Origin of the sequence: Streptomyces sp. NPDC085460, assembly GCF_044541975.1 — a bacterium.
Lineage (GTDB): Bacteria > Actinomycetota > Actinomycetes > Streptomycetales > Streptomycetaceae > Streptomyces.
Genome location: NZ_JBITTO010000008.1, coordinates 1 through 111,837 on the forward strand (window position 1 = coordinate 1; position 111,837 = coordinate 111,837).

The window sequence follows — 111,837 nt, forward strand, 5'->3', positions numbered from 1 at the left end:
TCCACAACGCCCTCCAGAACGCCGAGGGCAAGGGCGCCGGCCTCACCATCCGCGCCACCACCGCCCACGGCGACATCTCCGCCCACTCCCACTGAGCGCCGCCGGTGACGGCGCCCTCGCCCCCACGCCACGGCCCGGCCGGGAGTCAGCTCCCGTCCGGGCCGAAGCGCTGCCGGTACTCCGACGGGGAGAGGCCCGTCTCGCGCCGCATCAGGCCCCGCAGATGCGCCGCCGTACCGAGCCCGCTCGCCCGCGCCACCACGTCGAGGCGCGCCTCCCCCCGTTCCAGCAGCCGCCGCGCCAGCGTCACCCGCTCCCCCGTCAGCCAGGCCAGCGGCGTCGTGCCGAGCTCCGCGCGGAACCGCCGGTGCAGGGTCGCCGGGGAGACCGCCGCCCGCGCCGCCAGGTCCGCGACGGAGAGCGGCCGGTCGAGCCGTTCCTGCGCCCAGGCGAGCACCGGCGCCAGCGACTCGTCCGGGATCGCCGGCACGGGCCGCTCGATGAACTGCCGCTGTCCGCCGTCCCGGTGGGCGGCGAAGACGAGCCGCCGGCTCACCGCGCTCGCGATCTCCGCCCCGTGGTCGCGCCGCACCACGTGCAGCCCGAGGTCCAGGGCCGCCGCGCTGCCCGCCGCCGTGAGGATGTCGCCGTCGTCGACGAAGAGCACGTCCTCCTCCAGCCGTACGGCGGGGAACCGCGCCCGGAAGGCGTCCGCCCACTGCCAGTGCGCGGTGGCCCGGCGCCCGTCCAGGACCCCCGCCTCCGCGAGCGTGAAGGCGCCGCTGCAGAAACCGATCAGGCGGGCCCCGCGCGCGTGCGCGCGCCGGATCGCGTCGAGCACGGCGGGCCTGCGCGGCACGGCCACGTCGGGCCGGTTGGGCACGATGACGGTGTCGGCCCCGTCGGCGGCCTCCAGCCCCCGCACCCCGGTCAGGGTGAAGAACCCGTCCCGCATGACGGTCTCCGGCTCCGGCGAGCAGAGCCCGAAGTCGTACAGCCGCTCCCGCCCGGCGCCCAGCTCGGGCCTGCGCAGCCCGAAGACCTCGCTGGCGCAGCCGAGTTCGAAGGGGTTGGAGTTGGCGTCGACGATCACGACGACCCGGTGGGGCGGACCGGCACTCTGCGAGGATCCTTGCGGCATGTGCGATTCCTAGCACTCACGGCGGTACGCCCGCCACGGCGAGGATCACCCCATGAGCACAGCGAACCCCGCGAACACCGCGACCACCGCCGTGAACGGCACGAACACCGCGAACTCCGCGAACTCCGCGAACCCCGCGACCACCGCGACCACCGCGACCACCCCGCACGAGGAACCCCTCGCCCTCTCCTCCGCCCTCGCCTCCTTCGACGCCCTCTGGAGCCCCAGGATCGTCACCCGCGTCAACGACTACGACGTGCGCGTGGCGAAGGTCGCCGGGGAGCACCTCTGGCACGCGCACGACGACACCGACGAGTTCTTCCTCGTCCTCGACGGCGAGCTGTCGATCGCGCTCCGCGAACCGGCGGGCGAGCGCACGGTCCGCCTCCCGAAGGGCTCCGTCTTCACGGTCCCCCGGGGCGTCGAGCACAAGCCGTACGCCCCCGCCGGCGCGTCGATCCTGCTCTTCGAGCCCACCGGCACCTCCACGGTCGGCGACCGCCACGACGAGATCCCGGACCACGTGGACGCGACGACGGGCCACGCCCTGGACCGGTGACGGCACCCGCCCGGCGGCCGCCGGGCATCACGGTCGCGTTGTCAGTGGCCCCTGCCACGATGGCCACACCGGAACGACACGAGCGTGAAAGGGCGTACGCGCCATGGGGACCTGGGACATCGGACCGTTCGACAACGACACCGCCGCCGACTTCTCGTACCGGGTGGACGCCGCGCCCGGGCCGAGGAAGGCGGAGGTGCTGCTCGCGGCCTTCCGGGAGGTGACGGGGACCGGGGAGGAGTACCTGGACGCGGACCTGTCGGTGGAGGCGGTCGCGTCGGCGGCGCTGGTGGCGGCGCAGTGCCCCGGCGGCGAGCCGGTGACGACCTCGTACGCGCCGAAGGAGCCGCTGGGAGTGCTGCCGGTGGCGCTGCGGGCGGAGGCGGTGGCCGCGCTCGACCGGGTCCTGACCGAGCCGTCCGAGCTCCTGGAGCTGTGGGAGGAGTCGGACGGCGAGGAGTGGAAGACGGGCATACGGGCGCTGCGGGGCGTCCTGGCGGGGGCCTGACCCGGAGGGGCGCCGCCTAAGGTGGACCTTCGGGAGAACGGGGGTTCGATGGGTACGCCGACGACCTGGGGCCTGGTCATCGAGATGACCGTGGGCATGGGCGAACGCAAGCACATGGAGGCGTATGTGCTCGCGCACGTCACCGGGACGCGGGAGGACGCGCTCGCGGAGCTGGAGCGGCGGGCGCGGAACCACTCGCCCGCCCATCCGCGAAATCCCCGGCGCCGCAGGCTGCTTCGGCAGGGCGACGGGTTCCTTCTCGTCGTCGACGGGGCGTGGCAGTCGTACGTCAGCCGGTTCACGGTGGCGGAGCTGCTGGAGGACTCCGCCGCGCCCGCCCCGCGGGAGGAACCCCTGCCCGCGCCCGAGCCGGAACCCCCGGCCGCCGAGCCCGTCCAGCCCGTCGAGGCTCCGGTGGATCCGGTCGAGCGGTACGCGGACGGTGTGCCGGTCCGGCCCTCCTGGCTGGGCCGCGACGACCTGCGGTGAGCGCCCGAGGCCGAGCGGTAGGGCCCGCCGCACGGGCCGGGGCGACCGCGCGGCCCGCTTGGACTTCCGTGCGGGTTGTTGGATCCTCTGCCTCCGGTACGGCTCCGAGGGGCGGCCGGGCGCGATCATGGCGGCATGACGACGACCGAGCCCGCCCTCCCGCTCGCCCTGGAGTGGGTCACCGCCCCCGCCTCCTGGTCCCTCGACGGTGACGACGTCCTGACCGTCACCGCCGCGCCCCGCACCGACCTCTTCACCGACCCACTCGACGGCACCCGGCGGCAGGACGCCGCGCTCGCCCTGACCGTGCCCCCGGAGGGCGACTGGCAGTGGTCGGCCCGGGTCCGGGCCGGACTGCGGGACGCCTGGGACGCGGGCGCGCTCCTCGTCCACGCCGACGACGACCACTGGGCGAAGCTCACCTTCGAGCAGGCGCCCGACGGCACCCCCGCCGTCTTCTCCGTCGTCACCCGGGGCCGCTCGGACGACGCCGTCGCCGCGCCCGTCGCCGTGGACGCGCTGTGGCTGCGGATCAGCCGGACCGGCGAGCGGTTCGCCTTCCACTCCTCCGAGGACGGGGAGAAGTGGAGCCTGGTGCGGCAGTTCACGCTCGGCGCCCCGGTCCCCGTACGGGTCGGGCTCGGCGCCCAGTCTCCGGTCGGCGAGGGCTGCCGGGCCGCCTTCGACGCCCTCCGCCTCACCCCCACGCCCCTTGCCCACCTGTTCGACGGACGGTGAGCCCGCCGGGCGTTACGCTCCCGCCATGACGAGCATCGGAGCATGGCGCGCGAAGGCCGTCGACCACCGCCGTGAGGAGGGCACGCCCCCGTACGAGCGGGCCCTCCCGCCCGGCGAACCCCTGGCCCGGCGCGGCGAGTTCGCCGTCCACGGCGCCAGGGGCGAGATCCGGGCGACCGCCCCCGACGGCCGCCCCCTGTGGACCCACGCCGTCGCCGGCCGCCCCAACGCCGCCCACATCTCGGCCGGCCGGGTCCTCGTCACCACCGACTCCCTGGAGTACACCCCGTGGGGCTTCCTCGGCCCCGCCTACCTCCTCGACCTCACCGACGGCCGGCGGATCGCCGAGCTGCGCGGCGAGCGCGGCGCCACCCGGGGCGGCGGCCGGTTCCTGCTGGGCCTGGAGGGGTACGGCATCTTCGAGACGGTCGCGTACGACCGCGACGGCGCCGAGACGGACCGCTGGGACTCGTACGGGCACTACGTCGTCGGCAGCGGCGTCCGCGTCGTGGAGGCGGACCGGCGGATCCCCACCCGGGGCCGGGTGGTACGCCTCCTGCCCGGCGGCACCGTCTCCCCCGGCCCCGCCCTGAACGACCCCCAGCCGCCGAAACCCGTCGTCCTCCCGGACGGCACCCTCCTCGTCCTGGACGGCGGCACGATCCGCGCGGTCGGCCGGGACCTCGACGCGACCGTCCTCGCCGAGATGCCCATCCCCGCCGATGCCCGGACCCTACGGGCCCTGCGCTGGGACGGCACCCACCTCCGCGCGATCATCGCGGAACAGCACCCGGCCGAACCGACCAGGTACACGGTCGACACCTGGACCTACCGCCTCACCCCTACCGGCGCCTGATCCTCAGCACGATCGCGGCGACCGTCGCGCCGACGGCGGTGACCGCGAACAGAAGCAGCCCCGGGTTCACCCACCAGGGCACGATCTCCTCCCCCGCGCACACCAGACTCACCGGCAGCGCACTGCTGGAGTCCGGCACCGCCTTGTGCCGCGCGTTGAACCAGCACGCGTCCTCGGGAAAGAGAAAGGGCTGGTAGGAGAGCCCGTACACGTGCAGCGCGCCGCCGAGGACGTACGCGAGGGCGGCGATCCAGGCGGCCTTCCGCGCGAGCGAGCGGCGCGGGCGGGGCCGGGGCGCGGGCGGCAGCCCGGCCGCCTCCCGGCGGGCCCGGACCAGCCCGACGTACGTGATCCCCGCCCACGCCGGCAGGACGAGGGCGAGGATCACCATCCCTATGAGGGCCGCCACGGCTCAGCGCCCGATACGCCCCTCGGCGGCGGCGCTCACGAAGGCCGTGAACGCGGCGGGGCTGGCGAGGAAGGCGGGGCCTTCGGGGTTCTTGGAGTCGCGGACGGCGATGTGGGCGGTGAGGTCGGCGACTTCGATGCACTCGCCGCCGTTGTCGGCGCTGTGGGAGGACTTCCGCCAGGTGGCTGCGCCGAGCGGGGCGCACTCGATGCACTGCCCGCCGTTGTCGCCGCTGTACGAAGCCTTACGCCAGCGCGCTGCCGCCAGACTCTCGTTGATCTCCATAGTGTTCCTCCATGACGCGGGTGATCAGCGCGGACGAATCCTCCACCGAGAGAGCGGCCGCTCGCAGGTGATCGTAACGGAGCGACCCCTCCTTGAACGCGGCCGAATCCACCGTCATATGCCCCTGCACGAAGTCCTCGGTGTAGACGAGGTCAGGGTCGTCGTCGAAGCGGAGGAGCGTGAACGATCCGAGCGATCCCGCGTGGGCGCCGACCGCGAACGGAAGGATCTGGAGCTTCACCCACTCCCGCTCCTGCATCTCCAACAGGTGCGCCAGTTGCTGCCGCATGATCGCCCGTCCGCCGATCTCCTGGCGCAGCGCCGCTTCGCTCATGACCACCCAGTACAACGGCGGGTGTTCGCGGACCAGGATTCGCTGACGCTCCATGCGGCCGGCAACCAGGCCGTCGAGATCGCTCTCGAATCTCGCACTCATGAGGGCGCGGGCGTAGTCCTCCGTCTGAAGCAACCCGTCAACCAGCTGCGCCTGGAAGATACAGAGATACGTCGCCTTCGCCTCCATCTCCGCATACGGCCTGAACCACGACGGCAGTTGGCTCTTCAGCACCAGCCCCACGAGCCGCGTGAAGAACCCGCCCGTCATCAGCGCCGCGTCCAGCCGTTCCGAGAACTCCCTCGTGGGGACCTTTCTCGCGGTCTCGATCTGGCCCACCAGCGAGCCGGTGCAGAAGAGGATGTCGCCGAGCTGGGACTGGCTCAGCCCCGCGCCCTCTCTCAGCCGGCGAAGTTCGTACCCGTAGTAGTCCAGCGGCGAGGCGCTGGGATCGAGGCTGCGGATGTTGACCACGACGAGGTCACCCCCAAAGGTCACGCACAGAGGCGTTGCGTTCAGTCCGTAGCCGAGCGTAATGAAGCTGCTCCACCCTGGAGGCATGAATCAACCAACAGACTTGCATCCTGCGGCACTTGAGGCCAGCTACCGCATGGGCTTCACCGTGGGTGAGCACTCGGCCCGTCACATGCGCCACATCCTCCGCATGTTCCTCACGCGGTGGGCGCTCGACCATCTGACCGATTCCGCAACGCTCGCGCTCACCGAGCTGGTCGCGAACGTCGTGCGGCACGTGCCGGGGCGCCGCTGCACCGTGCTGTTCCTGCGGGAGCCGTACGGGCTGCGGGTGGAGGTCGCGGACGGAGTGGCCGGCGCGCTGCACGCGAAGGTGCCGGAGCCGGCGGCGGAGGGCGGGCGGGGGCTCGTGCTGGTGGAGGGGGTCACGGACCGGTGGGGCGTGGAGGAGCGGGGGGACGGGAAGACGGTGTGGTTCGAGTGCGACGGGTAGGGGGCGCGTAGGGCACGATGGGCGCCCGTACCGACGTACTACTCGCCAGTAGGAGACCGCCATGTCCGAGACCGGTTCCGAGCCCCGTGCCGAGATCCTCGCCGCCTTCGAGGCCGCGAAGGGGTTCATGCCCGTCGGGGAGGGCCTGGCCCTGTACGCGGCGGCGGAGGAGGCCGGGAAGCTGGGGCTGCCGCTGCTCGAGGTGGGCACGTACTGCGGGCGGTCGACGATCCTGCTGGCGGACGCGGCGCGGGCGGCGGGGACGGTCGCGTTGACGGTGGACCACCACCGGGGCAGCGAGGAGCAGCAGCCGGGGTGGGAGTACCACGACCCGACCGTCGTGGACCCGGAGGTGGGCGTGATGGACACGCTGCCGACCTTCCGGCGGACGCTGCGGAAGGCGGGCCTGGAGGAGCACGTGATCGCGGTGGTGGGGCGGAGCCCGCAGGTCGCGAAGGTGTGGGGCGGCGATCTCGGGCTCGTCTTCATCGACGGCGGGCACACGGACGAGCACGCGACGAACGACTACGAGGGCTGGGCCCCCCGGGTCGCCCCCGGGGGCCTGCTGGTGATCCACGACGTGTTCCCCGACCCGGCGGACGGCGGCCAGGCGCCGTACCGGATCTATCTGCGCGCGCTGGAGTCCGGCGACTTCGAGGAGGTCTCGGTGACGGAGTCGCTGCGGGTGCTGCGCCGGACCGCCTGACCCCCGGGGTCCCGTGCGCCGGGGTCACTTCCGCCAGAAGAGGTGGTGGGTCATGCCGCTGGGGCTGGGGACGACGTCGAGGTGGAAACGGTCGGTCAGGTCCTCGGGCGCGTCCCACAGCTTGAGGCCGGTGCCGAGCTTCACCGGGGAGACGGCGATGTGGAGGGTGTCGACGAGGTCGGCGTCCAGGAATTCGCGGATCGTCGTCACCCCGCCGCCGAGCCGGACGTCCTTGCCGTCCGCCGCCTCCTTGGCGCGGGCCAGGGCGGTCGCCGGGTCGGCGTCGAGGAAGTGGAAGGTGGTGTCGGAGAGCGTCAGGGACGGGCGCGGGTGGTGGGTGAGGACGAAGACGGGGGTGTGGAACGGCGGCTCCTCGCCCCACCAGCCCTTCCACTCCTCGTCGCCCCACGGGCCGCGCACGGGCCCGAACTTGTTGCGGCCCATGATCTCGGCGCCGATGTGGTGCGAGAAGTCACGGACCAGGTAGTCGTCGAGGCCCCGGGTGCCGCCGGGGTCGGTCCGGTTGGGCCAGCTGGCGGTGGCGCCCGCCCAGGCGAAGAGCCGCCCGGGGTCGACGTGCCCGAAGGGGCGCTCCAGGGTCTGGTCCTCGCCGGCGGCGATGCCGTCGGCGGAGACGGTGAAGTTCTGGACCTTCAGGAGCTGGGGCGGCCGGTGTGCGGCGGTCATGGAGTTCCTCCTCGTCGGGTCGTTCCGCAGTCATGACTGCCCGGGCGGCGCGAACTCATCGCGGGGACGCGTACCCTACGCAAAGGGGTCCGACTGTAGTACTACGAACGGAGTGGTCTCCATGGCGAGGCGGAACGACGAGCGGCGCGCCGCGCTGGTGGACGCCGCGATCGAGGTGCTGGCGCGGGAGGGGGCCCGGGGGCTGACCTTCCGGGCGGTGGACACGGAGGCCGGGGTGCCGACGGGGACCGCGTCCAACTACTTCGCCAACCGGGACGAGCTGCTCACCCAGGCCGGCGCCCGGGTGTACGAGCGGCTCCAGCCCGACGAGGAGACCATCGAGGGGACGCGGACGGCGCCGCACGACAGGGAGACGTACGTCCGGCTGATGCGGGAGCTGGTCGGACGGGTATCCGGCTTCCGCACCGGCTACCTCGCCCTGCTGGAACTGCGCCTGGAGGCCACCCGCCGGCCCGCGCTCCGCTCGATCCTCACCGCGCGGGTGCGGGCCGACGTCGAGCAGAACGTGAGCTTCCACGAGGCGTCCGGCCTCCCCGGCGACGCCACCGCTGTCAAGCTGCTCATGCTCACCCTGAACTGGCTGATCGTGGAACAGCTGACCCTCCCCGAGGTGTTCCCCGAGGAGGAGCGCGAGGCGCTGGTGGCGGCGGCGGTGGACCGGATCGTCTTCGCCGGATCCGGTCCGGACCGTCCCCTCCGGTAGAGACCCGACGGGCTGGTGGAGGCCCGACGGGCCGGTAGAGGCCCGACGGGCTAGTAGAGACCCGACGTGACGTAGAGGCAGTTGGTGTAGTCGTAGCCGGACTCGATCTTCGCCTTGCTGGTCTTGGTGTCGCCGGCCGTGGAGAAGCCGCTCCCCGCCCGCTTCTGGAGCATGTGGTACGTGCCGGCGGGCAGCTGGATCGTCACCTTCGGGTACTTCGAGGCCGCGCCGGAGCAGGGCTTGAAGCCCGGCCGCAGGGTCTCGATCCGCTCGTAGCTGCGGCAGCCCCCGCAGCCCTTCAGGGTGACCTTGCCGGTGACGGGGCCGGTGTAGAGGAGTTCGACCGAGTCCCGGGCGTCGTTGCTGATCACCATGGTCATGCGGGCGCCGCCGGGGACCGTCACCGGGGGCAGCTTCTTCCCGGCCTCCGGCTCCTGCCCGGCGATCTGCGCGGCGATCGCGATGGAACGGGCGTGGCCGACCTGCTCGCCGTCCGGGTAGTCCTTGACGTACGTGTTCATCGTCTCGGTGGCCTTGGCGAACTCCTTGTCCCCGAACTGCTCGGTGCCGCAGGCGAAGACGCCCTTGCGCACGCCCCGGTCCGCTTCCGCGACCGCCCCGCCCAGCGAGACGCCCTTCATGCCGGTGGCGACCCCCCGCAGGGAGCGCAGCTCCTCGGTGGTGTCGCACCGGCCGGCCCCGGCGGCGCCGAGCGCGCCGGCCGTGGCCCGGATGGCGTCCTTGACCGCCGTCTCGGCCTTGCCGACGTACGGTGACTGGGGGAAGGTCGAGGTCAGGTCGTTGAAGCCGGCCGTCGCCTCCGACTTCGCCGAGCCCTTGAGCGCGACGGCGCCGCACTCGTACAGGGACTGCGCCAGCGGCTCGTCCATGCGGGCCGGGCGGTCGGCGAGGAGTTCCTTGTCGACGGTGCCGGGCAGCGACCGCAGGTGCTTGAGCGGGGCGACGGCCTCGCAGTACTTCTTCTGCGCGTACGGGGCGGAGACCGTCGTGTAGTACGCGTCGAGCCGGTCCGGTACGAGCTTCGCGGCGCGCGAGCCGCCCTCGGTGCGGGTGAGGTCCTGGTACTCGCCCAGCGCCTTGCGGTAGTCGGCCTCCGCGGTCGCGAACGGCTGCCCCTCCCCGCCCTTCACCAGCGCGTCGGCGGCGGCCAGCCGGGCGAGCAGAGCCTGCTGGCGGGCCTCCTCGCGGGCGTCCGCGTGGGCCCCCGCGTACGCGACGGCGCCGCCGACGGGGGCGGCGAGCAGCACGACGGCGAGCGGCAGGGCGAGGCGGCGGACCGTGGTCCCCCAGCTGATCCGGGCCCGCAGGCCCCGGCGGGCCCCGTCGGCCGCGACGGCCAGCAGGAAGGCGCCGTACCCGACGAGCAGGGCGGTGGGCACGCCGTCGGCGTCCGCCGGGAGCGCCACCAGGAGCAGCCCCGCCGTGGCCGCCCAGCAGAGGGCGGCGCTCACCCAGTGCCGGAGCACGAGGTAGCCGAGGCCGAGGCAGGAGAGGTTCAGCAGGGCGATCAGGAGGGCCTGGAGGGGCCGCGCCTCGCCACGGGGCCCGCCGCCGGGGCCGGGGCCGCCGGGCGGTGCGGGGGGCGGGGGCGGGAGCGTCCCGGCCCCGGCCCAGCCGGGCGCCGCCGCGGGCACCTGCCCGGGCGCGGCACCCGCGCCGTACCCGCCACCGCCGTACTGGCCGCCGCCTGCGTACCCGCCACCGCCGGTGGGCGGCCCGAAGCCGCCGCCGGAGACGGGCGGCGGCCCGGCGGAGCCCGTGGGGCCGGTGGGACCCGCCGGGCCCGTGGGACCCGTAGGGCCGGTCGCGCTGGCGGGCTGCGGGGCGCCGTGGGTGCCGCCGTTCTGTGGCGCCTCCCAGGGCGCGGGCCCTGCGGCCTGCGCGGAGGCGGGCGCCGGGCCCGGGGCGGGCAGCCGGAAGGAACCCGTCTCCGAAGCGCTCGTACCCCCACCGGAACCGGCCGGCCCGAAGGCCCCGGCGGGCGCGGAGCCCGTACCTTCGGCGGGCGCGGAGCCCGTACCGCCCCCGGTACCGGCAGGCCCGAAGGCCCCGGCGGGCGCGGAGCCCGTACCGCCCCCGGAACCCGCCTGCCCGAAGGCACCACCGGGCTCGGGCTCCGGCTCCGTGCCGGCGCCGGACGCGTCGGGGCGGCGGGCCGGTCTCATCATGATCGTCCGGCCGGAGTCGTCAGGCGTCGGCGCGGGCGGCGCGTCGGCCGGGCGCTTGCCGAGGTCGGCCCCCGGCCGGGCGTCCTGCGGCGTCGGCGCCGGCGACGCGTCCGCCGGGCGTTTGGCCAGGTCCGGGCCCGGCCGGGCGTCCTGCGGTGACGGTGCCGGCGGTGCCGGCCGGGCGTCCTGCGGAGCCGCGTCGCGCGGGCCCTCCGCGTCCGGGCGCGGACGTGCGTCGTTCGGTTCTTCCCCCGCCACGGTTCCCCCTCGTGGTCCTGGCGCGGTGACCCGTCACCGCCGCTCCTTCCACCTACCCTTCACCCGACCCGCACACGCGTCCAGCGGATTGCGGGAGCGGTGACCCAGCCGGTACATCCGGTCCATGGTTCCGGCCACCGGAGGGCCTAGAGTCGCGGGGTGCCGTACGACCGAAGGAACGCCGTGACCCGCTCCGCACCCGCCGCCCTCGCGGCGCTCGTCTGCTCCGCCGCCCTCGCCGGCTGCGGCGCCGCCTCCGAGGCCGCGCAGGGCACCCAGGGCCCGGCAGCGGCGACGGCGACGGCGACGGCCACGACCTCCGCCACGGCCGGCACGCCCGCCCCGACCCGTACCCAGGACACCGGCGGCGCCGGCCGGCCGCTCGCCGGGCGGACCGTCGTCATCGACCCCGGCCACAACCCGGGGAACTTCGACCACACACGCGAGATCAACCAGAAGGTGGACATCGGCACGGCCCGCAAGGAGTGCGACACCACCGGGACCTCGACGAACGCGACCGAGGGCACGCCCGCGTACACGGAGGCGGCCTTCACCCTCGACGTCTCGCACCGGCTGCGGAAGCTCCTGGAGGCGGGCGGCGCCACGGTCGTCCTGACGCACGACGCGGACCGGCCGTACGGGCCCTGCATCGACGAGCGCGCCCGGACCGGGAACAAGGCGAAGGCCGACGCCGTCGTCTCCGTCCACGCCGACGGCTCGGCCACCGGCAACCGCGGCTTCCACGTGATCGTGCCGGCGAAGGTGCGGGAGGGGGCCGCCGACACGGGCCCGATCGTGGCCCCTTCGCGCCGGCTGGGCGAGCGGATCGTCGCCGGCTTCCGCGACGCCACCGGCACCTCGCCCGCCAACTACCTCGGCGGCGGCACCGGATTGGACGTCCGATCGGATCTCGGAGGTCTCAATCTGTCAACGGTGCCCAAGGTCTTCGTCGAATGCGGCAATATGCGTGATCCCAAGGACGCCGCGCTCCTGACGTCCGGGGCGTGGCGGCAGAAGGCGGCGCGGGGCATCGCCGACGGCATCGTGACCTACCTCAACGGGTAGAACCGGCGAGCGATAGATTCCCTCCGTACGATGGGGCCGCCCCCGTGCCCAGAACCGGCGCCTGACCGACGCGACGACGACCCGACGAAGGACTTCTTACGTGAATATCCGCTCCCTCACCCGAGGCGATGGCGTAGTGATCGGCGCTGCGGTGGTGCTTTTCATCGCCTCGTTCCTCGACATCGCCGGCTGCGACGGCCCGGACTCGATCTGCGACCAGATGCCCAACACGTGGGAGTGGTCCTACCTCGGCTGGGGCACCTTCTTCCTCGGCATCGCCGGCGCGGCGCTCGTCGTCGTCTCCCACGGCCTGCCGCAGCCCCGCAAGGTCGCCGGTCTCGACCTCGGCCAGGTCGGCGCCGCCTTCACGATCGCCGCGGCCTGGTCCCTCCTCATGTGGATCTTCGAGGCGGAGGACGCGGGCGCCGGCCTGATCCTCGGTCTGATCTCCGCCCTGGTGCTGGCCGCCGCCGCGGTCGCCGGCCCGATGGTCCCCGCCCTCAAGGCCCCGCTCGTCGGCGCCCCGCGCCCGCAGACCCCGCAGCCGTACGGCGCGCAGCCCGGCCAGCCCGGCCAGCCGGGTGTCGGCGGTGGCTACGGCTACCCGGGCGCCCAGCAGGGCCAGCAGCCCTACCCGGCCCCGCACGACGCCTCGCAGGGCGGCCAGCCCTTCGGCCAGCCGCAGCCGGCCCCGCAGCCCGAGCCGCAGGCCCCGGCGCAGGGCGGCTCGGACTTCACGCCGTTCTGGTTCGCCGTGCCGGTCGCCCGCCCGCTGTACGCGGAGGACGGCTCCGGCTCGCAGATCGCCGAACTGGCCCCCGGCACCTGGTACCTGGCCGTCGAGCAGCGCGGCCAGGCGCTGATCGCGCAGACGCAGGACGGGCGCCGCGGTGTCCTCCAGGACGCCACGGGCATCCAGCGCGGCTGACCGCCCGCCGGACCGCCGCAGCGGCCCCTCGACCGGAAGTCCTTCCGGTCGAGGGGCCGCTGTCGTACAGTCCCGGACACCCGATCTGATACATCGTCAGATCACGTCGTCGGCGTCCGCTGCGGAAGGGAGTCCGTCATGCGCCTGGGACTCGCGCTCGGCTACTGGGGCCGCGGCCCCTCCCCCGCCCATCTGGAGCTCGCGCGCGAGGCGGAGCGGCTGGGCTACGACTCGGTGTGGACGGCGGAGGCGTGGGGGTCGGACGCCTTCACCACGCTCACCTGGCTCGCCGCCCACACCAGCCGGATCGGCCTCGGCACCGCCGTGGCGCAGATGGCGGCCCGCACGCCGACCGCGACGGCGATGCAGGCGCTGACCCTGGACCACCTGTCGGGCGGCCGGATGCGGCTCGGCCTCGGACTCTCCGGGCCGCAGGTGGTGGAGGGCTGGTACGGGCGCCCCTTCCCCCGCTCCCCTCTGACCGCCACCCGCGAGTACGTGGACGTGATCCGCCAGGTGCTGCGCCGGGAGGGCCCGGTCCGGCTCGACGGACGGCACCACTCCTTCCCGTACGCCGGGGAGGACGGCACCGGCCTCGGCAAGCCCCTCAAGCCGATCACCCACCCGCTCCGCGCCGACCTGCCGATCCTCCTGGGCGCGGAGGGGCCGAAGAACATCGCGCAGACCCTGCGGATCGCCGACGGCTGGCTGCCGCTCTACTGGTCGCCCACCCGCTGGCGCGAGGTGTACGCCCTGCCGGACCGGCTCCCCGACGGCTTCCGGGTGGCGCCCATGGTCCGCGCCCAGGTCTGCGACGACCTGCCGAAGGGGCTGCTGCCGGTCAAGGCGATGCTGGGCTTCTACATCGGCGGCATGGGCCACGCGACCCGCAACTTCCACGCCGACCTGATGGCCCGCATGGGGTACGAGGCCGAGGCCCGGCACATCCAGGACCTCTTCGCCGAGGGCCGCAGGGAGGAGGCCGTCCTCGCCGTCCCCGACGCCTTCGCCGACGAGATCTCCCTCGTGGGCCCGAGGGAGCGGATCGCCGAACGCCTCCAGGAGTGGCGCACCGGACCGCTGACGGAGCTGCTGGTCACGGCACCGGACCTGGAGACGCTGCGGACGCTGGCGGAGCTGTCCTCGTAGGGGCCGGCGGACCGGCGGACCGGCGGGTCAGCGGGTCAGCGGGTCGCCGGTGAGGCCAGGTCGATGACCTCGTCGAGGATGTCGCGGGAGCGGCGCAGGTCGGCGATCAGCGTGTCGATGCGGGCCCGTTCGGCGGCCAGTTCGTCGACCAGCCGCGCCGTGGCGATCTCGCTGGGCGCGCCGTCGGCGTCGCGCATGCAGGGCAGCAGCTGGGCGATCTTGCGGCTGTTCAGGCCCGCCGCGTACAGCGCCTGCACGCGGATCACCCGGTCCACCGCCCACTCGCCGTACCGGCGCTGGCCCCCCGGGGTGCGCTCCGCACGCAGCAGCCCCTGCGTCTCGTAGTAGCGCAGCGACCGCTCGCTGACGCCGCTGCGCCGGGCCAGTTCACCGATGCGCATCCGTCGTCTCACCTCCGGCAGAAGGGACTTGAACCTGACACTGGTGTCAACTCCTACGGTACCCGCATGACGAACCGCACGGCGGCCTCCCGCCTCTTCGAGTCCACGACCCTCGGCCCCCTCACCCTCCCCAACCGGCTGGTGATGCCGCCGCTGACCCGCAACCGCGCCGCCGCCGACGGCGTCCCCCGGCCCCTCATGGTCACCCACTACGCGCAGCGGGCCACCGCCGGCCTGATCATCACCGAGGGGACCACCCCGAACGCGGTCGGCCAGACGTACCCGAACATCCCGGCCCTCCACAGCGACGCCCACGTGGCCGGCTGGCGCGCGGTCACCGACGCCGTACGGGCCGAGGGCGGGCGGATGTTCCTCCAGATCCAGCACGGCGGCCGGGTCGGCCACCCCGACAACAGCGGGCTCCGCCCGGTCGCGCCCTCGCCGGTCGCGCTGCCGGAGACGATCCACACCCCCAGCGGCCGGCAGGAGGCCGTGGTGCCCCGCGAGATGACGGCGGACGACATCCGCGAGACCGTCGCCGACTTCGCCGCCGCCGCGCGCCGGGCCGTCGACGCGGGCTTCGAGGGCGTCGAGGTGCACGCCGCCAACGGGCACCTGCTCCACCAGTTCCTGGCGAAGAACACCAACCGGCGGACGGACGAGTACGGCGGGTCCGTGGAGAACCGCGTCCGGTTCGTGGTCGAGGTCGTCCGGGCCGTCGCCGACGCGATCGGCCCCGACCGGGTCGGGGTGCGCATCTCGCCCGGGGTCACCGTCAACGGCGTCGAGGAGGGCGACACGGACGACATCTACGCGGCGCTCGTCCCCGCCCTCGCCGCCCTCGGCCCGGTCTACCTGCACGTGATCTTCGCCGATCCCGGACAACCGCTGTACCGGCGGATCCGGGCCGCCTGGCCGAACACGCTGATCGCCAACCCGGCGCTCGGATTCGGCGGGCCCCTCCCGGCCGACGGCGGGAAGGCCGCGGGCGAGCGGCTCCTCGCCGCCGGGGCGGACCTGATCTCGCTGGGCCGCGCCTTCCTCGCCAACCCCGACCTGGTCGAACGGCTCCGCACCGGCGCGCCGCTCAACCCGCTGCGGGAGACGAACTGGATGTACTCCGGCGACGAGGCCGGGTACAACGACTACCCGACCCTCGCCGAGTCCGCCGCCCTCGTGTGACCGGGGGGGGTGGCGGGAGATCAGCCGCCGCTGAGCTGGGAGGCCGAGGGGACCTTGTCGACGACCTCGGCCCCGGCGGACTTGCCGGCGTCCTTGATGTCGTTGATGACGCCCTCCAGACCGCCGACGCCGGCCGCGTCGACCTCGCCCTTGCGGAGCTTCGTACCGAGGTCCTTGAGGGACTCGATGCCGGCGGAGAGCGGGGCGACGGCCTTGGACAGGAGCGGGTCGCCCTTGGCGTTGTTCACGGCGGCCTTGAGCCGGTTGTAGGTGAACGCGCCCGCGAGGCCCGCCTTGACGAGGGCGAAGGTGCGCCCGTCGGCGCCCTTCTTGAACTTGCCGGCCTTGTACGGCTTCACGATCCACTGGTACGCGGCCCCCGCGGCGAGTCCGGCGTTCGCGACGAACCGGGTCTTCGCCAGCTTCTGCTGCTCGAAGGTGCTCGACGCCGAGGGGCTGGAGGCCGTGCTCACGCTCTGGGTGGTGTCGGCCCCGCACCCGGCCGTGGTGAGCAGCAGCGCGCAGGACAGCAGCAGCGCGACGACGCCGCGGTTCAGACTTCTGGGCACAGCGGAACCTCCCTGGGACTGGTGGCGCCAGCCTCGCCCCGGTCCCGCCGCACCGCCATCCGGGCCGCTCCGTACGGGTGGCCCGTACGGAGGGCCCGTACGGGCTCGGCCGGTGCCCGGTCAGTCCTCGCAGCAGTCCGGGGCCAGGCCCGTCGGGAGGGTCTCGCCGCCGAAGACGGCGACGGTGGCCTGTTCGCCGCCGAGGGCCGCGACCGCGAGGAGGAGGGAGCCCGCCGTCCAGGTGGTCTGCTCCTCGGGCCAGACGGCCGGCTCGTGCCCGTCGGCGCCCTCGTACACGTACCCCGTCCAGTACAGGCCGCCCGGCGCGCGCAGGTGGCCGATGTCCTGGAGGACCGTGAGGGCCCGGTCGGACTCCCCCGTCGCCCAGAGGGCGAGGGCGAGCTCGCAGCTCTCGCCGCCGGTGACCCACGGGTTGGGGACGACGCAGCGGACGCCGAGGCCGGGGACGACGAACTCGTCCCAGCGGGCGTCGATGCGGGCCTTCGCCTCGGCGCCGGTGACGGCCCCGCCGAGGACCGGGTAGTACCAGTCCATCGAGTAACGGGACTTGTCGAGGAAGCGCTCCGGGTGGCGGCGGATCGCGTGGGCGAGGGAGCCGGCCGCCAGCTCCCAGTCGGGCTGCGGCTCCTCGCGGGCCTCGGCGAGGGCGAGGGCGCAGCGCAGGGCGTGGTGGATCGAGGAGGAACCGGTGAGGAGGGCGTCCGTGACGGGGGTGCCGTCGGGCTCGCGCTTCCAGCCGATCTGGCCGCCGGCCTGCTGGAGCCGTAGGACGAACTCGACCGCCGCGTAGACGGCCGGCCACATCCGGTCGAGGAAGGCGTCGTCGCCGGTCGACAGGTAGTGGTGCCAGACGCCGACGGCTATGTACGCGGTGAAGTTGGACTCCTTGCCGCGGTCGGTGACGTCGTCGGGGTCGCCGTCCCGGTAGGCCGCGTACCAGGAGCCGTCGGGGTTCTGGTGGCGGGCGAGCCAGGCGTAGGCGCGGGCGGCGGCCTCGTGCTCGCCGGCCGTGTCCAGGGCCATGGCGGCCTCGGTGTGGTCCCAGGGGTCGAGGTGGTGGCCCCGGAACCACGGGATGGCGCCGTCCTCGCGCTGGGCGGCGAGGATGCCGGCGACGGTGGCGGCGGCCTGCTCCGCGGTGAGGACGCCGGGCAGGACCAGGTGCTCCGCGATCCGCTCGGGGGACGTCACCGGGCGTCGGCCTTCGGGAGGTGGGGCTTGGTGGCGTAGGCGACGAAGCTCTTGCCGACGACCGGGTTGAGCAGCTGCTCGGCGACCCGGGTCAGGGCGGGCTTCTTCATGATGTCCCAGACGAGGAGCTTGTGGTAGGCGCGGACCGGCAGCGCCTTGTCGTTGTCGACTCCGAACGCGCACTTCAACCACCAGTACGGGGCGTGCAGGGCGTGCGCGTGGTGGGTGCCGTACGGCTTGAGGCCGGCCTGGCGGATCTTGGCGAGGAGTTCGTCCGCCTTGTAGATGCGGATGTGGCCGCCCTCGACCTCGTGGTACGCGTCGGAGAGCGCCCAGCAGATCTTCTCGGGGCCGTAGCGGGGGACGGTGACCGCGATCCGGCCGCCCGGCTTGAGGACGCGGACCATCTCGGCGAGGACGCCCTTGTCGTCCGGGATGTGCTCCATGACCTCGGAGATGATGACGACGTCGAAGGACTCGTCGGGGAAGGGCAGGTTGAGCGCGTCGCCCTCCATCGCGGTGGCGGTGGCGCCGGCCGGGGCCTCGCCGGCCTCCTTCATGGCGGCGAACCACTTGGCGACCTCGCGGATCTCCTCGCCGTTCTGGTCGAGGGCCACGACCTGGGCGCCGCGCCGGTAGCACTCGAAGGCGTGCCGGCCCGCACCGCAGCCCAGGTCGAGCACGCGGTCGCCGGGGGCGAGCGGGAAGCGGGTGAAGTCGACGGTCAGCACGGGGTCTGCCCTTCAGGGTGGCGGGTTCGGGTGGTACGGAGGCGGTACGGGGTCGGCGGAGGTACGGGGGTCAGCGGCGGCGGGCGCCGATTCGCCGGCGCTCCAGGGCCTCGCGGTACAGCTCGGCGGTCCCCTGGGCGGCCCGCGCCCAGGTGAAACGGTCCAGCACCCTGGCCCGCCCCGCCGCGCCGAGCCGAGCCCGCAGCTCGGCGTCGCCGAGCATCCGGCCGAGCGCCGCCGCCAGGGCACCCGCGTCGCCGGTGGGCACGGCGAGGCAGGTCTCGCCGTCGGGCCCGGCGACCTCGGGGATCGCCCCGCCGGTGGTGGCGACGAGCGGGGTGCCGGTGGCCATGCCCTCGGCGGCGGGCAGGGAGAAGCCCTCGTAGAGGGAGGGGACGCAGGCGACCTCGGCGGAGCGGTACAGGTCGACGAGCTCGGCGTCGCTGATGCCCTTGACGAAGCGGACGGCGCCGTCGAGGCCGTACCGCTCGATGGCCTGGGCGACGGGTCCGTCCTCGGCGCGTTTGCCGACGACGACGAGGTGCGCCTCGGGCCGCTCGGTGCGGAGCTTGGCGAGCGCCTCGATCAGGAAGACCAGGCCCTTGAGGGGGACGTCGGCGCTGGAGGTGGTGACGATCCGGCCGGGGACCTCGGCGACCGAGGCGTCCGGGGACCACAACTCGGTGTCGGCGCCGATGTGCACGACCCGGATGCGGTCCTCGCGGACGCCGAGGTGCTCGACGATCTCGTCGCGCGAGGTGCCGGAGACGGTGAGGACGGACGGCAGCCGGCGGGCGACGCGCTTCTGCATGCGGGTGAAGCCGTACCAGCGGCGGACGGAGGCGCGGCGCTTCCAGTCGGCGGCGGCGTCGAGGTCGAGGCGCCGGTCGACGGTGATGGGGTGGTGGATCGTGGTGACCAGCGGGGCGCCGAGGGCGCGGGGGCCGCCGAGGAGGCCGTACCCGAGGGTCTGGTTGTCGTGGATCACGTCGAAGTCGCCGCGGCGGGCGGCGAGCGTGCGGCGGGCCCGCAGCGAGAAGGTCAGCGGCTCGGGGAAGCCGCCGGTCCACATGGTGGCGACCTCCAGGCCGTCGATCCAGTCCCGGTACTCCTCGCGCTTCGGCGTCCGGAAGGGGTCGGGCTGGCGGTAGAGGTCGAGGCTGGCGATCTCGCTGAGCGTGACGCCCTCGTCGAGGGTGGGGTACGGCTGCGAGCCGAAGACCTCGACGGTGTGGCCGAGGCGGGCGAGCTCGCGGGAGAGGTGGCGGACGTAGACGCCCTGGCCGCCGCAGAACGGGTTCCCCTTGTACGTCAGGAGAGCGATCCGCAGCGGACCGCCACCGGAGTCGGCGCGGCCCCGCCGGGGGCTCGCCTCTATGGCCTCAGCGGTCATGCGCGACCCCCTTCGAGCGTGCGTTTCGCGCGAGCGTAACCGCTCGCGCTAATGTAGAACAAGTTACAGACTTGATCGTTCTCGACGTCTTCCGACGCTCTCCGCGATCCGCCGGGAGGCACCGAATCTACCGGCAGGTAGCTCCCGTGTGAGCGCCGGAACAGGTGATTCGCACCACCCGGCCCCGGAGGTTCGCGCCACGGCCGTCCTCCGCCATACTGACGCTCCCCACCGCACGGAACGGGACCCCGATGACCGCAGAGAGCAGAGCGGACCACCGCCCCTCCGCCACCCCGCCCCTGACGGAGCGCCAGGAGGCCCGGCGCCGCCGCATCCTCGACGCCAGCGCGCAGCTCGCCGCCCGCGGCGGCTTCGACGCGGTGCAGATGCGGGAGGTCGCGGAGGCGGCCGGGGTCGCCCTCGGGACGCTCTACCGCTACTTCCCCTCCAAGGTCCACCTGCTCGTCGCGACCATGCAGGACCAGCTCCAGCACATGCACACCACGCTCCGTAAGCGGCCCCCGGGCGGCGCCGCCCCGGCGGAGCGGGTCGCGGAGACCCTGATGCGGGCCTTCCGCGCCCTCCAGCGCGAGCCGCAGCTCGCCGACGCGATGGTCAGGGCGCTGACCTTCGCCGACCGCAGCGTCAGCCCCGAGGTCGACACGGTCTCCCGCCTGACGACCGCGATCATCCTCGACGCGATGGGCGCGGAACAGCCGACGCCGGAACAGCTGTCGGCGGTCCGCGTCATCGAGCACACCTGGCACTCGGCCCTCATCACCTGGCTCTCGGGCCGTGCCTCGATCGCCCAGGTGAAGATCGACATCGAGACGGTGTGCCGCCTGATCGACCTGACGTCCCCGGAGCACGCCCGCGGCTGACCCGGGGACGTGACCTTCCCGGAGTCCGCCCGCGGCTGACCCGGGCTCTCATTCCTCGGGCGGGTAGACCGGCTCGCCGCCGTCCGCGAGGGTGATGAGGATGGCCTCCACCGGGCAGCCCTCCGCCGCCGCGAGGAGGCGCTCGCCGGCGTCGGTCTCGGCGGTGACGGGGTGGGACTGGCGGGCGGTGTCGAGGCGGAAGCCGTCGGGGGCGTGGTTGACGCACAGGCCGGAGCCGATGCAGACGCCCCGGTCGACCTCCAGGTGCCAGCGGTCGCCCATCAGTCGCCCACCGGCCCCTCGTACCCGGCCGGGAGGTGGACCATCTTGTGCTCCAGGTACTCGGAGAGGCCCTCGGGTCCGAACTCGCGGCCCAGGCCGGAGTCCTTGTAGCCGCCGAAGGGGCCGAGCATGTCGAGGCTGAAGGTGTTGACGTTGAAGGTGCCGGTGCGCACCCGGCGGCCGAAGTCGATGCCGTGCTCGACGTCGCCGGTCCAGACGCTGCCGCTGAGCCCGTACGGGGAGTCGTTGGCGATCCGCAGGGCCTCGGCCTCGTCCCCGTACGGCAGGAGGCAGACGACCGGGCCGAAGATCTCCTCGCGGGCGATCCGCATGGAGTTGTCGACGTCGCCGAAGAGGGTCGGCTCGACGTACCAGCCGCGGTCGAGGCCGTCCGGGCGGCCGCCGCCGGTGAGGACCTTCGCCCCCTCCGCCTGCCCGATGCCGATGTAGTCGAGCGAGCGCCGCTGCTGGCGGCGGGCGACGAGCGGGCCGACCTGGGTGGCGGGGTCGAGCGGGTCGCCGACGACGAGTGCGGAGGCGGCGGCGGCCAGCGCCTCGGCGATCTCCTCGTACCGGGAGCGCGGGGCGAGGATCCGGGTCTGGGCGACGCACGCCTGCCCGTTGTTCATCCAGGCGGCGGGGACGATGCCGGCGACGGCGGTGGCCACGTCGGCGTCGGGGAGGATCACCGCCGCGGACTTGCCGCCGAGTTCGAGGGTGACCCGGGTGAGGTTGCGGGAGGCGACCTCCATCACGCGCTTGCCCGCGGCGACCGAGCCGGTGAAGGAGACCTTGTCGACGCCGGGGTGCCCGACCAGGTACTCGCTGACCTCGCGGTCCGCCGGCAGGATCGACAGCACGCCCTCCGGCAGCCCGGCCTCCGCGGCGATCTCGCCGAGCAGGTACGAGTCGAGCGGGGACTCCGGCGACGGCTTGAGGATCGCCGTGCAGCCGGCGAGCAGCGCCGGGCCCAGCTTGGCGGCGGCGGTGAACTGGGGCACGTTCCACGGCACGACGGCGGCGACCACCCCGACCGGCTCGCGCCGCACGAGCAGCGGGCCGAGGACCCCGGCGCGCCGCTCCTCGAAGACGAAGTCCCGGGCCACGGTGACGGCCGAGTCCCACACCATCATCGCGCCGAGCGCCTGCGCGAGGACGGACCAGGAGTACGGGGAGCCGTTCTGCGCGCTGATCGAGCGGGCCAGCTCCTCGTGCCGGACGGCGATGGCGTCCTTGATCCGCGAGACGACCTCGATCCGCTCCTCCAGGCTCGTCCGCGGCCAGGGCCCCTCGTCGAAGGCCCGCCGGGCCGCCGCGACGGCCCGGTCGACGTCGGCGCGGGAGGCGTGCGGGACGCGGCCGATGACCTCCTCGGTGTGCGGGGAGATCACCTCGATGGCGTCGTCGCCGAGGGGGTCGGTCAACTCCCCGCCGATGAACAGCTGTCCGTGCTCCACGAGCTCGCTCATGCCGGTCGCCTCCCGGGGGGTTTCTGACGGTGTATCAGAACTGATATCAGTTCTAGTTACGCTTGGCCATACATCGACCGGCGCCTCGCACCGACCCACACCCCCGCAACACGACCGCCGGCCGCCACGCGCGCCCCACCCTGAACCGCCGACCATGATCGACCGGGAGACCACCAGATGACGCGCCGACCCCGTCGGTTCGCGGCGGGAGCCGCGGCCGCCACCGCCGTCGCGGCGGCTCTGACCGGCTGCATGGGAGCCGAGGAGCCCAAGCCTCGGCCCTCCCCCACGACATCGACCCAGGCCGTGAGACTCACGGCTCCCGAGATCCGGCCGGGACACCACCGCATCGCCTCGGGAGGCCCTCGGCGCGGCTCCTGGGATCTCGGTGACGTCACGCTCGCCAAGGGAATCTCCTGGGTGAACGTGAACTGTGTCGCCGCCGCCGGAAAGGGGAAGATCACGCTGGCCATCGATACGGTCGGAAAGTTCTCGATCGAGTGCCCCAGCCACGAGGTTCGCGTCAACGTCAACCAGCTCGACCTGGCCGAGGGGCGGCAAGGGCGCTTCCGGATCGAGACGACGGATCACATCCAGTGGATCGCCGATATCCAGATCCCTGATTGACGCCTCGCCTGGTGGGCGTGGCGCAGGTCACGAGCGGGGTGAAGTCGCACACCACAAAGGTATCTGACGGATAGTCAGTTCTCGTTATAGTGGGCGATGGCCGTACCCGCCCCCGCACGGAGAGACGAGGACGCTCATGACGCAGGTGACCGAGCACGGCGGTGGCGTCTGGTCGCTGCGCGTGCCCATCCCCGACAACCCGCTCGGCCACACCCTCGTCCACGTCCTCGACACCGACCGGGGCCCGGTCCTCGTCGACACCGGCTGGGACGACCCCGACTCCTGGAGCGAACTCACCGCCGGGCTCGGCGCGCTGGGGCTCGGCCCCGGAGACATCCACGGCGTCGTCATCACCCACCACCACCCCGACCACCACGGCCTCTCCGGACGCGTCCGGGAGGAGTCCGGCGCCTGGATCGCCATGCACGCCGCCGACACCGCCGTCGTCCGCCGCACCCGCGAGTCCGACCCCGGCACCTGGCTCGACTACCTCGCCCGCAAGCTCGCCGCCGCCGGCGCGCCCGAGGACCACCTCGCGCCGCTGCGCGCCGCCCGCTCCGGCGGCCGGATGCGGACCCTGCCCGGCCTCGGCGCCGCCCTGCCCGACCGGGACATCGTCCCCGGCGAACTCCTCGCCCTCGCGGGCCGCCGGCTCCGCGCCGTCTGGACCCCCGGCCACACCCCCGGCCACGTCTGCCTCCACCTGGAGGAGAAGCACCCCGGCGGACTCCCCGGCCACGGCCGGCTCTTCTCCGGCGACCACCTGCTGCCGGGGATCTCCCCGCACATCGGCCTGTACGAGGACCCCGACGACGCCACGGTCACCGACCCCCTCGGCGACTACCTCGACTCCCTGGAGCGGATCGGCCGGCTCGGTGTCGCCGAGGTCCTCCCCGCCCACCAGCACGCCTTCCCCGACGCCGCCGGCCGGGTCCGGGAGCTCCTCGACCACCACGAGGAACGGCTCTCCGGCCTCCTCGCCCTCCTCACCGTCCCCCTCACCCCCTGGCAGCTGGCCGAGCGCATGGAGTGGAACCGGCCCTGGGACCGCATCCCGTACGGCTCCCGCAACATCGCCGTCAGCGAGGCCGAGGCCCACATCCGGCGCCTGGTGAAGCTGGGCCGCGCGGAGGCCCTGACCGGGACCGAGCCGGTGGCGTACGTGGCGGTGTGACGCGGCTCCCACGCCGGGGAGGCGGACCTACGGGCCGGTAGAGTGGCCCGGTCGTCTTCATGCCCGAGCAGGGGAAAGCCGGTGCGATTCCGGCACTGACCCGCAACCGTGAGCCGTTCGCGAGAACAGGTGAGTCGGAACGCCCTGCCACGGGACGTGAGCGCCGGCACCGTCGAGGAATACGGCGCCGGACGCGGGCCCCGCGGGGGCGCCGAGGTCCGGTGCCCGCACGAGAGGCACACATGATCAGCGTCCGCCGCGCCGCCGCCGCACTCACCGCAGCGGCAGCCGTGCTCAGCACCGCCGCGACCGGCGTCGCCACCGCCGCCCCCTCGCCGAGCGCGTCCGCCGCGGCGCTCCCGCCCGGCCTGTACGGCAAGGGCGACCCGACCTACGACGGCGTCTGGCGCCAGTCCCTCGCCTTCCTCGCCCAGCGCGCCACCGGCTACCAGCCGGCCGACCAGGCCGTGGACTGGCTGCTCGGCCAGCAGTGCTCCGACGGCTCCTTCGCCTCGTACCGCGCGGACACCACCAAGCCCTGCGACGCCACGACCATGCGGGACTCCAACGCCACCGCCGTCGCCCTCCAGGCGCTCGGCGCGGTCCGCCGCGAGGCCGCCGACCCGACGAAGATCGACACCGCGGTCAAGACCGGCTACGGCTGGCTGCGCGGCGTGCAGAACAAGGACGGCGGCTGGAGCTACACCCCCGGCGGCCCCAGCGACGCCAACTCGACCTCCATCGTCGTCAGCGCCCTCGCCGCGTCCGGCGTCAAGCCCGGCTCGTACACCTCCGCCCAGGGCCGCACCCCCTACGACGCGCTGCTCGCGCTCGCGCTGCCCTGCTCCGAGGAGGACGGCGGCGCCTTCGCGTACCAGCCGGACAAGGCGGGCAAGCTGCTCGCCAACGCGGACGCGACCGCCGCCGCCACCCTCGCCGGGCTCGGCAAGGGCATCACGGCCGTGAAGGCCACCCCGCCGCAGGCCCCGACCTGCGTCGACCTCCCCGAGCCGACCGTCGAGCGGGCCGCCCTCAACGGCGCCTCCTACCTCGCGAAGGCGCTCGTGCAGACCGGGCACCTGACCACCCCGCCGCTGCCGGGCGCCACCGACACCGAGCCGAAGCCGGACTTCGGCAACACCGCCGACGCCGTCGTCGCCCTCGCCGCCGCCGGCACCGCCCGGCTCGCGGAGCCCGCCCTCCAGTGGCTGGAGCAGAACGCGGCCCCGTGGGCGAAGCAGTCCGGCCCCGCCGCGTACGCGCAGCTGATCCTCGCCGCCCGCGCGATGGAGGCCGACCCGCGCGAGTTCGGCAAGGTCGACCTGGTCGAGGCGCTGAACGCGACCGGCCCGACGCCCAAGACCCCCGACACCACCGCCACCGCCGCGGAGGACGAGGAGGACGACTCCTTCCTCGGCTTCGACGTCTGGTGGATCATCGGCATCGGCATGGTCGTCGGCGTCGGCATCGGCTTCCTCCTGAGCGGCCGCAAGAAGTGACGCGCCGCAGGAGGGCCTCGGCCGCGCTGGCCTGCGGCACGGCCGGGGTGCTGCTCGCCCTCGGCGCGGCGGCCCCCGCCCAGGCCGCCGGCTACCGGTACTGGTCGTACTGGGAGACCGACGCGGGGAAGTGGACCTACGCCACCCAGGGCCCCGCGACCGCCCGGCCCGCCGACGGCGAGGCGATCGGCTTCCGCTTCGCCCTGAGCGAGGACTCCGCCGACGCGGCGAAGCCGACCGCGGCGCCGGACTTCGGCGCGGTCTGCGCCGACGTCGACAAGGCCCCCGGGACGAAGCGGATCGCGGTCGTCGTCGACTTCGGCACCCCGCAGGACGCCCCCGCGGGCGAGACCCCGCCGAAGGACGAGCCGACGACGGGCTGCGCCCGGATCGCCGAGAGCGGCACCAGCGCCGACGCCCTCGCCGCCGTCGCCAAGCCCCTCCGCTACAACAGCTCCGCGATGCTGTGCGGCATCGCCGGCTACCCGGAGAAGGGCTGCGGCGAGGCGGTCGCCGACGGTCCCGACTCCTCCGCCTCCGCCGCCCCGAAGGCGGCCGAGGAGGACGACGGCGGCCCGTCGCTCGGCCTCCTCGTCGGCGGCGGCGCCGTCCTCGTCCTCGGCGCCGCGGCCGTGTGGAAGTCCCGCCGCCGCGCATGACCCGCCCGAGCGACACCCCGGCGGACCCGACCGCCACCACCGCCACCAGCGCCACCACCGCCGTGAGCGGAAGCCTGCGGGCACGGGCACGGCAGGCGCCGGGCACGGCCGGACCAGCCGCCGACGAGCCGACCGGTGACGGGACGACCGCCGACCGGACGACCGGTGACGGGCCCGGCGGCGGGCGCCCCGGCGGCGGGCGCCCCGGCGGCGGGCGCCTCGGCGGCGGTCGGCCCGGTGGCGGCCGGCCCGGGTGGGGGGCGCGGTTTCTGGCGCCCGTGGCGGACCGGGGCAACGCGCTGCATCCGGGCGCCTGGTGGCTGTGGGCCCTCGGGCTCGCCGTCGCCGCCTCCCGGACCACCAACCCGCTGCTGCTCGGCCTGATCATCGGCGTCGCCGGGTACGTCGTGGCGGCGCGCCGCACCGACGCGCCCTGGGCCCGGTCGTACGGGGCCTTCGTCAAGCTCGGCCTGTTCGTCGTCGCCCTGCGGATCGTCTTCTCGGTGGCCCTCGGCTCCCCCATCCCCGGCGCGCACGAACTGTTCACGCTGCCCGAGCTGCCGCTGCCCGGGTGGGCGCAGGGCATCCGGATCGGCGGCCGGGTCACCGCCGAGCAGGTGCTCTTCGCCCTGTACGACGGACTCAAGCTGGCCACCCTGCTGATCTGCGTGGGCGCCGCCAACGCGCTCGCCAACCCGGCGCGGCTGCTGAAGTCGCTGCCGGGCGCGCTGTACGAGGCGGGCGTGGCGGTCGTCGTCGCGATGACCTTCGCGCCGAACCTGGTCGCCGACGTCGTACGGCTCCGCACCGCGAGGCGGCTGCGCGGCCGGCCCACCGGCGGGGTGCGGGCCGTGCTCCGCATCGGGCTGCCGGTCCTGGAGGGAGCCCTGGAGCGGTCGGTCGCGGTGGCCGCGTCGATGGACGCGCGCGGGTACGGGCGCACCGCCCAGGTCCCGCCGGCCGTCCGCCGCACCACCAACGTCCTCACCCTCGGCGGCCTGCTCGGCGTCTGCGCCGGCTCGTACGGGCTGCTCGCCGCGCAGGGCGCCGGTTACGGGCTGCCGCTGCTCGCCGCGGGGCTCCTCGCGGCGGTGGCCGGCCTCCGCCTCGGCGGCCGGCGGAGCGTCCGCACCCGCTACCGCCCGGACCGCTTCGGCCCCCGCTCCTGCCTGGTCGCCGCCTCCGGCATCGCCGTGGCCGTCCTCATGATCCGCGCCAACGCCTACGCCCCCGAGGCCCTGCACCCCGGCGTCGTCCCCCTCGTCGCCCCGGAGCTGCCGCTCTGGCCCGCCCTGTCGGTCCTCCCCGGCCTGCTGCCCGCCGTCATCGCCCCCGTACCCCCCGCCCGCGAGGAGCCGCCCGCGTGATCCGCTTCGAGAACGTCTCGGTGACGTACGAGGACGCCGCCGGGCCCACGCTGCGGAAGGTGGACCTCACGGTGCCGGAGGGGGAGCTGGTGCTGCTGGTCGGGCCGTCGGGCGTCGGGAAGTCGACGCTGCTCGGGGCGGTCTCCGGGCTGGTCCCGCACTTCACCGGAGGGACGCTGCGGGGGCGGGTCACGGTCGACGGCCGGGACACCCGCACCCACCACCCGCGCGAGCTGGCCGACCTGGTCGGCACGGTCGGGCAGGACCCGCTCGCCCACTTCGTCACCGACACGGTCGAGGACGAGCTCGCCTACGGCATGGAGTCCCTGGGGCTCGCCCCCGCGGTGATGCGGCGGCGCGTCGAGGAGACCCTGGACCTGCTGGGCCTCGCCGAGCTGCGGGACCGGCCGATCGCGACGCTCTCCGGCGGCCAGCAGCAGCGGGTGGCGATCGGCTCCGTGCTGACCACCCACCCGAAGGTCCTCGTCCTCGACGAGCCGACCTCCGCCCTGGACCCGTCGGCGGCCGAGGACGTCCTGGCGGTGCTCCAGCGGCTCGTCCACGACCTGGGCACCACGGTCCTCATGGCCGAGCACCGGCTTGAGCGGGTCGTGCAGTACGCCGACCGCGTCCTCCTCCTGCCGGACGCCGTTCTCGGCACGCCCTCGGAGATCATGGCCGTCTCCCCCGTGTACCCGCCGGTGGTCGGCCTCGGCCGCCTCGCGGGCTGGGACCCCCTCCCCCTGACCGTCCGGGACGCCCGCCGGCGATCGGCGGACCTGCGGAACCGGCTGGCGGGCCGGGAGGCCCCGCGCACGGCCGGCCCGGCGGTCACCGGCACGGCGGAAACCCCGATCACGGCCGCGGCCACGAGCCCGGCGAGGGACACGACCGAAGGCACTGCCGCGGGTGCGGCGGCCGGAGGTCGTACCGAAGGCGCGGGGCTCGCGTCCGGTCGCGGGCGGCCCGGCGCCCTGTTCCGGCGGCGCCGCGGCCACACCCGCCCCGCGCCGGCCGCGCCCGTCGCCGACCCCGCCGCGCCCCTCGCCGACCTCGACCGCCTCGCCGTCCGGCGCGGCCGGGTCGAGGCGCTCCGGCGGGTCGACCTCCAGGTCCGGCCGGGCGAGACCGTCGCCCTCATGGGGCGCAACGGCGCCGGGAAGTCCACGCTGCTCGGCACGCTCGTCGGCATGATCGCCCCCACCTCCGGCACCGTCCGCGTCGCCGGGCTCGCCCCGCACACCACCGACCCCCGGACCCTCATCCGCCACGTCGGCCTGGTGCCGCAGGAGCCGAGGGACCTGCTGTACGCCGAGACCGTCGCCGAGGAGTGCGAGGCCGCCGACGCGGACGCGGGCGCCGAGCCGGGGACCTGCCGGGCGCTGGTGGCGGAGCTCGTACCGGGCGTGGCCGACGGCACGCACCCCAGGGACCTGTCCGAGGGGCAGCGCCTGGCGCTGGCGCTCGCGGTGGTGCTGACCGCCCGGCCGCCGCTCGTCCTGCTCGACGAGCCGACCCGCGGCCTGGACTACGCGGCGAAGGGCCGGCTGGTCGCCCGGCTGCGGGCGCTCGCCGCCGACGGACACGCGATCGTGCTGGCCACGCACGACGTGGAACTCGCGGCGGAGCTGGTCGACCGGGTGGTGATCATCGCCAGCGGCGAGCTGGTCGCGGACGGCCCGGTGGCCGAGGTCGTCGTCTCGTCCCCGGCCTTCGCCCCCCAGGTCTCGAAGATCCTGGCGCCCGAGCCGTGGCTCACGGTCGAGCAGGTGGAAGGGGCGCTGCGCGCGTGAGCACCCGTGCCCGTTCCGTACGGACCCACCCCATCAGGCTCGGCCCGCGCTCGGTCGCCGCGCTCGCCCTCGTCTCCCTCGTCGGCCTGATCGGCATCGGCTGGCCGCTCTTCGCGGACGCCGGCTCCGCCGTGACGGACCACGCCGCCGACGCGCCCTGGCTCTTCGCGCTGATCCTTCCCCTCCTCATCGCCGTCGTGGTGGCGACGATCGCGGACTGCGGGATGGACGCGAAGGCGGTGGCGATGCTGGGGGTGCTGGCCGCCGTGGGGGCGGCGCTGCGCCCGCTGGGCGCGGGCACGGCCGGTCTGGAGCCGATGTTCTTCCTGATGGTGCTGAGCGGCCGGGTCCTCGGGCCGGGCTTCGGCTTCGTCCTCGGGGCGGTCACGATGTTCGCGTCGGCGCTGCTGACGGGCGGGGTGGGGCCGTGGATGCCGACGCAGATGCTGGCCATGGGCTGGTTCGCGATGGGCGCGGGGCTGCTGCCCTCGGGGGTCCGCGGGCGGCCGGAGCGGCTGATGGTGGCCGCGTACGGCTTCGTGGCGGCGTTCGCGTACGGCACGGTCACCAATCTGTACGGGTGGGTGACGGTCGGCGGCCTGAGCACCGGGATCTCCTTCGTGCCGGGGGATCCGCCGGGCGAGAACCTGGTCCGCTTCCTGGCCTTCCTGATCGCCACGTCCCTCGGCTGGGACCTGGGCAGGGCCGTGCTCACCGTGGTCCTCACCCTCACGGTCGGCGGGCCGCTGCTGCGGGCGCTGCGGAGGGCCACGCGGCGGGCGAACTTCGAGGCCCAGGTCACATTCGAGGGGCCCGAGGAGGGGCCTCCGGGTGAGGCGCCTCATAGGACCCACGTCACGTACGACCCGAAATAGTAGAACGGGACGAGTCACACAAAACGCCCATCATGGGGTGTGACCTGCGCAAACACCCCCACGTCGGTCCCTCCCGCCGAGGGGGTGAGTCCGAACCTCCCTCGTACAGGGGGTCATTGCGCCGCCCCCGGGGATTTGTTTCTGTAGTGGACGTCGCCAGGCAGCAGGTGCTCGCACAGCGAAGCACCGCGGCAGGCCGGTTCCCCCCAGTTCCCGGGTTCCCCGGGCCCTGGTTCCGGCATGCCGAAAACGGTCGGAAACGGCCGTGACGCCCGGCGAGACCCAGTCCCCGAACGTTAGGTAGACGTTTTGTTCCGCTCGATCGCCACTCGTGCCGCCGCCCGCAAGAAGACCTTCGCCGCCACCGCCGCCGTCCTCGTCGGCGCCTCCGGTGCGGTGCTCGGCACGACGGGCACGGCCTCGGCCGCCAGCCCGCAGGAGCTCGCCCGCGACATCGTCCCCGCTTCGCAGTTCGCCTCCTTCAGCAAGATCGTCTCGCACGAGTCCGGCTGGAACTTCAAGGCGACCAACTCGTCGTCCGGCGCGTACGGCCTGGTCCAGGCCCTGCCCGCGTCGAAGATGGCCTCGGCCGGCTCCGACTGGAAGACCAACCCGGCCACCCAGATCAAGTGGGGCCTCAACTACATGAACGAGCGCTACGGCTCCCCGAACGCCGCCTGGGCGTTCTGGCAGGCCAACGGCTGGTACTAAGAGTCACCACGCCGCACCCGCGCACCCCGCAAGGCCCCGCCCTCCTCACGGAGGGGCGGGGCCTGCGGCGTTTCCGGCTTCGGCGGCCTCGGTGCCACTCCGGGGCTACTCCGGCCGTTCCGTGGACGCCGGGCTCGCGCCGTCCTTCCCCGCAGCCGCCCCCGGCGCGTGCCCGAGCACCACGACCCAGGAGCCGTCCTGCCGGGCGAGCTGGACGTACGTCGAGAAGGGCTTGCCGCCCTCCTCCTCGCCGAGGACCCGCGCGCTCGCCACGTCGTCGCCGAACTCGTGCGACACCTCGACGCTCTCGACCTTCAGCCCCTTCCCCCCGTCGGCGGCCAGGAGCTCCCGCGCGTCCGCCTCAACCCCCTCGTACCCCGGAGGCCCCAGCTTCACGAGCGCCCCGACGTCCTCGCCGTTCAGCGCCGCGACGTACGCCTCCGCCACCTGCCGCTCGGTCCGCCCGTCCCCCGGGGCGGCCTCCTGCGTGCACCCCACCAGCGCCGCACAGCCGATGACGGCGGCGCCGGCGCCGGCGACAGCGAGTAACGAGAACTTCCGCGTGGTCATCCATCCCCCTCTGATCGGTCCCCGGAAGGACGCGGAGGGAACCCCGGCCGGTTGCGGCGCGGACACAGGCACGGCTACAGGTACAGGTACAGGCACGGATACGGATACGGATGCGGGCACAGCCACAGGCGCGGGGTCCCGCGCCTCCGTCGCGGAGGCGCGGGACCCCGCGGTTTCCCGGGCACCCCTGCCAGGTCACATGGAGCCGCCTACAGCCGCTGGATGATCGTCCCGGTGGCGAGCGCGCCGCCGGCGCACATCGTGACCAGGGCGAACTCCTTGTCGGCCCGCTCCAGCTCGTGCAGCGCCGTGGCGATCAGCCGGGCGCCGGTCGCGCCGACCGGGTGGCCGAGGGCGATGGCGCCGCCGTTGACGTTGACCTTCTCCAGGCCGTCGAGCTCCTTGTCGAAGACCTGCGCCCAGCTCAGCACGACCGAGGCGAACGCCTCGTTGATCTCGACCACGTCGATGTCCCGGAGGGACATGCCGGCCTTGCCGAGGACCGCGCGGGTCGCGTCGACGGGCCCGTCGAGGTGGTAGTGCGGGTCCGCGCCGACCAGCGCCTGGGCGACGATCCGGGCCCGGGGGCGCAGCTTCAGCGCGCGGGCCATGCGCTTGGAGGCCCACATCACGGCGGCGGCGCCGTCGGAGATCTGGGAGGAGTTCCCGGCGGTGTGGACGGCGGTGGGCATGACCGGCTTCAGCCGGGCGAGGCCCTCCATGCTGGTGTCGCGGAGCCCCTCGTCGCGGTCGACGAGGCGCCACATGCCCTGGCCCGCGTGCTGCTCCTCCTCGGTGGTCGGGACCTGGACGGCGAAGGTCTCGCGCTTGAACCGCTCCTCGGACCAGGCGACGGCGGCCCGCTCCTGGGAGATGACGCCGAGGGAGTCGACCCGCTCGCGGGTCAGGCCGCGGCGGCGGGCGATCCGCTCGGCGGCCTCGAACTGGTTGGGCAGGTCCACGTTCCACTCGTCGGGGAAGGGCTTGCCCGGCCCGTGCTTGGAGCCGGAGCCGAGCGGGACGCGGGACATGGCCTCGACGCCGCAGGAGATGCCGACGTCGATGACCCCGGCCGCGATCATGTTGGCGACCATGTGGCTCGCCTGCTGCGAGGAGCCGCACTGGGCGTCGACGGTGGTGGCGGCGGTCTCGTACGGCAGCCCCATGGTGAGCCAGGCGGTGCGCGCGGGGTTCATGGACTGCTCGCCGGCGTGGGTGACGGTGCCGCCGACGATCTGTTCGACGCAGTCGGCGGGGATGCCGGTGCGGCCGAGGAGTTCGCGGTAGGTCTCGCCCAGGAGGTAGGCGGGGTGGAGGTTGGCGAGCGCGCCTCCGCGCTTGCCGATGGGGGTGCGTACGGCTTCGACGATGACGGGTTCCGCGGCCATGAGCTGGTCCTCTCCTCGACCGGGCGGGGTGTCCCGGCACCCGCCGGTCGGCGTCATGGGAGAACTAGTACGCGTTCTAGTTCTGAGTGAAGTCTTATGACTGCTACCGCCGGTACGCAAGGGTCCGGAAGCCAGGAGTTCCGCGAAGAGGGGAGGTCCGGAGGTGCGCCGGGGGCGCATTCCGCCCGCACCTCTTGCCAGTTGTAGAACTCGTTACTACCTTTCCGGCAACTTCTGATGGGCCATCAGATATTGGAGCGTGTTGCCGATGACCTGCCCCCACCTCCCCGAAGGATTCGACGCCACCGACCCCGACCTGCTGCTCAGCCGCGTCCCGCTCCCCGAGTTCGCGGAGCTGCGGCAGACCGCGCCGGTCTGGTGGTGTCCCCAGCCGCGCGGCGTCACCGGCTTCGACGACGAGGGGTACTGGGCCGTCACGCGCCACGCGGACGTCAAGTACGTCTCCACCCACCCCGAGCTGTTCTCCTCCCACGAGAACACCGCCGTCATCCGCTTCAACGAGCACATCGACCGCGACCAGATCGAGGTCCAGAAGCTGATCATGCTCAACATGGACCCGCCCGAGCACACCAGGGTCCGCCAGATCGTCCAGCGCGGCTTCACCCCGCGCGCGATCCGCAGCCTGGAGACCGTCCTGCGCTCCCGCGCCCGCGCGATCGCCGACGAAGCGAAGGCCGCCGCCGCCGAAGACCCGGACGGCACCTTCGACTTCGTCACCCGGGTCGCCGTCGAACTGCCCCTCCAGGCCATCGCCGAACTCATCGGCGTCCCCCAGGAGGACCGCTCCCGGATCTTCGACTGGTCCAACAAGATGGTGGCGTACGACGATCCCGAGTACGCCATCACCGAGGAGGTCGGCGTCGAGGCCGCCACGGAGCTCATCAGCTACGCGATGAACATGGCCGCCGCGCGCAAGGAGTGCCCGGCCAAGGACATCGTCTCCCAGCTCGTCGCCGCCGAGGGCCAAGGCAACCTCTCCTCCGACGAGTTCGGCTTCTTCGTCCTCCTGCTCGCCGTCGCCGGCAACGAAACCACCCGCAACGCCATCAGCCACGGCATGCACGCCTTCCTCACCCACCCCGACCAGTGGGAGCTCTACAAGCGCGAGCGGCCCGTCACCACCGCCGAGGAGATCGTCCGCTGGGCCACCCCCGTCGTCTCCTTCCAGCGCACCGCCACCCAGGACACCGAACTCGGCGGCCAGAAGATCAAACGCGGCGACCGCGTCGGCCTCTTCTACTCCTCTGCCAACAACGACCCCGAGGTCTTCGAGAACCCGGGAGCCTTCGACATCACCCGCGACCCCAACCCGCACCTCGGCTTCGGCGGCGGCGGCCCCCACTTCTGCCTCGGCAAGGCCCTCGCCGTGAAGGAGATCGAGCTGATCTTCGAGGCCGTCGCCGACGCCCTGCCGGACCTGACCCTCGCCGGCACACCGCGCCGGCTGCGGGCCGCCTGGCTCAACGGCGTCAAGGAACTCCGCGTCCGCACCACGACACCCGCCTGACGACCGACGTCCGGAACCACCGGACGCACGGGGGCGGCGTCCGGAACCACCGGACGTACAGGGGGCGGCGTCCGGAACCGCCGGACTTACGGGGGCGGCGTCCGGAACCACCGGACGTACGGGGGCGACTTCCGGAACCACCGGACGTACGGGGGCGACGTCCGGAACCGCCGACCGCCCCCGCACGTCCGACCGGACATGCGGGGGACCACACACAGAATCCTGACCACACTCGTCGCGCTGCTCGCGCTCCAGCTCGGCTCGCTCGTCGCGCCCGCCTGGGCCTGCGGCTGCGGCGCCATGATCACACGCCCGTCCGAGCGCATCGGCGTCGACCGGGAGGAGTCCGCCGTCCACTGGGACGGACGGAACGAGACCGTCGTCATGCGCTTCCGCGTCCACGGCAACGCCCGCCAGGCCGCCTGGATCATGCCGGTGCCGCACCGGGCGGACGTCACCCTCGGCGACCCCGGGCTCTTCGACCGGCTCGAAGAACTCACCGCCCCCGAGGAACGCGAACGCACCTACTTCTGGCCCCGCGAGGACGACTGGCCCTTCGACGCCGGCTACGGCGACGGCGCCTCCGCCGGCGCGGCACCCGGCGCCTCCGTCGGCGTCGTCGGCCGCGAACGGCTCGGCCCCTTCGACGTGGCCCGCCTCACCGCCACCGACCCCGAGGCCCTCGGCACCTGGCTGCGCACCCACGGCTTCGAGCTGCCCGACCGGCTCACCCCCGAACTCCGGCCGTACGTCGAGCGGAAGTGGGAGTACGTGGCCATCCGCCTCGCCCCCGAGGAGCGCGGCGAGCACCTGTACGGCGAACTCACGCCACTCCGCATCACCTTCGCCTCCACCGAACTCGTCTACCCCATGCGCCTCTCCCGGCTCGCCGCCACCTCCCAGACCCTCGGCCTGTCGATCCTCGCCGACCACCGCATGGAGCCCCGCGCGACGATCGGCGGCGAAACCCCCGAGGTCACCTTCTCCGGCCGCGTCGACCGCCCCGACGGCCCGGTCGCCGCGCTCACCGGCGGCGCGCCCGCCCATCTCACCGTCCTGGAGCAGCGGTTCCCCGACCCGTCCCGGATCGACGACGACCACGTCCTGCGCGCGGTCGCCGACACCCCGTACCGCCGGGTGGTCTACCGGGACCGCCTGCTGACCGTCGCCGGAATGCCGGCCTGGCTGCTGACGACGGGCCTGGGCGCGGCGGTCACGGTGACGGCCGTGCTCCTCACCGTACGGGCGAACCGCCGCCGCCGGACACCGACACCCGCGTGACACCCAGCGACCGAGCGACCCCGCCCAGTACCGTCCCTTCATGCCGAACACACCGAACACGCCGGACCCCCGGTGGACCGCCACCGACACCTACCTCACCGACCTGCTGGTCCCCGCCGACGAGGCGCTCACCGCGGCCCTCGCCGACTCCACGGCCGCCGGACTCCCCGAGATCGCCGTCGCCCCCAACCAGGGCAAGCTCCTGAACCTCCTCGCCCGCGTCCAGGGGGCCCGGCGCATCCTGGAGATCGGCACGCTCGGCGGGTACAGCACGATCTGGCTGGCCCGCGCCCTGCCCGAGGACGGCCGCCTGATCACCCTGGAGTACGACCCCCGGCACGCCGAGGTCGCCCGCGCCAACCTCGCCCGGGCGGGCCTCGCCGACCGCGTCGAGGTCCGCACCGGCCCGGCCCTCGACACCCTCCCGCTCCTCGCGAAGGAGGGCGCCGGCCCCTTCGACCTCGTCTTCGTCGACGCCGACAAGGTGAACAACCCGCACTACGTGACCTGGGCCCTGGAACTCTCCCGCCCCGGCACCCTGATCGTCGTCGACAACGTCGTCCGCGCCGGCCGCGTCGCCACCGAGGACCCGGCCGACCCCGCCATCACCGGCACCCGCGCCATGTTCGACCTCGTCGCCCACGAACCCCGCCTCGACGCCACCGCGATCCAGACGGTCGGCACCAAGGGCCACGACGGCCTCCTCCTCGCCCGCGTGACGTCCTGACCGTCACCCCCTGACCGTCCCCTCCTGACCGTCCCCACCGACACCGAGGGGAGGTACCGGTCATATCCTTCCTCCCATGAGCATCGTGAAGATCAATGTCCTGACCGTCCCCGCCGAGCAGCGGGAGGTGCTGGAGCAGCGGTTCGCGTCGCGGGCCGGGGCCGTGGAGGGGTCGGACGGGTTCGAGTGGTTCGAGCTGCTGCGGCCGCTGGAGGGCACCGACCAGTACCTGGTGTACACGCGCTGGCGGAGCGAGGAGGACTTCCAGAACTGGATGAACGGTTCGATGAAGGCCGCCCACCAGGGCACCGCCGGCGGTGAGGGCGGCGAGCGGCCGAAGCCCGCCGCGTCCGGGTCCACCCTGTGGTCGTTCGAGGTCGTGCAGCAGGCGTCGCCGAAGTAATCCGGAGGCGCGGCCGGTCGTGCGGGTCGCAGAATGGCCCGCATGACCTGGACCTTCTCCCCCGAGCGCGTCGACACCCCGGACGCCACCTCGCTGCGCCGCGACTACTTCGGCGATGTCGCCGGACGCTATTACGGCCGTGTGCTGTCCGAGGACGAGTACGACGAGGCGATGATCGACGAGGGGCTCGCGCTTCTCGCGCCGCCCGCCGGGGAGTTCCTGGTCGGGCGGTACGAGGGGAAGGCCGCCGCCTGCGGCGGGATCGTCCTCCTGGACGGCGAACGGGCCGAGCTGACCCGGGTCTTCATCCGCCCGACCTTCCGCGGCCTGGGCGGCGCCGACCTGCTGATGGACGGCCTGGAGCGGGCCGCCCGCGCGCTCGGCGCCCGCAGGACCGTCCTCAACACGCGGCTCGACCTGGTGGAGGCGCGGGCGCTGTACGCGCGGCGCGGGTACGGGGAGATCCCGGCGTACTGCTCGGGGCCGTACATGGAGATCTGGTACGGCAAAGAGCTGGGCTAGGAGTCGGGCCGGCCAGGAGTCGGGCCGGCTAGGAGCCCGTCCGGGAATCGGTCCAGACGACGACGTCGAAGGTGGCGTTCGTGTCGCTCGCCTGGCCGGCCATCTCCTTGACCGTCAGGCGGACCAGGCGGCCCTCGCCGGTGCGCCCGCAGATGTGCAGGCCGGTCTTGATCCGGATCTCGTTCGAGGTGGCCTGGGTGTCGACGACACCCGCGCAGTCGGCGTACGACGGCGCCTTCGCGGAGCCCTTCCACACGAGGGCCTTGGCGCCGTTGTCGGGGCGCAGCATGTGGTCGCCGAAGGGGTAGACGGCGAAGTCGTTGTCGCTGTTGATCTCGGACTCGACCGGCGGCGTCGCGTCGAGGTCCTTGTCGTCCACGTAGGTGATGACCAGCGTGCCCTGCCAGGCGACCGTGTCGGGCGGCGGCCCGGACGGCGTGGTGGTGGCCGGCGGTGCCGTGGACGGGGGCGGGGTGGGCGTCTGGGGCGTTTCCTGGGTGGGTGTGGCCGTGGCCTCCGTCGCCGCCTTGTCGTCGGCCGTCGGGGTCGGGGTCGGGGTCGGGGTCGCCGAGGTCGGCGCGGGGGCCGGGGCCGCCTCGGGGCGGTCGTCGCGCGTGTTCACCAGGTAGGTGCCGACGACGCCGATCAGGGCCGCCACCAGCGTCGCCGCCGCGCCGATCCAGGCGCCCCTGTGGGACGGCGGCCGGCCCTGCGGGGTGTGGTGCGGCGGAGTGTTCGGCGGCGGCGGGGCGCCGTAGGCCCCGTAACCCGGCGCCTGCTGCGGGTATCCCTGCGGCGGGTGTCCCTGTTGCGGGTATCCCTGCGGCGGTCGGCCCTGGCCTGGTTCGTGGCTGCTCATCGCGCCCGTTCCCCCTGTTCGTCCGGGTAGCTGCGTACCCGTGGATCGATCTTCGGCAGGTCAGGGTACCGAGCGGCCCTGAGACCCCGTCATCCTGGTTTGCCTCAGGACGCGTTCGCGGCCTCAGGACGCGTTCGTGGCCTCAGGCCCGGTGGTCGCGGGGCGGTTCCGGGGCGCGGGGGCGTTCCGCGTCGGAGCCGCAGAGCTCGGCGTCGAGCTCCTCGACCAGTTTCACCAGGTCGGTGGGGCGGTCGGGTCCCCACCAGTCGCCGAGGAGTTCGGCGAGGGACTCCTCGCGGGCCGCCGCGAGGCGCACGGCGGTCAGGACGCCTTCCTCGGTGAGGACCAGCTGAATTCCCTCGCGCCGGGCGAGGCGCCGCTCCTCGACCTCCCGGGCCGCGTCCGTGATGACCCGCAGCGGTACGGGGGCGGCCTCGGCGAGCCGGGCGGGCTCGACGGTGCCGTGGCGGCGGATGCGCAGCAGCAGCCAGCTGGAGGCGGGGCGCAGGTCGAGCCCGGCGCGGGCGGTGATCTTCACGTAGATCTCCCTGCGCCCTTCGCGGGAGCCCAGCACCGACAGCGCGCGGGCGGCCTCCTCGTACGAGGAGCGCTCGACGGGGTTGGAGGCGAGGGTCTGGCTGGTGTCGGGGGCGGTGACGGAGGCGCGGAGCGGGTCCTCCTTGAGGAACCAGGCGACGGCGAAGGCGACGAGGACGACCGGCGCCGCGTACAGGAACACGTCCGTGATCGAGGTGGCGTACGCGTGGAGGACCTCGGGCCGCAGCGCGGGCGGGAGCTGTGCGATGGCGCGCGGGTCGGCGGCGACCTGGCCGGGTCCGGTGCCCGGCGGGAGCTCCGTACCGGCCTCGGCGGCGCGGGCGAAGACGTCCTCCAGTTTGCGGGTGAGCCGGCTGGTGAAGATCGTGCCGAAGACGGCGATGCCGAAGGACGCGCCGATGGAGCGGAAGAAGGTCGCGCCGGAGGTGGCGACGCCCAGGTCCTGGTATCCGACGGAGTTCTGCACGACGAGCACGAGCACCTGCATGACGAGGCCGAGCCCGGCGCCGAAGACGAAGAAGTAGAGGCTCATCTCCCAGGTCGGCGTCGTCTCGGTCAGCTCGTTGAGGAGGAGCAGGCCGAGTGCGGTGACGCCGGTGCCGGCGATCGGGAAGACCTTCCAGCGGCCGGTCCTGGACACGAGCCGGCCCGAGACGGTCGAGGTGAGGAGCATGCCGACGACCATCGGCAGCATGTGGACGCCGGACATGGTGGGGGTGACGCCCTGGACGACCTGGAGGAAGGTCGGCAGGTAGGTCATCGCGCCGAACATCGCGAAGCCGACGACGAAGCTGATGACCGAGACGAGGGTGAAGGTCCGGATCCGGAAGAGCTTGAGCGGGAGGACCGGCTCGGCGGCCCGGCGCTCGACGGCCACGAAGCAGACGAGGAGGACGGCGCCGAGCACCGCGAGGCCGATGATCTGCGGGGATCCCCAGGCCCAGGTGGTGCCGCCGAGGGAGGCGACGAGGACCAGGCAGGTGGCGACCGAGGCGATGAGGAAGGTGCCGAGGTAGTCGATGGTGTGGCGGGTGGAGGGGACCGGGATGTGCAGGACGGCGGCGATGACGAAGAGGGCGACGACGCCGATGGGCAGGTTGATGTAGAAGACCCAGCGCCAGGAGAGGTGCTCGGTGAAGAGCCCGCCGAGCAGCGGTCCGAGGACGCTGGTGGCGCCGAAGACGGCGCCGAAGAGCCCCTGGTACCTGCCGCGCTCCCGGGGCGAGACGAGGTCCCCGACGATCGCCATCGACAGCACCATGAGCCCGCCGCCGCCGAGGCCCTGGACCGCGCGGAAGGCGATGAGCTGCGGCATGTCCTGCGCGACGCCGCAGAGTGCGGAACCGATGAGGAAGAGGACGATCGCCGCCTGGAAGAGCTTCTTCCGCCCGTACTGGTCGCCCAGTTTGCCCCAGAGCGGGGTCGCGGCGGTGGACGCGAGCATGTAGGCGGTGACGACCCAGGAGAGGTGTTCCATGCCGCCGAGTTCGCTGACGATCGTCGGCAGGGCGGTGGAGACGATCGTCTGGTCGAGGGCGGCGAGCAGCATGCCGAGCAGCAGCGCCCCGATGGCTACGAGGACGGCGCGGTGGGTGTGGGCTTCGGTGGGGGTGGGGGTGGGCTCGGGCTCCCCGGCGGGCCGAGGCGGCGGAGGGGGCTGAGGCGGCTGCGGGGGCTGCTGGGGCTGCTGGGGCTGAGGCGGCTCGGGCGGGCTGGTCTCCTGGGCCATGGGCGTCTCCCTGCGCGTCGCTGCCGGGCGTGATCTCCATCCTGAGTCGAATGTCCGGAAATGGCCTGCGGAGGGGTCCGTGTGTTCACCCGGCGGCGGGGGCGGTGAGGGGGGTGGCCTGCATAATCACTGCCAGTTGCTTGGGGAGGGGACAGATCATGACTGGACAGGCATGTCCTGAATGCGGTGGACAGAGACCGGGCTGCGCCTGCGCCCGCGCGGAACTGGCGGCGGCCGAGGACTTCGACCCGCTGCGCATCAGGCCGTACGTGACGCTGGACGCGCAGGAGGAACCGCCGGGTGGGGGGCTGGACGGGGGGCTGGACGGGGCTCCCGGTGCGGGGCCGGGGGTGGTGGGCGAACCCGATCCGCCGACGACGCAGCTGAGGGTCATCCGGGCGGGGACGGGGCCGGTGTCGGGGGCGGGGGCAGGGGCTGGGGCCGGTGGCCGGCCGCAGACCGATCCGTACGGCTCCCCCGCGTACGACTCTCCTGTGCATGGCTCCCCTGCGTACGACTCCCCTGTGTACGGCTCCGAGGGCGGGGCTGTCGACGAGACGATGCCGCTGCTGCTGGGCGGGCCCGGCGGCGGGGCGGCGGGCTCCGGGGCGGCGCAGGCCGAGGTGCGGAGCGGGCGGTCGGGCCGACGGCGCAGCGGGGTGATCGTGGGTGTCGCGGCGGTGGCGGTGGTCGGCACGGCCGCGCTGGCCGCGGCCGTACTGGGCGGCGGCGAGACCGACGACCGGTCGCTGGCCCCCGAGGTGGTCACCAGCGCGTCGCTGAACCTCCCCGCACCGGAGGCGACGACGGCCTCCGGCGCCCCGGCGCCGAGCCGCACGCCCTCGCGGACGCCGTCCCCGAGCACGTCCGCCCCGACCTCCACCCCGACGCCGTCGTCGGCGTCCCCGTCCCCTTCCTCCTCCACCTCCGCTTCCCCCTCCGCCTCGGGTCCGGTGTCCGCGACGGCGGCGCCGACGGCCACCGGTTCGCCGTCCGCGACCGGCAGCGCGGCGCCCTCGGCGACGAGCCCGACCACGGCCGCGGCGACCTCCGCCGCCCCGACGACCGCTTCCGCCACCCCTTCCCGCACGGACGCACCCGCGGGGGCAACCCTGAGCATCGGCGACACCGGGCCCGAGGTGCAGGAGCTCCAGATGCGCCTGCGGATCCTGTGGGTGTACCTGGGGGAGGCCGACGGCGTGTTCGACGAGGACGTGCGCGAAGCGCTGATCGAGTACCAGCACCGCTTCTGGCGACCGAAGGACCCGGAGGGTGTGTACGGACCGCACACCCGGCGCGCGCTGGAGGACGCCACCGAGGACTACTACGACTACGACCACCGCTGACGGAGGCCGGGGCGGGATCAGGGAGGGATCAGGGCGGGATCAGGGAGGGATCAGGGGGGCGAGTGGCCAAGACCGCCCTCGGTTTTGTATCGTGAAGAAACAAAGTGGCCCCGCCCGCACCCCCTGACCGGCGGGCGGGACCGCTTCGTTCTCCGCACCACCCCCCTGGAGACCCCCATGGCCGCCACCCCGGCAACGCTCACCGCCCGCGCCCTCCTCCTCGACATGGACGGCACCCTGGTCAACTCGGACGCCGTCGTGGAGCGCTGCTGGCGCCGCTGGGCGGACCGGCAGGGGCTGGACGCCGACGCGGTCCTGAAGGTGGTGCACGGCCGCCAGGGCTACGCCACGATGGCCGTCCTCCTCCCCGACCGCCCGATGGCCGAGAACCACGCCGACAACGCGGTGATGCTCGCCGAGGAGACCGCCGACGTCGACGGCGTCGTGCCGGTGGCCGGCGCCCCCGCCTTCATGGACGCGATCGCGCGGCTCCCGCACGCCCTGGTCACCTCGGCGGACGAGGCCCTCGCGCAGGCCCGGATGGGCGCGGCGGGCCTGCGGATGCCGGTGACCCGGGTGACCGCCGAGCAGGTCGGCGCGAGCAAGCCGGACCCGGAGGGCTTCCTCAAGGGCGCCGCCGAGCTGGGCATCGACCCGGCCGACTGCGTGGCCTTCGAGGACTCCGAGGCGGGCATCCAGGCGGCGAAGGCCGCGGGCATGCGGGTCGTGGGCGTGGGCCCGCGCGCGGCGGCCCAGTCCCCGGACCTCCACGTCCAGGACCTGACCTCCCTCCACGTCACCAGCGACCCCAACGGGACGATCACGCTCAGCACCGCGGGGGCTTGAGGCCGCGCGCCTGGCGGGGCCGGGCGCGTAGAGCGGGCTGCGGGCGCGCGGATGGGCGCCTGGCGGCGGGCGTGCGGGCGTGTGGGCGCGAGCCTGACGGTGGGCGTGCGGGCGTGTGGGGGCAAGCCTGCCGCTTGGCGTGCGGACGCGCGAGCGGGGAGCCTGCCCGCAGGGCGCGCGGAGAAGTGAGCGGGAGCCTGACAGCGTGGTGCCACTGCCGCGCCTGAGGAGGGGGCGGAGCTGACGGCCGGCCCCTGTTCCGTGGCTTGCCGCTACCGGGCGTGAAGACCCGCCGCCCGGAGCGGGGCCCTGACCCCGACCGGCCCACCGTCCGCGCCGCGCGCCGACAGGGCGCGAACCCCGCCCAGCCAATCCGGACGACCCCGCCCGAGCCGCCTGCCGCACGGCGCCGCACTCGGCGACACGCCCACAGCCGGACTCCCTCCACCGGACGACACGCCCGACACCCGGCACTCGACACCCAGCATCCGGCACCCGGCACCCGGCACCCGGCACCCGGCACCCGCCCCGCCCTGCCCCGCCGGACGACACCCCCACGTCGGCGGGCCGTCGCGCAGAACGGGCTGGCCGTACGTCGGCCCAGCCCCGCGCCCGCGCCCTTCAGGCCGCCCCGCCGTCGGGCCCGCCTGCCGCGGGGCGGTGCGCCGGGCGGGACGCTCACCCTCGGAGTCGTACCGGCAAATCACCCACCGACGGGGCCGTCACCACTCCCCACCCACGCCAGGCACCGCCACACCGCCCTCACGCGCCACGCCGGGCACCCGCGACCACTCCGCAGCCCCAGACCCGGCCCCAGCCCCGGCTCATCCCCCGCCGCCCGCCCCCGGAACGACGCGTCACCCGGCGGAATCCGACGCTCCGTCAGGACACGTCACACCCCTTGATGTGACGTGTCCATGTCGCCACTCTGTTACCTGGCGCACCCCCCAGCGAAACCTCGCGCCGCCACGATGACCGGGCGCCGCCCGGTACCGCACGGGGCCGGCCGAACCGCCACGGTCCCATCGAATCAAGGGAGTTCCCCATGTCCGTCGGCAAGGTCTACGCGCGTCGAGCCGCCGTGCTCGCCTCCACCGCCGCCCTCACCCTCACCGGCCTCGTCACCATCGCGCCCTCCGCACAGGCCGCGATGCCGACCCCGGTCAGCGCCGCGACCGCCCGCACCTACCTCGCCTCCCTCACGGTCAAGGCGGAAGGTTCCCTCACCGGCTACAACCGCGACCTGTTCCCGCACTGGATCACCCAGTCCGGCGCCTGCAACACCCGCGAGACCGTCCTCAAGCGCGACGGCTCGGGCGTCGTGACCGACTCCAGCTGCGCCTCCGTCAGCGGCAGTTGGTACTCGCAGTACGACGGCGCCACCTGGACCGCCGCCTCCGACCTCGACATCGACCACGTCGTCGCGCTCGCCGAGGCGTGGCGCTCGGGCGCCAACTCCTGGAGCACCAGCCAGCGCCAGGCGTTCGCCAACGACCTCAGCCGGCCGCAGCTCATAGCCGTGACCGACAACGTGAACCAGGCGAAGAGCGACCTCGACCCCGCCGAGTGGCTGCCCTCGCGCACCGCCTACCGCTGCACGTACGCCCGCGCCTGGGTGCACGTGAAGCACCACTACGGGCTCAGCGTCGACTCCGCGGAGAAGAGCGCCCTCCAGTCCGTCCTCAACGGCTGCTGATCACACGACCCTTGACGCCACAGCGCTTCGCCCGCAACGCACGACATGAGCGCCACAGAAGTGCCACAGAAGTGCCCCAGAAATGCCCCAGAAGTGCCACATAAGCGCTCCATAAGCGCTGCGTAGGAAACGGCGTGAAATCGGCGCGCCTGTGGTCCAGACCTGAGCCACCCTGGTCCAGACCAGAGCGGCCCTCCCCCAGGCGCGCCCCCGCGAAGGAGATGTTTGAACTTGCAAGTACTACTCAGGGATGCCTAACCTGGCGGCCGTTCGGTACCCGTCCCCCACACGCCCGCCCCCTCACGGGGCGGGCCGGCCGAAGGAGTTCCCCCACCATGAGCACCCTGACCAACCGCCTGAACCAGGCGCAGCCCTACGCGCTCGGCCTCTTCCGGATCGTCGTCGGCCTGCTCTTCGCCTGCCACGGCGCCGCCTCGCTCTTCGGCGTCCTCGGCGGCACGATGAACGGCGGCACCGTCCCCACCGGTGCCTGGCCCGGCTGGTACGCGGCGGTGATCCAGCTCGTCTGCGGCGGCCTCGTCCTGATCGGTCTCGGCACGCGCGGCGCGGCCTTCATAGCCTCGGGCTCGATGGCGTACGCGTACTTCTGGGCCCACCAGCCGGACGCGCTCTTCCCGCTCCAGAACGGCGGCGAGACGGCCGCCCTCTTCTGCTGGGCCTTCGCCCTGCTGATCTTCACGGGCCCGGGCGGGCTCGCGCTCGACGCGCTCTTCGGCGGCCAGAAGGACGCGCGGGGCACCGCGCAGGACCAGAACGCGCAGGGCACGGAGAAGCAGGGCACCCCGGTCACCGCCTGACGCCCTACGGGCACGGATCCCCGCCGCCACCCTTACGGGCACGGACCCCTGCCACCACCTCAACAGGCACGGATCCCCGTCGCACCCCTACGGGAACGGGCCCCTGCCGCCACCCCTACGGGCACGCACCCCGGGCCGCCGCCGCCACCCCACCGGCACCCACCTCCCGGGGCCCCAGCCGCCACACACCCGGCACTCACCCCTAGCCCCCGCCGGCACCCGTCCACCGGCACGCACCGCTGGCCCCCGGCGGGACGCACCCACCGGCACCCACCAGCACCCACCGGCACTCACCGCCTGGGCGCCCTCGCCGCGGCACCCACCCCCGTGCCCTCTCCGGCACCCGCCCCAGCGCCCCCGCCCGTACCCGCACCCGCCCCCGCGCCCCCGCCGACACCCACCCGGCGGGGGCGCGGGCATCGGCGCGTAGGCTCTGGCCCTGTGAATCTGCTCGACAGCATGGGCTCGCTGAGGTCGCTGACCGCGGGCCCGTGGATCTATCCGGTGGTGGCGACGTCGATCCTGCTCGACGTCTTTCTGCCCGTTCTGCCGAGCGGCTTCCTCGTGATCTCCGCCGCCACGGCCGCTTCCGCCTCCCTCGGCGCGGCCACGGCCCCCGCCGACGTGCCCTCCCTGCTGCCGCTGCTGCTCACCGCGGCGGCGGCCTCGATGCTCGGCGACTTCCTGGCGTACCGGCTGGCCCTGCGCGGCGGCCGGCGGCTGGACAGCGCGATAGCCCGGTCCCGCCGCCTGACCGTGGCGCGGGAACGTCTCGGCACCGCCCTGGCCCGGGGCGGCGGCTTCATCGTGGTCCTGGCCCGCTTCGCCCCGGCGGGCCGCTCCGTGGTCTCCCTGGGCGCGGGCGCGGCGGGGCGGCGCCCCGAGGAGTTCCTGCCCTGGTCCGCCCTGGCGGCGGTGATCTGGGCCTCGTACAGCGTGGGCCTCGGCTGGCTGGGCGGGGCGTGGCTGGGCGCGACCTGGTTCAGCGCGGGCGTCTCGACCCTGGCGCTCCTGCTGGCGGGCGGGCTGGCCGGCTATCTCATACGGCGTCCGGGCGCGGCTCCGGCTCCGGCGTCCTGACCGGAGGGTGAGGGTGCGCTCCTCTCACCTCCAGGGTGGCGAGGAGGCGGGCGGTCGCGTCGGCGATCTCGTCGACGGCCCGGTCGAAGACCTCCCGGTTGTGCGCGGCGGGCGCGCGGAAGCCGGAGACCTTGCGGACGTACTGGAGCGCGGCGGCGCGGATGTCGTCCTGGGTCGCCTCGTGGGGCAGGACGGGCGGGCGGAGCGTCTTGATGCTGCGGCACATGCCTCCAGTGTGACGCGCGGCACTGACAGCGGGGGGCGGTACTGGAGTGGCAGGGTTCGGTTGCGGCGGGAGCGGCCGGGTTCGGTACCGGAAGGGGCACGGGCCATTCCAGCGAGCGGCACGGCACGGGCGGGTCCCGGGAACGGCCCGGGTCATTCAGACGAGCCGCAGGCCGCTCACGCGAGCCGCACGGGGCCGCTCACGCGAGCCGCACAGGCCAGTCCCGCGAGCCGCACGGCCAGTCCCGGAAGCGGCACAGATCAGTCCCGGAGCGGCACAGGATCAGGCCCGGAGCGGCACAGGTGATTCAAACAAACCGCACGGCGACGGTCCCGCGAGCCGCAGGGTTCAGTTCAAGCCACGCCGGCTGCGCGCGTTGATCTCGGCGGCGCGGGCGCGGAGCTCGCGCAGCGGGGTGGCGAGCTGGACGTCGCCGGCCTCGGCCTCCCACTCGGCGCCGCCGTGGACGGCGCGGATCAGGAAGCGGCCGGAGTCGCTCCGCACGAAGAAGCCGACCCGCCCCGTGGCGGTGTCGCGGACGAGGTCGCCGACCTCGGGCACTGGCTGCACGCAACCCCTCCGTCCCGTCCCGCACGCTGCATGGGGACACCCAGGGAAACGCGGAGACTCCGCCCTGTCAACGTATCTCTAGAGATGTCCCCCGATGGATGGATCGCGAGGGCAGGACGGCGCACACGTGTGCACCCTGGCCGCGGGGAGCCCCTTAGGGTGTCCCGCAGACGAAGGGAGTGGTCCACGCGTGACTGACCAGGACGGCGCTCGTCGGCCCAAGTACCAGCGCATCGCGGATGAGTTGAGAACGGCGATCGAGTCCGGCGACTTCGCGCCGGGCGACCGGCTCCCCGGCGAGAACGACCTCATGTCCACCTACGAGGTGGCCCGGATGACCGCCCGCCAGGCCCTCGCGGTGCTCCGCGGCGAGGGCCTCACGGAGGCCCGCAGGGGCGCCGGCGTCTTCGTCCGCGCCTTCCGCCCGCTGCGCCGCCGCGGCATCCCGCGCCTCGCCGGGGACGGCTGGGGCGGCGGCCGTTCGGTCTGGGCGGCGGAGGTGGAGAACAGGGACCTGGTCGTGGACCAGATCGTGGTGTCGGAGGAGGAGGCCGGCACCCGCATCGCGGACGCCCTGGGCCTGGCGCCGCACGCCCCCGTCTGCGTCCGCAGCCGGCGCTTCGTCCTGGACGACAAGCCGGTGCTGCTCTCGGTCTCGTACCTCTCCGCCGACCTGGCACGCGGCACGCCCATCGCCCGCCCCGACACGGGCCCCGGCGGGACGTACGCCCGCCTCACGGAGCTGGGCCACCGCCCGGTCCACTTCCGCGAGGAGATCCGCTGCCGGATGCCGACGGCGGACGAGACCGACCGCCTGACCCTCCCGCCGGGCACCCCGGTGGTCCTGATCGGCCGCACGGCGTTCACGGAACCCGGCAGGCCGGTCGAACTCAACGAGATGACGCTGGACGCGTCGTCCTACATCCTGGAGTACGACTTCGACGCGTGAGCGCCGGTGAAGGACCTGCCCAGCTCACCCTTCCCGAGCACCAGGCACCCCACCCTTCCCGGCCCCACCACCCTGCCCACTCCCCGCCCCGCCCGCCTGCCCACTCCCCGCCCCGCTTGCCTGCCCACTCCCCGCCCCGGCCGCCTGCCCACTCCCCGCCCCGCCCGCCTGCCCACTCCCTGACCCGGCCCCCTGCACATCGGCACTCACCTGCCCACCCAACGTCATGACGTTCAGCGTGGCGGCGTTCTCCTGGGCGATGGCCTTCTCGACGCGGGCGACGAGCAGGGTGAACGCCTCCCGCTCGGCCAGCTCCCGGTACGGCCCGACCCGGGTCTCGAAGTAGACCCGCTCGTGCCCGAGCAGCTGCTCGGTGGAACGGTAGTTCTTCCACTGCTCGCGATACCGGTAGACGCTCTCCAGCGACACCGCCGCGACCACGACGACACTCAGCACGGTGGCGGTGACCCGCGCGAACCCGGCGTCCAGATTCACGAACACCGGCACGAGCGCCCCGCCGACGACGGACACGGTCCGCATCCGCAGATGCATGGCCTTCATCCGCGTCGCCTTGACGTCGTACCACTCCTGATACTGCGACAGCCGCCCGTCGACGTACCGCTGCGGCGTCATCTCCCCACCGGCCACCCCGACTTCGGGCGCGTCCCCCACGTCATCCACCCCCGGAGTACACCCACCCGGCGGCACCCCCGTCAACTCGCCGCCCCTGTTCCCCCCAACCGCCCCCGCACGGTACGTTCCCCCCACCCCACCACCCGCCACCACGAACCCGGGAGCCGACATGCCGACCACCACCCCCCGCATCCGCCTCGCGATGGCCCTCCTGGCCACGACGGCCGCCGCCCTGGCCGCCGTCCTGACCGCCCCGACCGCCGCCCCGTCCACCGACGCCAGCAACCGCGAAACGGGCACGGTCAAGCCGGCCCCGCTGGCGAAGCCGGCAGGCGACAAGAAGGTGGACGTCATCAAGTAACCCCGTCCCACACCCCCGACGAACGGCGAGCACCCCACCGCCCCCGACCGTCCACCACCACTCCACCCCTCACGAGCCACCCCCCGAACCTCGCGTCCACCCCCACCCTCCACCCACCCTCCACCCACCCGCCCGGCACCATCACGGCCACGCGCGGAGACCTGGCAAGATCGAGGAGGCGGGGGCAGTGCCATGAGGGGGAGGACCGGTGGGAAGCCTGTTGCGTGTCGGGGACGTGTTTCGGTCTGCTCGGAACAGAGATCCCGAGGTGGCGTTCATCGACGGTCACCCGAACATCCACCACGTCACAGCCTCGGAGAGGCTCGCTCAGATCCAGCTCAGCAAGGGCATCAACCCGATTGCCAAGATCAAGACGCCCGACGGGCTGCGCCGTCCGAGCATCCTGATCCGTTCCAGCCCGTGGAAGGCCGGAACGGCTGAAACGCCCTGGCACGATGTGTTCGACCTGGACAACGGCCGAATCCTCTATTTCGGCGACCATCGGGTCGACCACACGGTCCCGGTGGGCACCACTCAAGGCAATGCGGTCCTGCTGGAGGCACTGGAGAAACACCAGGGGCTCACTGGGGAGCAGCGCGCGGCGGCCGTACCGCTGCTGGTGTTCGCCGCGGTATCGCGCAACAAGACGCCCAAGGGATACGTCGAGTTCTGCGGCGTGGCAGTGATCGACCACGCCGAGCAGATCGAGCAGCAGGCGAAGGGAATCCCCTTCCCGAACTATCGATACGAACTGTCCGTCCTGGATCTGAGCGCAGAGGACGATCGGGTCGACTGGGCTTGGATCGAGGCTCGGGGCAACCTTGAGCTCTCGACCGCGGACGCTCTCAGGCTCGCCCCCCGTTCCTGGCGCCAGTGGGTGGAGCAGGGGCATGCCGCGAGACCCGAGGTTCGGCGTCGGGCCGTTCGCCCTCCCGGCAACAAGGAACCGTTCCGCCAGTCGCCCGAGAGCGGCCGGGACCTCCCGTCGCCGCTTCCCGCGCCGCGCGAACCAGGCGCCTCCGGTTCGGCCTCCCGCACACCGACCGAATCGTCCGCCGAGCTCAAGGTGAGCATGCTCATGGACAGATTGCGGAACCTCCGGGTCCACAAGAGGAACGGGCGGCAGACCCGGCACAAGCCGTTGGCTCTACTGTGGGGCATCTCCCGAGTGGCCACGGGCAGGCCGCATCTCGCACCGTGGCGAGAGTTCCGCGAGGAAGTGGGCAGCTTGTTGGTCGAGTTCGGCCTTCCCGAATCCTCCGTGACACCCGAGTACCCATTCGTCCACCTGCAGACGAGCCGACTGTGGGACGTCCATGGCCTCCCAGCCGAGCTGAACGCCGTGGCCCACGCTGCAGCGTTCGACAGGCTCAACCCCGAAGGAGGAGTGACCGAGCAGGTCGCGCGCCTGCTGGGAGACCCCTTCGTCCGGTCCCAGGCTGTGGCTGTCCTGCGGGAGACCTACCTGGCAGACATAGATCAGCACGCCCTGCTGGAGCGGCTGGGCCTGGCCGGCTACGAAAGCGCTGGCGGCATCGAGGACTCCACCGAGGATCACACGAGGGAAACCGTTCCTGCCGCACGCCGCACGGTCACCTCCTCCCGCCTCATCCGCGACACCGCCCTCACGGCCAAGGTGAAGAAGCTGCACGACGACCGCTGTCAGGTGTGCGCCCTCCAGTTGTCGACTCGCTTCGGCACCTACAGCGAGGCCGCTCACATCCGTGGCCTCGGCCGCCCCCACAACGGCCCCGACGAACTGGCCAACCTGCTCGTCCTGTGCCCGAATCACCACGTTCAGTTCGACACCCTGGCGATCTACATCGACACTGAAGGAACCGTTCGCTCGACCGCGAACGACAGCCCCCTGGGCCCGCTCCGCAAGCACCCCGCCCACCCACTCGACGAAGCGCACCTTCGCTACCACCGAGCGCTCTGCGGCAGGGACACGACCGCCCATGCCGCCCAAGGCAAGACCTTCTGACTGGAACCAGACGGCAGCCACACATCAGAAGGCGCGCACGACAACCGTCATCGAACACGAAGCCGCGAGCCACACGAACCGACACTAAGAAACCGAAACCGCCCCCGCCCTCAGACCCCACCCACCAAATCAACCAATCCCCTGCCCGACGGAGAACGACGTCCGCACCTCTCCCCGGAAAGCCGAACACACCCGACCATCGGTCCGTCGCCCCTCAGCACCACGAACCCACCCGCCCCGAACCCCGTCCACCGCCGCCCCTCCCGGAGCCCCTCCTTCTCCCCGCGAGTCGAAGACTTCCTCCACCATTTCCCCTGATCACACCCTTTGACGTCAGACATGGACGTCAGAGGCCCCCAGTCGAAATCGACTGGGGGCCTTTGTGCTGGTGGGCGCGGACGGTTTCGAACCGCCGACATCTGCTTTGTAAGCCTGGCGCCCGCAGCCGAGCCGTCACCGCAGCTCACCCCGTCTGCGTGCTGCGACGGCTCTCACGAGGTGTCGATCCCGCAGCAACCCTCCAGTGACCGTGGTTGACCGCTCGATCTGGCACGCAACTGGCACGCGTGCTCAGAGCGCAATCCGCTTGCTCACGACGTCATTACCGGGCTCCCCGTAGCGCAGCACGACGTGCGCCGGCCAAAGCGGAAGCGCACGCAAGCCCGGCTCCATCACCCGGTACAAAGCGTCCGCATCAGCCCCATAGGAAAAACGAAAACCTCTCCCCCAACCGAACTCGCCTCCGACTGGCTTTGCTGACGTCAGCGACTCGATCTGAGCGGGCGGGCCGTCGGCCTCAGCGTGCGGGGCGCCTCTTCGGGGGGACCGGGCCCGGGATCACATCCTTGCCAAGGTGCTCCTTGATCAAGTACTTCAGTTCCGGCCCTTCGATGAGCTGGAGCCGACCATGCTGGCGGGCAAAGTCGTGGCTGGCTCTGCCGAACCACGATGTGGTGATCAGGACCCCCTTGGCGGCACGCTTGTGCTCGACCACTCCGGCCAACGCCTGGACGGACTCCACACCCACGAGCTTGCTGTAGCGCTTCGCCTGAATGATGCACTCACCGTTGAAGACGGGATCCTTGCTGACAGCCACCGCATCAACGCCCTCGTCTTTGGACGCCTGGGTGTTCCATGCCTCCATGCCAATCGCCTCGAACAGTTGGCGAATCAGGTGCTCGAACTCGGTGGGCGTCAGCTTCACCAGCACGGGCCTGCTGTCCAGTCCTGCGACTACGTCCATGCTGTCCATAAGCCGGTACTTCGACAGGTCAAACTCAATGATGGGGCGGATCGATTCGAGATCGTAAGGGTTGGGAGACACCAACGCGTTGAGTCCCCTGAGGCACTGCGCTGGATCGACCTGACTGAGACGGATCTTCCCGAACTGCTCCCTGCTGACACTAAGCGTCACCAGACAGGGTGAGACCTCCTGGCCGGTGGCCCGGTCGATGGTTCTCACATGACCGTTCAGGATCACCCCATTGACGATCCGATCCGGATCGCTCGTGAAGACCTCGTGGACAGTCCTCAGAGCGACTTGGGCGAGGACGGAGGCATAGATCTCCTTGCGCTCTTTCTCCGGACGGGGCAACACGGTCGTCTCATCCCGGTTCTTCACGTAACGGTAGCCCCGCGCGGTAGGGACGATCGTTTCAGGCGGCAAGTGGATCTCAACGAGTACGTCACCCGTGGCAGGTCGAAAGGCGATCCGATGCTCGTGGGGGAAGCCCAATGGATACTCCGACGCATACAGAACATCCCCTAGATGACCCTCGACCGCTGCTGGCTCCCCAGCCCTGTATGCCTCGCGCTCTTCGTCCAACTTCGCATTGAAGGCTGCCACCTTGTCAAGGGCCTGCGCTTCGGCCTGGCGATGCTCGGCGCGCTTCCGCTCCAACGTCGCCAGGCGCATCTCCTCGGCTCGCCTGTGGCGCTCTTGTGCCTCGCCGAACCGCGCTCGCGCCTCGGCAACCGCAGCTTCATAGCGCTTCCTGCCAAGACCCAAGACAGCAGCCAGACCGCCAGGCTCCGGTGGCGCGAACTCATCCCAGCGCGGCGAAGGCTCCGGACGAGACCAGGGACGCTCGTCAAACTTCTTCGGCGTGTGAGTCCTCCGCCGGCGCTCAAAGGTTGTAGGCGGGTCGCTCACCACCGCGTCACGGAGCAACTTCCCTAGCTGCTCGGCCTCATGCTCGACCGCGATCGTGCGCACCTGCGCCTGCTCGGCCTGGTGCTGCTGATACGCAGCCTTCCGCTCGCGCTCCTGCCGCTTGCTGGCCGTCTCAGCGGCCTTGCGTTCCCGCTCCACTTGTCGTGCCTGTTGCTCCTGGGCACGTCGTAACGCTTGCTGCTGCCGCTGATAGTCGTTGCCCCGGCCGCTGCCCCGTTGCGCCACCTGCTATCCCTCCCTGGCCTTACTCCGCCACACGGCTGCATTCCCCTCCCACGTCACAGAATCACGCAGGGTAGGGACGTCACCTTAGACCGGCGCGAGTAATCACGGCGTGCTCCGGAGGCGTCCCCAGCAAGCCGAAGACTGCGCCCCGCATGACAGCACCCTCCCACCACGCACTGACGGTCGACCTCTGCCGGGCATCCGAATCTGCGCCACCCGATCCCCACCCGCGTCGTAAGCTCGCACGGACCGCAGTTCGCAAGGGACCACCCCAGCTCGCGGGTGTCACGAAGAGCCGTTCAGGGCTGCCGTCATCCACCGTCGTTGATGTCAGATTGGGATGTCACCTGTCGCGGGTCCGCGAACGGCCGCCGATAGTCCGAAGCATCCCCGGCCGGGGGTAGTCCCTGCCGAACACCACGTAGACAGGGTTCTCGGGATGTCCGACCTCCATGCTCAGGGAGATGTCCACGTCATGGTTGGCGAGCCGGTGCAGGTACTGGGTGAAGAGCTTCAGCTCCTCGTCCGACAGTGGCTCATCGAGCTGCTCATCGCGCATGCCCCGTCGTCACCAGCTCTCAGGATCGGTCCGGCACTGCTCGTACCGGCAGTCATCGTCTCGTCGGTGCAAGCGCCGCAGGTCCTGCAAGGCGGCAATGGGAAACGGGTGCAACATCCACTTCTCCTGGTACCCCTCCTCACCGTGCTCTCGCAGCACGGCCTCGGCCGCTTCCTTCACCGCGTGGCACAGCACGCCACGGGACTGGGTGGAGCTCCAGAGAAAGGTGCCACCCGTCCCGTCGGGTGAGCCCCAGCTCGTTCCCCCGTCCGGGAACTCGAAGATGTCGATGGTCACGTCTACGCCCTGGCGCCGCAGGAGCCACCTCGTCTCCATGGGCTCACGGTCGAAGGAGAAGCGTTCACCGGACGAGTCACTGTAGAGCCCCGTCATGGCGTACAGCAGATCGGCAAGGGCGTCCGTGCAGTAGCCGACATGGGTCTCATGCTCCGAGACGCCATCGGCGATCCGATACGTGGCACCCCCGGCGCCACTCAGTTCCCAACTGAAGCGGAAATCGTCCACCGTCTCCCCCTCCTGAACCGTGATCGTGTAGCAGGAGTGTCCCTCGCCGCTACGATGCGCGAGAGACAGAACCAGCTGAGGGGGACGGCAGTGAGGACCAAGGACCCGCAGTACCCTGCAGCGGTCGAGGCGGCCGTCGATATTCTCCGGCAGCGGGCCCGCCGGCGTCAGACCATCACCTACGGGGAACTGAGTGCCGAGCTGGCGGCGCAGGGGTTCGACTCCATCCCGCCACACCGCGGAGTCATGACCTACCTTCTCAAGGACGTCTGCCTCCACGACAACGATGACGGCCGCTCACCGATGCTCTCGGCCCTCGTGGTGAACAAGGCCACCCGGGAGCCGTCCGACCAGTTCTCCACCCTCGCCCGAACCGAACCGTTCACCCGCCCAGCCGACTGGACCTGGCAGGACGAACAGCAGCAGGTGTTCGCCCACCACCACTAGGACGTCAAAGACCCCCAGCCAAGATCGACTGGGGGCCTTTGCACTGGTGGGCGCGGACGGTTTCGAACCGCCGACATCTGCTTTGTAAGCTCGTGCGGGGCGCCCCCGCCAAGGGCGGATCGCTGGTCACCACCACCGCGACAGCACGCGGGCGACCGCTGTCATCCACCGCCGTTGATGTCAGTTTTGGATGTCAGCCGACCCCACTCGACGGCCCGCTACCGCTTCTTCCGAAGCCTCTTCATCTTGGCTTCGGCTTCCTTCTTCTTCCGCTGCTCAACCCCGTACGGCGACCACGGCCCCTGGTGCTTGGAGCACCGAGAGGTACCCGTCATCGCCTTGTTCTGGCAGCGGCCCCCGCTCTGGGTAGGAGCACCGCACTTCGACTGAACCATCCTGCCCCCTTCGTCGCCGGACCCTGGAATGCTTCCAGCGCTCGACGCAGAGCGGGGAGGCGCAACCGCGGCGGACAGCAGCACACCGACAGCACACGACCCGGGAAATGGGCTCAGACCTCTTCCGCCGTGCCGACCGTCCGACCGGATGCGCACTGCCCGTCCGCCGCCCGCTCCCCGCCCTCCAGGGCCGCCATGGCCTTCCGCCGCCATCGGCCGACCGCGACGGCCACAACCACCAGCACCACGAGAGCGGCAACAGGTACGCCCCAGATCAAACCGCCGATGGCAAAACCGAGCGACTCCATGACTCCCCCTTGCGTGGTGCTCCGTCAGCGATTGATCGGGATCTCATAGACGATCTCGCACAGCGCAGCGGGCACGACGATGTCCGCCGTCTCCACGGGCCGGCCCTGGTCGCTGTAGTAGGTCCGCCGAATATGGGTGACGAGCGCGGCCTTCTGGATCCCGAGAAGTGAGGCTTCCTCGGCGCTCGCCTGCCGCGGCTCCGGCTGCTCGACGGCATGACTGACGGTGACGCCGATCTCGGCCATCCGGTTCACGACGCCGGCCCCGGCGTGCGGCCCGCCCTCGGGCAGAACTACAAGAGTCCCGCCGGTCAGGTCGTACGGCTCCCAGCTCGTAGACAGCTGCACGGGCCGCCCGTCGGCGAGAAACTCGTACACAGTCCGGACGCACAGCTCGCCCTCACCGATCCCGAGCCGCGCAGCGATTTCCGCGGGCGCGGGCACCTTCGCATCGGTTCGGCTCTCCCAGCCACCGTTCCGCCCAACGGCCTTCATGTCCGCCCGGAACGGCGACCCGTCCGGCTGCTCGCGCGCCGCGGACCGCACCATCCGCACCCGCCGCCGGGGCTCGGCCACATAGGTCCCGGACCCGGCCCGCCCCTCCAGCACGCCCTGGGAGATCAACAGCTCCTGGGCCCGGCGAACGACGTTCTCGCCCACCCCGCACTCCTGGCCGATCTGGGCCCGCGAGGGCAGCCGGTCTCCAGGACTCCACTCGTGCTCCGCGATCCGCCGCCGCAGTTCGTCGGCGATACGGAGGTATGGCGGCTGCTCAGGCATATGGAAAATCTAGTCCACTAGCTCTAATCTAGTTAACTAGCTTCACTTAAAGTGATCACTGGTAACGGAGGCTGCCCTGTGCCTGCTCCCGAAGTAAGCGCGGAGGCCCTCGCCGCCCGGTTATCCGCCCTCGGACTCACCACACGCGTACTGGCCCACGCCAGACACACGTCGATCGAAGCGGAGGTACCGGAAACCCTTCCCGCAGAGACATGGCGGGAGGTCCTGGAAGTCCTGGCACAGGCAGACCGCTTCGGTCTCCTCGCCACCAGCCTGAGCGGCCGAACCCTCTGGGCCGCAGTGAACAAGCGGTCCCCGCGACACGCGACGTCCGGGGACCCGGCCATCAGCGATGGGAGCTGATCAGCATGCGCAACCGTATCCGCCGCGCACCTCACCCCACCAGACCGCGGCACGCCCGAACCGCCCACCCTCACAAGCCCTTACGCCGCGCCACTCCACTGGGACAGGCCATCACCCACGACGCGAGCACACCTCTCGCCAGCCGGTACGTCATCGCTGCCAAGCACCCCCACGCCACGCCGGCGGAGGCGGCCTGATGCCTCACGCGAAGCCCACCCCGTACCGCTCGTCCCGCTGCCAGATCGGCACCCACCACGAGTGCGCCCACTCCTCCCCGGCAACGGCTCCGGTCGACATCCCGGTGATCTACGAGGCATGTGCCTGCCCCTGCCACACGCCGGCGACCATCCCACCCCGCCCGGAGGCAACGGCATGAAGCCCTGGACCCCGACCGGCGCCGTGGTCGCCCCCATCGAGATCACCTCGATCAACGTCCAGCGAGGCGACGTCATCCAGATCGGCGGCCAACCTTGCCGAGTAGCCGACCTCCGCCAACTCCCCCTCGGCGCAAAACGCCTCCTCTTCGAAACCGGCGAGCAACTGACCATGCACCCCCGCACCCGCCTGATCGCCCTCCGAGTCCAGAAAAGGTGGTGACCGCAACCGTGCCGACCCTCCGCGACACCATCGCCGAAGACCTCCGCACCCAGATCACCACCGGCCGCCTCAAGCCCGGAGACCGCCTCCCCTCGGAACCCAAGCTGGCCACCCACTACAAAGTCAGCACCCCGACAGTCCGCCAGGCCCTCGCCCTCCTCCAGGCCGAAGGACTCATCGAGAAGACCCATGGCAAGGGCAACTTCGTCCGCACTCCGCTCCGCCGCATCACCTACACGGGCGGCGGCGGCATTCCTTTCGCCCCCGACCTCCAGACCACCATCCGCACGACCAACATCCGGGCCCGCGGCCACATCAGAACCCTCTTGAAGGTCCCGTCCAGCACCCCCCTGACCGAGTTCCACTGCACGACCTACGAGGGCGAGACTCCACGAAGCGTGGCCCGCATCTACGTCCCCCACGACCTCGCACTGGCCGCACAACTCGCCGCATCCTCCTGGCCGGGCAGCCGAGATGCCGGCCGTACGGAAACCCAGGAGACGGTCACCGCCCGCCTCCCGACCCCGGAAGAGGCAACCGCCCTCCGCATCAGCCCCACCCGGACGGTCCTCACCATCACGCGCATCGTCCTCAACTCCACTGGCCGCGTACTCGAAGCCGGGCTTCTGGCCCTCCCCAGTGATGCCGCAGACGCGGTCTTCACCACGTACCCGACACCTGAGAAAGGGGAGACAGGCAGATGACCTCATGCAACGAACTGCGGCTCCTCCCGTGGTCCGGCCCTGACGGCAAGCCGTGCTTCCTGAGCACCGACGACGACAGCAGCCGTCTGTCTCGCCTGGCCGACGCCCTCGAAACTACCTACCTCGACCAGGCAGGCGAGGTACTGGACCACGCCATCGAGTTACTGAGCCTCCCGGATCTCGACCCGACGGCTCTCCGCGCGGTGTCCGCAGACCTTACGGAAGCCCTGGGTCAGGTGCTACGCGTTGCAGAGAGCCGCGGTCGGCGGCTTCCGTAGACGGGAATCCGCGTCAGCACCACTAAGGGCACCGCTTCCCCGAAACGCGGAAGGCGCTCAAACCACCACTCGGACCGCCAAGAAGCCCCCAGCGTCTCTGCTGGGGGCTTCACTCGCACACGGCTCCGGAGGCCCCTTGCGATGTCACCGTTGCGCCTGATCAGAGAGTTGCGATTCTGGGACCGTAGGTGCGCCGTCCACGTGTAGTCCACGACCCAGCGCGTGAACTAGCCCTGCCGGCACTCCACACTGCGGCGTGCTTGACGCCAGGAAGTAGACGCCGAACTACTTCTTGCCGGGACACTTGGCTACAGGAGAGAGATTTACTACCGACGAAAGCGGCACTTTCGCAACCACGCCCTTCTCACCTACGACCACCAAATTTCCACCCTGCTTCTTTGCGGACGTCCCGCAGTATGTGCCCCCAACTTCGTCAGTGACGGTAATTCTGGGCGGCTGATCGGTGGCCTGTGGCGCATACGCCATGATTCCTAGGGCTGCCAGATAGAATGGCACAACAAGGACCGCAAGATAGCGACTCCATTTCAACCGACCGCTGGCCGTCTTGGTTGCCTTGCCGGTAGCTTCTTCGAAGCGGGGACCACTGACCACGATTTCGACGGGTTGACCTTGAGCGGCCATCGCAGCCAGAATAACGCTGATAATCGCAACCAGGAGTGCGATGCCCGCAAATGATCCGACCAAGATCTTATGCGGCCACAGATCTCTCAGTGCTGCCAGATCTGAAGCGCCGCGTACAACGGTCAGAGTAGTAAGCAGTCCGGTGATTACCAGGATTGTGGCACCCCAGCGCTCTGCTGTTCGCTGGATGTCTGGAAGGCCATTGAAACGTGCTTCTCCGGCCATCTTCGCCCAGCGAAGATCATCTGGAGTGGCCGGATTGGGAGATGGCAGAAACTCTAGCTGCTCGACTGGAACGTCACTTAGATCGAGATCGTGATCCAGTTTCCGAGATCCGCTCATGGCTGGGCCTTCCTGAGGAGGAAACGAGTCATGGCGCCGCAGCCGAGCTCTCCCTCAGGGCGCCCTTCATGGTCGTGGGTGCATGAGCAATAGACGGTGTGTTCTTGCGGATTCGCGGTCAAGGAGCCGCTAGCAGACTGGCCGGTGACGTAAGATCCCGGAGTGACAAGTACTGGCTTCAAAGGGAGACTGCAAGAAAATTCGTGGCCGCACCGGGGGCAGGGCCCACTGAGGGTCAAAACTCCTTTGGCTGACGTCTTCTTGAAATCGGATCCCCTAATAGCCGTCGACAGTTCAAGAGAATCTACCTGCGAGTAGGCAACGCTACCGTCGGTCATCAAGGCAACTCCCCCGAGCGAAGTTATTTGTCCCAAATCTCATACGCCGAACCATGTAGAGCCGGCCGAGTGTTGGGTATGGTAGCGCTGGGCAGGTGTCTCCAGGGACACCTTTGCCCAGGCCCTGGGAGGAACGAAGTGGCTACCAGCGACCAAGCTGAGACTCTGTGGATGGAGCAGGAGGAGTCCCTCAACCATGCCGTTCGATCGGGCGCCTTCCGTGAGTCCAGTCCTGCAGGAAACCTGGCTGGGCGCCTGGAGAGGGCTGCAGCGGCCCGTGGCCGGCGCAGGCCGGTGACCGCCAACAGCCTGGCGACCGTGCCAGTGAGCGACGAGGATGTACCGCTGGTCACAGTGAGTGAACCTGTGGTCTCTTTGCCTGATTTGGTGCTGCCTCCACCCACCGTCGCCGCCCTCAGGGAGATCCTTAACGAGCATCGCCATGCCAGCCGGTTGGCGGCGTATGGGTTGCGCCCTCGAAGTAAATTGCTTCTCGCTGGCCCAAGTGGCACTGGTAAGACCAAAACCGCTGAGGCATTGGCTTACTCCCTTGGAGTTCCCCTTGTCAGGGTGCGGCTTTCGGCAGTGATTTCTTCCTATTTGGGACAGACCGCTCGGCACCTAGAAAGAATCTTGTCTTACGTCGAAACTGACCAATGGGTTGTTAGTTTCGACGAAATCGACATCTTCGCAGGGGAGCGCGAAGACTCGGATCACGGTGAAATGCGCCGAGTTTCTACGGTTCTGCTACAGCAGCTTGAGGATTTCAATTCCGATAACCTCGTGATCGCCACAACCAATCATGGTACGTCTCTAGACTCTGCCATGTGGCGGCGATTTGATGAGGTTCTGACGTATCGGAACCCTACACAAGCGCAGATTGCTGCGCTATTGGAACTCAAGCTTCGCAGGTTCGATTACAAAGTGAACAAAGAGCAAGTCTCGCGGGCTCTTGCGGGAATGAGTCATGCCGAGATCGAGTCGGTATGCCTGGATGCTATGCGGAAGTCGGTTCTTGCTGGGGCTAAAAGCATCTCTACTGCTGATTTGGTGGACAGTGCTGCGGCTCGCAAAAGAAGGTACAAGGAGGCAGGGAAATCTCAGGGTTGATTCCGCTTCCGATGTTTGAATCTGCAGCGCTTCCTCATATTGAGATAGATCGAACCACCATCGAGGGTGCCAGGCGTAAGGTCGCCGGACGCGGCGCGGGGCGACAATTTAGCGATCGGGAGAAGCATGGTGACGATATTCACGAGAATATCGACTTCATCTTCGATGAGCTCGGAAATCCGGAGCCAGCTCTCGGGATCGACCCTCGTCTCATTCTTGTAGTTAAGATTGGGACGCAAACTGTCGGCCCATCGGAAGAGCCTGAATGGCATAGATCGGGCCTACGCATCATTGAGGCTCGAGAGTCTAGTCGGGTCGTAGCCTTTAGTGATGACCCGCAAATGACGGAATTTGTGCGGCGGCTCGATCTGTACTCGCAGGGGCCGAAAAAGGGTCAGATTTCCGCCTCTTACGAAGGTTTTTTCGACAATATTGTCAGTGTGCGCCGTTACGGGAGGCAGGACAGGCTCGGAGTCGCGCTGGCTTCCGCGCTCGAAACCTCAAACGTGGCCGGCAGCCTCACAGTGGATGTTGAGATATGGCACCCTGGTGAGCAGCAAAAAGCTGATGACTGGATGTCTCTGATTGACCAGGCGCTTCGTCGCCTTGGTGCGGACGTCCACGACTCATTCTCGAGTGCGGCCGCAGGTGTATCAATAATGCGAGTGACTGCAGTACCTGCGGTCATATCTAAGCTACTGAACACTGACCTGGTCGCCAAGGTTGAAACGCTGCCTGCTGGTCAGGCCGGACACTTGAGTCCGAGTGACGTTAGCCTAGAGCAACTCTCCGGACTTCCTCTGCCGGCAGCCGACGCTCCCATCGTGGGAATCATAGACAGCGGGATCCAAGCCGAACACCCTCTCGTGCGGGGCTGCGTTGCTGAGATTGCTGCAGTCAACAGCTTCCATAACGATGGAGCTGACCGAAACGGTCACGGCACCGCGGTTGCCAGCATCCTGCTCCGGGGCTCGATTGAAGAGCATCTGACATCAGGAGAGTGGGCGGATCCGCCGTGTCGCATCTTGTCGGTGAGAGTTCTCGATGGGGACAATAAGATCCCATTCAACCGACTTCCGCAATCGGAAATTACTGAGGCCGTCTCTTACCTCGCCGCTCGTGGGGTAAAGGTAATCAATCTCAGTCTTGGCGATGAGAACACGACAGTCGGCGGCGACCGGGCGCCAGTACTTGCAGCGGTTTTGGACAGTTTGGCGAAAAAATTCGGCGTCGTATTTGTTGTGCCTACGGGAACCATGGCGCCCGCGCTGTATTCTGGAAAGATCGGTCCAGAATTTCGCGAAAATTACCCCCAGCGCATGCTGGAGAGCCCGGATGCAGGACTCATTGATCCCGCCCCGTCGGCGATCGCGATCACCGTCGGAGGTGCTGTTCCTGCGCTTCGCTCGGCTGATCTGGGAACTCACCCCATCGGTAAGCCCGGATGGCCGTCACCGTTCTCGCGGATCGGTCCGGGGATCAATGGAGCGATCAAGCCAGAAGTCAGCGCACCAGCGGGAACGCTTGGACTTTCCATTGATAAGAACACTCTGCAGCACAGCGACGCCTTCAGGGTTGCAGTGGCTGATGGGCGCCCTGATGGATCGGCGCTCGTAGCTTATGACGTCGGTACAAGCCTCGCAGCACCGAGAGTGGCGCGGGCTTGCGCGATTGTGCAGGAAGCGTATCCGGAGGCTTCGGCGAATCTAATCAGATCGCTGGTCTTGCAGTCGGTCACGGAGCGCGTTTCGCCTCTGCAGGACGTCAAGGCTCTAACTAAGGGTGTCCGCGATGCCAATACTCTGTGGTTGGCAGGCTATGGTGAGGTCTCTGAGCAGCGTAGTGTGCTAAGCGGCGACCGAGATACAGTGCTCTTCGCTGAAGAAACAATTGCACTGGATTCGGTGCATCTGTATACGATCCCTGTGCCCGACGCCTTCTTTATTTCGCGGCGTGCGAGGCGGGGTATAACTGTTTCCCTGTGTTACGACCCTCCTGTCAGGGCGCGAAGAATGGACTATCTTGGCTCTCATATGCAGTGGGAGTTGCTGCGGGGCGTTTCTCCCGAAGCAACCATCGACCTGCTGCTGGCAGAAGAAAAATCGGTAAGGCGGGCCCGAAAAGATGCGGGTATTCGCTTGGATACGCTGTCAGATCTCTCGAACCAGCAGAAGCTCGCCTTGCGGCCGAGCCGTATGGCTCGATCTGCTGGCGCCAATCAGGTAGGGCGGATCGAGTGGAGTTCGGCCCTAAAGCGATTCAATGAGAACGCCTCAGAGCTCGTTCTGGCTGTGCAGAATATAAACCGCTGGGACTCCGCCGTTAATCGGCAGCCTTACGCAGTCGCTATCCGATTTTGGGTTAGTGAAGAACTGCCTCCGATCTACGCAGACTTGCGCGCGAAGGTAAGGGCCATGAAGGCGCAGGCGAGCGTACGTGCCCAGGCTCGTGGCTAAGTGATTCATACGGCGGTCTGACCTCGATGCGCTTAAAACCTGACACAAACTGGGTCTCCCCCATCGCTGCGCTAGGGGAGACCCACAGCTGCAGGGACTTAGGCGGGACATAGGGCGTCTTGATATCTGGCGCCTCAGCCAAGTTTGCACGTGTGCTCGCTGCTCTGCTCAGCCGTCCCCCGACTCTCATCCCGTCTGCCGTCGACCCACACACTGTGGAGCAGGCGCGGTGCCGGGCGTCCAGGTGGAGCGCGCCACTGTACGAACGACCTGGACGCCCGGTGCCGTGTCTGCTCGGCTCTGCCTGGGTCGACGGCAGACGGGATGAGAGTCCCCACCTCCACACCCCACCGGCCGGCACCCGCGCACGGGCCCCCTCCATCCCGGAGCCTGAGCGCCCCCCGCCGGAGGCATCGTCTTGAGCCGCACTTGCGTACCGCCTTGGCCACCTTGTGGGTTCGTCACCCATCAACCCGAGCCGTCAGGCGTGCGGCTGGCGGCCGGGCTGGAGCGGGGCGCAGACAGGAGCGCAGGCCCGGGCGACGGGCCGCGCGCGCCGCGCCGTGCGCGGCGGGTGCCTTGATGAAGTAGGGAAACTCTTACCGCGCCTGCTGCTGGTGCTCGGCGCGGAACTGGTCGAGCAGGGTGAAGAACAGCTCATTGGGCGGGGTGCCGAGTGTCTTGGCTTCGTGCTCGATACGTGCAGACCAACGCAGGGAGCTTGCAGTGCCGGAGCGCTTGTTCAGCCAAAGGTCGAAGGGGGAGTCCCCACCTGGAGTCCAGAAGGGGAAGTCCTCTTCTACGTTGTGCACGGCCATGGCCACTCGGTAGCCGATGAGCATGGAGTCCAAGTGGGTCAGAGAACCGCCCGGGAGCCACACGCCTGGGCGGAGGCGGACCTGGTCCAAGAGGTCGTCGACGTTTTCGAACTCGTGCAGCGGCTTCGGCTTCGTCATGCGGAGTTCTTCAGCAGGTGGCGGCCGTCGTGGCTGCGGACGTGGGGGCCCTTGTTGTCCAGGGCGTCGAGGAGGCGGATCGCGTAGACCTCGGTCATGCGGGCGGTGATCTCTTCCGGGGTGAGCCATTCGACCGCGGTCGACTCGGCGGAGGTTCGTTCCTCGCCGCCGGCGGGCTTGCAGCGGAAGACCAGGGCCACGATGCCTCGGGTGGTGTTCTTGTAGACGCCGGTCAGCTCTTCCACCTCTACCCGGATGCCGGTCTCCTCCCAGACCTCGCGGGTCACGCCGGCTTCGGGGGACTCCGTGAGTTCGAGGACGCCGCCCGGGAGTTCCCAGGTGCCGTTGTCGGCTCGGCGGATCGCCAGGAGGCGGCCGTCTTCGCGTACGACTGCGCCCGCGACGGACACGGAGTGCAGTGGCGTTGACGTCGTCTTCTGGGCGCTGTTACTCATGTACAGGAGCATAGGAGAGTGAAGAGGACTATGGGTACGACTGCAGGGGGTGGCAGGGCGGTCCCCCGGTACGTCCAGATCGCCGAAGAGATCGTGGAGCAGATCCGGGCCGGCGCTCTCAAGCCTGGTGACCTGGTGCCGAGCGAGTCCGAGCTTGTCGAGCGGTACGGCGTCGCCGGCGGGACCATTCGGAAGGCCATGGTCGAGGTGCGGGCCAGTGGGCTCGTGGAGACGCGGCACGGGAAGGGGTCGATCGTGAAAGACCGGCCGCCTGTGCGGCTGCGGTCGTCGGATCGGTTCCGGGCGTCTCATCGGCGGGGTGGGAAGGCTGCTTATCTGGCTGAGTCGGCTCAGTCCGGGGCCACCGCCAAGGTGAGCGTGCTGTTCATCGGGCCCATGGAGGCTTCTGAGGAGATCGCCTCGCGGTTGGGCGTCGAGGCTGGGGCTCAGGTGCTGGCTCGGCGGCGGCTGTACTTCCGGAACGGGACTCCCGTCGAGACTGCTTCATCCTATCTGCCGTGGGACGTCGTGAAGGACATCCCTGAGCTGTTCTCCGAGAACCCCGGGCCCGGCGGGATCTACGCCCGGCTTGAGGGCGACGGGCACGTCTTCGAGGAGTTCGTGGAGACGCTCCAGGCCCGGCCTGCGTCGAAGGCCGAGGCGTCCGAGCTGGCGTTGAGTCCTGGTGCTCCTGTCGTTCACCTGCTGCGGAACGCCGTCACCAAGACCGGGCGGGTGGTCGAGGTCTGCGACACCCTCATGGCCGCTGACCAGTTCGTCTTCGAGTACCGGATCCCCGCCGCCGACTGACGCGCGGTCAATTCCTGCCAGCCCGCTCGGACTTCTTCGTCCGGGCGGGTTGACTCATGTATAGGAGTGGTGCACTCTTCTTCATGTCACTCATGTACATGAGTGAAGGAGTTCAGGACTTCTAGAGGAGTGATCTTCGTGCGTCAGATTCCCGTCGACACCTCCGCCGCCACCGTGATGGTGGCCCAGCCCCCGCAGCCCAAGGTGAAGGACCGCCGTACCGGCGAGCGCGCCATGGACGCCGAGACCGGGGCCGCGCTGTCGACCGTGGACGTCATGTTCGCGGCCAACGGTGAGGTGGAGATCCTGACCGTGACCGTCCCGGAGACCGGTGTCTCCGCCGATCTGGTCATGGGGACCCCCGTGGCGATCACGGGACTCGTCGCCCGGCCGTGGGAGAGCGAGTTCAACGGGCAGCGTCGGCACGGCATCGCCTTCCGGGCCGTGGCCGTCACCTCGCTCGCCGCGGGCGCCTCGATGCCGAAGGCCGCCTGATCATGCGGTGGTTGATCGCCGCTGTGGTGCTGGTCGCCGTCCTCGCGGGTCTCCTGCGGTGGCGGCGGCCCGCCTGGTACTGGCTCTCCTTCGGCGTCACGTTCGCCACCTGCCGGGTCCTCGGCCGGTACCGGGCGGTCATGGACGCCTGCGGGCTCACCGTTCCGCCGCCCCGCTGGCGCCTCGCCATCGCCCGGATGGCGAACCGGCCCGTTCCCGAACCGCGGGCGCCGCGCATCCTGCGGCTCCGGCCCACCCGTACCGGGCTCGTCTTACGGCTGGGGCTCCGGCCCGGGCAGGACGCCTTCGACGTGGCGGCCTCGTGCGACCGGCTCCGGCACTCGTTCGGGATGTTCGGAGTCACCTCGCGGGAGATCCGCTCCGGTGTGGTCGAACTCCGGATGACCGGGTACGACGTGCTCCGGCGGGTTCAGATGCCGGCGCGGGCCGAGCGCTCGATAATGCGGGTGCCGGTCGCTCTGCGGGAGGACGGGGACGTCCACTACCGCGACTACCGGACCACCCCGCACGCCCTCACCATCGGCGCCACCAAGTCGGGGAAGTCGGTCTACCAGCGGAATTTGGTGGCCGAACTCGCCGCTCAGGAAGTCGCCTTGGTGGGGATCGACTGCAAGCAGGGGGTGGAGCTGTTCCCTCTGGCCCGGCGGTTCTCCGCGCTGGCCGACAACCCCGACACCGCCGCCGACCTGCTCGATGCCCTCATCGCGCACATGGAGGACGTCTACCAACTCATCCGCGCCGAACAGCGCATCACCGCCGACACCCCGGACGCCGACATCGCCGCCGACATCTGGGACCTCCCCGACCACCTCCGGCCCGTGCCCATCGTCCTTCTCGTGGACGAGGTCGCCGAACTCGCGCTCTTCGCCACGAAGGACGAGGAGAAGCGGCGCGACCGAATCATCACCGCCCTCGCCCGGCTCGCCCAGCTCGGCCGTGCCGCCGGCATCTACCTGGAGATCTGCGGGCAGCGCTTCGGCTCCGAACTCGGCAAGGGCATCACCATGCTCCGCGCCCAACTCAGCGTCCGTACCGCCCACCGTGTCAACGACGAGACCAGCGCCAACATGGCCTTCGGCGACATCGCGCCGGACGCCGTCCTCGCCACCGTCCAGATTCCCGTCTCCGCTCCCGGCCTCGCCATCACCGGCGACGCTTCCGGCGGCTGGTCCCGCATCCGGACGCCCCACACTTCGCTCCGCGCCGCCGTGGACGCTTGCAACAAGCACGCCCACCTGACCCCGGACCTGCCCGCGCTCGACGCGTTCCGGCCGGTCCTCGCCTCGCCCGCCGTGCCTGTGGCCATCCCGGCCCCGGTGGTCCCGGCGACTCCCTGAGGCTTCCTACTCCCCTGGCCGGCGCGGCCTCCTCGCGCCACGTCCCTACCCCCGCCATGCCCGAAACGCCCACCAAGGAGGTGCCGTCATGACCAGCAAGCTCCGCGTCGACGCCGTGCTGGTCCAAGCCCTGATCGCAGGTGCGCTGTCCTTCGCCCACTTGCACGACCTGGCCGCCGCTGCCGGGCAGACCGGATGGAAGGCGTGGGCCTACCCCGTCTCCGTCGACCTCCTCCTGGTCGCCGCCTGGCGCCGGCTCCGCACGGACGGCTCGTCTCGGCTCGCCTGGTGCTGGTTCCTGGTCTCGCTCTTCGCCTCGCTCGGCGCCAACGTCGCCACCGCCGGCTTCCTCGACCTCGCCGCCCCTCCCGCCTGGCTGCGCTTCGGCGTCGCCGGATGGCCCGCGGTCGCCTTCCTCGGAGGAACGCTGCTTGCCCATTCCGCGCCTGCCCCTGCCGCAGCTGTTGAGCCGGAGCCTGCGGAGCCAGAGTACGTACCCGAGCCGGAGGACAGCGGGGACGCCGAGCCCGTGACTCAGCCGGACATCGAACCGGTAGACGTGTCCGCCCTTCCCGCCCCAGCGCCCGAGCCTGCTCCCGCCGTCCCGGCCGCCCTCGTCGAGCACGCCCGCAAGGTCGCTGCCGACCACCACGCCCGTACCGGCGCCCCCATCGATACCGACACCCTCCGCGCCCGCCTCGGCGTCCCCGCGCCCATGGCCAGCGCCATCGCTGCCCAACTCGCCTGAACCGGAAGGAGAACGGCATGTCCGCCCGCGACCACTTCCACTCCCTGATGCGCATCGGCCCCGTGCAGATCGGCACCCACCACGACCGCCACGGACGCACCAAGTACGCGGCCGTCTGCACCGCCGACCGCTGCGGCTGGTCCGCCGACTACTCCAGCTCCTCGGCCGCCCAGCTCGCGGCCCGTACCCACCGCTGCCGCCCCATCGACTGAACGGAGACCGTCCGTGGACGTCCCACTCTGGTTCACCCTCCTCGTCGTCGGCGCCCTCGGCATCAAGCTGATCCGCCCGCCCTGGTGGCTCGTCGCCGTGCTCCTCCTCGGCGGCTTCCTCCTCGCCGACAGCCTCCTGGCGCCCGTCATCGACGCCGCCGTCTCCGAGTGACCCGACCCGTACGGACCCGACCCGCCCGGAAAGGAGAACCACCCATGCTCCGCCCCAAGATCCCCACCATGCCGACCCCGGTCGGCGTCACCGCGCCGCCCGCCGTCGTCCAGCCGACCGCCGTGGATCCCGCGCCGCAGACCATGGCTCCGGCTGCGGCCCCGGTCGTCCCGACCGCCCGGCCCACCGCCCAGATCACCCCCGGCAGCGTCCTCGCCGTCGTCGGCGCCGGCACCGCCGTGGTCCTGGTCGTCGGCACGGTCCTGGTCTCGATGCTGCTCGCGACCGCCGTCACCGCCGCCTCGGTCGCCGTCTGCGCCGTCGTCGTCCGCTCGCTGCTCACGTCCCCGAACAAGCGCCGCCGCTGACCGGCCCCCGGGCGGCCTCGATACCGCCAAGCATCCGCCGCCCGGGAGCCGTACCCCTCGCCGATCTCTCGACCGGAAGGAAGACCCATCATGGCCCAGCCCATCGCCGCGACCGCGGCGGGCCTGGACCCGGCCACCCTGCACGACGTCCTCCGCGTGGCCGCGAACCCCGACTTCGACCGTTGGAAGGAGCAGGTGCACCGCACCGGTGGCTGCTCCGATCCCGTCCACCTCACCGGCTGGTCCCTCGCCAAGGACCGCACATCCGGCGAGACCCTCCGCCGGTACTCCACGGAGAGCGAGCCCGGCGGACGCCTCCGCGTCGCCTGCGGCAACCGCCGGGCCTCCCGCTGCCCCTCCTGCGCGCACACGTACGCCGGGGACACGTACCACCTGATCCGTGCCGGCCTCGCCGGTGACGAGACCAAGGACATCCCCGCGACCGTCCGCGACCACCCCCGCGTGTTCGTGACGCTCACTGCCCCGTCCTTCGGGCCCGTCCACAACCGGCCCGACCGGGGCGCCTGCCGCTGCGGCGTCCGGCACCGGGACGACGACCCTGCCCTGGGCACCGCCCTCGACCCCGACTCGTACGACTACGCCGGCGCCGTCCTCTTCAACAACCACGCCGGTCAGCTCTGGCAGCGCTTCACCAACCGCCTCCGCCGCGAGCTGGCCGCCCGCGCCGGGCTCACGCAGCGCGCCATGAAGGACGTCCTGCGGGTCTCGTACGGGAAGGTCGCCGAGTTCCAGAAGCGCGGCGCCATCCACTTCCACGCCGTCATCCGGCTCGACGGACCGGACGGGCCCGACAGCGCGCCGCCCTCCTGGGCCACCGTGCCGCTGCTGGAGGACGCCATCCGGGCCGCCGCCGTCCACGCGTACACCACCATCACTGTCCCGGCCGCCAGGGAGCAGCCCCGCCGGCGGTTCCAGTGGGGACGACAGCTCGACGTCCGTCCGGTCAAGGCGTTCGGGGACGGCTCCGACATCACCGAACAGGCCGTGGCCGCGTACGTCGCCAAGTACGCCACCAAGGCCGCAGAGACCACCGGCAGCCTCGACCGCCGGATCGGCAACCGGGAAGTGCTCGACCTCCTCGACGTCCCCGACCACCCCCGCCGCCTCATCCAAGCCTGCCTGGACCTGGCCCCGCTCTACCCGGACCGCAAGCTCAGCGCCTGGGCCCACATGCTCGGATTCCGCGGGCACTTCTCCACCAAGTCCCGCCACTACTCGACCACCCTCGGCGCCCTTCGCCAGATCCGCGCCGACTACCGCGCCGCCCAGGACGACCACGCCGACGACCCGGCCACCGTGCTCGTCCTCGCCACCTGGCAGTACGCGGGCCACGGCCACTCCCCCGGCGAGGCCGCCCTCGCCGCCACCATCGCCCGGGACATCCACCTCAACCGCCAGACCGCACGGGAAGCACTCCGCCTGGAAGGAGCCGCCGCATGACCACCGCCACCGTCGAACTCCTCACCGTCCCGGAGGTCATGAAGCGGCTCAAGCTCGGCCGCTCGACCGTCTACGACCTCATCCGCTCCCGCCGCCTGGTCTCGATCAACGTCGGCCGGTCGCGCCGCGTCCCCCTCGACGCCGTCCGGGACTTCATCGACCACCAGATCGAGGAGGCCGCCTGATGGCCACCCAGCGCAAGCGCAACCCCAACGGCGCCGGCACCATCACCCAGCGGTCCGACGGCCGTTATCAGGCGGCTGTCTACGTCCTCCAGCCGGATGGCACCCGCGCCCGGAAGTTCGCCTACGGCAAGACCTGGGCCGAGTGCGACGCCAAGCGCCGCGCGCTCCTCGACAAGGTCGACAACGGCGTTCCCGTACCGACCCGTTCGATGAAGCTCTCCGAGTGGCTGCCGTACTGGCTGGACAACATCGTCAAGCCGCGCCGCAAGAAGACCACCGCGGCCAAGTACGAGGTGCACGTCCGGCTCTACCTCGTCCCGATGCTCGGCTCCAAGCGGCTGGAATCCCTCGGCGTCGCCGACGTCCGGCGCTTCCTCGCCCAGTTGGAGAAGAAGACCAGCGCCGCCACCGCCAAGGAGTCCCACCGGGTCCTGCGTACCGCCCTCACCGCCGCCTGCCGCGAGGAGCTGGTGAGCCGGAACGTCGCGACGCTCGTCGAGCCGCCGACCGTCGCCGCCCGGGAGCTCTCCCCCTGGTCCCTGGACGAGACGCTCGACTTCCTCGCCGCCGCCCGGAAGGACCCGCTCTACGCAGCCTTCGTGCTCGCCATCGCCCTCGGCTTCCGCCGCGGGGAGGTCGTCGGCCTCCGCTGGGAGAACGTCGACCTCGACAAGCGGGAGATCCGGGTCAGGACGCAGCGGCAGCGGGTCGCCGGTGAGGTGTACGAGGACGACCCCAAGGGGCGCCGGCGTAAGCAGACGCTTCCCCTCCCCGCGATCTGCGTCGCTCCCCTGCGGTGGCAGCGTCTCAAGCAGGCCGCCGCCCGGGAGCGTGCAGGGGAGAAGTGGACGGAGACCGGGTACGTCTTCACCACGCGCACCGGCCAGCCCATCGAGCCGCGCAACCTCTACCGCTCGTTCACCCGCGTCGCGAAGAACGCCGGTCTCCGCGTCGTCCGGCTGCACGACGCCCGGCACGGCACGGCGACGCTCCTGACCGCCGCCGGCGTCCCGCCCCGCGTCGTGATGGAGATCCTCGGGCACAGCCAGATCGCCGTGACGATGAACGTCTACACCCACGTCGTCCAGGACACGCAGCGGGAGGCTGTGGGTCACGTGGATCGGCTGCTCAGGAGTCGTCCCCGGTCATGATCGACCGCTCCCGTTGATGTCAGAAATAGATGTCAAAGGCCCCTCGCCATGATCGGCGAGGGGCCTTTGTGCTGGTGGGCGCGGACGGTTTCGAACCGCCGACATCTGCTTTGTAAGAGCAGCGCTCTACCCCTGAGCTACGCACCCGTGGAAGGCAACAGGGTACATGGCGTACGGGTGGGTGGGGCAAACCGGTGGTGGGGGGACAGCCCCACCTCTGGTGGGTGGGTTGCCGGATCGTGGGTGGGGGCGGGGGTGCGTAGGTTCGGGGGGTCGGGTCGTGGCCGGGTGTAGGGATCTTGGGGGTTGTCGTGGGTGGGTGGCGGCGTGGGGTTGCCGGGGTTGTCGGGGGGATCGTGCTCGTGGGTGGGGTCGTGGGGTGTGGGAGGTCCGGGGTAGAGGAGGCTCCTGTGGAGCGGCGGGCGTTCGCGTTCGGTGGGGACGCGCTCGTCGTGGAGGTGGAGGGGTCCGATGTCGTGGTCGTGCCCGATGACGTCGAGGACGTGCGGGTCGAGCGGCAGGTCGAGGGGTGGGTGTTCATGGGGAGCGGGCCCGAGGCCCGTTGGGGGCTGGCGGACGGGCGGCTGTCGCTGCGGGTGGAGTGCGGCGGCGTCGCCTCGAACTGCGGGGCCGCGCACCGGGTGCGGGTGCCCCGGGCCGTGGCCGTGTCCGTCGAGGGGGACGACGGCGACGTGACCGTCGAGGGGTTCGCCACGCCGCTGAAGGTGCGCTCGGAGAACGGGGACGTGCGGGTGCGCTCGGTGTCCGGGACGCTCGACATCGGGGGCGACAACGGGGACGTGACCGTCGAGGCGTCGACGACCTCGCCCGAGGTGGTGGCCCGGTCCGAGAACGGCGACATGCGGATCACGCTGGGGGCCGTGCCCCGCCGCGTCGACGTCGCCGGCGACAACGGCGATCTGACCATCGCGCTGCCCTCCGCCGCGTACGACGTCACGGGCGCCTCCGAGAACGGCGACCGCCGCGTCGACGTCCCCGAGGGCCGCGACAGCGGCCGCACCGTGAGCGTCCGCAGCGAGAACGGGGACGTCGTCGTGCGTACCGCGAACTGATCGGCCCGTGTGTTCGTCCTTACCGGTGGGAGAATGAACCGGACGGGTCACGGCGGACACAGCGCGGGAGAGGGACGTTGGCGGCGAGCGGCGAGACATCCTCTGGAGGCGGCACGGGGGACGGTACGGCACCCGGGGCCGTTTCCACCTGGCGGCTGGCCCTCGCGCTGCCCCTGCTCGCCGCCGCGCTGCTGCCGCAGTCGTTCGCCGGCGGGGGGTCCCGCCGGTGGTTCGGCGGGCGCGGGGAGGGACAGCGGGCCGAGGCGCAGGCCGCGAAGGACGCGGCCGCCGCGGCCTTCTACGAGCTCGACACCGCCCAGCGCGGGCTGCGGATCACCATCGAGACGATCACCGCCGTCGACGGGTCCCCCGAGGCGCGGCAGGCCGTCGAGAGGTTCGCGGCGCTGGGGCGGCGGATCGACGAGGTGTCGCACGCGTACATCTCCGCCGTCGACGCGCACGACCTCGACCGGGACGAACTGGACGCCGGTACCGCCTCCCGGGCCCGCGCCGAACTGACCCGCGCCAGGGAGGAACTGGAGCGGGTCAAGGGGGAGCTCGACCGGTTCGAGAGCGGGCTCGCGCCGCTGCTCGGGCGGGCCGAGACCCAGCTCGCGCGGCTCGCCCCCGCCGTCGAGCGGGCCCGGCAGGCGCTGCGCGGGGCGAGCGACGCGCTCGACGCCGTACGCGGGAAGGGGCTGCGCGCCGACGACCTCGCGGCCCGGCTCGCCGCGCTCGGGCCCGAGCTGACCCGGCTCAACGAAGGCGCCGGCCGGCACGGCGTCGCCGACACGCTCCAGCGCGCCGACCGGGTGCTGCGGGACGCCGAGGCGGTACGGGTCGAGGCGGAGCGGCTGCCGGAGCGGGCCGCCGAGATCGACAAGCGGCTGGTGTCGCTGCGGACCCGGGCGCAGGCCCTGACGACCCGCTCGGAGGCGGTCGAGCCGGTGCTGTCGGAGCTGCGCCGCAGGTACACCGTCGCCTGCTGGCAGGACCTCCAGCATGTGCCGGAGCAGGCCGCCGGGGCCGTACGGCAGGCCGAGGAGCGGCTGGCGGAGGCCACCGCGGCCCGGGCCGAGCAGCGGTGGCCGGACGCGACCGCGCTGCTCTCGACCGTACGGGCCCTGCTCGACACCACCGGGGAGGCCGTGTCCGCGGCCGGGGACCGGCTCCGGCGGCTCGACGCCGTGGCGAAGGACCCGAAGGCGGAGACGGACCGGGCCAGGTTCGCGGTACGGGACGCGCAGCGGCTCGCCATGGAGGGCCGGCAGCGGCCCGATCCGCGGCACGCCGGGCCGCTCGACGCCGCCGTGGCGCGGATCGACCAGGCCGTCGCCGGGCTCGAAGGGCGCCACCCCGACTACTGGCACTTCCTGATGGAGCTGGAGGGGGTACGGGCCGCGGCCGCCGCCGTCGTCACCGCCATCCGCGAGGAGCGGGGCGCGGGCGCGCACTGAGCGGCCGCCGGCCGCTGCCCCGGCGCTCCCCCGCCGCTAACCTGGCCCCATGCCTCGTTACGAATACCGCTGCCGCACCTGTGGTGACACCTTCGAGCTGAGCCGGCCGATGGCCGAGTCCTCGGCCCCCGCCGCCTGCCCCGCCGGGCACGACGACACCGTGAAGCTGCTGTCCGCCGTGGCCGTCGGCGGGTCGGCCGCGGCCGGCCCCGCCCCGGGCGGGAGCGGGGGCGGAGGCGGCGGCTGCTGTGGCGGGGGCTGCTGCGGCTGACCATCGGCCGACGGTCGGCTCACGGTCGGGTGAGGGACGCTGCGGCTGACGGTCGAGGGACGGTCGGGTGAGGGACGCTGCGGCTCACGGTCGGGTGACGGTCGGGTGCAGGACGCTGCGGCTGACCGTCAGGCGAGGGCGTCACGGCTGACCGTCCGCTGGCCCGCGTGACGGTCGGCTGACCGTCACGCGCGCGCCGCCCCGGCTGCCGGCCCGCTGAACGTCAGGCGCGCGCCGCCGCGCGGAAGCGGCGGAGGATCTCCTCGCCCGCCGCCACGCCCCGCTCCGCGAGGACGTCGAGGTGCGGGGCGGTCCACGCGGTGTCGGCGAGTTCGCCGTGGCCCGGGCGCCAGGCGCGGTCCGCGGCGAGCAGCAGGTCCGCGTCGAGGAGCGAGTCGCCGGCGGCGAGGGTGAGCGCGGCACCGGTGCGCCGGGCGACCTCGCGGACGGCGGCGCTCTTCGTCAGCGGCTTCGGCACCGCGTACACCTTGCGGCCCTGCAGCGAGACCGTCCACCCGCGGTCGCCGGCCCAGGCGCCGAAGCGGTCCAGCCAGTCCTCGGGGAGCCGCTCCCGCTCGACGACCAGGTAGGCGAAGAGGTCCTCGGCGACCCGGTGCTTGCGGACCCAGGACAGGTCCGTCGTCGCGGTGAGGTAGGCGCGGATCTCGGAGAGCGGCGCGCACTCGTCGGCGAGCCGGGCGACGACGGAGGCGTGCCAGTCGGCGTCGGTGACGCCGTCGACGAGGATGTGCCCGCCGTTGGCGCAGATCGCGTACTTCGGTGTGCTGCCGGGGAGTTGGATGCGCTGGTACTGCTTGCGCGTCCGGGTCGTGGTGGGCACGAAGACGGTCTCGGCGGTGAGCCGCGCGAGGAGGTCGGCGGCCTCCTCGGTCATGTACGAGAGCGGCTTGGACTCGTGGACCTCGACGCACAGCAGCCGGGGCGCCTGCGCGTCCGGCATGCCGAGGGCGAGGGCCGCGGTCGAGTAGATGAGGGTGCGGTCGAGGTCACTGGCGACCAGCGTGGGGGTCGTCACGGGGGTCCTCGCGGGTGTGGGCACGGCGGTCGTCGCGGCCGTGGGCACGGGCGTCGTCGCGGGCGTGGGCAAGGGCAGGGGCGTGGCCACCGGCATGGGCGTCGTCACGGGCGCGGGCGCAGCCACGGGTGTCGGCACGGACGTGGCCACAGGCTCGGGCGTCGGCGTCGGCGTCGGCGTGGGCGTCGGCGTGGGCGTGGGCGTCGGCGTGGGCGTGGGAATGGTCATCGGGACGCCACCGCCTTGCCGTCGGCGCCTGTCGCACCCCTGGTGTACTGGGGGTGGATCAGGCCCACGCAGGTGTACGGGAGGCCGTCGACCTCCTCGACCGGGACGCCGCGCTGCTCCGCGAGGAGCCGGACGTGGGCGAGGTCGGCGCCGGCGCCGCGCCGGGCGAGGATCTTCCAGGGGACCCGCCTCAGGAGGACGCGGGTGGTCTCGCCGACGCCCGGCTTGACGAGGTTGACGTCGTGGATGCCGTACTCCTCGCTGATCCGCTCGACGGCCGCCCAGCCCTCCCAGGTGGGGGTGCGGTCGCCGGCGAGGAGGTCCTTCACGTCGCGGTCGACGGTGTCGGCGACCTCGTCGAAGCGGGCCTCGACGGCGTCGAGGAAGGTGTTCGAGACGTCGGCGCCGGCCAGTTCGCGGTAGAACTTGGCGCCGTGGAAGTCGTCCGCGCCGACCAGGTCGGAGCGGAGCACCGTACGCGATATCAGGCCGGAGACGGTGGAGTTGAGGCAGGCGGAGGGGATGAGGAAGTCCTCCCGCGTGCCGTAGACGCGGACGCAGGAGCCGGGGTCGGCGAGGACCGCGATCTCCGGGTCGAATCCGGCGAACTCCTCGGACTCCCGCAGGGCGGCGGCGAGTTCGCGGGTGATGGCGCCCTTGCCGGTCCAGCCGTCGACGAAGACGACGTCGGCGGGGTCGTGGTGGGCGGCGAGCCAGCGCAGGGCGTTGGCGTCGATGCCGCGGCCGCGGACGATGGAGACGGCGTAGTGGGGCAGTGCGAGGCCGTGGCGGCGGTGCGCCCAGCGGCGCATGAGGACGCCGACGGGGGTGCCGGCGCGGGCGAGCGACACGAGGACCGGCGGGCCGGGGCGGTCGGACTTCTCGGCCAGGACGGTCTCGGTGACGATGCCGACCGCGTGGGCGATGCGGGCGGCGGTGGCCTCCAGGGCGCTGTGGAAGAGCTCCTGGTAGCGGTCGCTCGGCTGGTATTCGACGGGCAGCGACTCGGCGTAGTGCGCGCCGCCGCTCTGGATGGCTTCCTCGCGTTCCTCGGTGGGCGCCTCCAGCTCGACGTCCGAGAGGTCCTGGAGCAGCCAGCCGACCTCCTCGGGGGCGTACGAGGAGAAGGCGGGGCCGCGGAGGGGCTCGGGCAGCATGGAGCTCCTTTCGGGAGCTTCGGATCCGATGACTACGGATGATCCGGTCGCTTCGGATTCGGTTTCGGCGACCGGTTCCACGGCCGCCTGCGGGTGCGGTGCGGACGGGACGACCGGTTCCACGGCCTCCCTGGTCTGCGGCGCGTACGACGGGACGACCGCCAGGACGACGTGCGGGATGTGGGCGGCGAGCTGGGCGAGCAGGCCCTCGGGGGCGTGCAGCTCGGGGGTGTCGGCGGCCGAGTCGACGACGGCGACGACGGCGTCGTAGCCGCCGCCCGCCACGTTGTAGGCGTACCGCTCGCCGGGGCCGTCGGCGGGGGTGTCGTGGGCGGGGAAGACGAGCCGGGTGCGGATGGCGTAGCCGGGGTCGTCGACGGCGAGGACGGGCGAGCGGGTGGTGGTGGAGTACCGGACGTCGAGTCCGGCGTCCTCCAGTGCTCCGGCGAGCCGCAGCGGCGCGTACATCAGCTCCTCGAAGCCGAGGACGAGCACGCGGGGGGCGCGGGGGGTGTGGGGGGCGGCGCCGGGTGCCGGCGCCGGGTCGGCCGTGCCGACGGCCAGGGCCTCGGTGAGGGCGTCGGTCATCGCCGGCAGGGCCGCCTCCAGGCGGGCGCGGTGGGCGGGCGTGAAGCCGTGCCGGCCGCCGTCGGGGAGTTCGGCGGGCCAGTCGAGGTCGACGCGTACGGGGGTGGCGACGGCGGCGTACCCGCCGCGGGAGCGCGGGGCCGGGGCCGTCCCGCCGGCGGGCTCGTGCCGGGCGACGAGCTCCTGGCCCTTCTCCAGGACGCCGTCGGGGAGGCCGACGGTGCCGGCGGCCAGGCTGATCAGGTCGACGCGGGCGCCTATCTCGGCGGCGAAGCCGGTGAGCCGGTCGCGGTCGGCGGGGGCGCGCATGTCGACGAGGGCGACGACGACGTACCGGTCACGGGGGTAGCGCTCGTGGAGGCCGCGGATGGTGTTGAGGACGGTGTTGCCGGTGGAGAACTCGTCGTCGACGAGGACGAGGGGGCCCTTGCCGGCGAGCAGCTCGGGGTCCTCGGGGAGCAGCAGGTGCGAGGTGGCGTGGGAGTGGGACTCCTCGAAGCCGCCGGCGGTGGTGACGCCGGCGACGGGGCGGCGGGTGGAGTGGAGGTACGGGGCGGAGCCGAGGCCGTCGGCGACGGCGTGGCCGAGGGCGGTGGCGGTCTCCGCGTAGCCGAGGACGACGGCGTTCTCGGCCTCGTCGGCGCCGAGGAGCTCGCGGACGCGCAGGCCGAGGCCGAGGCCGGAGCCGTAGACGACGGAGGGGTGCTGCGGCACGTGCTTGCCGAGCACGCTGGAGACGAGCAGGTGGGCCCGCTTGGGGTTGCGGCGCAGGGCGAGGCCGAGGAGTGCCGTCAGCTCCTCGTCGCCGACGAGCTCGACGCCGAGCCGCTCCGCGACCCATGTTCCGGTCCACACCACGTCGCCGCAGTCCTTTCTTCGGCCGGCCGGGGAGCCGGCCGGATCTTCGGCCGGCCCGGGCCGGCGGTGAGCAGTCAGCCGGCGAGGCCGGCGGTGAGCAGTTCCACGAAACCGACGTCCTCGCGGGCGACGCCGAAGACCTCGGCGCGGACGAGGGTGCGCTCGGCCCAGGCGCGGTGCGGTTTCACTTCGTTCATCTTGTTCGTGTAGGCGGAGCGGAGCACTCCGCCGCCGCCCTGTTCGGGCCGGAGGATGTCCTGGGCGTCGCTCCACTCCTCGTGGCTGACCACGGAGAGCGCGTGGACGGGCAGCACGTGGGTGGGGTGGATGCAGGTCTTGCCGAGGAGGCCGTTGGCGCGGTCGAGTTCGATCTCGCGGAGCAGGCCGTCCATGTCGTGCTCGATGAGGGCGGTGCGCAGGTCCTCGGCGCGGCCCTCCAGGAAGGGGCTGCGGCGCAGCTGGGGCTTGAAGATGCGCTCGCCGGGGCGGAAGTACTCCCAGACGGGGCCGGTGATGGTGAAGCCGGTGCCGTCGGCGCGGCCGAGGACGTTGACGACGTCGGAGATGACGTGGGCGACGACCTTGACGTCGTAGGCGGTCATGTCGGGCGAGCGGCGGAGCCCGTAGGCGGAGCAGAAGTCGGTGACGCCGAGGCGGAGGGCAAGGACGCGGTCGCGGTACTTGTCGGTGATCGCGGCGATGCCGGCGAGGGTGTCGGCCCGGGTCTCCAGGTGGAGGAGTTCGGGGGACTCCAGGACGGGCATGGCGTAGAGGCGGCGTCCGGCGGTGTGCTCGGCCCGGGTGAGGGCTTCGAGGAAGGCGGCGCCGCGGGCCTCGGTGAACTTGGGGAGTACGAATCCGGACAGGAGGCCGATCGTGTCGCCGAGGCGGGTGGTGAGGTCGGTGATCTGGTGGGGTTCGCGGACGCGGATGAAGAGGAGGGGTGCGTCGGGGCCGCCGGCGGCTCGGGCGTCGGCGAGGTCGCGGAACTGGCGGACCAGGTTCTCCTCGCCGGCCTCGACGTCGGCGTCGCTGATCGAGTCCTCCAGGCAGAGGACCATGGAGACGACGCCGCGGGCGGCCTGCTTGCGGATGTCGTCGGCGAGCCGGGGCCGGGTGGCGGGGCTGTAGAGGGTGGCGCCGAGGGCGACCGCGAGCGTGCGGGCGGGCGAGTCGGCGGTGAACTCGGCCGGCTCGCGGTGGAACAACCCGTTCCGCGCCGCGGACGGGATGTGCCCGAAATGACGCATGAAAGTCCCCCGTCTGATCGCCTGGGCCCTGTCGACATGTGGCCGGTAATAGTACGTAGGTGCGGGTGTCCGTAGTTCCCACCCTGCATGAAATCCAGGTAACTCGTCCCCATCGGGCACCTCTCTTCCCCTTGATTCCGCCAGGTGGGCACTCCGTGATTCCGCCATGTGGACCCCTCTTGATTCCGTCAGGTGGACGAGGACGGCTCGGGCCGGCACGCACGCGGCGCGGGCGCCGGGACGTCACCGGTGGCGGCTGCTCCGCTACCCGTGGTGCCCCCGCGTTGTCCCCCGGTCGGGCAGGAGGGCAGGATGGCGGTCATGACGCACGCGATGCTGAAGGGCTCCAACGTCCCTCTCGACACCGCGGCCGTACGGGCCGTGCTCCGCTGGACCCCGGGCCCCGGGGTCCCCGACGTGGACGCCTCGGCCCTGGTCCTCGGTCCTGACGGGCGGGTCCGCTCCGACGAGGACTTCGTCTTCTACAACCAGCCGCGCCATCCCTCGGGCCTGGTGCGACGGCTGCCGAAGAAGCGGGTCGCGGACGGCCTCACGGACACCGTCGAGGCCGATCTCGGCGCGCTCGACCCCTCCATCGACCGGGTGGTGCTCGCCGCCTCCTCGGACGGCGGGACGTTCCGCTCGGTGACGGACCTGCGGATCGTCCTGTACGACGCCGCGGCCGTGCCCGAGCGCGAGCTGGCGCTGTTCGACGTGACGGCGGAGACCGGCGAGGAGACCGCGGTCATCTGCGGCGAGCTGTACCGCAGGGGCGAGGGCTGGAAGTTCCGGGCGGTCGGCCAGGGCTATCCGACCGGCCTGGTGGGCCTGGCGACGGACTTCGGCATCTCGGTCGACGAGGACACCGAAGACGCCGCGGACACCGAGGAGCCGGACGCCGGGCCCGGGACGGCCGCCGAGAGCCCCGTGGACCCGCTCGCCGAGACCGCGGCCGTGGACGCCGGAGAGGCGGGTACGGGCTCCGCCGCGCACGGTGACCTCGACGCGACCGTCGTACACGCCCCCGTGCCGCCGGTCCCGCCGGTCCCGCCCATGCCGGACCGGGCGCCCGCCTACGGCTACCCGCAGCCGCAGGTGCCGGGCCCCGGGCCCGCGTACGGCTATCCGCAGCCCGTCCACGCCGGGCACGGCGCGGAGCCGGCGCGGGAGTTCCGGATGCCGCCGATGGGGCCGCAGTTCCAGAACAACCGCTCCTAGCCCCCGCCGGGGGGTCGCGGTCAGGTCTTCGTCTTGTAGCCGCGGCCCCACTGGAGGCCCCAGCCGTACAGGCGGTCCAGCTCGGCCTGGAAGCCGTAGACGAACCGCACCTCGCGCCGGACCAGCAGCTCGCCCTTGCTGTTGTCCACGGAGAAGACGGCGCAGGAGCGGGCCTGCGGGGCGCGCTCGTCGAGCTCGATCTCGATCCGGGGGCCGTTGCTCGGGTAGAGGGTGATCTTGGCGTGCGTGCGGTCGAAGGCCGGCGTCTGGTCGTAGATGTACGCGAAGAAGAGCAGCCGCTTGATCTCGTCCTGGTGGTCGAGGTTGACGAAGATCGTCTCCCCCGAGGGGGCGCCGAACCGGTCGTCGCCGCTGAGCTTCACGTACGGGGCGGCGTTGAGGTCGCCGAAGAAGCCGCCGAGCGGCTGCACCACGCCCTTGCTGCCGTCCTTGAGCTCGTAGAGGCAGCCGAGGTCGAGGTCGACGTTGACCATGCCCTGGGTGTGCGCCTGGACGACCTCGGGCCGGAAGAACTGGGCCGGGTTGCGCAGCAGCCGGCCGCTCTGGCGGGAGCGGCCCTCGATGTCGGAGGTGCGCATCCGCCAGGAGAGGTTGACGCGGAGGTTGCCGGTGGCGCCGCCCTGCTGGGCGAGCGAGACTGTGGGGCGGCGCCTGGTCAGGTCGATGGTGTGGGACGCGCCCACACCCGTGTCGAAGGACGTCGTCCGCCCCGGAATCAGGTTGTCCCAGAAGGCCATCGGGCCCCCACCCCCCACATCGGTCGCTTGCCCGGCCGTCACACGCCCGCGGGGCGACCGGACGGGCCGGTCGCCCCGCAGGGAAGCGTTCCTCATTGTCCCCGGTGTCACACCCCGTGGCGGGGCGCACACCCGGGTGCAGGGTGTCACACCCCGGAGCTCACCTCGGCCTTGTCGCCGGAGGAGCCGGAGCCGCCCTCGGCCGCCGCGAGCGCGCGGTTGCGGCGGACGGAGGACCAGAAGGACCAGCCGATCAGGACGACGCCGATGAGGCCGGTGATGACCTCGTTGATCTCGTACTGGATGGTGATGAGGAGGAGGACGGCGAGGGCGCCGATGGCGTAGTGGGCGCCGTGCTCCAGGTACACGTACTCGTCCAGGGTGCCCTGCTTGACCAGGTAGACCGTGAGGGACCGGACGTACATGGCGCCGACGCCGAGGCCGAGCGCCATCAGGACGATGTCGTTGGTGATGGCGAAGGCGCCGATGACGCCGTCGAAGGAGAAGGAGGCGTCGAGGACCTCCAGGTAGAGGAACATGAAGAAGGCGGCCTTGCCGGCCAGCTGGACGGCGGAGACCTTCTTGCCGCTGCGCCGGGCCGCTTCCTCGGCCTCGTGCTCGCGCTCCTCTTCCTCCTCCAGCTTGTTCTCGAAGAAGCCGGAGAGACCGCCGACGACGAGGTACGTGATGAGGCCGGCGATGCCGGAGATGAGGACCGTCTGCGCCTTGTCGACGTGCGTGCCGCCGTGCTGGTGGGCGTGGGTCGCGAAGGTCATCGAGGTGACGAGCAGGACGATCAGGGCGATGCAGACCGACAGCATGTCGACCTTGCCGAGCTTGGCCAGCGGGCGCTCCAGCCAGCCGAGCCACTTGATGTCACGGTCCTCGAAGATGAAGTCGAGGAAGATCATCAGCAGGAACATACCGCCGAAGGCCGCGATCGAGGGATGCGCGTCGGTGACGAGTTCCTGGTAGCGCTCGGCGTCGTTGAGCGCCAGGTCGACGGCCTCGATCGGGCCGATCTTGGCGCTGACCGCGACGATCACGACGGGGAAGACCAGTCGCATTCCGAAGACGGCGATCAGAATGCCGATGGTGAGGAAGATCTTCTGCCAGAAGGCATTCATCTTCTTCAGGATGCCGGCGTTGACCACCGCGTTGTCGAAGGAGAGCGAGATCTCGAGGACGCAGAGGATCGCGACGATCCCGAACGCCTCCCACCCCCCGTAGAACACCGCGGCGACCAGGCCGAGCGCGGTGATCGCGAACGACCAGCCGAAGGTTTTCAGAACCACTGCCTACCCCATTGTGTGATAACGCGGCTTTACGAAACGTTGACCCCGAAGTCTAGAGCGATGCCCCGCAGCCCGGACGCGTACCCCTGACCGACCGCGCGGAACTTCCATTCGCCGTTGTAGCGGTAGAGCTCGCCGAAGATCATCGCGGTCTCGGTCGAGGCGTCCTCGGAGAGGTCGTAGCGGGCCAGCTCCTGACCGTCCGCCTGGTTCACCACGCGGATGAAGGCGTTGGAGACCTGTCCGAAGGTCTGGCCGCGGTTGTCGGCGTCGTGGATGGAGACCGGGAAGACGATCTTGTCGCACTGGGGCGGGACGCGGGTGAGGTCGACGATCAGCGACTCGTCGTCGCCGTCGCCCTCACCGGTGAGGTTGTCACCCGTGTGCTCGACCGAACCCTCGGGGCTGCGCAGCTGGTTGTAGAAGACGAAGTACTCGTCACCGAGCACCCGGCCGGCCTGACACATCAGCGCGCTGGCGTCGAGGTCGAAGGGGGCTCCGGTGGTGGACCGCGCGTCCCAGCCGAGGCCGACGAGGACCTTGACGAGGTTGGGTGCGGCCTTGGAGAGGGAGACGTTGCCTCCCTTGGCGAGCGTGACGCCCATGGTGTTCGGTTCCTCCCCGGTGGATGCTGCTGCCATGAGGCACGTCCGGCGCCGCACGTGAGGTGCGGCGCCGGACGTCGTCGAGCGGGGTCCGGTCCGGGCCTCGACGGCCCGGACCCGGACGGCCCTGAAGGTGTTCGGCTCAGACGTTGACGCCGAAGTCCTGCGCGATGCCGCGCAGGCCCGAGGCGTAACCCTGGCCGACCGCGCGGAACTTCCACTCCGCGCCGTGGCGGTACAGCTCGCCGAAGACCATGGCGGTCTCGGTCGAGGCGTCCTCGGAGAGGTCGTACCGCGCGATCTCGGCGCCGCCGGCCTGGTTCACGACGCGGATGAACGCGTTGCGCACCTGGCCGAAGGACTGCTGGCGGTTCTCGGCGTCGTAGATGGACACCGGGAAGACGATCTTGGACACGTCGGCCGGCACGCCGGCCAGGTTGACCTTGACCTGCTCGTCGTCGCCCTCGCCCTCACCGGTGAGGTTGTCACCGGTGTGCTCGACGGAACCGTCGGCGCTCTTGAGGTTGTTGAAGAAGACGAAGTCCTGGTCGTTGCGCACCTTGCCGGCCTCGCTCACCAGGATGGCGCTGGCGTCGAGGTCGAAGTCCGTACCGGTGGTGGTGCGGACGTCCCAGCCCAGACCGACGGTCACGGCGGTGAGGCCAGGGGCCTCCTTGGTCAGCGAGACGTTGCCGCCCTTGCTGAGGCTGACTCCCACGAGTCCCTCCATTGGTTTCCAGGGGCAGCGCCCCCAGTCGTGCGTTGGCATCGGATCAACGACTGGATCCTAGTGACGGGTTCCCAGTCGAAACAGGCGATTCGCCCGGGGAATCGGGGGGTGTCGGCCCGAAGCGGCCGAATTCCGGCCCGTCGCGGCGGCTCAGAGGGTTTCGAGGGCCTTCACGTACGCGTCGAGGTCGCGGGCGTCCGGCAGGGCGTTGACGACCGTCCAGCGGACGACGCCCTCCTTGTCGATGATGAAGGTGCCGCGGACGGCGCAGCCCTTGTCCTCGTCGAAGACGCCGTAGGCGCGGGACGCCTCGCCGTGCTTCCAGAAGTCGGAGAGCAGCGGGTACTCCAGGCCCTCCTGCTCGGCGAAGACGCGCAGGGTGTGGATGGAGTCGTTGGAGACGGCGAGGAGCTGGGTGTCGTCGTTGACGAACGTCGGCAGGTTGTCGCGGAGCTCGCACAGCTCGCCGGTGCACACGCCGGTGAAGGCGAACGGGTAGAACAGCAGCACCACGTTCTTCTCGCCGCGGAAGTCGGAGAGCCTCACGGTGCGCCCGTGGTTGTCCTTGAGCTCGAAATCGGGGGCCTTGGTGCCGACCTCGATCGCCATCTCGTACGCGTCCCTTCGACGGGGCCCGGCCTCTGGGCCGAACCGGTGAACCCCACCCTACGGCCTGGCCGGCGAAGGGCCGCGCGCCGCCGGCGGTGGCGCCGGAAGCGCGAAAGCCCCCGCCGTGGCGACGGCGGGGGCTTCGCGCAGCAGGGGATCAGCGCTTGGGAGTGGCCAGGCGGGTGCCCGTCCAGTCCTTGGCGACGCTGATGCTCTTGGTCTGGGAGAGACCAGCGGTCTGCGCGGCATCGTTGATGTCGCTCGGCTCGATGTAGCCGTCGCGGCCGGTCTTGGGGGTCAGCAGCCAGATGTTGCCGCCGTCCTCCAGCAGACCGATGCTGTCCACCAGTGAATCGGTGAGATCACCGTCCTCGTCACGGAACCAGAGGACGACGGCGTCTGCGACGTCGTCGAAGTCCTCGTCCACGAGCTCCTGGCCGATGATGGACTCGATGCCTTCACGGAGATCCTGGTCGACGTCGTCGTCGTAGCCGATCTCCTGGACCACCTGTCCGGGCTCGAACCCCAGCCTCGCCGCCGGGTTGGTCCGCTCCTCCGCGTGGTCCGCGGTCGCGCTCACGGCTTGCCTCCTGATCATGTATCGGAAAATGCTCGGGCCGCGCATGCGCGCGGCGCTGGCCGTAGTCCACACGTGACGGGGCGGATCGCGCAAGTACCCGGCCGTGGAGACCGCCGAAACGGTGACGTTTGGGGCCGTCTCACCGCAACTTCCGGCCGCGGCCGGCAGCGCTCCGTGATCAGGCGTACACGATTCGTCCCGCTTCGCGGGCTTCTGCGGTTTCAGTCTGCCGAACGCTCTACCGAAACGCATGCGCGGATTGGGCGTAAGGTTGCGATTTGACCGTACCTCCTGCGGAGGGAGGACGCAGGGAGGATTACCTCTCGGTAAAGATGACGTGTGCCGCGAGCCGGGTACACGATGGACGTCCCGGCCTCGGACATCCCGGCCTCAACGGGGCTCCCCTCCCTCGTGGGGCTCCCCCCGACCAGCGAAGGAACAGCGTGGCTCCCGGATCCGATCGCAACCCGATCATCATTGGCGGCCTTCCCAGCCAGGTCCCGGATTTCGACCCCGAAGAGACCCAGGAGTGGCTCGACTCCCTCGACGCGGCCGTCGACGAGCGGGGCCGTGAGCGGGCCCGCTACCTGATGCTCCGGCTGATCGAGCGCGCCCGCGAGAAGCGGGTGGCCGTGCCCGAGATGCGCAGCTCGGACTACGTCAACACCATCGCCACCAAGGACGAGCCCTTCTTCCCCGGCAACGAGGAGATCGAGCGCAAGGTCCTCAACGCCACCCGGTGGAACGCGGCCGTGATGGTCTCGCGCGCCCAGCGCCCCGGCATCGGCGTCGGCGGGCACATCGCCACCTTCGCCTCCTCCGCCTCCCTCTACGACGTGGGCTTCAACCACTTCTTCCGGGGCAAGGACGAGGGCGACGGCGGCGACCAGATCTTCTTCCAGGGCCACGCCTCCCCCGGCATCTACGCCCGCGCGTTCCTCCTCGACCGGCTGACCGCGACCCAGCTCGACGGCTTCCGGCAGGAGAAGTCGAAGTACCCGGACGGGCTGTCCTCGTACCCGCACCCGCGGCTGATGCCGGACTTCTGGGAGTTCCCGACGGTGTCGATGGGCCTCGGCCCGCTCGGCGCGATCTACCAGGCGCGGATGAACCGGTACATGGAGGCGCGCGGGATCGCCGACACCTCCAAGTCCCATGTGTGGGCCTTCCTCGGCGACGGCGAGATGGACGAGGTCGAGTCGCTCGGCCAGCTCTCCATCGCGGCCCGCGAGGGGCTCGACAACCTCACCTTCGTCGTCAACTGCAACCTCCAGCGGCTGGACGGCCCGGTCCGCGGCAACGGCAAGATCATCCAGGAGCTGGAGTCGATCTTCCGGGGCAACGGCTGGAACGTCATCAAGCTGATCTGGGACCGCTCCTGGGACCCGCTGCTCGCGCAGGACCGGGACGGCATCCTGGTGAACCGGCTGAACACCACGCCCGACGGGCAGTTCCAGACGTACGCGACGGAGACCGGCGCGTACATCCGCGAGCACTTCTTCGGCGACGACCACCGGCTGCGGGCGATGGTCGAGTCCATGTCGGACCAGCAGATCCTCCACCTGGGCCGCGGCGGCCACGACCACAAGAAGATCTACGCGGCCTACGCGGCGGCCAAGGCCCACAAGGGCCAGCCGACGGTGATCCTGGCGCAGACGGTCAAGGGCTGGACCCTCGGCCCCAACTTCGAGGGCCGCAACGCCACCCACCAGATGAAGAAGCTGACGGTCGACGACCTCAAGCGCTTCCGCGACCGGCTGCACATCCCGGTGACCGACAAGGAGCTGGAGTCCGGCCTGCCGCCGTACTACCACCCGGGCCGGGACTCCGAGGAGATCCAGTACATGCACGACCGCCGCAGCTCGCTCGGCGGGTACGTGCCGACCCGGGTCGTGCGGGCCAAGCCGCTGGCGCTGCCGGAGGACCAGACCTACGCGGCGGTCCGCAAGGGCTCGGGACAGCAGTCGATCGCCACCACCATGGCCTTCGTCCGCCTCCTCAAGGACCTGATGCGGGACAAGGAGATCGGCAAGCGCTTCGTGCTGATCGCGCCGGACGAGTACCGCACGTTCGGCATGGACTCCTTCTTCCCGAGCGCCAAGATCTACAACCCGCTGGGGCAGCAGTACGAGGCGGTGGACCGCGAACTCCTCCTCGCCTACAAGGAGTCCCCGACCGGCCAGATGCTGCACGACGGCATCTCCGAGGCCGGCTGCACGGCCTCGCTGATCGCCGCCGGCTCGGCCTACGCCACCCACGGCGAGCCGCTGATCCCGGTCTACGTCTTCTACTCGATGTTCGGCTTCCAGCGGACCGGCGACCAGTTCTGGCAGATGGCCGACCAGCTGGCGCGCGGCTTCGTCCTGGGCGCCACGGCCGGCCGCACCACGCTGACCGGCGAGGGCCTCCAGCACGCGGACGGTCACTCGCACCTCCTCGCTTCGACGAACCCGGCGTGTATCTCCTACGACCCGGCGTTCGGCTTCGAGATCGCGCACATCGTCAAGGACGGTCTGCGCCGGATGTACGGCCCCCAGGCGGAGGACGTCTTCTACTACCTGACGGTCTACAACGAGCCGATCCAGCACCCGGCCGAGCCGGAGGACGTGGACGTGGAGGGCATCCTCCAGGGCATCCACCTCTTCAAGCGGGCCGGGGCGGGCGCGATCCCGGCGCAGATCATGGCCTCCGGCGTCGCCGTCCCGTGGGCGGTCGAGGCACAGCGGATCCTCGCCGAGGAGTGGAACGTCCGGGCCGACGTCTGGTCCGCGACCTCCTGGAACGAGCTGCGCCGCGAGGCGGTGGCGGTCGAGGAGCACAACCTGCTCCACCCGGACGAGGAGCAGCGCGTCCCGTACGTGACCCGCAAGCTCCAGTCCGCCGAGGGCCCCTTCGTGGCGGTCTCGGACTGGATGCGCTCGGTGCCGGACCAGATCTCCCGCTGGATCCCCGGCCCGTACACCTCGCTCGGCGCCGACGGCTTCGGTTTCGCGGACACCCGGGGCGCCGCCCGCCGGTACTTCCACATCGACGCCCAGTCGGTCGTCCTCGCGGTGCTGACCGAGCTGGCCCGCGAGGGCAAGGTGGACCGCGCGGTCCTGAAGCAGGCGGTGGACCGCTACCAGCTCCTGGACGTCGCGGCCGCCGACCCGGGTCCCGCGGGCGGCGACGCCTGACGGTACCCGGCGGGGAGCAGTTCCTGGTCAGGGGCGGTGGGACCGGCGGTCCCGCCGCCCCTGGCGCGTTCCTTCCCGGCGCGTTCCTTACGATGCCCCGCATGTCCGTGAAGAAGGAGCGCCCCCCGCAGGTCCGCTGGGAAGAGCGCACCCAGACCCCGCTGCTGGTGCTGGCGGTGGCCTTCGGCCTGGCGTACGCCGTGCCGATCGTCGCCCCCGGCGCCGAGCCGTGGGTGCACCGGCTGTGCCACTACGTGGAGTGGGCGGTGTGGGGCGCCTTCGCCCTGGACTACCTGGTCCGGCTCGGTCTCGCCCCGGCCCGCTGGGCCTTCGTCCGCTCCCACCCCCTCGACCTCCTCGCCGTCGCGCTGCCGATGGTGCAGCCGCTGCGGCTGCTGCGGCTGGTCTCCACCCTCCTCCTCGTGGGCCGGCGGGCCCGGATGGCCCCGCAGATCACGCTCACCACCTATGTGGCGGGCGCGGTGGTCGGGCTGATGATGTTCGGCTCGCTCGCGGTGCTGCACGTGGAGCGGGACGCGCCGGACGGCAACATCAGGACCCTGGGCGACGCCGTCTGGTGGTCCTTCACCACGATGACGACGGTCGGCTACGGCGACCACGCGCCGACGACCGGTCTCGGGCGGGTGCTCGCGGTCGGGCTGATGCTCTCGGGCATCGCCCTGCTCGGTGTGGTCACCGCCAACATCGCGGCCTGGTTCATCGCCCGCTTCGAACGGGACGACGCGGTGGAGCGCCGCCAGACGGAGCTCCTGGAGGCCCTGACCCGGGAGGTCCACGAGCTCCGCACCGAGGTGGCCCGCCTCTCGGGCGGCCCCGTACCCCCGCAGGCCACCGCGCCCGGAGCGGTACCGGAGGCGGTACCGGAGGCGAGGCCGGAGACCGCCGCGACCGGAGCCGTACCGGAGGCCGTATCGGACGCCGGACCGACGACCGCCGCGCCCGGAGGCGTACCGGAAGCCGTGCCGGACGGGGGGCCCGGGCCGGCGGCAGGGGCGGCTAGCGCTCCCAGAGCTTGAAGGCTCTGACCTCGTACGGCGTCTGCGGGACCCACGTCCCCCCGGCCCGGGTAGGTCTCGAACTCTCCCGCTTCCTGGCACTCCTCCGACTGGTACGTCGTCACCGGCCGCCCCGTGCGGACGGCCAGCGACTGGGCCGAGGCGCCGGCCGGGAGGGCGACGCAGCTGTCGAGGTCCGTCGTCGCCAGTTCGTACGTCCACGACCGGCCCTTGAAGTCGGGCTTCGGCCAGAGACAGAGCCGTCCGGGGCCGCACTTCCCGAGGGCCGTCCCGGCGGCCGGGGCGGCCGATGCGCCCGGGGCGGCCGAGGCCCCTGGGGCCGCCGTGGCCGGGAGGGTGGCCAGGAGCAGGACGGCCACCCCCGCGAGCACGGTCGTCACCTTCGCGTTCATGCAGATCAACCCCCATGTCGTCACTCTCTGTAATCACGATCATGGGGGAGGTGGCCCGCCGAACGGAAGAGGGGCCGCCCCCGTTCCTTCGAACGGGTGACGGCCCCCTAGGGAACCTCGGGGTCAGATGTGTCCGCCGCCCATGCCGGCCTGCGCGTTCTCGCCGCGCTTGGTCAGGGTGGCGACCAGGGCCGCGACCACGGCGACGACACCGGCGACGGTGAAGGCCAGGCCCATGCCCTGGAGGAAGGTGTCGTGGATGACGTCGGAGATCTTGGCGAAGAGGTCCGGGGTCATGCCGGGCGCCTCCTTCATGGCCTCCGGCGCCATGCCGAACTCGGCGGCCTCCTCCAGACGCGGGTCGACCGGGACCGGGATGCCGGCCTCCTTCCAGTTCTCCTCGAAGGCGCCGGCGACCTTGGAGGACATGACCGCGCCGAGCACCGCGGTGCCCAGCGCGCCGCCGACCTGCATGGCGGCCTGCTGGAGGCCGCCGGCGACGCCGGAGAGCTCCAGCGGCGCGTTGCCGACGATGACCTCGGTGGCGCCGACCATGACCGGGGCCAGGCCCAGGCCGAGGAGGGCGAACCAGAGCGACATCGCCAGCGTGCTCGTACCGGCCGAGAGCGTGATCATGCCGAACATCGCGGCGGCGGTGCAGACCATGCCGCCGACGAGCGGCACCCGCGGGCCGAACTTGGTGATGAGCGCGCCGGCCAGCGGCGAGGAGACGATCATCATCGCGGTCAGCGGGAGGAGCCGCAGACCCGCGTCGATCGGGCCGAGCCCCTTCACGCCCTGGAGGTAGAAGGTCACGAAGAAGAGGCCGCCCATGAAGGCGAAGGCCATCAGGACCATCAGCACCACACCGGCCGAGAGCGGCACGGAGCGGAACATGGCGAGCGGGATGAGCGGCTCCTTGACCTTCGTCTCCCAGACCGCGAAGACGGCGAAGAGGACGATCGAACCGAGCAGGCAGCCCCAGGTGTTGCCGCTGGTCCAGCCCCAGTCCGCGCCCGCCTTGATGAGGCTCCAGACCAGCAGGCCCATCGCGCCGGAGAGCAGCGCGATGCCGAGGACGTCGAAGGAGCGCGGCGCGTTCTCGGCGCGGTGGTCCCTGAGGATGATCAGGCCGAGCGCGAGCGCGAGCACGCCGACCGGCACGTTGATGAAGAACACGGACTGCCAGCTGACGTGCTCGACGAGGAAGCCGCCGAGGATCGGGCCGCCCGCCGTGGAGGCGCCGATGACCATGCCCCAGATGCCGATGGCCATGTTCAGCTTCTCGGCGGGGAAGGTGGCGCGCAGCAGGCCGAGCGCGGCCGGCATCAGCAGGGCGCCGAAGAGGCCCTGGAGCACCCGGAAGGCGATCACGAGGCCGATCGAGTCGGAGAGGCCGATGGCGCCGGAGGCCGCGGCGAAGCCCGCGATGCCTATGAGGAAGGTCTGGCGGTGGCCGAAGCGGTCGCCGAGCTTGCCGGCGGTGATCAGCGCGACGGCGAGCGCGAGCAGGTAGCCGTTGGTGATCCACTGGAGCTGGTCCAGGGTGGCGCCGAGGTCGGCCTGGATGGCGGGGTTGGCGATGGCCACGATCGTGCCGTCGAGCGCCACCATCATGACGCCGGCCGCGACGGCGAACAGGGTCAGCCAGGGGTGGCCGCGCAGGCCCTTCGCCGGGACCGGACCTGGCTCCCCGGCGCCCCCCTGGCCCTGCGGGGCCTTTTCCACGGTGGTCTGACTAGTCATGGGAACGAGGCTAGTGACAGTCACTGACAATTGACAAAGTGATTCACGCGTCGGTAACTGTCACGTAGCTCACAGGTACGCTGAGCAGGAAGAACATCCCCCAATCGACCGAAAAGAGACTCCGTTGACCGTGCCCGCTCCCGGCCTGCGCGAGCGGAAGAAGCAGCGCACCCGCGACGCGCTGGTCCGGGTCGCCCTGGAGCTCTTCACCACCCGGGGGTACGAGCGGACCACCGTCGACGAGATCGTCGACGCGGTCGAGGTGTCCCAGCGGACCTTCTTCCGCTACTTCTCCTCCAAGGAGGAGGTCGCGTTCGCGGTCCAGCGGATCGTGGAGGAGGAGTTCGTCCGGGCCCTGGCCCTGCGCCCGCCCGAGGAGGGCCCCTTCGACGCGATGCGCAACGCCGTGCTCGCCGCGTGGGACGGCGTGGGCGAGACGATCGACCGGATCGTCCCGGTCGAGCTGTACCTGCGGACCTTCTTCATGATCGAGTCGACGCCGGCGCTGCTCGCCGCCCACCTGCGGCGCTCCAGCGAGATGGAGGAGACCATCGCCCGGCTCGTCGCCCGCCGCGAGGGGCTCGACGTGGACGCCGACCCGAGGCCCCGGATCGCGGTCGCCGCCTTCAGCGGCGTGATGCGTGTCACCGGGCAGATGTGGGGCAAGGGGCCGGACCGCAGCCTGGAGGGGATCCGGGCCCTCACCGAGTGGTACCTGGACCACCTGGGCCCGGCGCTCCAACTGCACTGGCGGGAGCCGCGCGCGGGCGGCTGAGGACGCCCGGCGCCCCGGCCGCGACCCGGGCCGGGGGGCCGGTCGGCCGGTCGGCCCGCCGCGCGGAGGGCCGGTCGGGCGGAGGGGCGTGCTCCGGCGGCCGGGACGGTTCCGTCATCTTCGCCGTCTAGGGTGTGCGCCCGTGACCTCCGCCGACGTCCCGCCGTCCCTCGCCGTCCTGCGCACCCTGCTCGTGCTGGGTGTGGTCCTCGTGATGCTGGCCACCACCGGATGGACCGCCATCCGGCACCGGCCGCCCTCCGGGCCCTCCATGGAGGCCGCGCTGGCCGCGTGGGAGCGGGAGCGGATCGGCGACGTCCCGCCGCCCGACCCGGCCACCGCCCCGCCCCGCGCCGTCGCGGACTGGTTCGCCGCGCTCGGACCGGGCCGGGCCGCCGGGCTCGCCGAGCGGCATCCCTTCGTCGTCGGCAACCTCGACGGCGCCCCGCCCGCCCTGCGCTACCGCGCCAACCGGATCGGCCTCACCCGCGCGCTGGCGGCCGAGCGGCCCCGCCTCGACGACCCCCGGCTCTCCGCCGAGGGCCGGCACGAGGCCCGCCGGCGGGTGGACCGTTTCGTCTCCCTGCTCGCGCCGGGGCGCCGGATCCTCGCCTTCGACCCCACCGGCACGGGGCGGGCGGCCGAGGTTCTGGGCGATCTGGAGCGGGCCCGGCGGATATCGGTGATCGTCCCCGGCGTCGACACCCACCTCCTCACCTTCCAGAAGACGCACGGGCGGTACACCGCCCCCGTCGGCATGGCGCAGGCCCTCTACGAGGCCGAGCGGCGCACCGCGCCCGGCTCCCGGGTCGCGGTCATCGCCTGGGCCGGCTACACCGCGCCCGCCCGGGTGGGCGTGGACGCGGCGACCGGCCGGCTCGCCGCGACCGGCGCCGACCGGCTGGTCCGGCTCACCGAGGGCCTGCCGGGGAAGGGCCGGGTGGCGCTCTTCTGCCACAGCTACGGCTCCGTGCTCTGCGGGCTCGCCGCGCCCCGGCTGCCGGAGCGGGTGACCGATCTGGCGGTGGCCGGCAGCCCCGGGATGCGGGCGGAGACGGCCGCGGACCTGGGCACCCCGGCCCGGATATGGGCCATGCGGGACGCCGGCGACTGGATCGCCGACGTCCCCCACCTGGAACTCGGCGGGGTCGGGCACGGGGCGGACCCGGTGGCGCCGGAGTTCGGCGCCCGGCTGGTCTCGGCGGCCGGCGCGGCCGGGCACACCGGCTATTTCGAGCCGGGCACCGAGAGTCTCGGCAACTTCGCGGCGATCGGCGCCGGAGCCTTCGAACGGGTCGTCTGCGCACGTGCCGACCGCGCGTGCCACGGGGGAATCTCCGGCGACACCGGCCTCTGACGCGCGTAGATCACGGAATTTCCTGACAGTTCCGAGGGGCGACGCACGGCCACGCGCCGCATACGATGAGGCGTATGGGTGATGTGCTGGCCGGAATTCATGCCACCTGGGAGCTGGAGAGCGACGCACTTGTCATCCGCTTCGAACGGGGGATCCGTACGCCGAGGCTGTTCCAGGCGCTGCGCGAGCGACGCGTGCCGTACGAGGCGCTGGCCTCGGCGGCGCTCGCTCCGGGCCGGCGCGGGACCGTCGTGCTGCGCGCCGTGCCGCGGCCGGGCGCCGATCCGCTGATGGAGGCGGCGGCGGGGCAGCTGAAGGACACCTGCGACCCGTACCGGCTGGCGCTGCCCGCCGACCGGGAGGAACTCGCCGCGCACTGGCGCGACGCGCTGGCCTCGGCGATCCCCTCGGACCCGGCGGACCGGCTCGACACCGGCTTCCTCGTCGCGGCGCCGCAGGGGCCGCGGTCGTTCAAGGCGTACGACGGGAAGGCGACGTTCGACGGGGCGTCCGAGGTCTCCTTCCGCTGGTCCTCGACGATGGCCACGTCCGAGAAGTGGAAGACGGGCGACCAGTCCTTCCGGGTGCGGGAGCTGAGCGGGGTCGAGTGGCGGACGCCGGCCTCCCCCGGCGGCTTCCTGCGGCTGCTCCCCCGGGGCGGCGGCGCCCGGCCTGAGCGGCCGGACCACGATCCGGCCTCGGTCGTGTTCGGACTCGGCTACGGCCCGGTCCACGACTCCCTCCCCTTCGCGGCGGCCGTCCTCGCGGCGATCCGCGCCAAGGACCGCACCCCCGTCCCGGCGGGGGCGCGCGGCGCGGCGCACGGGGATCCCGGCGCCATCGCTGAAAGGATTCGCCACTTGGGCGAACTGCATCAGGCGGGCCTGGTGACGGACGAGGAATTCGCGGCGAAGAAGACGGAACTCCTCGCCGAGCTGTAGCTGTAGCGGTGGCGGGTGGTGGGGGCGCGCCGCCGGGCTGTGGCGGCGGCGGTACGCCGGGTGTGGCGGGGGTACGCCGGGCGGGGGCGGTACGCCGGACCGCAGCGGCGCCGAACCGTGGCGGTACGCCGAGCCGTAGCGTACGCCGGGGTGCGCCGAACCGTGGCGGTGCGCCGGGCCGTCGCGCCGCCGGGCCGTCGTGGGGGCGCGCGACGAAGGTCGCGCGCCGTCATACCAGGGTCTGATCCGCGATTGTCACCCCTGGTACGACGACGGGGCCGGGCGGCCGACCTAGGCTGACTCGACATGAAAGCGTTCGAGAAGCGGCCGGAGCCACGGCGGGTCGCGGCACGGCTCCAGAGCTGGTCGCGGGTGGCCGTGCAGGCCCTGGAAGCCACCTTCGCCGCCCCCGCCGCGCCGGGCTCCGCGCCCTTCGCGGCCGCCTCGTCCTGGTGGATGCGGCTGCTGCCGTACGCGTTCGGGGTCGCGCTCGTCGCCTCCCTGCTCCCGGTCACCGTCCACCTCCTCATCACCGACTACGACGTCCCGGGCGCGCTGGCCGGAGCGCTCGCCACCGCGCAGACCGCGCCGCTGCTGCTCGCCACCACCCGGCCGCTGCACGCCTGGTGGGTCGTGCTGCCCGCCGGCATCGCCGGGGCGCTCGTCCTGCTGGCCTCCGACGGGCCCCGCGCCCAGGTGTGGCCCTGGACCCCTCCGGTCGTCGTCGGGTACTGCGCGCTGATGCTCGCGCTCGGGCTGCGCGAGCCGCGCCGCACCCTCATCGGGGTGTGGCTCGCCACCGGCGCGGCCGGCTATCTGCTCGAACTCGTGCGGCCGTACGGCGACACCGGCGTCAGCACACTCCTCTTCGTGCTCAGCGGCGTGCTGCTGCTCCTCACCTCGGTGATACGGGCGCGGAGCGAGGCGCAGCGAAGACTCGCCGAGCAGGAGACGATCAGCGAGGCCGAGCGGGCCCACCGGACGCTTCTGGAGGAGCGGGCCCGGATCGCCCGTGAGCTGCACGACGTGGTCGCCCACCACATGTCGGTGATCACCGTGCAGGCGGACTCCGCCCCGTACCGGATACCGGAGCTGCCGGAGGCGGCCCGGGAGGAGTTCGCCTCGATCGCGGGCAGCGCGCGGGAGTCGCTGGCCGAGATGCGGCGGCTGCTCGCGGTGCTCCGCAGCGACGGCAGCGAGGGCGAGCGGGCCCCGCAGCCCGGCCTGGAGCGGCTCCAGCAGCTGGTGGAGGCGACGGTGCGGGCGGGGGTGCCGGCCGAGCTGTCGCTCGCCGCGGAGCTCGCGGACGGGCGGACCGAGGTGCCGCAGGCGGTGGGCCTCTCGGCGTACCGGATCGTGCAGGAGGCGCTGGCCAACGTGGTGCGGCACGCTCCGGGCGCCCCGACGCGGGTGTCGGTGCGCGAGGACGGGTCCGGCCGGCTGACGGTCCTGGTGGTCAACGGCCCGGCGGCGGAGCCGGTCTCACCGCTGGAGAGCACCGGCACCGGGCACGGTCTCGTCGGGATGCGCGAGCGCGTCCGGCTGACCGGCGGCACCCTCGACACCGGACCCCTCCCGGACGGCGGCTTCCGTATCGCGGCCCGGCTGCCGCTCACGCCGCTCACCGCGGACGACCCGGCGGCGGCCTGACGGCGCACCGGCCGCGCGCTCGGCGTCGACGGCCGGCCACCACCGCCTCACGGGCACGCGGGCGCCCGGCCACCACCGCCTCACAGGCAGGCGGCCGCCCCGGCCACCCCGGCGACCCCGGCCTCACCGGCAAGCGCGCGCTCGGGCACGCGAGCGCTCGGGCACGCGAGCGCTCGGGCACGCGAGCGCTCGGGCAGGCGGGCACGCGGGCAGCCCCGGGGTAGCGGTCCCTGGGGGCTCGCGGGTGCGGGCCGGTGGGTGGGGGATCGCCTAGGGTCGGGCGTTCAGGGGAACGACCGACGAGCAAGGATGCCGTGTGACCATTCGGGTGATCATCGTGGACGACCAGGCGATGGTGCGGGCGGGGTTCGCCGCGTTGCTGGCCGCGCAGAGCGACATCGACGTGGTCGGTGAGGCGCCGGACGGGCGGCAGGGCGTCGAGGTGGCGCGGACCGTCCACCCCGACGTGGTGCTGATGGACGTGCGGATGCCGGAGCTGGACGGGCTGGCGGCGGCCCGGGAGATCCTGCACCCGCCGGCCGGGGTGACCCACCGGCCCAAGGTGCTGATGCTGACCACCTTCGACGTCGACGACTACGTGTACGAGGCGCTGCGGGCCGGGGCCTCCGGGTTCCTGCTCAAGGACGCCCCGCCGGCCGATCTGATCGCCGCCGTACGGGTCGTGGCGGCGGGCGACGCGCTGCTCGCGCCGTCCGTGACGCGCCGGCTCATCGCCGACTTCGCCGCCAACCGCCCCGCCGCCCGCAAGGACGTGACGGCGCTGCGGCTCAACGGACTGACACCGCGTGAGACCGAGGTACTGGAGCTGATCGCCCGGGGCCTGTCCAACCAGGAGATCGCGGAGCAGCTGGTGCTCGCCGAGCAGACCGTGAAGACCCACATCGGACGGGTGCTCGCCAAGCTCGACCTGCGCGATCGCGCCCAAGCGGTGGTCTTCGCCTACGAGTCGGGCCTGGTGACCCCCGGGGGCTAGCCCCACCACCGGCCGGGGGCGGGCGCCTCGTCCACCCCCTACCCCGGTATGGCACGGGAGTTGGCTCCCCGGTGTGACGTGCCGTCACCCACCCTCTTCCTACCTTCCTCTCGCCGACAACCAGTCGCCGGCGCGAGTCGCCGGCACGAGTCGCCGACAGCGAGTCGCCGACAGCGAGAGAGGGAGGGCGGACATGCGCCGCATTACGAGGACCCTGGTGACCGCCGCCATGGTGACGGCGGTCGTCGCGGGGACGGCGGGCTGGGCGTCCGGGACCGCGCAGGAGCCGGTGACCGGGCCGCCGGCCGGGACCGCCGAGTGGCGGGCGGCGGGCCTGCCCGACCCGGAGCGCATGGACCCGGCCGCGGTCGCCCGCTTCTTCGCCGGGCTCCGCCCCGAGGAGCGGCAGCGGCTCGTGAAGGCGCACCCGACGGTCGTCGGCAACCTGGACGGGGCCCCGCTGGACCTGCGCTACCAGGCCAACTCCCTCACCTCGCCCGCGAGATACCAGGACGCTCGGATCCTGGCGCACGACACCCGGGGCCGGGGGCAGACGGTGCTGGCGTACGGGGACCTGGCGACGGCCGAGCGGGTCGCGGTGCTGGTGCCGGGCTCCGACGTCGACGCCGGGCGCATGGACTCCCTCACCCGGAAGGCCACCGCCCTGCGGGCGGCGACCGGCGGCCGTACCGCCGTGATCGCCTGGGCCGGCTACACCACCCCGGTCGGCGTCGGGCTCGACGCGGCCTCGGGCGAGCTGGCGGAGGCGGGCGCCGAGCGGCTCGCCCGCTTCACCGAGGGGCTGCGGGCCGCCGGGGTGCGCCCCGAGCCGTCCGTCTTCTGCCACAGCTACGGCTCCGTGGTCTGCGGTCTCGCCGCGCATCGGCTGAAGGCCAAGGACCTGGTGGTGTTCGGCTCCCCCGGCATGCGGGCGGAGAACGTGGCCGCGCTGCGGACGACGGCCCGGGTGTGGGCGGCGAAGGATCCGACGGACTGGATCGACCGGGTGCCGAACGTGGCCGTCGCCGGCTACGGACACGGCACCGACCCCACGGCGCCCGAGTTCGGGGCCAGGACCGTGCCCGTGCGGGACGCGCGGGGCCACGACGGCTACTTCGCCCCCGGCACCTCCTCGCTGCGCGCCTTCGCCGCGATCGCCGAGGGGGACGTCCGATGAAGACGCTCGTCCGGAAGATCGAGGCCGGCACCCCCGCCCACCGCGACCGCGCCGTCGACGGAATGCGGGCCCTGGCCCTGCTCGCCGTGCCGACCGGGCACTGGCTGCTCGGCGGGTTCACCCTCTCCGGCGACGGCGCGATCCACAACGCCTCGCCGCTCGCCACCTTCGGGGCGCTCGCCCCGGCCAGCTGGATCCTCCAGATGCTGGGGATCTTCTTCCTGGTCGGCGGCTACGCCTCCGTCCTCTCCTACCGCCGCCGCCCCGGCACCACCCGGGAATGGCTCGGCGGGCGCCTCGCCCGGCTCGGCCGGCCGGTGCTCGGAGTGACCGCCGTGTGGGCGGCGCTGCTGCCACTGCTCCACCACGGCCTGGGGGTGCCGGTGGACACCCTGCGGACGGCGTCGACGCTGGTGATCCAGCCGCTGTGGTTCGTCGGGGTCTACACGGTGGTGACGGCGCTGACCCCGCTGTGCGTCCGGGCCGCGCGCCGGCTCGGGGTGTGGGCCGCGGCCCCGCTGCTCGGCTCGGTGGCCGTCGTGGACTTCCTGCGGTACGGCCCGTACGCGGACGCCGTGCCGTCCTGGCTGAGCCTGCTGAACATCCTGCCGGGCTGGCTCTTCGCGTACCAGCTCGGTGTCTCCTGGGGCGAGGGCCGGGTGAACCGCCGGCACGCCTGGGCGCTGCTGGCCGGCGGGGCGGCGCTCTTCGCCGCGCTGCTGCTCGTCTTCGGCTACCCGGCGTCGATGGTCGGCGTCCCCGGCGAGGCCCGCACCAACTCGCACCCGCCGTCGCTGCTGGTCCTGGCGCTCGCCGCCGCCCAGAGCGGGGCCGCGATCCTGCTGCGGGACCGGCTCGGCCGGCTGCTGCGCCGGCCGGCGCTGTGGGCGCCGGTCGTCGTGATCAACCTGTCGGCCATGACGATCCTGTGCTGGCACCAGACGGCGATGCTCGCGGCGGCGGTCCCCGCCTCGTACCTGGGCGAGGTGCCCGGTCTCATCGGGGCGCCGGACTCGGTCGGCTGGATCCTGGCCCGGCTGGCCTGGATGCCGGTCTTCGCCGGACTGCTGGTCGTCATCGGACGGTACGCGCGCGGCTTCGAGTCGCCGTGGACGCGCACCGGCCCGGCCCGCCGGACGCTCGCGGGGCTGCTCGCGGCGGGCTTCGCGGCCTTCGCCCTGGGCCTCGCGTGAGCGCGCCCGGCGCGCGAAGGGGCGGTACGCGAAGGGCCGGTGCGCGGGACAGGTGGCCAGGGCAGGTGGCCAGGGCCCGGTACGCGAAGGGCCGGTGCGCGAAGGGCCAGGACGCGAGGGCCGGGACGCGAAGGCCCCGTGCGCGAAGGGTCGGGACGGGTGGTGCCGGTCCTGCCGGTCACGGGGTGGTGGCCCCGCAGACGGTGCCGTAGTGGTCGATCTTGAGGTCGAGCACGGCGAGGGTGTCCTGGAGCTCGGCGATCCGGGCCAGGACGTCCCGGCGGGTCTCCTCCAGGAGGGCCCGCCGCTCCGCGTGGGTGTGGGGGCCCTCGCGCACCAGCTCCGCGTAGCGGACCATGTCCGCCACCGGCATCCCGGTCAGCCGGAGCTTGCCGACGAACTCCAGCCAGCCGAGGTCCCGTTCGGAGAACCGGCGCTGCCCGGTGTGCGAACGGTCGACGTGCGGCATCAGACCGATCCGCTCGTACCAGCGCAGGGTGTGCGCGGTGAGTCCGGTGAGGGCGGCGACCTCGCTGATCGTGTAGCGGTCCTTGCCCCCGGGCCTGGTCGTGCTCTCGACGCTCTCGATCACGGTCATGCCCCCACGCTAAAAGGTTGGAGCGCACTCCAAGCAAGTAGGCTCGGCCCCATGGAGAGCAGCAGCGTGCCCAGCCTGGCGACGATCGAGAACTGGCCCGTCCCCACCGCGGCGGCGGCCGTGGTCCGCGCGGACGGCACGGTGGCCGGGAGCCACGGGCCGACCGGGCACCGGTTCCCGCTGGCGTCGGTGACCAAGCCGCTGGCGGCGTACGCGGTGCTCGTCGCGTACGAGGAGGGCGCGATCGACCTCGACGAGCCGGCCGGGCCCGAGGGGGCGACCGTGCGGCACCTGCTCGCCCACACCTCGGGGCTCGCCTTCGACGAGAACCGGGTCCAGGCCGCGCCGGGCACCCGCAGGATCTACTCCAACACCGGTTTCGAGGTGCTGGGCGACCTGGTCGCCAAGGCCACCGACATCCCCTTCGCCGACTACCTGCACCAGGCGGTCCTGGAGCCGCTGGGCATGACGGGCACGTCGCTGGACGGCTCCCCCGCCAAGGACGCGGTGTCGACCGTGGACGACCTCGTACGGTTCGCGGCCGAGGTGCAGGCGCCCCGGCTGCTCGACGCCCGCACGGTGCTGGACGCGATGACGGTCACGTACCCCGGGCTCACCGGCATCCTGCCCGGATACGGGCACCAGCGGCCGAACGACTGGGGGCTCGGCTTCGAGATCCGCGGGGCCAAGGCCCCGCACTGGACCGGCACCACGTCCTCGCCGCGCACCTTCGGCCACTTCGGCCAGTCCGGCACCTTCCTGTGGATCGACCCGGACGCGCGGGCCGCCTGCGTGGCGCTCACCGACCGGGCCTTCGGGCCGTGGGCGATCGAGGCGTGGACCCCGTTCACGGACGCGGTCCTCGCGGACCTGCGCCGCTGACGTCAGGATTCCGGGCGCGGGCAGGTGGCCGCCGGGAGGGACCCGTCGGGGCCCGCGACGGTGACGGTGGACGTGCCCTTCCGGTCGACGGCGTGCGCGGCCGTGCACACCAGCTGGGCGACCGCCGCCTCCGACAGCTCCTGGGTCAGGAAGGGCGTCTGGAGGCGGATCCCGTCCGCCCCGTCCGACTCGACCCGGATCAGCTCGGCGCTCTCGGGCAGCTCGGTGGTGAGACCCGCCTCCCGGTCGGCGCCGCCGGGCCCTGAGATCAGCGCGGCGAGCACCTTCACGGCGGCGAGACCGGGGGCGTACGGGTGGCCGGCGTCGACGCCGGAGGCGCTTCCGGGCTCCTCGGACCGCAGGTCGGCCGTACCGCCCCCGGGCTCGGTCCGCACCGGGTCGGGCCTGAACGTGAAGCCGACCTCCCGGGAGACCGGCATCAGCTCCCCGTCGGGGCCGAGGAAGAAGAGCAGCATCCGGTTCTCCGGGTTGGGGCGCACGATCGTGTCCGGCGCTTCGCCCGCCTCCACGACGTCGCTGTCCTGGATGCCGCAGCCGGCGAGCGCGAGGCCGGCGAGGAGCGCCGCCCCGGCCGCCCGGATCAGGCGGCTCACAGCGGGATCCTGACGGTGAAGACGGCCCCGCCGGCCGGGTGGTTGGCGGCCTCCACGGTGCCGCCGTGCAGCCGGACGTTCTCCTGGGTGATCGCGAGGCCGAGCCCGCTGCCGGTCGAGCGGGCGCGGGCCGGGTCGGCCTTGTAGAAGCGCTCGAAGACGTGCGGCAGGACGTCCGGGTGGATGCCGGGCCCGCGGTCGGAGACCTGGGTGACGAGCATGCCGTCGTCGTCGACGTACACCCGGACGGTGACCAGCGGCCGGCCGTGCCGGAGCGCGTTGCCGACCAGGTTGGCGACGACGACGTCGAAGCGGCGGGGGTCGAGCCGGGCCCGGATGCCCTCCCCGAGGGCCGCGTGGACCTGTCCGGGGTCGGTCCAGCGCCGGCTGCTCAGGGTCTTGCGGACGCAGTCGGCGACGTCGACCTCGTCGGTGTGGAGCTCGGCGGCGCGGGCGTCGAAGCGGGAGATCTCCATCAGGTCCTCGACGAGCACGGCGAGCTTGACGGTCTCGGCGCTGATCAGGCGGACCGCGCGGGCCGTGTCGCTGTCCAGGGTGCCGGCGTCCTCGTCGAGCACCTCGGTGACGGCGAGCATCCCGGCGAGCGGGGTGCGCAGTTCGTGCGAGACGTCGGAGGCGAAGCGGCGGGCGCGGGCCTCGGCGCGGCGCAGCTCGGTGACGGAGCGTTCGAGTTCGGCGGCGGACTCGTTGAAGGTGCGGGCCAGGTCGGCGAGTTCGTCGCTGCCCTTGGCGTGGATACGGGTGTCGAGCCGGCCGCGGCCCATGCTCCGGGCGGCGTGGCGGAGTTCGCGGACGGGGCGCAGGACCCCGCGGGCGGCGAGCAGCGCCGGTATGAAGGCGATGGCGAGGGCGGGCAGCGCGCCGTCGCGGGCGGCGGTGACCAGGGCCTCGATGTTGGCCTCGTCCTCGCGGAGTTCCATGACGGCGTAGAGGACGAGGCCGGTGGGCCGGGCCGTCTCCGGGTCGACGTCGGTGCGGAAGAGGGCGGGGACGGCGATCGTCAGATAGGGGACGCCGCCCTTGACCACGCGCTGGAAGCTGGTGTGCGGGGTGTCCCGGGCGTGGGCGCGGGCCCGTAGCTCCGGGGTGAGGACGGAGGAGACGGGGCGGTCGGTGGAGGAGACGCGGAGCGAGCCGTACTCGGCGTAGACCCGCCAGGTGCGGGGCTTGCCCTTCTTCGCGATGTCCTGGAGCTGGTCGCGGAGCATCCCCGTGTCGACGGGCAGCTCGACGTAGAGGTCGTCGACCTGCTGGCGGAAGGTGGAGACGGCGGTGTTCTGGGTCTGTTCCAGGATGGCGCTGCGGGCGGCCCGGTAGGTGAGGGCGGCGGTGGTGCCGCAGCCGACGGCCGCGACGAGGAGGAAGGCGAAGACCATGCGGGTGCGCAGGCCGAAGGGGCGGGGACGGCGGCCCCGGAGCCGGATGCGCGGCCGGCGGGCGCCGCCCTCCTGCCCGGGCGCGGGCGCCTCGTGCCGGTGCGCGGGCCGCTCCGCCGGGTCCGCGCCGGGCTCCTCGCGGGGGTGCACGCAGGCTTTCACAGCGGTCCGAAGCGGTAGCCGAAGCCCCGCAGGGTCTGTATGTAGCGGGGTTCGCCGGGGGTGTCCTCGATCTTGGAGCGGAGCCTTCGCACACAGGCGTCCACGAGGCGGGCGTCGCCGTGGTAGTTGTGCTCCCACACGTGCTCCAGGAGCTGCTGGCGGCTGAAGACCTGCTCGGGGGCGGCGGTGAGGTGGAGCAGGAGTTTGAGCTCGGAGGGGGCGAGGGCGAGGCGTTCGCCGTTCTTGGCGACGGTGAGTCCGGCCCGGTCGACGGCGAGGGCGCCGTGGTGCTCGATGGCGGGCCGGCCGCCGCCGATGTCCTCGATGCGGCGCAGGACGGCCCGGATGCGGGCCTCGATGACCTCGGTGCGGGCCGGTTTGACGATGTAGTCGTCGGCGCCCGCCTCCAGGCCGATGACCACGTCGAAGTCGTCGCCGCGGGCGGTGAGCATGATGATCGGGAGCTGGCTGCTCTCGCGGACGCGGCGGCAGACCTGGACGCCGTTCATGCCGGGCAGCATGAGGTCGAGGAGGAGCAGGTCGGGGCGGAACTCGCCGAGGGCGGCGAGGCCGGCCTCGCCGGTGGCGGCGGCGCGCACCTCGTGGCCGCGGCGCCGGAGCCCGAGCTCGACGCCTTCGCGGACCGAGGGGTCGTCTTCGATGAGGAGCACGCGGGGCATGGGTGGAGTATCCCAGGGTCGGTGGAGGCCCCCGGCTTCGGGAGCCTGCTGGTGGGGGCGGGGGCGGCAAGGCGGGGGTGAGTCGGTGCGGTGGGTCGGTGCCGGGGGTCAGGTGCGGCGGGTGAGACGGCCGGTGGCCTTGGCCAGGAGGGCGGAGACCTCGGTGAGGCGCAGCGGCCGGGCGAGGAGGGCGAAGGCGCCGAGGACGGTGACCGCGCCGGCGAGACCGGAGAGGACGGCGCCGGCGGGGGCGGCGGTGTCGGTGACGAAGAGGCCGTAGCCGGTCGCGGGGATCGCGGCGAGCAGCAGCCGGCCGAGGCCGTCGCCGCCGTCCGGCGACGCGGGCAGGCGCCGCCGGAGGACGTACGCGGTGAGCGCCCAGCCCGCCCAGAGGGCGAGCGAGTAGCCGGCGGCCATGCCGGTGACGGCCCAGTGCGTGGGCAGCCAGTGGTACGCGGCGAGCGAGAGGCCCGCGTTGAGGCCGGCGATCACCAGGTTGAGCAGGAAGGGCGTGCGGGTGTCGCGGAGCGCGTAGAAGGCGCGGGTGCACACGTACTGGCCGGAGAAGGCGATCAGGCCGGGGGCGAAGGCGATCAGCGTCCAGGCCATGGCGCGCACGTCGGCGCCGTCGGTGGCGCCGTGGCCGAAGACGAGGGTCATCAGCGGGGTGGCGAGGGCGAGGAGGGCGCAGGCGGCGGGGACGACGGCGGCGGCCGTGGTGCGCTGGGCGTAGGAGACGTCCCGGCGGACGCCCGCGAGGTCGCCGTCGGCCGCGGCGCCGCTCATCCGGGGCATGAGGGCGGTGACGAGAGAGACGGTGACGATGCCGTGCGGGACGGCCCACAGGAGGTAGGCGTTGTTGTACACGGCGAGTCCCGCGCCGCCGCCGCCGTCCGTGGAGGCGAGGCCGCCGCTGGTCTCCGGGGGGCTGCCCGCGGAGGTGGCGACCCAGGTGGTGACCCAGTAGGCGGCCTGGTTGGTGGCGACCAGGAGGACGAGCCAGCCGGCGGCGCGGAGCGGGGCGGTGAGGCCGCTGCCGCGCCAGTCGAAGCGGGGCCGGAAGCGGAAGCGGGCGGCGCGCAGCGAGGGCAGCAGGGCGAGGGCCTGGGCGGCGATGCCGGCGGTGGTGCCCCAGCCGAGGAGGGCGGTCTCGCCGGGGGTGAGCTCTCCGCCGTCGCTGACCACGAGGAAGAGGCCGAAGACGGCGACGACCACGACGTTGTTGAGGACCGGGGTCCACATCATGGCGCCGAAGCGGCCGCGGGCGTTGAGGACCTGGCCGAGGAGGGTGAAGAGGCCGAGGAAGAGGATCTGCGGGAGGCACGCGCGCGTGAACGCGATCGTGAGGTCCCGCTGGCCGCCCGCGTAGTCGGTGTAGGTGTCGACGATCAGGGGGGCGGCGAGCACGGCGCCGGCGGTGAGGGCGGCGAGGGCGAGGCCGCAGAGGGTGAGGAGCCGGTCGGTGTAGGCGGCGCCGCCGTCCTCGTGCTCCTTGGCCGCCTTGACCAGTTCGGGCACGAAGACGGCGTTGAGGGCGCCGCCGAGGAGCAGCATGTAGACGATGGTGGGGACGGAGTTGCCCACCGCGTAGCCGTCGGCGACCACGCCCGCGCCGAGGGCGGCGGCGACGACGGAGGCGCGGACGAATCCGGTGGCGCGGGAGACCAGCGATCCGGCGGCCATGAGGGCGCCGCTGCGGAGCGCGGAGGCGGGCTTGCGCCGGGTCGGCGCGGGCGGGGCGAGGGTGGTGCCGTTGCTCATCGGCGGTTCATGTATGCCTGGAAGGCGCGGTACAGCGCCTGGTTGGTCGTGCCGTGCATCGGTGTCTCCCACTCCCCCAGCGTCTCGACGACCTGTCCGCCCGTGCCGAGCTTCCAGCGCAGCAGCCCGTGGGCACGGTCGTCCGGATCGAGGGTGGAGGGTACCCCGCGCAGGTCGTAGACGTCCGCCCCGAGGGCCTGGGCGTCGAGGAGCATGCGCCACTGGAGGGCGTTGGAGGGGCGGACCTCGCGGCGGTGGTCGGCGGAGGCGCCGGTCTGGTACCAGACCCGCCGGCCGACGGTGAGCATGGTGTGGGCGGCGAGGATCTCGCCCTCGTGGCGGGCGAGGTAGAGCTTCATCCGGCCGGCGTGCTCGGCGTTGAGGACGGCGTACTGGCGCTCGTAGTAGGCGAGGGAGCGGCCGAGGCGGAAGCCGTCGCGCTCCTCGGTGATCTTCAGGAGGCGGTGGAACTCCGGCAGGTCGGCCGCGGAGCCGACGGTGATCTCGACGCCGGACTTGCGGGCCTTGCGGACGTTGCGCCGCCACTCCTGGTTGAGGCCGGACCACAGGTCGTCGGGGGTGCGGCCGGTGAGCGGGACCTGGAAGACGTGGCGGGGCTGGGCGTCGGCGCCGTCCTCGGAGTCGCCGCCGCACCGCTTCCAGCCGCGGGCGCGGAGCCGTTCGGCGACGGCGGTGCCGAGCGGGTCGACCTCGTCGGCGAGGACGTCGCCGAGCCGGCGGCCGGGCCCGGTGGCGGCCTTGACGGTGGCGGCGGTCCAGCGGCGGTGGGCGGGGGTGGGCCCGATGCGTACGGCGAAGGCGCCGGAGGCCCGCAGATGGGCGAGGAGCGGGTCGAGCCAGCGGTCGATCGCGGGGTCGGCCCAGTCGGCGACGGGCCCTTCCGGGAGGTAGGCGAAGCGCTTGCGGGTGCCGGGGAAGGTCCGCAGCAGGACGAGGGCGACGCCGGTGAGCTCTCCCGACTCGGGGCCCCAGCCTATGAGCTGGTGGCTCCAGCCGTCCTTGACCTGTGCCCAGGCGGGGAGCTGGAGGAAGCTGGGTCCTTCGGGTCCCGTGGCGCGGGAGGCGAGGAAGGCGCGGTAGACCTCGGTGGTCACGGGGCCGAGCCGGACCGGGCCGGCGGGCGGCACGGCGGCGGGACGGCGCTTCACGGGTGCGGGCGTCACGAGCAGCGCTGACACAACGAGAGCCTCCTTGGTTCGTCCGCCCCCCGGTGGCGCGGCGCACAGCAGGCTCACAGCCGGATGAGACGGGTCCGCGCGGCGTGTGTGACGGGACGATGACCGTTTCCCATCAGCCCTCGTCACATGGGCCCCGGGCCGGGCGGAGGCCGGGTGGAGCGGCCTAGAGTCCGGGCATCCCACCCTTTTCTCTCCTCTTCCGGAGGTGCTCCGTGCCGCCGATACGCACGTCCCGCCCCGCTCTGGCCGCCGTCGCCCTGGCGGTCTCCCTCACCGCCTGCACCGCGCAGGCCGCCAGTGGTCCCGGCTCCTCGGCCGGCTCCTCGCCGGGCGCCGCGCAGGACGGGCCGCCCGCGAAGGTGACCGTGGTGGACCGGGCGGCCGGGAAGCCGGTGACGGTGACGGCGGCCGGCGGGACGTTCTCCTCGGTGACGGTCACGGACGCGGAGGGCGGGAAGCTGGCCGGGAAGCCGGCCGCGGGCGGGGCGCGCTGGACCTCGGACCGGAAGGCGGTGCCGGGCGCCTCGTACACGGTCGAGGCGGTGACCCGTACCGCCGGCGGGAAGGAGACCACGACGCGGTCCACCTTCACCACGGCGGAGGCCGGGACGGTCAACAAGCTGACGCTGGCGCCCGGGAAGAACACCACCGTCGGGGTCGGGCAGCCGCTGTCGATCGTCTTCGACCGGCCGGTGACGAAGAAGGCCGACGTGGAGCGGCAGCTGAAGGTCACCACCTCGAACGGCACCGAGGGCTCGTGGGGCTGGGTGACCGACCACTCGGGCCGGGACCGGGTGGACTGGCGGCCCCGGCAGTACTGGAAGCCGGGGACGAAGGTCACGCTCCAGGCGGACCTGAACGGGACGGACTCGGGCGACGGCTGGTTCGTCCGCGACTACCGGACCGGCTTCACCGTCGGCGCCTCGCAGGTGGTGAAGGTGGACCTGGACACGAAGCGGCTGACGCTGGTGAAGGACGGCCGGACGGTCCGGACCATCCCGGTCTCCGGCGGGACGCCCGGCGGCGACAAGCGGTCGTGGCGGGGGACGGCCGTCCTGATGGCGAAGGAGGGGACGATCAACATGAACTCGGAGACGGTCGGCCTCGGCGACGCCTACGACAAGATGGTCGACTACTCGATGCGCCTGACGTGGTCGGGCATGTACGCGCACGCGGCGCCGTGGAACGCGGGGAACTTCGGCCGTGTCAACGCCAGTTCCGGGTGCATCGGGATGAGCACCGAGGACGCGAAGTCGTTCTACGCGAGCGTGAACGTCGGGGACCCGTTCGAGATCAAGGGCGGCGACACGAAGGGCGTCGTCGCCGAGGGCAACGGCTACGGGGCGTGGAACCTGTCCTGGACGGCCTGGAAGGCGAAGAGCGCGCTGGGCTGAAGGGCCGCCTCAGGAGCCGCCCGCCTCCCAGACCAGTGCCTCCGCGGCGGCGGTCGTCGCGCGGAGCGTCAGCCGCGGCGCGTCCGTGGCGCGTGCCGCGTCGCCCGCTCCCAGCTCCTCGCCCGCCAGGGCGACCGTGCCGCGGACCACGTGGACGTAGAGCGTCGGGGCGGGCGGGAGCTCCGCCTCCTCGCCGGGTTCCAGGCGGTGGACGTGGAGGACGGCGTCGGCGGCCGGCAGCTCGTACCGGCCCGGCAGGCCGCGCAGGAGGGTGTACGAGGGCTCCCCGCCGGTCTCGCGCGGGGCCAGCCACATCTGGACGAAGGTCAGCGGCGCGTCGCCGGCGTTGCGCTCGACGTGCCGGACGCCGGCCGCCGAGGAGAGGTGCTGAAGGTCGCCGGGGCGGACGACCGTCTCGTGGCCGGTGGTGTCGCGGTGGGTGAGCTCGCCCTCCACCACCCACGTGACGATCTCCGTGTGGGAGTGCGGGTGCTCGTCGAAACCGGCGCCGGGGGCCAGCCGCTCCTCGTTGACGGCGAGGAGCGGGCCGAAGCGGAGGTTGTCGGGGTCGTAGTACGGCCCGAAGGAGAGGGCGTGCCGGGTCTCGACGCCGGCCTCGGGGTCGCCGCCCGGATACCGGTCGCCGGCGCGCTGGATACGGATCACCCTGCGTACGGTAGCGGCAGCGGCGCGGGCGAAACCGCCCCGACCCCGCACGGCGGTGCCCGGATGAGGCAGTCTTGTCCCCGTGTCTGAACCCACGAACGCCGCTCATCCGCACGCCGCCACCCTGAAGCGCCTCGAACAGTCCTCCGGGCGGCTCGCCGCGAACGCCATCGCCCGCATGGACGAGACGCTGCCGTGGTACCGGGCGATGCCGCCCGAGAACCGCTCGTGGATCGGTCTGGTGGCACAGGCGGGCATCGCCGCGTTCACCGAGTGGTTCCGGCACCCCGAGACCCCGCAGGCGATCTCGACGGACGTCTTCGGCACGGCGCCGCGCGAGCTGACCCGGGCGATCACGCTCCGCCAGACCGTGGAGATGGTCCGGACGACGATCGAGGTCATGGAGGTCGCGATCGAGGAGGTCGCGGCGCCCGGCGACGAGTCGGTGCTGCGCGAGGCGCTCCTCGTCTACGCGCGGGAGATCGCCTTCGCGACCGCCCAGGTGTACGCGCAGGCGGCGGAGGCGCGCGGCGCCTGGGACGCCCGCCTGGAGTCGCTGGTGGTGAACGCGGTCCTGTCCGGCGAGGCCGACGAGGGCGCGGTGTCCCGGGCCGCCGCGCTGGGCTGGAACTCGCCGGACCACGTGTGCGTGGTGCTCGGCACCGCCCCGGACGGCGACAGCGAGCTGACCGTGGAGGCGATCCGGCGGGCCGCCCGGCACGCCAAGCTCCAGGTCCTCACCGGCGTGCTCGGCGACCGGCTCGTGGTGATCGCGGGCGGCTCCGACAATCCGCTCGGGGTGGCGAAGGCGCTGATCGGGCCGTATGCGGCGGGCCCGGTCGTGGCCGGTCCCGTGGTGCCCGACCTGCTGGCGGCGACCCGGTCCGCGCAGGCGGCGGCGGCCGGCCTGAAGGCGTGCACGGCCTGGCAGGACGCGCCCCGGCCGGTGCTCGCGGACGATCTGCTTCCGGAGCGCGCGATCGCCTCCGACCCTTCGGCCCGCGAGCAGTTGGTGGAGGAGATCTACAGACCGCTGGAGGAAGCGGGCTCGGCGCTGCTGGAAACTCTGAGTGTCTATCTGGAACAGGCCAGCAGTCTCGAAGGCGCGGCGAGGATGCTCTTCGTCCACCCGAACACCGTGCGCTACCGGCTCCGACGTGTGACCGACGTCACCGGCTGGTCACCCTCCGACGTCCGATCCGCGTTCACCCTGCGGATCGCCCTGATCCTGGGACGCTTGGCCGACGCGGACGGGCAGTCCTAGACTTTTGTCGAACACCAACAATTACCCCGACGGTTCTTCGTCCTAGTCCCCACGGGCGCCGGACGCCGTCCCCAAGAGAGAGTGTGAGGGTGCTCGTACTCGTCGCTCCCGGCCAAGGCGCCCAGACGCCCGGCTTCCTGACTCCCTGGCTCGAACTCCCCGGTGCCGCCGACCGCCTCGCGGCCTGGTCCGACGCCATCGGGCTCGACCTCGTCCACTACGGCACGAAGGCGGACGCGGACGACATCCGTGACACCGCCGTGGCCCAGCCGCTGCTCGTCGCGGCCGGCCTGCTCTCCGCCGCCGCCCTCGGGCAGACGGCGCCCGGCGCGGTCGCCGGCCACAGCGTCGGCGAGTTCACCGCCGCCGTCTTCGCGGGCGTCCTCGACGACACCGCCGCCCTGAAGCTGGTCCGCGCCCGCGGTCTGGCGATGGCCGACGCCGCCGCGATCGCCCCGACCGGCATGTCCGCCCTGCTCGGCGGCGACCCCGAGGTGACCGTCCCGCACCTGGAGAAGCTCGGCCTGACCCCGGCCAACGTGAACGGCGCGGGCCAGATCGTGGCCGCCGGCACGCTGGAGCAGCTGGCCGCCCTGGAGGCGGACAAGCCCGAGGGCGTCCGCCGGGTCGTCCCGCTCAAGGTCGCCGGCGCCTTCCACACGCACCACATGGCCCCCGCGGTCGCCGCCCTGGAGCAGGCCGCCCAGGAGGTGACCCCGGCCGAGCCGGCCGTGGCGTACGTCTCCAACAAGGACGGGCAGACCGTCGCCACCGGCGCCGAGGTCCTCGCGCGCCTGGTCGGCCAGGTCGCCAACCCGGTCCGCTGGGACCTGTGCATGGAGACCTTCCAGGCCCTCGGAGCGACCGCGCTGATCGAGGTCTGCCCCGGCGGCACCCTCACCGGCATCGCCAAGCGCGCGCTGCCGGGCGTGGCCACGGTGGCCCTGAAGACTCCCGACGACCTGGACGCGGCCCGTACGCTCGTCGCCGAGCACACGGCCGTCTGACGAGGAGTGTCGAGAAGCATGTCGAAGATCAAGCCCAGCAAGGGCGCCCCGTACGCGCGGATCATGGGCGTCGGCGGCTACCGCCCGGCCCGGGTCGTGCCGAACGAGGTGATCCTCGAGAAGATCGACTCGTCCGACGAGTGGATCCGTTCGCGCTCGGGCATCGCCACCCGTCACTGGGCCTCCCCCGAGGAGACCGTCACCGCCATGTCGGTGGAGGCGTCGGGCAAGGCGATCGCCGAGGCCGGGATCACCCCGGAGCAGATCGGCGCCGTCGTCGTCTCGACCGTCTCGCACTTCAAGCAGACCCCGGCCGTCGCCACCGAGATCGCCGACAAGATCGGCGCCGGGAAGCCGGCCGCCTTCGACATCTCCGCCGGCTGCGCGGGCTTCGGCTACGGCCTGACCCTCGCCAAGGGCATGATCGTCGAGGGCTCGGCGGAGTACGTCCTCGTGATCGGCGTCGAGCGGCTGAGCGACCTGACGGACCTGGAGGACCGCGCGACGGCCTTCCTGTTCGGCGACGGCGCCGGCGCGGTCGTGGTCGGCCCCTCCGAC

Annotated in this window: 111 protein-coding genes, 1 tRNA gene, 3 pseudogenes and 1 riboswitch (1 of these 116 only partly in view); of the genes and pseudogenes, 68 read left to right on the plus strand and 47 right to left on the minus strand. The window is 72.1% G+C overall.

Features of this window, described 5'->3' with window-relative positions; genetic code table 11:
• Positions 1-145: 145 nt before the first annotated feature.
• On the minus strand, positions 146-1,141 hold the full coding sequence (locus ACIGHB_RS21185) for a GlxA family transcriptional regulator (protein ID WP_399915056.1): 996 nt from the start codon (positions 1,139-1,141) through the stop codon (positions 146-148).
• A gap of 172 nt (positions 1,142-1,313) precedes the next feature.
• On the opposite strand from ACIGHB_RS21185, the pseudogene ACIGHB_RS21190 reads away from it, so the two are divergent.
• The 5 genes and pseudogenes from ACIGHB_RS21190 to ACIGHB_RS21210 all read left to right on the plus strand — a co-directional run.
• A pseudogene (locus tag ACIGHB_RS21190) lies at positions 1,314-1,700 on the plus strand (cupin domain-containing protein); the annotation flags it as partial.
• Between the two features lie 103 nt (positions 1,701-1,803).
• Positions 1,804-2,208, plus strand: a complete 405-nt coding sequence (locus ACIGHB_RS21195) for a DUF4259 domain-containing protein (RefSeq protein WP_360321559.1) — start codon at positions 1,804-1,806, stop codon at positions 2,206-2,208.
• A gap of 48 nt (positions 2,209-2,256) precedes the next feature.
• Positions 2,257-2,697 (plus strand): hypothetical protein, encoded by a 441-nt coding sequence (locus ACIGHB_RS21200; protein WP_399915059.1) that lies wholly within the window; start codon positions 2,257-2,259, stop codon positions 2,695-2,697.
• A gap of 135 nt (positions 2,698-2,832) precedes the next feature.
• Positions 2,833-3,435 carry a DUF1349 domain-containing protein gene (locus ACIGHB_RS21205; protein ID WP_399915061.1) on the plus strand — a complete coding sequence of 201 codons (603 nt, stop codon included), beginning with the start codon at positions 2,833-2,835 and terminating at the stop codon, positions 3,433-3,435.
• 25 nt (positions 3,436-3,460) lie between these two features.
• Complete coding sequence (locus ACIGHB_RS21210; RefSeq protein WP_399915063.1) at positions 3,461-4,291, plus strand: hypothetical protein; 831 nt, start codon at positions 3,461-3,463, stop codon at positions 4,289-4,291.
• Here the strand turns inward: ACIGHB_RS21210 and ACIGHB_RS21215 are convergent.
• From ACIGHB_RS21215 to ACIGHB_RS21225, 3 genes are read right to left on the minus strand one after another with little or no spacing between them, the layout of a single operon-like run.
• Positions 4,278-4,700: a hypothetical protein gene (locus ACIGHB_RS21215; RefSeq protein ID WP_399915065.1), complete on the minus strand. Its 423-nt coding sequence runs from the start codon at positions 4,698-4,700 to the stop codon at positions 4,278-4,280. The genes ACIGHB_RS21210 and ACIGHB_RS21215 overlap by 14 nt on opposite strands.
• 3 nt (positions 4,701-4,703) lie before the next feature.
• A complete protein-coding gene (locus ACIGHB_RS21220) occupies positions 4,704-4,985 on the minus strand; it encodes a DUF397 domain-containing protein (protein ID WP_399915067.1) in 282 nt (93 codons plus the stop codon).
• The gene (locus tag ACIGHB_RS21225; RefSeq protein WP_399915069.1) at positions 4,945-5,793 is read right to left on the minus strand and encodes a Scr1 family TA system antitoxin-like transcriptional regulator; all 849 of its coding nucleotides are present in this window, start codon (positions 5,791-5,793) and stop codon (positions 4,945-4,947) included. Before ACIGHB_RS21225 ends, ACIGHB_RS21220 begins: the two co-directional genes overlap by 41 nt.
• 85 nt (positions 5,794-5,878) lie before the next feature.
• On the opposite strand from ACIGHB_RS21225, the gene ACIGHB_RS21230 reads away from it, so the two are divergent.
• Entirely contained in the window at positions 5,879-6,286 is a 408-nt protein-coding gene (locus tag ACIGHB_RS21230; RefSeq protein WP_360321580.1) for an ATP-binding protein, read from the plus strand.
• A 61-nt stretch (positions 6,287-6,347) separates the two neighbouring features.
• The gene (locus tag ACIGHB_RS21235; protein WP_399915071.1) at positions 6,348-6,992 is read left to right on the plus strand and encodes a class I SAM-dependent methyltransferase; all 645 of its coding nucleotides are present in this window, start codon (positions 6,348-6,350) and stop codon (positions 6,990-6,992) included.
• Positions 6,993-7,016: 24 nt separating this feature from the next.
• Here the strand turns inward: ACIGHB_RS21235 and ACIGHB_RS21240 are convergent, their stop codons facing one another.
• Positions 7,017-7,679, minus strand: coding sequence for a dihydrofolate reductase family protein (locus tag ACIGHB_RS21240; RefSeq protein WP_399915073.1), 663 nt, complete (start codon positions 7,677-7,679; stop codon positions 7,017-7,019).
• A gap of 121 nt (positions 7,680-7,800) precedes the next feature.
• Between ACIGHB_RS21240 and ACIGHB_RS21245 the strand changes: the two genes are divergently transcribed.
• A complete protein-coding gene (locus ACIGHB_RS21245) occupies positions 7,801-8,403 on the plus strand; it encodes a TetR/AcrR family transcriptional regulator (RefSeq protein WP_399915075.1) in 603 nt (200 codons plus the stop codon).
• A gap of 50 nt (positions 8,404-8,453) precedes the next feature.
• Here ACIGHB_RS21245 and ACIGHB_RS21250 read toward each other — a convergent pair whose 3' ends face one another.
• On the minus strand, positions 8,454-10,850 hold the full coding sequence (locus ACIGHB_RS21250) for a hypothetical protein (RefSeq protein ID WP_399915077.1): 2,397 nt from the start codon (positions 10,848-10,850) through the stop codon (positions 8,454-8,456).
• Positions 10,851-11,009: 159 nt separating this feature from the next.
• Here ACIGHB_RS21250 and ACIGHB_RS21255 point away from each other — a divergent pair, with 159 nt between their 5' ends.
• From ACIGHB_RS21255 to ACIGHB_RS21265, 3 genes are all read left to right on the plus strand, one after another.
• A complete protein-coding gene (locus ACIGHB_RS21255; RefSeq protein ID WP_399915079.1) occupies positions 11,010-11,915 on the plus strand; it encodes an N-acetylmuramoyl-L-alanine amidase in 906 nt (301 codons plus the stop codon).
• A gap of 100 nt (positions 11,916-12,015) precedes the next feature.
• The gene (locus ACIGHB_RS21260) at positions 12,016-12,843 is read left to right on the plus strand and encodes a DUF5336 domain-containing protein (protein ID WP_360321079.1); all 828 of its coding nucleotides are present in this window, start codon (positions 12,016-12,018) and stop codon (positions 12,841-12,843) included.
• Between the two features lie 138 nt (positions 12,844-12,981).
• Positions 12,982-13,992, plus strand: a complete 1,011-nt coding sequence (locus tag ACIGHB_RS21265; RefSeq protein WP_399915081.1) for an LLM class F420-dependent oxidoreductase — start codon at positions 12,982-12,984, stop codon at positions 13,990-13,992.
• 35 nt (positions 13,993-14,027) lie between these two features.
• Here the strand turns inward: ACIGHB_RS21265 and ACIGHB_RS21270 are convergent, their stop codons facing one another.
• Entirely contained in the window at positions 14,028-14,393 is a 366-nt protein-coding gene (locus ACIGHB_RS21270; RefSeq protein WP_360321073.1) for a MerR family transcriptional regulator, read from the minus strand.
• 66 nt (positions 14,394-14,459) lie between these two features.
• Between ACIGHB_RS21270 and ACIGHB_RS21275 the strand changes: the two genes are divergently transcribed.
• Positions 14,460-15,575 carry an alkene reductase gene (locus tag ACIGHB_RS21275; RefSeq protein WP_399915084.1) on the plus strand — a complete coding sequence of 372 codons (1,116 nt, stop codon included), beginning with the start codon at positions 14,460-14,462 and terminating at the stop codon, positions 15,573-15,575.
• A gap of 20 nt (positions 15,576-15,595) precedes the next feature.
• On the opposite strand, the gene ACIGHB_RS21280 is transcribed toward ACIGHB_RS21275, so the two are convergent.
• The 4 genes from ACIGHB_RS21280 to ACIGHB_RS21295 all read right to left on the minus strand — a co-directional run bounded on the left by ACIGHB_RS21280 (position 15,596) and on the right by ACIGHB_RS21295 (position 19,480).
• Complete coding sequence (locus ACIGHB_RS21280; RefSeq protein ID WP_360321067.1) at positions 15,596-16,144, minus strand: hypothetical protein; 549 nt, start codon at positions 16,142-16,144, stop codon at positions 15,596-15,598.
• A 120-nt stretch (positions 16,145-16,264) separates the two neighbouring features.
• On the minus strand, positions 16,265-17,356 hold the full coding sequence (locus ACIGHB_RS21285) for a prenyltransferase (protein WP_399915086.1): 1,092 nt from the start codon (positions 17,354-17,356) through the stop codon (positions 16,265-16,267).
• On the minus strand, positions 17,353-18,087 hold the full coding sequence (locus tag ACIGHB_RS21290; RefSeq protein ID WP_399915087.1) for a class I SAM-dependent methyltransferase: 735 nt from the start codon (positions 18,085-18,087) through the stop codon (positions 17,353-17,355). The genes ACIGHB_RS21285 and ACIGHB_RS21290 overlap by 4 nt, the downstream gene beginning before the upstream one ends.
• A gap of 70 nt (positions 18,088-18,157) precedes the next feature.
• A complete protein-coding gene (locus tag ACIGHB_RS21295) occupies positions 18,158-19,480 on the minus strand; it encodes a glycosyltransferase family 4 protein (protein ID WP_360321058.1) in 1,323 nt (440 codons plus the stop codon).
• Positions 19,481-19,731: 251 nt separating this feature from the next.
• Here ACIGHB_RS21295 and ACIGHB_RS21300 point away from each other — a divergent pair, with 251 nt between their 5' ends.
• Complete coding sequence (locus ACIGHB_RS21300) at positions 19,732-20,361, plus strand: TetR family transcriptional regulator (RefSeq protein ID WP_360321055.1); 630 nt, start codon at positions 19,732-19,734, stop codon at positions 20,359-20,361.
• A 48-nt stretch (positions 20,362-20,409) separates the two neighbouring features.
• Here the strand turns inward: ACIGHB_RS21300 and ACIGHB_RS21305 are convergent, their stop codons facing one another.
• The gene (locus tag ACIGHB_RS21305; protein ID WP_360321052.1) at positions 20,410-20,643 is read right to left on the minus strand and encodes a ferredoxin; all 234 of its coding nucleotides are present in this window, start codon (positions 20,641-20,643) and stop codon (positions 20,410-20,412) included.
• The gene (locus tag ACIGHB_RS21310; RefSeq protein WP_360321049.1) at positions 20,643-22,112 is read right to left on the minus strand and encodes an aldehyde dehydrogenase; all 1,470 of its coding nucleotides are present in this window, start codon (positions 22,110-22,112) and stop codon (positions 20,643-20,645) included. The genes ACIGHB_RS21305 and ACIGHB_RS21310 overlap by 1 nt, the downstream gene beginning before the upstream one ends.
• Before the next feature lie 177 nt (positions 22,113-22,289).
• On the opposite strand from ACIGHB_RS21310, the gene ACIGHB_RS21315 reads away from it, so the two are divergent.
• From ACIGHB_RS21315 to ACIGHB_RS21350, 8 genes are all read left to right on the plus strand, one after another.
• Positions 22,290-22,739 carry a hypothetical protein gene (locus ACIGHB_RS21315; protein WP_399915091.1) on the plus strand — a complete coding sequence of 150 codons (450 nt, stop codon included), beginning with the start codon at positions 22,290-22,292 and terminating at the stop codon, positions 22,737-22,739.
• 136 nt (positions 22,740-22,875) lie between these two features.
• Positions 22,876-23,913 carry an MBL fold metallo-hydrolase gene (locus tag ACIGHB_RS21320; protein ID WP_399915093.1) on the plus strand — a complete coding sequence of 346 codons (1,038 nt, stop codon included), beginning with the start codon at positions 22,876-22,878 and terminating at the stop codon, positions 23,911-23,913.
• A 26-nt stretch (positions 23,914-23,939) separates the two neighbouring features.
• A riboswitch (cobalamin riboswitch) is annotated at positions 23,940-24,080 on the plus strand.
• 75 nt (positions 24,081-24,155) lie between these two features.
• On the plus strand, positions 24,156-25,412 hold the full coding sequence (locus ACIGHB_RS21325) for a prenyltransferase/squalene oxidase repeat-containing protein (protein ID WP_360321043.1): 1,257 nt from the start codon (positions 24,156-24,158) through the stop codon (positions 25,410-25,412).
• Positions 25,409-26,071, plus strand: coding sequence for an SCO2322 family protein (locus ACIGHB_RS21330; protein ID WP_360321040.1), 663 nt, complete (start codon positions 25,409-25,411; stop codon positions 26,069-26,071). Before ACIGHB_RS21325 ends, ACIGHB_RS21330 begins: the two co-directional genes overlap by 4 nt.
• A complete protein-coding gene (locus ACIGHB_RS21335; protein WP_399915096.1) occupies positions 26,068-27,438 on the plus strand; it encodes an energy-coupling factor transporter transmembrane component T in 1,371 nt (456 codons plus the stop codon). The genes ACIGHB_RS21330 and ACIGHB_RS21335 overlap by 4 nt, the downstream gene beginning before the upstream one ends.
• Positions 27,435-29,231: an ABC transporter ATP-binding protein gene (locus ACIGHB_RS21340; protein ID WP_399915098.1), complete on the plus strand. Its 1,797-nt coding sequence runs from the start codon at positions 27,435-27,437 to the stop codon at positions 29,229-29,231. Before ACIGHB_RS21335 ends, ACIGHB_RS21340 begins: the two co-directional genes overlap by 4 nt.
• Positions 29,228-30,106: an ECF transporter S component gene (locus tag ACIGHB_RS21345; RefSeq protein ID WP_399915100.1), complete on the plus strand. Its 879-nt coding sequence runs from the start codon at positions 29,228-29,230 to the stop codon at positions 30,104-30,106. Before ACIGHB_RS21340 ends, ACIGHB_RS21345 begins: the two co-directional genes overlap by 4 nt.
• A gap of 309 nt (positions 30,107-30,415) precedes the next feature.
• On the plus strand, positions 30,416-30,817 hold the full coding sequence (locus ACIGHB_RS21350) for a transglycosylase SLT domain-containing protein (RefSeq protein WP_360311459.1): 402 nt from the start codon (positions 30,416-30,418) through the stop codon (positions 30,815-30,817).
• Positions 30,818-30,922: 105 nt separating this feature from the next.
• On the opposite strand, the gene ACIGHB_RS21355 is transcribed toward ACIGHB_RS21350, so the two are convergent.
• Together ACIGHB_RS21355 and ACIGHB_RS21360 are read right to left on the minus strand one after the other, a co-directional pair.
• Complete coding sequence (locus ACIGHB_RS21355; RefSeq protein ID WP_399915102.1) at positions 30,923-31,387, minus strand: hypothetical protein; 465 nt, start codon at positions 31,385-31,387, stop codon at positions 30,923-30,925.
• 209 nt (positions 31,388-31,596) lie between these two features.
• Entirely contained in the window at positions 31,597-32,775 is a 1,179-nt protein-coding gene (locus ACIGHB_RS21360; RefSeq protein ID WP_360311455.1) for a steroid 3-ketoacyl-CoA thiolase, read from the minus strand.
• A 268-nt stretch (positions 32,776-33,043) separates the two neighbouring features.
• On the opposite strand from ACIGHB_RS21360, the gene ACIGHB_RS21365 reads away from it, so the two are divergent.
• The 5 genes from ACIGHB_RS21365 to ACIGHB_RS21385 all read left to right on the plus strand — a co-directional run bounded on the left by ACIGHB_RS21365 (position 33,044) and on the right by ACIGHB_RS21385 (position 37,236).
• The gene (locus ACIGHB_RS21365; protein ID WP_399915105.1) at positions 33,044-34,303 is read left to right on the plus strand and encodes a cytochrome P450; all 1,260 of its coding nucleotides are present in this window, start codon (positions 33,044-33,046) and stop codon (positions 34,301-34,303) included.
• Positions 34,304-34,501: 198 nt separating this feature from the next.
• The gene (locus ACIGHB_RS21370; RefSeq protein ID WP_399915107.1) at positions 34,502-35,584 is read left to right on the plus strand and encodes a DUF2330 domain-containing protein; all 1,083 of its coding nucleotides are present in this window, start codon (positions 34,502-34,504) and stop codon (positions 35,582-35,584) included.
• A gap of 40 nt (positions 35,585-35,624) precedes the next feature.
• Positions 35,625-36,311 carry an O-methyltransferase gene (locus tag ACIGHB_RS21375; protein ID WP_399915109.1) on the plus strand — a complete coding sequence of 229 codons (687 nt, stop codon included), beginning with the start codon at positions 35,625-35,627 and terminating at the stop codon, positions 36,309-36,311.
• A 76-nt stretch (positions 36,312-36,387) separates the two neighbouring features.
• Complete coding sequence (locus ACIGHB_RS21380) at positions 36,388-36,714, plus strand: antibiotic biosynthesis monooxygenase (RefSeq protein WP_190223561.1); 327 nt, start codon at positions 36,388-36,390, stop codon at positions 36,712-36,714.
• Positions 36,715-36,747: 33 nt separating this feature from the next.
• Positions 36,748-37,236 (plus strand): GNAT family N-acetyltransferase, encoded by a 489-nt coding sequence (locus ACIGHB_RS21385; RefSeq protein WP_399915111.1) that lies wholly within the window; start codon positions 36,748-36,750, stop codon positions 37,234-37,236.
• Positions 37,237-37,264: 28 nt separating this feature from the next.
• Here the strand turns inward: ACIGHB_RS21385 and ACIGHB_RS21390 are convergent, their stop codons facing one another.
• Together ACIGHB_RS21390 and ACIGHB_RS21395 are read right to left on the minus strand one after the other, a co-directional pair.
• The gene (locus tag ACIGHB_RS21390) at positions 37,265-38,095 is read right to left on the minus strand and encodes a hypothetical protein (protein ID WP_399915113.1); all 831 of its coding nucleotides are present in this window, start codon (positions 38,093-38,095) and stop codon (positions 37,265-37,267) included.
• Positions 38,096-38,237: 142 nt separating this feature from the next.
• Entirely contained in the window at positions 38,238-40,382 is a 2,145-nt protein-coding gene (locus tag ACIGHB_RS21395) for a DHA2 family efflux MFS transporter permease subunit (protein WP_399915115.1), read from the minus strand.
• Between the two features lie 494 nt (positions 40,383-40,876).
• Here ACIGHB_RS21395 and ACIGHB_RS21400 point away from each other — a divergent pair, with 494 nt between their 5' ends.
• From ACIGHB_RS21400 to ACIGHB_RS21420, 5 genes are all read left to right on the plus strand, one after another.
• On the plus strand, positions 40,877-41,728 hold the full coding sequence (locus ACIGHB_RS21400; RefSeq protein ID WP_399915118.1) for a peptidoglycan-binding protein: 852 nt from the start codon (positions 40,877-40,879) through the stop codon (positions 41,726-41,728).
• A gap of 177 nt (positions 41,729-41,905) precedes the next feature.
• Entirely contained in the window at positions 41,906-42,574 is a 669-nt protein-coding gene (locus ACIGHB_RS21405; protein ID WP_399915120.1) for an HAD-IA family hydrolase, read from the plus strand.
• 1,045 nt (positions 42,575-43,619) lie between these two features.
• Positions 43,620-44,270: an HNH endonuclease family protein gene (locus ACIGHB_RS21410; protein ID WP_399915122.1), complete on the plus strand. Its 651-nt coding sequence runs from the start codon at positions 43,620-43,622 to the stop codon at positions 44,268-44,270.
• A 344-nt stretch (positions 44,271-44,614) separates the two neighbouring features.
• Entirely contained in the window at positions 44,615-45,088 is a 474-nt protein-coding gene (locus ACIGHB_RS21415) for a DoxX family protein (protein ID WP_360311477.1), read from the plus strand.
• A gap of 447 nt (positions 45,089-45,535) precedes the next feature.
• A complete protein-coding gene (locus ACIGHB_RS21420; RefSeq protein ID WP_388870860.1) occupies positions 45,536-46,168 on the plus strand; it encodes a DedA family protein in 633 nt (210 codons plus the stop codon).
• Here ACIGHB_RS21420 and ACIGHB_RS21425 read toward each other — a convergent pair.
• Complete coding sequence (locus ACIGHB_RS21425) at positions 46,128-46,394, minus strand: DUF2277 domain-containing protein (RefSeq protein ID WP_360311433.1); 267 nt, start codon at positions 46,392-46,394, stop codon at positions 46,128-46,130. The two genes, ACIGHB_RS21420 and ACIGHB_RS21425, sit on opposite strands and share 41 nt — an antisense overlap.
• A gap of 348 nt (positions 46,395-46,742) precedes the next feature.
• Positions 46,743-46,964, minus strand: coding sequence for a hypothetical protein (locus ACIGHB_RS21430; RefSeq protein ID WP_360311431.1), 222 nt, complete (start codon positions 46,962-46,964; stop codon positions 46,743-46,745).
• A 190-nt stretch (positions 46,965-47,154) separates the two neighbouring features.
• Between ACIGHB_RS21430 and ACIGHB_RS21435 the strand changes: the two genes are divergently transcribed.
• Entirely contained in the window at positions 47,155-47,913 is a 759-nt protein-coding gene (locus ACIGHB_RS21435; RefSeq protein ID WP_388870638.1) for a GntR family transcriptional regulator, read from the plus strand.
• A 24-nt stretch (positions 47,914-47,937) separates the two neighbouring features.
• Here the strand turns inward: ACIGHB_RS21435 and ACIGHB_RS21440 are convergent, their stop codons facing one another.
• Positions 47,938-48,594 (minus strand): DUF4231 domain-containing protein, encoded by a 657-nt coding sequence (locus tag ACIGHB_RS21440; protein WP_399915124.1) that lies wholly within the window; start codon positions 48,592-48,594, stop codon positions 47,938-47,940.
• Positions 48,595-48,715: 121 nt separating this feature from the next.
• Between ACIGHB_RS21440 and ACIGHB_RS21445 the strand changes: the two genes are divergently transcribed.
• Complete coding sequence (locus ACIGHB_RS21445; protein WP_399915126.1) at positions 48,716-48,907, plus strand: hypothetical protein; 192 nt, start codon at positions 48,716-48,718, stop codon at positions 48,905-48,907.
• Positions 48,908-49,175: 268 nt separating this feature from the next.
• Complete coding sequence (locus ACIGHB_RS21450; RefSeq protein ID WP_399915128.1) at positions 49,176-50,891, plus strand: HNH endonuclease; 1,716 nt, start codon at positions 49,176-49,178, stop codon at positions 50,889-50,891.
• 796 nt (positions 50,892-51,687) lie between these two features.
• On the opposite strand, the gene ACIGHB_RS21455 is transcribed toward ACIGHB_RS21450, so the two are convergent.
• The 3 genes from ACIGHB_RS21455 to ACIGHB_RS21465 all read right to left on the minus strand — a co-directional run bounded on the left by ACIGHB_RS21455 (position 51,688) and on the right by ACIGHB_RS21465 (position 54,373).
• Entirely contained in the window at positions 51,688-53,289 is a 1,602-nt protein-coding gene (locus ACIGHB_RS21455) for a restriction endonuclease (RefSeq protein ID WP_360311421.1), read from the minus strand.
• Positions 53,290-53,632: 343 nt separating this feature from the next.
• Positions 53,633-53,848, minus strand: a complete 216-nt coding sequence (locus tag ACIGHB_RS21460) for a hypothetical protein (protein WP_399915130.1) — start codon at positions 53,846-53,848, stop codon at positions 53,633-53,635.
• Positions 53,849-53,857: 9 nt separating this feature from the next.
• On the minus strand, positions 53,858-54,373 hold the full coding sequence (locus tag ACIGHB_RS21465) for a hypothetical protein (protein ID WP_399915132.1): 516 nt from the start codon (positions 54,371-54,373) through the stop codon (positions 53,858-53,860).
• 90 nt (positions 54,374-54,463) lie between these two features.
• Between ACIGHB_RS21465 and ACIGHB_RS21470 the strand changes: the two genes are divergently transcribed.
• Complete coding sequence (locus ACIGHB_RS21470; protein WP_360311415.1) at positions 54,464-54,820, plus strand: hypothetical protein; 357 nt, start codon at positions 54,464-54,466, stop codon at positions 54,818-54,820.
• Between the two features lie 508 nt (positions 54,821-55,328).
• Here ACIGHB_RS21470 and ACIGHB_RS21475 read toward each other — a convergent pair.
• Together ACIGHB_RS21475 and ACIGHB_RS21480 are read right to left on the minus strand one after the other, a co-directional pair.
• Positions 55,329-55,523 carry a hypothetical protein gene (locus tag ACIGHB_RS21475; protein ID WP_399915134.1) on the minus strand — a complete coding sequence of 65 codons (195 nt, stop codon included), beginning with the start codon at positions 55,521-55,523 and terminating at the stop codon, positions 55,329-55,331.
• Positions 55,524-55,547: 24 nt separating this feature from the next.
• Entirely contained in the window at positions 55,548-56,303 is a 756-nt protein-coding gene (locus ACIGHB_RS21480; protein ID WP_364626744.1) for a GntR family transcriptional regulator, read from the minus strand.
• A gap of 78 nt (positions 56,304-56,381) precedes the next feature.
• Between ACIGHB_RS21480 and ACIGHB_RS21485 the strand changes: the two are divergent.
• From ACIGHB_RS21485 to ACIGHB_RS21495, 3 genes and pseudogenes are all read left to right on the plus strand, one after another.
• A pseudogene (locus ACIGHB_RS21485) lies at positions 56,382-56,656 on the plus strand (hypothetical protein); the annotation flags it as partial.
• A gap of 382 nt (positions 56,657-57,038) precedes the next feature.
• Positions 57,039-57,263 (plus strand): hypothetical protein, encoded by a 225-nt coding sequence (locus ACIGHB_RS21490; RefSeq protein WP_399915137.1) that lies wholly within the window; start codon positions 57,039-57,041, stop codon positions 57,261-57,263.
• Positions 57,260-57,967: a GntR family transcriptional regulator gene (locus ACIGHB_RS21495; protein WP_399915139.1), complete on the plus strand. Its 708-nt coding sequence runs from the start codon at positions 57,260-57,262 to the stop codon at positions 57,965-57,967. Before ACIGHB_RS21490 ends, ACIGHB_RS21495 begins: the two co-directional genes overlap by 4 nt.
• 563 nt (positions 57,968-58,530) lie before the next feature.
• Here ACIGHB_RS21495 and ACIGHB_RS21500 read toward each other — a convergent pair.
• Complete coding sequence (locus ACIGHB_RS21500; RefSeq protein ID WP_399915141.1) at positions 58,531-59,229, minus strand: hypothetical protein; 699 nt, start codon at positions 59,227-59,229, stop codon at positions 58,531-58,533.
• Positions 59,230-59,738: 509 nt separating this feature from the next.
• Between ACIGHB_RS21500 and ACIGHB_RS21505 the strand changes: the two genes are divergently transcribed.
• On the plus strand, positions 59,739-60,677 hold the full coding sequence (locus ACIGHB_RS21505; protein WP_399915143.1) for an AAA family ATPase: 939 nt from the start codon (positions 59,739-59,741) through the stop codon (positions 60,675-60,677).
• 11 nt (positions 60,678-60,688) lie between these two features.
• Complete coding sequence (locus tag ACIGHB_RS21510; RefSeq protein WP_399915145.1) at positions 60,689-63,133, plus strand: S8 family peptidase; 2,445 nt, start codon at positions 60,689-60,691, stop codon at positions 63,131-63,133.
• Between the two features lie 599 nt (positions 63,134-63,732).
• Here ACIGHB_RS21510 and ACIGHB_RS21515 read toward each other — a convergent pair.
• Positions 63,733-64,089, minus strand: a complete 357-nt coding sequence (locus ACIGHB_RS21515) for a hypothetical protein (RefSeq protein WP_399915147.1) — start codon at positions 64,087-64,089, stop codon at positions 63,733-63,735.
• Positions 64,086-64,556 (minus strand): NUDIX hydrolase, encoded by a 471-nt coding sequence (locus ACIGHB_RS21520; RefSeq protein ID WP_399915149.1) that lies wholly within the window; start codon positions 64,554-64,556, stop codon positions 64,086-64,088. The genes ACIGHB_RS21515 and ACIGHB_RS21520 overlap by 4 nt, the downstream gene beginning before the upstream one ends.
• Positions 64,557-64,574: 18 nt before the next feature.
• On the opposite strand from ACIGHB_RS21520, the gene ACIGHB_RS21525 reads away from it, so the two are divergent.
• From ACIGHB_RS21525 to ACIGHB_RS21570, 10 genes are all read left to right on the plus strand, one after another.
• Positions 64,575-65,354: a GntR family transcriptional regulator gene (locus ACIGHB_RS21525; protein ID WP_399915632.1), complete on the plus strand. Its 780-nt coding sequence runs from the start codon at positions 64,575-64,577 to the stop codon at positions 65,352-65,354.
• A gap of 138 nt (positions 65,355-65,492) precedes the next feature.
• The gene (locus ACIGHB_RS21530; protein WP_399915151.1) at positions 65,493-65,849 is read left to right on the plus strand and encodes a hypothetical protein; all 357 of its coding nucleotides are present in this window, start codon (positions 65,493-65,495) and stop codon (positions 65,847-65,849) included.
• A 2-nt stretch (positions 65,850-65,851) separates the two neighbouring features.
• Positions 65,852-67,207: an FtsK/SpoIIIE domain-containing protein gene (locus ACIGHB_RS21535; protein WP_399915153.1), complete on the plus strand. Its 1,356-nt coding sequence runs from the start codon at positions 65,852-65,854 to the stop codon at positions 67,205-67,207.
• 88 nt (positions 67,208-67,295) lie between these two features.
• Positions 67,296-67,955 (plus strand): DUF2637 domain-containing protein, encoded by a 660-nt coding sequence (locus ACIGHB_RS21540; protein WP_399915155.1) that lies wholly within the window; start codon positions 67,296-67,298, stop codon positions 67,953-67,955.
• A 17-nt stretch (positions 67,956-67,972) separates the two neighbouring features.
• Entirely contained in the window at positions 67,973-68,167 is a 195-nt protein-coding gene (locus tag ACIGHB_RS21545; RefSeq protein ID WP_399915157.1) for a mobile element transfer protein, read from the plus strand.
• Between the two features lie 13 nt (positions 68,168-68,180).
• Positions 68,181-68,339: a hypothetical protein gene (locus ACIGHB_RS21550; RefSeq protein ID WP_107063396.1), complete on the plus strand. Its 159-nt coding sequence runs from the start codon at positions 68,181-68,183 to the stop codon at positions 68,337-68,339.
• Between the two features lie 44 nt (positions 68,340-68,383).
• Positions 68,384-68,707, plus strand: a complete 324-nt coding sequence (locus tag ACIGHB_RS21555) for a SpdD-like protein (RefSeq protein ID WP_399915159.1) — start codon at positions 68,384-68,386, stop codon at positions 68,705-68,707.
• 90 nt (positions 68,708-68,797) lie between these two features.
• Entirely contained in the window at positions 68,798-70,168 is a 1,371-nt protein-coding gene (repSA, locus tag ACIGHB_RS21560; RefSeq protein WP_399915161.1) for a replication initiator protein RepSA, read from the plus strand.
• Positions 70,165-70,353, plus strand: coding sequence for a helix-turn-helix domain-containing protein (locus tag ACIGHB_RS21565; RefSeq protein ID WP_399915163.1), 189 nt, complete (start codon positions 70,165-70,167; stop codon positions 70,351-70,353). Before repSA ends, ACIGHB_RS21565 begins: the two co-directional genes overlap by 4 nt.
• Positions 70,353-71,504: a tyrosine-type recombinase/integrase gene (locus ACIGHB_RS21570; RefSeq protein WP_399915165.1), complete on the plus strand. Its 1,152-nt coding sequence runs from the start codon at positions 70,353-70,355 to the stop codon at positions 71,502-71,504. Before ACIGHB_RS21565 ends, ACIGHB_RS21570 begins: the two co-directional genes overlap by 1 nt.
• A 72-nt stretch (positions 71,505-71,576) precedes the next feature.
• Here the strand turns inward: ACIGHB_RS21570 and ACIGHB_RS21575 are convergent.
• Positions 71,577-71,651: transfer RNA gene (locus ACIGHB_RS21575), tRNA-Val, on the minus strand.
• 263 nt (positions 71,652-71,914) lie between these two features.
• Between ACIGHB_RS21575 and ACIGHB_RS21580 the strand changes: the two genes are divergently transcribed.
• The 3 genes from ACIGHB_RS21580 to ACIGHB_RS21590 all read left to right on the plus strand — a co-directional run bounded on the left by ACIGHB_RS21580 (position 71,915) and on the right by ACIGHB_RS21590 (position 74,305).
• The gene (locus tag ACIGHB_RS21580; RefSeq protein ID WP_399915167.1) at positions 71,915-72,577 is read left to right on the plus strand and encodes a DUF4097 family beta strand repeat-containing protein; all 663 of its coding nucleotides are present in this window, start codon (positions 71,915-71,917) and stop codon (positions 72,575-72,577) included.
• A 77-nt stretch (positions 72,578-72,654) separates the two neighbouring features.
• Entirely contained in the window at positions 72,655-74,034 is a 1,380-nt protein-coding gene (locus tag ACIGHB_RS21585) for a hypothetical protein (RefSeq protein ID WP_399915169.1), read from the plus strand.
• Between the two features lie 49 nt (positions 74,035-74,083).
• Positions 74,084-74,305 carry a zinc ribbon domain-containing protein gene (locus ACIGHB_RS21590; protein WP_399915171.1) on the plus strand — a complete coding sequence of 74 codons (222 nt, stop codon included), beginning with the start codon at positions 74,084-74,086 and terminating at the stop codon, positions 74,303-74,305.
• 223 nt (positions 74,306-74,528) lie between these two features.
• Here the strand turns inward: ACIGHB_RS21590 and ACIGHB_RS21595 are convergent, their stop codons facing one another.
• From ACIGHB_RS21595 to ACIGHB_RS21605, 3 genes are all read right to left on the minus strand, one after another.
• Positions 74,529-75,341 carry an HAD family hydrolase gene (locus tag ACIGHB_RS21595; RefSeq protein WP_360311385.1) on the minus strand — a complete coding sequence of 271 codons (813 nt, stop codon included), beginning with the start codon at positions 75,339-75,341 and terminating at the stop codon, positions 74,529-74,531.
• A gap of 224 nt (positions 75,342-75,565) precedes the next feature.
• Positions 75,566-78,172 (minus strand): phosphoribosyltransferase, encoded by a 2,607-nt coding sequence (locus ACIGHB_RS21600; protein WP_399915173.1) that lies wholly within the window; start codon positions 78,170-78,172, stop codon positions 75,566-75,568.
• 74 nt (positions 78,173-78,246) lie between these two features.
• A complete protein-coding gene (locus ACIGHB_RS21605; protein ID WP_360311381.1) occupies positions 78,247-79,422 on the minus strand; it encodes an HpcH/HpaI aldolase/citrate lyase family protein in 1,176 nt (391 codons plus the stop codon).
• 312 nt (positions 79,423-79,734) lie between these two features.
• On the opposite strand from ACIGHB_RS21605, the gene ACIGHB_RS21610 reads away from it, so the two are divergent.
• Positions 79,735-80,640: a TerD family protein gene (locus tag ACIGHB_RS21610; protein WP_399915176.1), complete on the plus strand. Its 906-nt coding sequence runs from the start codon at positions 79,735-79,737 to the stop codon at positions 80,638-80,640.
• Between the two features lie 20 nt (positions 80,641-80,660).
• Here the strand turns inward: ACIGHB_RS21610 and ACIGHB_RS21615 are convergent, their stop codons facing one another.
• From ACIGHB_RS21615 to ACIGHB_RS21640, 6 genes are all read right to left on the minus strand, one after another.
• Entirely contained in the window at positions 80,661-81,398 is a 738-nt protein-coding gene (locus ACIGHB_RS21615) for a Tellurium resistance (RefSeq protein WP_360311377.1), read from the minus strand.
• A 146-nt stretch (positions 81,399-81,544) separates the two neighbouring features.
• Positions 81,545-82,693 carry a DUF475 domain-containing protein gene (locus tag ACIGHB_RS21620; protein ID WP_360311375.1) on the minus strand — a complete coding sequence of 383 codons (1,149 nt, stop codon included), beginning with the start codon at positions 82,691-82,693 and terminating at the stop codon, positions 81,545-81,547.
• A 29-nt stretch (positions 82,694-82,722) separates the two neighbouring features.
• Positions 82,723-83,298: a TerD family protein gene (locus tag ACIGHB_RS21625; protein WP_360311473.1), complete on the minus strand. Its 576-nt coding sequence runs from the start codon at positions 83,296-83,298 to the stop codon at positions 82,723-82,725.
• Between the two features lie 142 nt (positions 83,299-83,440).
• Complete coding sequence (locus ACIGHB_RS21630; protein WP_360311373.1) at positions 83,441-84,016, minus strand: TerD family protein; 576 nt, start codon at positions 84,014-84,016, stop codon at positions 83,441-83,443.
• Between the two features lie 162 nt (positions 84,017-84,178).
• Complete coding sequence (locus ACIGHB_RS21635; protein WP_360311371.1) at positions 84,179-84,637, minus strand: peroxiredoxin; 459 nt, start codon at positions 84,635-84,637, stop codon at positions 84,179-84,181.
• 157 nt (positions 84,638-84,794) lie between these two features.
• Positions 84,795-85,217: a DUF3052 domain-containing protein gene (locus tag ACIGHB_RS21640; protein ID WP_360311369.1), complete on the minus strand. Its 423-nt coding sequence runs from the start codon at positions 85,215-85,217 to the stop codon at positions 84,795-84,797.
• A 443-nt stretch (positions 85,218-85,660) separates the two neighbouring features.
• Between ACIGHB_RS21640 and aceE the strand changes: the two genes are divergently transcribed.
• The gene (aceE, locus tag ACIGHB_RS21645; protein ID WP_360311367.1) at positions 85,661-88,393 is read left to right on the plus strand and encodes a pyruvate dehydrogenase (acetyl-transferring), homodimeric type; all 2,733 of its coding nucleotides are present in this window, start codon (positions 85,661-85,663) and stop codon (positions 88,391-88,393) included.
• A 101-nt stretch (positions 88,394-88,494) separates the two neighbouring features.
• Complete coding sequence (locus tag ACIGHB_RS21650; RefSeq protein WP_399915180.1) at positions 88,495-89,430, plus strand: potassium channel family protein; 936 nt, start codon at positions 88,495-88,497, stop codon at positions 89,428-89,430.
• Here the strand turns inward: ACIGHB_RS21650 and ACIGHB_RS21655 are convergent.
• Positions 89,411-89,822: pseudogene (locus tag ACIGHB_RS21655) on the minus strand (peptidase inhibitor family I36 protein). The gene ACIGHB_RS21650 and the pseudogene ACIGHB_RS21655 overlap by 20 nt on opposite strands.
• A gap of 123 nt (positions 89,823-89,945) precedes the next feature.
• Positions 89,946-91,568, minus strand: coding sequence for an MFS transporter (locus ACIGHB_RS21660; RefSeq protein ID WP_360311361.1), 1,623 nt, complete (start codon positions 91,566-91,568; stop codon positions 89,946-89,948).
• Positions 91,569-91,698: 130 nt separating this feature from the next.
• On the opposite strand from ACIGHB_RS21660, the gene ACIGHB_RS21665 reads away from it, so the two are divergent.
• The 7 genes from ACIGHB_RS21665 to ACIGHB_RS21695 all read left to right on the plus strand — a co-directional run bounded on the left by ACIGHB_RS21665 (position 91,699) and on the right by ACIGHB_RS21695 (position 99,655).
• The gene (locus ACIGHB_RS21665) at positions 91,699-92,343 is read left to right on the plus strand and encodes a TetR family transcriptional regulator (RefSeq protein ID WP_399915634.1); all 645 of its coding nucleotides are present in this window, start codon (positions 91,699-91,701) and stop codon (positions 92,341-92,343) included.
• Between the two features lie 142 nt (positions 92,344-92,485).
• Positions 92,486-93,700 (plus strand): alpha/beta hydrolase, encoded by a 1,215-nt coding sequence (locus ACIGHB_RS21670; protein WP_360311359.1) that lies wholly within the window; start codon positions 92,486-92,488, stop codon positions 93,698-93,700.
• Between the two features lie 65 nt (positions 93,701-93,765).
• On the plus strand, positions 93,766-94,641 hold the full coding sequence (locus ACIGHB_RS21675) for a DUF4429 domain-containing protein (RefSeq protein WP_399915183.1): 876 nt from the start codon (positions 93,766-93,768) through the stop codon (positions 94,639-94,641).
• Positions 94,642-94,947: 306 nt separating this feature from the next.
• Entirely contained in the window at positions 94,948-96,291 is a 1,344-nt protein-coding gene (locus tag ACIGHB_RS21680; protein WP_399915185.1) for a sensor histidine kinase, read from the plus strand.
• Between the two features lie 316 nt (positions 96,292-96,607).
• Positions 96,608-97,285 (plus strand): response regulator, encoded by a 678-nt coding sequence (locus ACIGHB_RS21685; RefSeq protein WP_399915187.1) that lies wholly within the window; start codon positions 96,608-96,610, stop codon positions 97,283-97,285.
• A gap of 193 nt (positions 97,286-97,478) precedes the next feature.
• Positions 97,479-98,462, plus strand: a complete 984-nt coding sequence (locus ACIGHB_RS21690) for an alpha/beta hydrolase (RefSeq protein ID WP_399915189.1) — start codon at positions 97,479-97,481, stop codon at positions 98,460-98,462.
• Complete coding sequence (locus ACIGHB_RS21695; RefSeq protein WP_360311350.1) at positions 98,459-99,655, plus strand: acyltransferase; 1,197 nt, start codon at positions 98,459-98,461, stop codon at positions 99,653-99,655. Before ACIGHB_RS21690 ends, ACIGHB_RS21695 begins: the two co-directional genes overlap by 4 nt.
• A 178-nt stretch (positions 99,656-99,833) precedes the next feature.
• On the opposite strand, the gene ACIGHB_RS21700 is transcribed toward ACIGHB_RS21695, so the two are convergent.
• Positions 99,834-100,253: a MerR family transcriptional regulator gene (locus tag ACIGHB_RS21700; protein WP_360311348.1), complete on the minus strand. Its 420-nt coding sequence runs from the start codon at positions 100,251-100,253 to the stop codon at positions 99,834-99,836.
• Between the two features lie 51 nt (positions 100,254-100,304).
• Between ACIGHB_RS21700 and ACIGHB_RS21705 the strand changes: the two genes are divergently transcribed.
• On the plus strand, positions 100,305-101,135 hold the full coding sequence (locus ACIGHB_RS21705; protein WP_388870707.1) for a serine hydrolase domain-containing protein: 831 nt from the start codon (positions 100,305-100,307) through the stop codon (positions 101,133-101,135).
• A gap of 2 nt (positions 101,136-101,137) precedes the next feature.
• On the opposite strand, the gene ACIGHB_RS21710 is transcribed toward ACIGHB_RS21705, so the two are convergent.
• The 5 genes from ACIGHB_RS21710 to ACIGHB_RS21730 form a co-directional block, all read right to left on the minus strand.
• Complete coding sequence (locus ACIGHB_RS21710) at positions 101,138-101,749, minus strand: hypothetical protein (protein WP_360311344.1); 612 nt, start codon at positions 101,747-101,749, stop codon at positions 101,138-101,140.
• The gene (locus tag ACIGHB_RS21715) at positions 101,746-103,146 is read right to left on the minus strand and encodes a HAMP domain-containing sensor histidine kinase (protein WP_360311469.1); all 1,401 of its coding nucleotides are present in this window, start codon (positions 103,144-103,146) and stop codon (positions 101,746-101,748) included. The genes ACIGHB_RS21710 and ACIGHB_RS21715 overlap by 4 nt, the downstream gene beginning before the upstream one ends.
• A 158-nt stretch (positions 103,147-103,304) precedes the next feature.
• Positions 103,305-103,988, minus strand: coding sequence for a response regulator (locus ACIGHB_RS21720; protein ID WP_399915192.1), 684 nt, complete (start codon positions 103,986-103,988; stop codon positions 103,305-103,307).
• A gap of 108 nt (positions 103,989-104,096) precedes the next feature.
• A complete protein-coding gene (gene murJ, locus ACIGHB_RS21725) occupies positions 104,097-105,749 on the minus strand; it encodes a murein biosynthesis integral membrane protein MurJ (protein ID WP_399915194.1) in 1,653 nt (550 codons plus the stop codon).
• On the minus strand, positions 105,746-106,897 hold the full coding sequence (locus tag ACIGHB_RS21730; protein ID WP_399915637.1) for a lipid II:glycine glycyltransferase FemX: 1,152 nt from the start codon (positions 106,895-106,897) through the stop codon (positions 105,746-105,748). Before ACIGHB_RS21730 ends, murJ begins: the two co-directional genes overlap by 4 nt.
• Positions 106,898-107,160: 263 nt before the next feature.
• Here ACIGHB_RS21730 and ACIGHB_RS21735 point away from each other — a divergent pair, with 263 nt between their 5' ends.
• A complete protein-coding gene (locus ACIGHB_RS21735; RefSeq protein WP_360311338.1) occupies positions 107,161-108,342 on the plus strand; it encodes an Ig-like domain-containing protein in 1,182 nt (393 codons plus the stop codon).
• A 9-nt stretch (positions 108,343-108,351) separates the two neighbouring features.
• Here the strand turns inward: ACIGHB_RS21735 and ACIGHB_RS21740 are convergent, their stop codons facing one another.
• A complete protein-coding gene (locus tag ACIGHB_RS21740; protein ID WP_399915196.1) occupies positions 108,352-109,008 on the minus strand; it encodes a pirin family protein in 657 nt (218 codons plus the stop codon).
• An 82-nt stretch (positions 109,009-109,090) separates the two neighbouring features.
• Here ACIGHB_RS21740 and fasR point away from each other — a divergent pair, with 82 nt between their 5' ends.
• The 3 genes from fasR to ACIGHB_RS21755 form a co-directional block, all read left to right on the plus strand.
• Positions 109,091-110,272 (plus strand): fatty acid biosynthesis transcriptional regulator FasR, encoded by a 1,182-nt coding sequence (gene fasR / locus ACIGHB_RS21745; protein WP_360311334.1) that lies wholly within the window; start codon positions 109,091-109,093, stop codon positions 110,270-110,272.
• Positions 110,273-110,361: 89 nt separating this feature from the next.
• On the plus strand, positions 110,362-111,279 hold the full coding sequence (locus ACIGHB_RS21750) for an ACP S-malonyltransferase (RefSeq protein ID WP_399915199.1): 918 nt from the start codon (positions 110,362-110,364) through the stop codon (positions 111,277-111,279).
• A gap of 18 nt (positions 111,280-111,297) precedes the next feature.
• Positions 111,298-111,837 carry the 5' portion of a ketoacyl-ACP synthase III gene (locus ACIGHB_RS21755; protein WP_360311330.1) on the plus strand. It continues 492 nt past the right edge of the window, so 540 of the gene's 1,032 nt are visible here — the first part of the coding sequence; its start codon is at positions 111,298-111,300; its stop codon lies off the right edge, out of view.

Coding starts and splice junctions, on each gene's coding strand:
- ACIGHB_RS21565 (WP_399915163.1), top strand. CDS start 70,165: ATGACCACCGCCACCGTCGAACTCCTCACCGTCCCGGAGGTCATGAAG.
- ACIGHB_RS21240 (WP_399915073.1), bottom strand. CDS start 7,679: ATGACCGCCGCACACCGGCCGCCCCAGCTCCTGAAGGTCCAGAACTTC.
- ACIGHB_RS21185 (WP_399915056.1), bottom strand. CDS start 1,141: ATGCCGCAAGGATCCTCGCAGAGTGCCGGTCCGCCCCACCGGGTCGTC.
- ACIGHB_RS21590 (WP_399915171.1), top strand. CDS start 74,084: ATGCCTCGTTACGAATACCGCTGCCGCACCTGTGGTGACACCTTCGAG.
- ACIGHB_RS21425 (WP_360311433.1), bottom strand. CDS start 46,394: ATGTGCCGCAGCATCAAGACGCTCCGCCCGCCCGTCCTGCCCCACGAG.
- ACIGHB_RS21480 (WP_364626744.1), bottom strand. CDS start 56,303: ATGCCTGAGCAGCCGCCATACCTCCGTATCGCCGACGAACTGCGGCGG.
- ACIGHB_RS21370 (WP_399915107.1), top strand. CDS start 34,502: ATGCGGGGGACCACACACAGAATCCTGACCACACTCGTCGCGCTGCTC.
- ACIGHB_RS21510 (WP_399915145.1), top strand. CDS start 60,689: ATGTTTGAATCTGCAGCGCTTCCTCATATTGAGATAGATCGAACCACC.
- ACIGHB_RS21690 (WP_399915189.1), top strand. CDS start 97,479: ATGCGCCGCATTACGAGGACCCTGGTGACCGCCGCCATGGTGACGGCG.
- ACIGHB_RS21675 (WP_399915183.1), top strand. CDS start 93,766: ATGAGGCGTATGGGTGATGTGCTGGCCGGAATTCATGCCACCTGGGAG.
- ACIGHB_RS21310 (WP_360321049.1), bottom strand. CDS start 22,112: ATGAGCGAGCTCGTGGAGCACGGACAGCTGTTCATCGGCGGGGAGTTG.
- ACIGHB_RS21635 (WP_360311371.1), bottom strand. CDS start 84,637: ATGGCGATCGAGGTCGGCACCAAGGCCCCCGATTTCGAGCTCAAGGAC.
- ACIGHB_RS21445 (WP_399915126.1), top strand. CDS start 48,716: ATGCCGACCACCACCCCCCGCATCCGCCTCGCGATGGCCCTCCTGGCC.
- ACIGHB_RS21375 (WP_399915109.1), top strand. CDS start 35,625: ATGCCGAACACACCGAACACGCCGGACCCCCGGTGGACCGCCACCGAC.
- ACIGHB_RS21380 (WP_190223561.1), top strand. CDS start 36,388: ATGAGCATCGTGAAGATCAATGTCCTGACCGTCCCCGCCGAGCAGCGG.
- ACIGHB_RS21395 (WP_399915115.1), bottom strand. CDS start 40,382: ATGGCCCAGGAGACCAGCCCGCCCGAGCCGCCTCAGCCCCAGCAGCCC.
- ACIGHB_RS21610 (WP_399915176.1), top strand. CDS start 79,735: ATGGCGGTCATGACGCACGCGATGCTGAAGGGCTCCAACGTCCCTCTC.
- ACIGHB_RS21200 (WP_399915059.1), top strand. CDS start 2,257: ATGGGTACGCCGACGACCTGGGGCCTGGTCATCGAGATGACCGTGGGC.
- ACIGHB_RS21355 (WP_399915102.1), bottom strand. CDS start 31,387: ATGACCACGCGGAAGTTCTCGTTACTCGCTGTCGCCGGCGCCGGCGCC.
- ACIGHB_RS21540 (WP_399915155.1), top strand. CDS start 67,296: ATGACCAGCAAGCTCCGCGTCGACGCCGTGCTGGTCCAAGCCCTGATC.
- ACIGHB_RS21405 (WP_399915120.1), top strand. CDS start 41,906: ATGGCCGCCACCCCGGCAACGCTCACCGCCCGCGCCCTCCTCCTCGAC.
- ACIGHB_RS21300 (WP_360321055.1), top strand. CDS start 19,732: ATGACCGCAGAGAGCAGAGCGGACCACCGCCCCTCCGCCACCCCGCCC.
- ACIGHB_RS21715 (WP_360311469.1), bottom strand. CDS start 103,146: ATGGTCTTCGCCTTCCTCCTCGTCGCGGCCGTCGGCTGCGGCACCACC.
- ACIGHB_RS21605 (WP_360311381.1), bottom strand. CDS start 79,422: ATGCGTCATTTCGGGCACATCCCGTCCGCGGCGCGGAACGGGTTGTTC.
- repSA (WP_399915161.1), top strand. CDS start 68,798: ATGGCCCAGCCCATCGCCGCGACCGCGGCGGGCCTGGACCCGGCCACC.
- ACIGHB_RS21270 (WP_360321073.1), bottom strand. CDS start 14,393: ATGCGCATCGGTGAACTGGCCCGGCGCAGCGGCGTCAGCGAGCGGTCG.
- murJ (WP_399915194.1), bottom strand. CDS start 105,749: ATGAGCAACGGCACCACCCTCGCCCCGCCCGCGCCGACCCGGCGCAAG.
- ACIGHB_RS21205 (WP_399915061.1), top strand. CDS start 2,833: ATGACGACGACCGAGCCCGCCCTCCCGCTCGCCCTGGAGTGGGTCACC.
- ACIGHB_RS21680 (WP_399915185.1), top strand. CDS start 94,948: ATGAAAGCGTTCGAGAAGCGGCCGGAGCCACGGCGGGTCGCGGCACGG.
- ACIGHB_RS21305 (WP_360321052.1), bottom strand. CDS start 20,643: ATGGGCGACCGCTGGCACCTGGAGGTCGACCGGGGCGTCTGCATCGGC.
- ACIGHB_RS21535 (WP_399915153.1), top strand. CDS start 65,852: ATGCGGTGGTTGATCGCCGCTGTGGTGCTGGTCGCCGTCCTCGCGGGT.
- ACIGHB_RS21570 (WP_399915165.1), top strand. CDS start 70,353: ATGGCCACCCAGCGCAAGCGCAACCCCAACGGCGCCGGCACCATCACC.
- ACIGHB_RS21195 (WP_360321559.1), top strand. CDS start 1,804: ATGGGGACCTGGGACATCGGACCGTTCGACAACGACACCGCCGCCGAC.
- ACIGHB_RS21360 (WP_360311455.1), bottom strand. CDS start 32,775: ATGGCCGCGGAACCCGTCATCGTCGAAGCCGTACGCACCCCCATCGGC.
- ACIGHB_RS21235 (WP_399915071.1), top strand. CDS start 6,348: ATGTCCGAGACCGGTTCCGAGCCCCGTGCCGAGATCCTCGCCGCCTTC.
- ACIGHB_RS21385 (WP_399915111.1), top strand. CDS start 36,748: ATGGCCCGCATGACCTGGACCTTCTCCCCCGAGCGCGTCGACACCCCG.
- ACIGHB_RS21525 (WP_399915632.1), top strand. CDS start 64,575: ATGGGTACGACTGCAGGGGGTGGCAGGGCGGTCCCCCGGTACGTCCAG.
- ACIGHB_RS21295 (WP_360321058.1), bottom strand. CDS start 19,480: ATGACCGCTGAGGCCATAGAGGCGAGCCCCCGGCGGGGCCGCGCCGAC.
- ACIGHB_RS21705 (WP_388870707.1), top strand. CDS start 100,305: ATGGAGAGCAGCAGCGTGCCCAGCCTGGCGACGATCGAGAACTGGCCC.
- ACIGHB_RS21460 (WP_399915130.1), bottom strand. CDS start 53,848: ATGCGCGATGAGCAGCTCGATGAGCCACTGTCGGACGAGGAGCTGAAG.
- ACIGHB_RS21490 (WP_399915137.1), top strand. CDS start 57,039: ATGAAGCCCTGGACCCCGACCGGCGCCGTGGTCGCCCCCATCGAGATC.
- ACIGHB_RS21230 (WP_360321580.1), top strand. CDS start 5,879: ATGAATCAACCAACAGACTTGCATCCTGCGGCACTTGAGGCCAGCTAC.
- ACIGHB_RS21650 (WP_399915180.1), top strand. CDS start 88,495: ATGTCCGTGAAGAAGGAGCGCCCCCCGCAGGTCCGCTGGGAAGAGCGC.
- ACIGHB_RS21695 (WP_360311350.1), top strand. CDS start 98,459: ATGAAGACGCTCGTCCGGAAGATCGAGGCCGGCACCCCCGCCCACCGC.
- ACIGHB_RS21720 (WP_399915192.1), bottom strand. CDS start 103,988: ATGCCCCGCGTGCTCCTCATCGAAGACGACCCCTCGGTCCGCGAAGGC.
- ACIGHB_RS21365 (WP_399915105.1), top strand. CDS start 33,044: ATGACCTGCCCCCACCTCCCCGAAGGATTCGACGCCACCGACCCCGAC.
- ACIGHB_RS21500 (WP_399915141.1), bottom strand. CDS start 59,229: ATGAGCGGATCTCGGAAACTGGATCACGATCTCGATCTAAGTGACGTT.
- ACIGHB_RS21320 (WP_399915093.1), top strand. CDS start 22,876: ATGACGCAGGTGACCGAGCACGGCGGTGGCGTCTGGTCGCTGCGCGTG.
- ACIGHB_RS21545 (WP_399915157.1), top strand. CDS start 67,973: ATGTCCGCCCGCGACCACTTCCACTCCCTGATGCGCATCGGCCCCGTG.
- ACIGHB_RS21555 (WP_399915159.1), top strand. CDS start 68,384: ATGCTCCGCCCCAAGATCCCCACCATGCCGACCCCGGTCGGCGTCACC.
- ACIGHB_RS21615 (WP_360311377.1), bottom strand. CDS start 81,398: ATGGCCTTCTGGGACAACCTGATTCCGGGGCGGACGACGTCCTTCGAC.
- ACIGHB_RS21410 (WP_399915122.1), top strand. CDS start 43,620: ATGTCCGTCGGCAAGGTCTACGCGCGTCGAGCCGCCGTGCTCGCCTCC.
- ACIGHB_RS21475 (WP_399915134.1), bottom strand. CDS start 55,523: ATGGAGTCGCTCGGTTTTGCCATCGGCGGTTTGATCTGGGGCGTACCT.
- ACIGHB_RS21520 (WP_399915149.1), bottom strand. CDS start 64,556: ATGCTCCTGTACATGAGTAACAGCGCCCAGAAGACGACGTCAACGCCA.
- ACIGHB_RS21275 (WP_399915084.1), top strand. CDS start 14,460: ATGACGAACCGCACGGCGGCCTCCCGCCTCTTCGAGTCCACGACCCTC.
- ACIGHB_RS21390 (WP_399915113.1), bottom strand. CDS start 38,095: ATGAGCAGCCACGAACCAGGCCAGGGCCGACCGCCGCAGGGATACCCG.
- ACIGHB_RS21660 (WP_360311361.1), bottom strand. CDS start 91,568: ATGACTAGTCAGACCACCGTGGAAAAGGCCCCGCAGGGCCAGGGGGGC.
- ACIGHB_RS21245 (WP_399915075.1), top strand. CDS start 7,801: ATGGCGAGGCGGAACGACGAGCGGCGCGCCGCGCTGGTGGACGCCGCG.
- ACIGHB_RS21265 (WP_399915081.1), top strand. CDS start 12,982: ATGCGCCTGGGACTCGCGCTCGGCTACTGGGGCCGCGGCCCCTCCCCC.
- ACIGHB_RS21335 (WP_399915096.1), top strand. CDS start 26,068: ATGACCCGCCCGAGCGACACCCCGGCGGACCCGACCGCCACCACCGCC.
- ACIGHB_RS21505 (WP_399915143.1), top strand. CDS start 59,739: ATGGAGCAGGAGGAGTCCCTCAACCATGCCGTTCGATCGGGCGCCTTC.
- ACIGHB_RS21625 (WP_360311473.1), bottom strand. CDS start 83,298: ATGGGCGTCACGCTCGCCAAGGGAGGCAACGTCTCCCTCTCCAAGGCC.
- ACIGHB_RS21700 (WP_360311348.1), bottom strand. CDS start 100,253: ATGACCGTGATCGAGAGCGTCGAGAGCACGACCAGGCCCGGGGGCAAG.
- ACIGHB_RS21515 (WP_399915147.1), bottom strand. CDS start 64,089: ATGACGAAGCCGAAGCCGCTGCACGAGTTCGAAAACGTCGACGACCTC.
- ACIGHB_RS21325 (WP_360321043.1), top strand. CDS start 24,156: ATGATCAGCGTCCGCCGCGCCGCCGCCGCACTCACCGCAGCGGCAGCC.
- ACIGHB_RS21315 (WP_399915091.1), top strand. CDS start 22,290: ATGACGCGCCGACCCCGTCGGTTCGCGGCGGGAGCCGCGGCCGCCACC.
- ACIGHB_RS21210 (WP_399915063.1), top strand. CDS start 3,461: ATGACGAGCATCGGAGCATGGCGCGCGAAGGCCGTCGACCACCGCCGT.
- ACIGHB_RS21220 (WP_399915067.1), bottom strand. CDS start 4,985: ATGGAGATCAACGAGAGTCTGGCGGCAGCGCGCTGGCGTAAGGCTTCG.